This window comes from Streptomyces longwoodensis (assembly GCF_001514125.1).
GTDB classification, from domain to species: domain Bacteria; phylum Actinomycetota; class Actinomycetes; order Streptomycetales; family Streptomycetaceae; genus Streptomyces; species Streptomyces longwoodensis.
On sequence record NZ_KQ948555.1, the window covers coordinates 1 to 115,343 of the forward strand.

Sequence of the window (115,343 nt, forward strand, 5' to 3'; positions counted from 1 at the left end):
TCATTCGGCACGGGGCTTTTCTGCGTTCAGCCCAGTCAATGAAAGGGGCCCTCCTCCGAGGGCCCCTTTTTTTGCGTTCAGAGTCGTCCCGCTGCCTTCAGTTCCAGGTAGGCGTCCGCCAGTGCCGGCGGCAGCTCGTCCGGCGTCGCGTCCACCACGGTGACGCCGTGGCGGCGCAGGTGCTGGGCGGTGCGGTGTCGTTCCGCCTGGGCCTGGGCTGCTGCCGCAGCCTCGTACACGGCGTCGACCGAGCCCCGGGACGTCGACATGCGGGCGATGTGCGGGTCGGCCACGGACGCCACCACGACCGTGTGCCGTTGAGTGAGCTGAGGGAGGACCGGCAGCAGGCCCTCTTCGACCGGGGCCGTGTCGAGGGTGGTCAGCAGGACGACCAGTGAGCGGCGTGGTGCCGTGCGCAGGGCGGTGGCGGTGAGGCCGCGGGCGTCCGTTTCGACGAGTGCGGGTTCGAGGCCGGCCATCGCGTCGACGAGGGACGGGAGGACGTCGCGTGCGGTGCGGCCCTGGACGAGGGCGCGGACGCGGCGGTCGTAGGCGAGGAGGTCGACGCGGTCGCCCGCGCGGGAGGCGAGGGCGGCCAGGAGGAGGGCCGCGTCGAGGGCGGCGTCCAGACGGGGGGCGTCGCCCACGCGGCCGGCGGAGGTGCGGCCGGTGTCGAGGACCAGGAGGATGTGCCGGTCGCGTTCGGGGCGCCAGGTGCGGACGGCCACCGTGGACTGGCGGGCGGTGGCGCGCCAGTCGATCGAGCGGGTGTCGTCGCCGGGGACGTACTCGCGCAAGCTGTCGAACTCGGTGCCCTCGCCGCGGGTGAGGACGCTGGTGCGGCCGTCGAGTTCGCGCAGGCGACCGAGTTTCGAGGGCAGGTGCTTGCGGCTGGTGAAGGGTGGCAGGACGCGGACCGTCCAGGGGACCCGGTGCGTGCCCTGGTGGGCGAACAAGCCGAGGGGGCCGTAGGAACGGAGGGTCACGCGGTCGGCATGGCGGTCGCCGCGGCGGGTGGGGCGCAGGCGGGTGGTGACGCGGCGGCGTTCGCCCGCGGGGACCGTGACGCGGTGGCGGGACGCTTCGACCTCCGTGCCGGGCTGCCAACTGCTGGGCGGCCAGGCGTCGCGCAGGCGGGCACGCAGGGGGCGGCCGGTCGGGTTGGTGATCGTCAGGGTGACGTCCGCGGTCTCGCCGAGGCGTACGGCGGTGTCGCCGGAGCGGGTCAGCAGCAGGCGGCGTACGGGCGCGGCGAGGGCGTAGTCGCAGGCGCAGGCGAGGGCCAGCGGGGCGTTGACGGCCAGCAGGCCGGTCCAGCCGGCGTCCCAGATGCCCACGGGGAGGGAGCCGAGGGCCGCGAGGAGGGCGGTGCGTCCGGTGAGTGCCATTAGCGGGGGACGGGGACGTGGGTGAGGATCGCGTTGATGACGGAGTCCCCGGTCACGCCTTCCATCTCGGCCTCGGGGCGGAGCTGGACGCGGTGGCGCAGGGTGGGCAGCGCGAGGGCCTTGACGTCGTCGGGGATGACGTAGTCGCGGCCGGTGAGCCATGCCCACGCGCGCGAGGCGGCGAGGAGGGCCGTGGCGCCGCGCGGGGACACGCCGAGGGTGAGGGAGGGCGACTCGCGGGTGGCGCGGCAGATGTCGACGACGTAGGCCGTGATGTCGGGGGAGACGGTGGTCTTGGCGACGGCGGCGCGGGCGGCGTCGAGGTCGGCGGCGGTGGCGACGGGGCGTACGCCGGCGGCGTGCAGGTCGCGCGGGTTGAAGCCCTCGGCGTGGCGGGTGAGGACGTCGATCTCGTCCTGGCGGGAGGGGAGAGGGATCGTCAGCTTGAGGAGGAAGCGGTCGAGTTGGGCTTCGGGGAGGGGATAGGTGCCCTCGTACTCGACGGGGTTCTGGGTGGCGGCGACGAGGAACGGGTCGGGGAGTGGGCGGGGGGTGCCGTCCACGGTGACCTGGCGTTCCTCCATGGCTTCGAGGAGGGACGACTGGGTCTTGGGCGGGGTGCGGTTGATCTCGTCGGCGAGGAGGAGGTGGGTGAAGACCGGGCCGGGCTGGAAGGAGAACTCGGCGGTGCGGGCGTCGTAGACGAGGGAGCCGGTGATGTCGCTCGGCATGAGGTCGGGGGTGAACTGGACGCGTTTGGTGTCGAGTTCGAGTGCGGCGGCGAGGGCGCGCACGAGGAGGGTCTTGGCGACTCCGGGGACGCCTTCGAGCAGGACGTGGCCGCGGCACAGCAGGGCGACGACGAGGCCGGTGACGGCGGGGTCCTGGCCGACCACGGCCTTGGCGATCTCGGCGCGCAGGGCTTCCAGGGCGGCCCGGGCGCGGTCCGGGTCCCCGGTGGGCCCGGCGTTGTCAGTGGTCGGGTCCATCATGGACGGCGTACCTCTCTTTCGAGGGCGTCGAGTCGGTCGGCGAGGGAGACGAGGGCGGCGTCGTCGCTGGGCGGCGGGCCGAAGAGGAGGGAGTGCAGGGGGCGTCCGTCGCCGTGGAGGTGGGCGGACAGGGCGGGGACGAGTGCCTCGGGTGTGTGGGCCTGGGCGACGGGGATGCCGACGAGGGGGGCGAGGCGGGTGCGGGTGGTGGAGCGGAGAGCGGCGGCGGCGCGGTCGCGGGCGTTCGCCTTGCGGTAGAGGCGGGCGCGGCCTTCGACGGTCTCGGAGGCGCGGATCGCGACGGGGAGTCGTTCGGGGACGAGCGGGCCGAGTCGGCGTGCCCGCCACAGGGCGGCGAGGGCTGCCGCGACGAAGAGTTGCAGGGTGCCCCAGAGCCAGCCGGACGGGACGAGGTCGAGGAAGCTCTTCTCGTCCTCGGGTCCGGTGGCGGTGGTGTCGGAGAGGGAGGGGAGGTACCAGACGAGATGGGGGCGGGAGCCGAGGAGTTGGAGGGCGAGCGAGGCGTTGCCTTGTTCGTCGAGGCGTTCGTTGAGCAGGATGTCGGGGCCGCCGAGCAGGACCGTGTCGCCCTGTCCCGCGGCGTCGGGGAGGCGCAGCAGGGTGGGCAGGCGGGAGCTGGGGTAGCACTCGTCGGCGTCGGGGCGGGTGCTGGTGTAGCGGATGCCGCCGGTGTCGGCGGGGCCGGCGCGGCGGGCGGCGGGCAGGTCGCAGCCGGGGTCGAGGGTGGAGTCGCGGCTGGTGGCGGGGTCCGCGGTGACCCCGGGGGCGAGCGTGCCGACGGACCAGCCGCCGGCGGCGACGAGGACGGTGCGGCCGCCGGAGCCGCTGGTCGCGGAGTGCAGCAGCTTCTGCTGGTGCTCCGTCAGCCGGTCGGGCACGGCGACCAGGAGCGTGGTGTCGGGGCCGGTCGCGGCGCGGGCCTCGGCCAGGGTGGTGACGAGGCGGGTGGTCACGCCCCGGTCGGCGAGGAGTGCGGTGACGGCCCGGCTGCCGAGGGGGTCGGCGGAGCGCGGGTCCAGCTCGCCGTGCCGGGCGTCGGAGCGGACGGTGGCGACCGCGACGGCCCCGGCGAGGAGGACCAGCAGGGCGAGGGCGATGCCCCGCGAGCGGGTCCACAGCTGTCGGGCCGTGGGCGAGACCGACGTGGACGGGAGCGTGGCCTCGGTGGTCATCGGTCGGTTCCCCCGTGCGTGGGGTGGGCCGTGGCGGCGGTGGTGGTGCTGCTGTGGGCGAGCTGGGGCCTGGTGTGCTCCAGGTCGTGGTCGAGTGCGGCGAGGCGGTGGTACGTCTGCTCGGTCGCCGCACGGCCGCCGTACGTCACGTCGTCGAAGTCGCGGGCGGCGGCGCGCAGCCGGTCGGTGTGGGCGGGCAGGGTGCGGCCCGCTTCGGCGGCGGCCTCGTCGGCGGTGCGGCCGGGGCGGGTGTCGAGGAGGGCGCGTTCCTCCAGGGAGCGGACGAGGGCGCGCATGCGTTCCTGGACGGCCTGGTTCCAGTGGCCCTGGGCGGCGTGCGCCTCGGCGGCCGCGCGGTGGGCGGCGGCACTGCGGGGGCGGTCGTCGAACAGGGCGGCGGTGGACGCGGGTGCGCGGTGCGGGGTGCCGAGGCGCCACCACAGCGCGGCCACGACGGCGACGACCGCCAGCACGATCACGGCCAGGCCGAGCGCGCCGCCCGGGGTGGCGCCGGACGCGGCGGTGAGCAGGTCGTCCAGCCAGTTCCAGAAGGTGTCGAGGGCGCGCTCGACCAGGCCCGGGTCGTGCTCGTGGTACAGCCGTTTGGCCAGCTCGCGCCGGGCCGCCTCGCGCGCGGGGTCCCTCGGGACGGTGAGCGGCGGCCCGTCGTCGCCGGCCCGCAGCAGCCGGGAGGCGTCGCCGGCGCGCAGCACGGTCCGCAGGGCGGCGCCGGTGGCGCGGGACAGCGGCGCCGGGTCCGCGGTGAGGACTCCCCCCGTCACGCTCACCGCATCAGCTCCCGGGGGTCGGGCCGGGGGTGGGTGCGGCGTAGCCCGGGACACCGGCGGCGCGGGCCAGGTCGAGGTCGAGGGCTTCGCGGCGGATCCGCTGGTCGATGTAGAGGAGCACGGTGACGCCCGCCGTGATCGGGAAGGTGATCATGGAGCCGATCACCGAGCCGATCCCGGTGATGACGAGGTAGGTCCAGCCCAGGTCGCCGCCGGACTCGACGAAGCCGTGGAAGCCGCCGTCGCCCGCGAGGGCGCCGACGATGGCGAACGGGACGACGACGATCGCCGAGATCACGTTGGCGATGATGGCAGCGAGCAGCTGGATGCCGAACACCCGCCACCAGGAGCCGCGGACGAGCTTGGTGGAGCGGCCCATGGCCTTGCGGATGCCCTGCTTCTCCAGCATGAGCGCGGGCGAGGCCAGGGAGAGGCGCACGAACAGCCAGACGATGACGACGAGGGCGGCGAGCACGCCGAGGACGGCGATCCCGGCGCCCGCGTCACCGGCGCCGGCCACCGCCAGCAGGATGCCGGGCAGCACGCCGACGCCGCCGATGGCCACCGCGATGAGCAGCAGCAGGAGGATCAGGCCGAACAGCGCGGGGATCCGCGGGCGGGCGTCCCGCCAGGCCTCGCCGAGCGTGACCTCCTTGCCCAGGACGGCGCGGCTGGTGACGGCGGTGAGCAGGGCGGTGGCGATGACGGTGCCGACGAGGGTGACCAGGAAGATCGCACCCGAGCTGAGCATGCTGTCGCGCAGGGCGTCGATCTGCTCGTCGGTGGTGGCGCTGGTGTCGCCGAGGGCCGACGAGCTCACCGCGTCGTTCAGGACCAGGCCCTGGAGCAGGACGACGAGGGTCTCGGTGACGACGGCGACGGTCAGGGAGATGCCGAGGACCGTGCGCCAGTAGGTGCGCATGGTGGACACCGCACCGTCGAGGATCTCGCCGACGCCGAGCGGGCGCAGCGGGATGACACCGGGCTTCGCCGCGGGCGGCGGGCCGCCCCAGCCCGCGCCCCAGCCGCCGCCCCAGCCGGGGTGGCCGTGCGGGGGCTGGGGGCCGTAGCCGCCGGCGGGGGGCGGGCCGCCGTAGCCGCCCGGGGGGACGGGGCCGCCCGGGCCCGCGGGGCCGGTCCAGCCGCCGGGGGTGCCGGGGCCGCCGGCCGGCGGGTGGGCGCCCCAGCCCTGGCCGGTGCCGGGCGCCGGAGCCGGGGGTGGCGGGGGTGCCTGGCCGGGGGTCCGGCCGCCCGCGGGGGCGGACCACTGGGCCGGGGGCGGCTGCTCCTTGGACCACTTCGGGCCGGGGGACTGCGCGGCCGGGTCCGCGGCCTCGGCCTGAGGGCCGGGCTCGCTGCTCTCGGGCGCCGTGCCCGGGGTCTGCCGGGGGCTTCCCGGCTGGGCGGCCTCGGGCGGGCCGTCGGGGCGTGGGCCCGGTCGGCCGGTGGGCTCGGCAGGGGCCGGTGCGGCCGGTTCCTGCCCGTCGGACGGGGCGGATCCGGGCGAGGCCCAGCCCGGAGTGTCGTTCATCGTCGCTCCTTCACGGTGCCCGTCCGCGGTCGCGGCGGAAGGTTGGGAGCCATCGTGCCATGGGGTGGTCATGGGCCGACCGGCCGCGGTAGGGCCTGCCTCCCTTCAATTGTCTGCCGGAAAAGGGGCAGACTGACCGCATGGCTGATCAGTACGCGCACCCCGGCGAGGACAAGCCGCCCACCGACATCCCGGCGATCCGATGGGAGGAGCCACCCGAAGGCCCCGTACTGGTCCTCCTCGACCAGACGAGGCTCCCGGTCGAGGAGGTCGAACTCGTCTGCACGGACGCCTCCGCGCTGGTCGAGGCGATCCGTACGCTCGCGGTGCGCGGGGCGCCGCTGCTCGGCGTCGCCGGGGCGTACGGCGTCGCGCTCGCCGCCGCGCGCGGCTTCGACGTGGACGAGGCCGCCACCGCGCTGGCCGGTGCCCGGCCGACCGCGGTGAACCTGTCCGTCGGCGTGGAGCGCGCCCGGGCGGCGTACCGGGCCGCCGTGGCCGACTCCGGGGACCCGCAGCAGGCCGCCGCGGCGACGCTGGCCGCGGCCCGGCAGCTGCACCGGGAGGACGCCGAGGCCAGTGTCCGCATGGCGCGGCACGGGCTGGCCCTCCTGGACGAGCTGCTGCCCGGCGGCGGCCACCGGGTCCTGACCCACTGCAACACCGGGGCGCTGGTCTCCGGCGGTGAGGGCACGGCGTTCGCGGTGGCCCTCGAGGCGCACCGGGCGGGGCAGCTGCGGCGGCTGTGGGTGGACGAGACGCGTCCGCTGCTGCAGGGCGCCCGGCTCACGGCGTACGAGGCGGCGCGCAACGGGATGGCGTACACGCTGCTCACGGACAACGCGGCGGGGTCGCTGTTCTCGGCGGGCGAGGTGGACGCCGTGCTGGTCGGCGCGGACCGCATCGCGGCCGACGGGTCGGTGGCGAACAAGGTGGGGACGTACCCGCTCGCCGTGCTCGCCCGCTACCACCACGTGCCGTTCATCGTGGTGGCGCCCGTGACGACCCTCGACCCGCACACTCCCGACGGGGCGTCGATCGAGGTCGAGCAGCGTCCCGGCTACGAGGTGACCGAGTTCTCCGCGCCGCAGGTGCAGGTGACGGGGGCGGGCGGCGGTGTCGCGGTGGCGCCGCTGGGGACGCAGGCGTACAACCCGGCGTTCGACGTGACCCCGCCGGAGCTGATCACGGCGATCGTCACCGAGGAGGGAGTCGTGTCGCCGGTGACGGCGGAGGCGCTGGCGGACCTGTACGCCCGGTCCCACCAGGTGTCGAGCGGCTGACGGGCCGACGGCCTCGGGGAGCGGCTGCCCGTCCGGGCGCGGCCGCTGCCCGAGGCCTGCTGTCGTCCCGTAGGGGGCGGGCGGTGACGGCCGTGCCCGCGCGGCACCGCGTGAGACCGAGCGGGACGGGTGTGGGGGTGCGGCCGGTTTTCGGCCGTCCTGCCGTGGCGTCGGCCCGTGTCCCGCCCGGCTCCCGGGGGTGCGGGGATCACCGTCCGGGACGAGGGCAGACAGTGACGGCTCGCTGCGGCTAAGGTCACAGGCCAGTGACCCTGCTCACCAGCGCCACCGTCACTGTTATGAGAATGGGATGATGTCGTTTATGAAGGGACGAGTCCTTGTCGTCGACGACGACACCGCACTGGCCGAGATGCTCGGCATTGTGCTGCGTGGTGAAGGTTTTGAGCCGTCTTTCGTAGCCGACGGCGACAAGGCGCTGGCCGCGTTCCGTGAAGCCAAGCCCGACCTGGTGCTGCTGGACCTCATGCTGCCCGGCCGGGACGGCATCGAGGTGTGCCGCCTGATCAGGGCGGAGTCCGGCGTGCCGATCGTGATGCTCACGGCCAAGAGCGACACCGTCGACGTCGTCGTGGGCCTGGAGTCGGGCGCCGACGACTACATCGTGAAGCCGTTCAAGCCGAAGGAGCTGGTCGCCCGCATACGGGCCCGGCTGCGGAGGTCCGAGGAGCCCGCGCCCGAGCAGCTCGCCATCGGCGACCTGGTCATCGACGTCGCCGGGCACTCCGTGAAGCGGGAGGGACAGTCGATCGCCCTGACCCCGCTGGAGTTCGACCTGCTGGTCGCGCTGGCGCGCAAGCCGTGGCAGGTCTTCACGCGCGAGGTGCTCCTCGAGCAGGTCTGGGGCTACCGGCACGCCGCCGACACCCGCCTGGTCAACGTGCACGTGCAGCGGCTGCGCTCCAAGGTCGAGAAGGACCCCGAGCGCCCGGAGATCGTGGTGACCGTCCGTGGTGTCGGGTACAAGGCAGGACCGAGCTGACATGTCCGGTGACAGTGCCGCTTCGGCGCCCGGCCGGTCCGGGGCCCGCCCGGAGCGGCCTGTCGGCCGCACGTCCCTGCGGGAGCGCTGGGCGAGCCTCCTGCACGGCGGGCTGTTCCAGGGCGGGGTGCAGGGCAGCCCGGTCCTGAGGCTCCTGCTGCGCTGGATACGCCGGCCGCTGCTGCCGCTCATGCGGCTGTGGCGGCGCAACATCCAGCTCAAGGTCGTCGCCACCACGCTGCTGATGTCGCTGGGCGTCGTCCTGCTGCTGGGCTTCGTCGTCATCGGGCAGGTGCGCAACGGACTGCTCGACGCCAAGGTCAAGGCGTCGCAGAGCCAGGCCACCGGCGGCTTCGCGGTGGCCAAGCAGAAGGCCGACGAGGCCGAGAGCGCCGGCGCCGACGACGGTACCCCCGCCGACCAGCGCGCCTCCCAGAACGTCATCGAATGGATGAGTGAACTGGTGTCGTCGCTGTCCAGCGGCGGCCAGGGCGCCTTCGACGTCGTCACCCTGCCCCCCGGCGACGACAGCGGCGGCGGACGCGGACCGCGTGCCTCCGGCGGCGTCGACCCCAACAAGAGCGTCCCCGAGGACCTGCGCGCCCGCGTCAACACCGGCAGCAGTGCCGCCCAGAGCTACACCCGCATCCGCTACAGCAACGGTGACAAGGAGTCCCAGCCCGCGCTCGTCATCGGCAAGCGGGTCAACGACCCCAACGGCGACCCCTACGAGCTGTACTACCTCTTCCCGCTCACCCAGGAGGAGAAGTCCCTCAGCCTCGTCAAGGGCACCCTCGCCACCGCCGGGCTCTTCGTCGTCGTGCTCCTCGGAGCGATCGCCTGGCTCGTCGTACGGCAGGTCGTCACGCCGGTGCGGATGGCCGCCGGGATCGCCGAACGGCTCTCCGCCGGGCGCCTGCAGGAACGCATGAAGGTCACCGGCGAGGACGACATCGCCCGCCTGGGCGAGGCCTTCAACAAGATGGCGCAGAACCTCCAGCTGAAGATCCAGCAGCTCGAGGACCTGTCCCGGATGCAGCGACGGTTCGTCTCCGACGTCTCCCACGAGCTGCGCACCCCGCTGACCACCGTGCGCATGGCCGCCGACGTCATCCACGAGGCCCGCGAGGACTTCGACCCCGTCACCGCCCGCTCCGCGGAACTCCTCGCCGACCAGCTCGACCGGTTCGAGTCCCTGCTCGCCGACCTGCTGGAGATCAGCCGCTTCGACGCCGGCGCCGCCTCCCTGGAGGCCGAGCCGATCGACCTGCGCAACGTCGTACGCCGCGTCGTCGACGGCGCGGCGCCGCTCGCCGAACGCAAGGGCACGGCGATACGCGTCGTCGGCGACCAGCAGCCCGTGGTCGCCGAGGCCGACGCCCGGCGCGTCGAACGCGTGCTGCGCAACCTCGTCGTCAACGCCGTCGAACACGGCGAGGGCAAGGACGTCGTCGTCAAGCTCGCCTCGGCCCAGGGCGCTGTCGCCGTCGCCGTGCGCGACTACGGCGTCGGCCTCAAGCCGGGCGAGGCCACGCGCGTGTTCAGCCGCTTCTGGCGCGCCGACCCGGCACGCGCGCGGACCACCGGCGGCACCGGCCTCGGCCTGTCCATCGCCCTTGAGGACGCGCGGCTGCACGGCGGCTGGCTCCAGGCCTGGGGCGAACCCGGTGGCGGCTCGCAGTTCCGGCTGACGCTCCCGCGCACCGCCGACGAACCGCTGCGCGGCTCGCCGATACCCCTGGAACCCAAGGACTCCCGCCGCAACCGCGGCCTCAACGACGCCGGCCTGCCCCGAGGGAGCGGCGAGAAGAGCGCCACCGTGCCGCTCCAGCCCGCCGGTGAGCCCCGGTCGGGCGCCCGGGCACCCCTCACGCCCAGGGCCGGCGCAGCGGCCCCCACGGCCGACCCCACGGCCCTCCCGGGCAACGGCGCACGCGTGGTGGCGCGACCCGCGGCGGTACCTCCGCGACCGGCGCGGGACGACGACGATGCCGTACCGGATGCCTGGCGGCAGAACGGCGGCGCCGCACTCGGCGTGCAGCAGCCGGCCAGCGGCTCCGCGGCGGATGCGCAGCGGTCGGGCGACGGTGCCGCGTCCGGCGCGCGGCGGCAGGACGACGGTGCGCGACCCGGCGTACGTCGGCAGGAGGACGCGGCCGCCGCGGGCGGGACGCGGGCGGAGAGCTCCGGGCGGGTGGACGCGGGAGCGGACGGTTCGGACGACCAGGGGGAGGCGTTTCGTGGGCGCTGAGCGCGAAGGGGGCACGCGCGCACGGCGCGGACGGAGGCGCGCGACGGCGTACGCCGCGTGCGGGGTCGTCCTGCTGGCCGGCTGCGCCTCGATGCCCGACAACGGCGACCTGCGGGGCGTGGAATCCACCCCCCGCCAGGAGACCCAGGTCCGCGTGTTCGCGATGCCGCCCCGCGAGGACGCGCCGCCCTCCGAGATCGTCCAGGGCTTCCTCGAGGCCCTGACCAGTGACGACCCCACCTTCTCCACCGCGCGGCAGTACCTCACCCCGCAGGCCGCGCGCACCTGGCAGCCCGAGCTGTCCACGACCGTGCTCGCCGACGGGCCCGAGGCCGAGGCCGACCGCTCCGGCGGCCGCGTCGAAGGCGGCGACTTCTCCTTCACGCTCACCGGCACGCGCGTGGCGACCGTCGACGGGCAGCAGTCGTACAGCCCCGCCGGCGGCAGCTACGGGCAGATCGTGCACCTCGTGCGCGACAAGAAGTCCGAACAGTGGCGCATCGACGCCCTGCCCCAGGGCGTCGTCATGGGCACGTCGGACTTCGAGCGCAACTACATGTCCGTCAACAAGTACTACTTCGCGTCCACCCCGACGGCCGTGGGCGTCACGCGCCGGCCCGCCGCCGTCGCCGACCCCGTCTACGTGCGCGAACGCGTCGACCCCACCACCCAGGTCGTCCGCTCCCTGATCGGCGGGCCCACCAGCTGGCTGCGCCCCGTCGTGCGCTCCAGCTTCCCGACCGGCACCGAGCTGGCGAAGGGCGTCACCGCGCTGACGCCCGACGACCAGAACAAGCTGACCGTGCCGCTCAACGACAAGGCCGAGAACGTCGGCCACGCCAAGTGCGACGAGATGGCCGCCCAGCTGCTGTTCACCGTGCAGAGCCTCACTCCGGTCGTGGAGGAGGTCGAACTGCGCGCCGGCGGCACCCGGCTGTGCTCCCTCGACGAGAACCGCGCCGCGACCGTCGCCGCGCGGGGCTCCGAGGACCACCCCGGCTACCTGTACTTCATCGACGGCGAACACCGGCTCGCGCGGATGAGCGGCGGCGAGGACACCACGGGCGACCCCGTGCCCGGCGCGCTCGGCGACGGCACCAAGGCACTGCGCTCCGTCGCCGTCGCGCACGACGAGCACATGGCCGCCGGCGTCACCATCGACGGCAGGGCGCTGTACGTCGGCTCCATGGTCACCGGCAGCTCCCTCGGCGAACCGGTGCTGCGCAGCACCGGCGCGACCGAGAGCGACCGGCTCACCGCGCCCAGCTGGGACGGACAGGGCGACCTGTGGGTGGCCGACCGCAACCCCGGCGCACCACGCCTGCTGCTGCTCCAGAACGGCGGCGGCACCCCGGTCGTCGTGCGCACCCCCAGCCTGGACGGGCGGATCAACGCCGTACGGGTGGCCGCCGACGGGGTGCGGATCGCGCTCGTGGTGGAGAAGGACGGCAGGCAGGCGCTGCTGATCGGGCGGATCGAGCGCGACCAGAAGCCCGGCGAGCAGCAGCCGGCCGTGTCGGTCCAGGAACTGCGCTCCGCCACACCGGAGTTGGAGCAGGTGACGGCCGTGTCGTGGGCCGGGGACAGCCGGCTCGTGGTCGTCGGGCAGGAGTCCGGCGGGGTCGAGCAGGTGCAGTACGTCCAGTCCGACGGCTCCGTCCCCGAGGCGGGCACCCTGCCCGGCCTCACCGAGGTGCAGAGCATCGCGGCGTCCGAGGACAGCGAGGCCCCGCTGTTCGCCACGTCCAAGAACGGCCTCCTGTGGCTCCCCGGCGGCAGCGGCTGGCGCACGCTGAAGGAGACGGCTTCGGCGGTGTTCTATCCGGGGTGACGACAGCCCGGCGATGACGGGATGCGAGCCCTCCTGATGGTTGTCCACAGGGGGGCTCGACCGTTTTCCACAGGGGTGGTGGCCTCCCGGACGCGTTGGCACAGTGGTCGGTGTGGACGCTGTGCGGGGGTGGTGGCGGGAGCTCGGTGACCTGGTGCTGCCGACCGGGTGTGCCGGGTGCGGGCGGGCTCGGGGGGTGCTCTGTGCCGGGTGCCGGGAGGCGCTCGGTGGGAACGTGCCGCGGCGGGTGCGGCCGGTGCCCGAGCCTGCGGGGCTGCCGGCCGTCTTCGCGGCGGCGCCGTACGGGGACGCGGTGCGGGCCGTGCTGCTGGCGCACAAGGAGCGCGGTGCGCTGGGGCTGGGGCGGGAGTTGGGGGTGGCGTTGGCGGGGGCGGTGTGGGTGGGGGTGGGGGAGGGGAGGGGGGAGGGCCCCACCCCGGCTGAGTTCCCCCTCCCTCTTCCCCTCATCCTCGTCCCCGTCCCCTCCGCCCCCGCCGCCGTCCGCTCCCGTGGGCACGACCCCACGCGTCGTATCGCGCTCGCCGCGGCCGGGGTGCTGCGGCGGGCCGGAAGGCCGGCGCGGGTGGCGGCGGTGTTGCGGCAGCGGAGGCGGGTGGCGGACCAGGCGGGGCTCGACTCGCGGCAGCGGCGGGAGAACCTGCGGGGCGCGCTGGTGGTGGCGCCGGGCGGCGCGAGGTTGCTCGCGGGTGGGCCGGTGGTGCTCGTGGACGACCTGATGACGACCGGAGCGTCCCTGGCGGAGGCGGCCCGGGCCGTGCGGGAGGCGGTGGACTCCGTGAACGCCGTGAACTCCGCGAACGCGGTGGACGCGGTGGACGCGGTCAACCTCGGCGTCTACCCCGCGGAGCGGGGAGCGGCACCTTCTGGGCGGGCCGTGCGGCGGGGGTCCGGAGGAAGTGTGCGGGGAGGCATCGGGTGGGGGACGGCGGGGAAGAGTGGCGGTGGCGGGGGCGTGACGGTGGAAGGAAGCCGTCGGACCGACGGGGACGCGGGCCGCGAGGCGGGATCCGCGGAAGGGACGAGTGCTGAGGGCGGGCCTCTCCGGGTACTCCGGGTACTCGGGGGACGGACCGGGGGAGTGGTCTGCGCGGCGGTGGTCGCCGCGTCGGCGGAATCCTTCGGAATGATCGGAATGAACAGGAACTGAGCGTTAACTCGCGTCGTTGCAGGCAATGAGAGGGTCAATTCACCTGAACGGAGGTACGCGGCAGTAGAGGGTGACGACATCCGTCCGGGCGAGATATGTTCGGTTGTGAGGGAAAGCCGCAGGCCAGACCTCGCCTATCCGAATGCGGTGCTGTGGTTTTCCGCAATCACCCGCCGCACTGAGGATGGACATCGCGCCCGCGGGGGAGGAGGAGGTGGACGTCACCGAGTCCGAGGTTCCGGGGCTCTCCGGGACCTGGTGCAAAAGGGAGATGCTCCGCCGGCGAAGCGGAGCGATCCGGGAACGGAGTTCTGCGTGGACATCGTCGTCAAGGGCCGCAAGACCGAGGTGCCCGAGCGGTTCCGCAAGCACGTGGCCGAGAAGCTGAAGCTGGAGAAGATCCAGAAGCTCGACGGCAAGGTGATCAGCCTCGACGTCGAGGTGTCCAAGGAGCCGAACCCCCGACAGGCCGACCGGTGCGACCGAGTGGAGATCACGCTCCGCTCCCGCGGTCCGGTGATCCGGGCGGAGGCGGCGGCCAGTGACCCGTACGCGGCACTCGACCTGGCGGCGGAGAAGCTGGACGCCCAGCTGCGCAAGCAGCACGACAAGCGGTACACGCGGCGCGGCACACGGCGGATCTCCGCGGCGGAGGTCGCCGACCACGTCCCGGGCGTGGCCACCCTCGACAGCAACGGCCAGGCGGTCGGGTCCGACGAGTCCGAGGGCGTGCCCACCAAGAAGATCGGTTCGCTCGAGGTGCAGGGCGACGGCCCCCTGGTGGTCCGCGAGAAGACCCACGTGGCCGCCGCGATGACGCTCGACCAGGCTCTCTACGAGATGGAGCTGGTCGGTCACGACTTCTACCTGTTCGTCGACTCCGAGACCAAGGAGCCCAGCGTCGTCTACCGGCGGCACGCGTACGACTACGGCGTGATCCACCTCAGGACGGACACGATGGTCACCCAGGGCAACTCCGCAGAATCGGGTGGCACGCTGGGCGGCTGACCCGCGCCGTCGAAGGCCCGGCCGGTGCCCCTGGAGCGCGTGTGCGCCCCCAGGGGCACCCTCGTGCGACGCCGTGCGACCCCATCACGCACCGTTGCGTCACCGCGTTGTCGTCCGGGCATGGAATCATGACCCGAGCGGCCCAACCGGTGGGTCGCTGCCTTGGGTTGGCGACGGCACAGGACCACGGCCACAGCCTTCAGGGGGAGGAACGATGGCGGACAGCTTCGGACCGATGCGGGACGAGGGCGCCGGCGACGGCGTCGTCGGCCTGGGCCCGGAGGCGGGCACTTCGCGCGAGGAGCCGATCCGGGTCCTCGTCGTGGACGACCACGCCTTGTTCCGTCGCGGTCTGGAGATCGTGCTGGCGGCCGAGGAGGACATCCAGGTCGTCGGTGAGGCGGGGGACGGCGCCGAGGCCGTGGACAAGGCGGCCGACCTGCTGCCCGACATCGTGCTGATGGACGTCCGGATGCCCAAGCGCGGCGGTATCGAGGCGTGCACGTCCATCAAGGAGGTGGCCCCCAGCGCGAAGATCATCATGTTGACGATCAGCGACGAGGAGGCCGACCTCTATGACGCGATCAAGGCGGGCGCGACGGGTTATCTCCTGAAGGAGATTTCCACCGACGAGGTGGCGACCGCGATTCGCGCGGTGGCCGACGGGCAGTCGCAGATCAGTCCGTCCATGGCGTCGAAGCTGCTCACCGAGTTCAAGTCGATGATCCAGCGGACCGACGAGCGCCGGCTGGTGCCGGCGCCGCGGCTGACGGACCGTGAGCTGGAAGTGCTGAAGCTCGTGGCGACCGGAATGAACAACCGGGACATCGCCAAGGAGTTGTTCATCTCCGAGAACACCGTGAAGAACCACGTGCGCAACATCCTGGAGAAGTTGCAGTTGCACTCCAGGATGGAGGCCGTGGTGTACGCGATGCGGGAGAAGATCCTCGAAATTCGCTGAGGGCCCGTCGGACGACCGGGCCGGTGGTGCGGATCAGGCCAGCAGGCGGGCGAGTTCCGTGGTGAGGGGCTCGCGCAGTTCCGGGGCGTCGACGCGTTCGACGCGGACGTCCGTGCAGTCCACCCAGCCGGCCGCCTCCACGAGGGCCTGGGCGACGGCGGGAACGGCCTTGCGGTGGTCCAGGGAGATTTGCCGGGCGACCAGGGTCCTGCCCTCGCGGGCCGGGTCGACGCGTCCCACGAGGCGGCCGCCGGCGAGCACCGGCATGGCGAAGTAGCCGTGGATCCGCTTGGGCTTGGGGACGTAGGCCTCCAGGCGGTGGGTGAAGCCGAAGATCCGCTCGGTGCGGGCGCGTTCCCAGACGAGGGAGTCGAACGGCGACAGCAGGGTCGTGCGGTGGCGGCCGCGCGGTGGTGCGGCGAGGGCGGCCGGGTCGGCCCAGGCGGGCTTCCCCCAGCCGTGCACGGTGACGGGGACCAGGCCGGAGTCGGCGATCACGGCGTCCACCTGCTCGGTCTTGAGGCGGTGGTAGTCGGCGAGGTCCGCGCGGGTGCCGACGCCGAGGGACTGGCCCGCCAGGCGCACCAGGCGGCGCAGGCACTCGGCGTCGTCGAGGTCGTCGTGCAGCAGGTCGGTGGGGACGGCGCGCTCGGCGAGGTCGTAGACGCGCTTCCAGCCGCGGCGTTCGACGCAGACGACCTCGCCGTACATCAGGGCGCGCTCCACGGCGACCTTGGTGCCGGACCAGTCCCACCACTCGCTGGTGCGCTTGGCGCCGCCGAGTTCGGTGGCGGTGAGGGGGCCCTCGGTGCGCAGCTGCTTGATCACCTGGTCGTAGACGCCGTCCGGGAGGTCGTGGTGCCAGTGCGGGCGGTGGCGGTAGGCGCGGCGGCGGAACGCGAAGTGGGGCCACTCCTCGATGGGCAGGATGCACGCGGCGTGCGACCAGTACTCGAAGGCGTGGGTGTCGGTCCAGTAGGCCCGCTCCACGGTGGTGCGGCCGACGGCGCCGAGGCGGGCGTAGGGGATGAGTTCGTGGCTGCGGGCCAGGACGGAGATGGTGTCGAGCTGGACCGCGCCCAGGTGGCGGAGGACGCCGCGGACGCCGGCCTTGCGGTCGGGGCTGCCGAGGAAGCCCTGGGCGCGGAGGGCGATGCGGCGGGCGTCGTCCGCGGAGAGCTCGGTCTGGGGGCGCGGGGTGGTCATGGCTCGCACGATAGGCGCCGGCACTGACACCGGGGCGTGACCTGCGTGTTTTTCCGGACCGCTCAGCTCTTTTTCCGGACCCCCTCAGCTCGGGGCGCCCCGGTGCGGCAGGTGGGGCGTGGTGCCCGGCAGGCCGAGGTCGGCGGGCAGGAGGGAGGCGAGCCAGCAGTCGCGGCGGGTGCCCCTGTGGTCGAGGGCCGCGCGCAGGACGCCCTCGAAGGTGAAGCCGGCCCGGCGGGCGACGGCGCGCGAGGCGGTGTTGCCGACTTCGGCGCGCCATTCGAGGCGGTCGACGGCGAGGGCGGTGAAGGCCCAGCGGGCGGCGGTCAGGGTGGCCTCGGTGGTGTAGCCGCGGCCGCGGTGCTCCTTGGCGGTCCAGAAGCCGACCTCGGCGGTGCCGGGGGTGCGCCGGGTGACGCTGAGGGCTCCGGTGAGGGTGCGGTCGGGCAGGAAGACGCCGAAGGTGAACATCGTGTCGCCGGCCCAGCCGTCGGGGGCCAGCCGCTCGGTGAAGGCACGCGCGTGTGCCGGGAGGTAGGGGGAGGGGATCGTCGTCCAGCGCTGGACGTCCGGGTCCTGGGCCGCCGTGTGCACCGCGTCGGTGTCGCGCGGGGTGAGCGGGTCGAGGACGAGGCGGTCCGAGGTCAGGGTGACGGGGTCCATCGGGTGATTGTGGTGGGTGGGGCGGCGGCGCGTCACCTCCTCGCCGTGGGTGAGGGCGTGATCACGATTCGCGCACGTTCGTCCGGCGGGGGCGGCACCATCCGGGGGCCCCGGCCGTTGTTCCGGGTGGAGGACGTTCGACCAGTGGGCGCGCATCGCCGTGCGGTCCTCGGCACGGCAGGCCTCCCGGCGTGGCGGGGTCCTCGCATACGATGGCCGTTGCTCAGTCACTCACCACCGACCGTCCCAGGCCCGACCGGCAAGGAGACCAACCCCCGTGTCCGTCCTCTCGAAGATCATGCGTGCAGGCGAAGGCAAGATCCTGCGCAAGCTGCACCGCATCGCGGACCAGGTCAACTCCATCGAAGAGGACTTCGTCGACCTCTCCGACGCCGAGCTGCGGGCCCTCACCGATGAGTACAAGCAGCGGTACGCCGACGGGGAGAGCCTGGACGACCTGCTGCCCGAGGCGTTCGCCACGGTGCGCGAGGCGGCCAAGCGCGTCCTCGGCCAGCGGCACTACGACGTGCAGCTGATGGGCGGTGCCGCGCTGCACCTCGGCTACGTGGCCGAGATGAAGACCGGTGAGGGCAAGACCCTCGTCGGCACGCTGCCCGCGTACCTGAACGCGTTGTCGGGTGACGGCGTCCACCTCATCACGGTGAACGACTACCTGGCCGAGCGCGACTCGGAGATGATGGGCCGCGTCCACAAGTTCCTGGGCCTGAGCGTCGGCTGCATCCTCGCCAACATGACGCCGGCGCAGCGCCGCGAGCAGTACGCGTGCGACATCACGTACGGCACGAACAACGAGTTCGGCTTCGACTACCTGCGCGACAACATGGCGTGGGCGAAGGACGAACTCGTGCAGCGCGGCCACAACTTCGCGATCGTCGACGAGGTGGACTCCATCCTCATCGACGAGGCGCGCACGCCGCTGATCATCTCGGGCCCGGCGGACCAGGCCACGAAGTGGTACGGCGACTTCGCCAAGCTGGTCACGCGGCTCAAGCGCGGTGAGGCGGGCAACCCGCTCAAGGGCATCGAGGAGACCGGCGACTACGAGGTCGACGAGAAGAAGCGCACGGTCGCGATCCACGAGTCCGGTGTCAGCAAGGTCGAGGACTGGCTGGGCATCGACAACCTCTACGAGTCGGTCAACACGCCGCTGGTGGGCTACCTGAACAACGCCATCAAGGCGAAGGAGCTCTTCAAGAAGGACAAGGACTACGTCGTCATCGACGGCGAGGTCATGATCGTCGACGAGCACACCGGCCGTATCCTCGCCGGCCGCCGCTACAACGAGGGCATGCACCAGGCGATCGAGGCGAAGGAAGGGGTGGACATCAAGGACGAGAACCAGACGCTCGCCACGATCACCCTGCAGAACTTCTTCCGCCTCTACAAGAAGCTGTCCGGCATGACCGGTACGGCGATGACCGAGGCCGCCGAGTTCCACCAGATCTACAAGCTCGGCGTGGTCCCGATCCCGACGAACAAGCCGATGGTCCGCAAGGACCAGTCGGACCTGATCTACCGGACCGAGGTCGCCAAGTTCGAGGCGGTCGTCGACGACATCGCCGAGAAGCACGAGAAGGGCCAGCCGATCCTGGTCGGCACGACCTCGGTCGAGAAGTCCGAGTACCTCTCGCAGCAGCTGAGCAAGCGTGGCATCCAGCACGAGGTGCTGAACGCCAAGCACCACGAGCGCGAGGCGCAGATCGTCGCCCAGGCGGGCCGCAAGGGCGCCGTGACGGTGGCGACGAACATGGCCGGCCGTGGTACGGACATCAAGCTCGGCGGCAACCCCGAGGACCTCGCGGAGGCGGAGCTGCGGCAGCGCGGCCTGGACCCGGAGGAGCACATCGAGGAGTGGGCCGCGGCGCTGCCCGCCGCCCTGGAGCGGGCCGAGCAGGCCGTCAAGGCGGAGAAGGACGAGGTCGAGTCGTTCGGCGGCCTGTACGTGCTGGGCACCGAGCGGCACGAGTCGCGCCGCATCGACAACCAGCTGCGCGGTCGTTCCGGCCGTCAGGGCGACCCGGGCGAGTCCCGCTTCTACCTGTCGCTGGGCGACGACCTGATGCGGCTGTTCAAGGCGCAGATGGTCGAGCGCGTGATGTCGATGGCGAACGTCCCGGACGACGTGCCGATCGAGAACAAGATGGTCACGCGGGCGATCGCGTCCGCGCAGTCGCAGGTCGAGCAGCAGAACTTCGAGACCCGCAAGAACGTCCTGAAGTACGACGAGGTGCTCAACCGGCAGCGTGAGGTCATCTACGGCGAGCGCCGCCGCGTCCTGGAGGGCGAGGACCTGCAGGAGCAGATCCAGCACTTCATGGACGACACGATCGACGCGTACGTGCAGGCGGAGACCTCCGAGGGCTTCCCCGAGGACTGGGACCTGGACCGGCTGTGGGGCGCGTTCAAGCAGCTCTACCCGGTGAAGGTCACCATCGAGGAGCTGGAGGAGGCGGCGGGCGACCGGGCCGGTCTGACCGCCGAGTTCATCGCCGAGTCCATCAAGGACGACATCACCCAGCAGTACGAGGCGCGTGAGGCGCAGCTCGGCTCGGAGATCATGCGTGAGCTGGAGCGCCGGGTCGTGCTGTCGGTCCTGGACCGCAAGTGGCGCGAGCACCTCTACGAGATGGACTACCTCCAGGAGGGCATCGGCCTGCGCGCGATGGCGCAGAAGGACCCGCTGGTGGAGTACCAGCGCGAGGGCTTCGACATGTTCCAGGCCATGATGGACGGCATCAAGGAGGAGTCCGTCGGCTACCTGTTCAACCTGGAGGTCCAGGTCGAGCAGCAGGTCGAGGAGGTCCCGGTCGAGGACGCCAAGCCGGTGGCCGACCTGGAGAAGCAGGACTCCGTGCCGGCGCAGGCGGGCGCCCGCCCGGAGATCCGCGCCAAGGGCCTGGACGTGCCGCAGCGGCGCAACCTCCACTTCTCGGCGCCGACCGTGGACGGCGAGGGCGGCACCATCGAGGGCGACTTCGCCGGTGACGACGAGCCGGTGCGCTCCGAGGCCGACGGACTGACCCGCGCGGAGCGCCGCAAGCAGTCGCGGGGCGGCCGCCGCCGCAAGAAGTAGCCGGCGCGGGACGTCGTCGCAGGTTCGTGAGGGCCGGTCACCCCAGGGGTGGCCGGCCCTTCGGCGTGCGTGCCGGGCCGGTCGGCGGGCGGGTGCGGGCGGCTCGGTCAGTCGTCCTCGGGGCGCGGGCGGGGGCCGCCGAGTTCCACGGCGGTGCAGCGCCAGCGGTGGTCCGTGCCGCGTTCCAGGCGGAACGCCATGGCGCGCAGCCGGTCGCCGGCGCGGATGCGGGCGAAGGCCTCGAGGGTGCCGGGGCGGACCTCGTAGTGGCCGATGTCGCGGACGACGGGGCGGGCGCCGCGCAGGGTGCGCAGCGGGCCGTGCTCGGCGAGGCGGACCAGGTCGTCGTAGGCGCGGCCGAGGGTGTGCCGGAGCATCGCGTGCACGGGCTGGCGGCCGCTGAGGACGGCGAGCAGGCGCTCGGCGAAGACATCGGTGGCGGTGGGCCGCGGCGGCGCCCCCTGTCCCGCCGGGGCGGCCCCGGCCGCCCGCGTGACGGTACCGGACGGGCCGGCGGGGCGGTTGTCGGCCGGGCGGGTGCGGTGGGCGGTGCCGGGGCCGGCCGGCGGGCGGCCCCCGGCCGCGGTGGTCCGGGCGGTGCCGCCGCTCGGTGTGCGCGGCGGGGCGCCGCCGGGCCGGCCGGGGTCGCGGCGGGCCGGCGGACGGGTGGCCGCCCGCGGGGCGGGACGGCGCTGGCTCCTGGTCATGACCTTGTTCATGTGATCCCCGTGATCTGGTGCGCGGGGGAAACCCGCGCAATCCGGTCGGTACCGGTCGGTAACCAACCGCGGTGGTCGATCTTGTACGGGGTCGGCGAGGGGATGGGCAAGCGGGGTCCCGGTCGTGGCGGGGGCCCGCCGAAGTTCACCTATCAGAGTGAGGGGGAGGGTGCCCCGGCCCGTGGGGGAGCGGGCGGACCGGGTGAACGGCGGGCGCCGGGTGGACGCCCGCCGGGGTGCGGGGTCAGACCCGAAAGGGGACGCCCGCGGGACGCCCGCACGTATTCTGGGAGCCGTTCCAGGAGCCCCCGACCCACGAAAGCGGCTGCCATGCGCGTGTACGTCCCCCTGACCCTCCCCGGGCTCGCCGAGGCGCACAAGACGGGACAGCTGGGGTCCGGGCCGCTCGTCGCGTACGCCGTCACGCCCGGGCTGCGCGAGTGGTACCTCTCGGACGACGTCGAGGAGCTGGAGTACGCGGCGCTCAGCCGGGCCGCGCTGGCCTCGCTGCGGCTGCTCGCGGCGGACGCCGGGGCACCGCGGCGGCGGGTCGTGGTCGCCGTCGACGTACCGGACGGGGCGGCGACGTCCGACCCGGACCGGGGCCTGGACCCGGCCGCGCTGGGCGAGGTGACGGTCGCCGGGGCCGTACCGCTGGCCAAGGCGGCGGCCGTGCACGTCGACGCGGGCGACGCGGAGGCGGACGTGGCCGCCGCGGCGGACGCCCTGGAGGCGGCGGACGGCGGGGACGACGACGCGCAGTTCGTCGTGGACGGGGCCGAGGACCACGAGCTGCTGTGGTTCGCCACGCAGGAGATCCCGAACCTGGTGGGGTCGGCCGGCTGAGCGCTCACCCCTCCCGGCTGTCGGTGGGGGCGGGTACGTTTGCGGACATGGGGATGCAGAGTGGGGCGCACATCGTCTGGGACTGGAACGGGACGCTGTTCCACGACAACGAGGCGATCATCGGGGCGACGAACGCGGCGTTCGCCGAGCTGGGGCTGGAGCCGATCACGCTGGAGCGGTACCGGGCGCTGTACTGCGTGCCGGTGCCGAAGTTCTACGAGCGGCTGATGGGACGGCTGCCCACGGACGCCGAGTGGGAGGTCATGGACGCGGTCTTCCACCGCTACTACGCCGAGCGGCGGGCGGCCTGCGTGCTGACCGAGGGCGCGGCGGAGCTGCTCGCCGGGTGGCGGTCGGCGGGGCGCAGCCAGTCGCTGCTCAGCATGTACGGGCACGACGAACTGGTGCCGCTGGTGCGCGGGTTCGGCATAGAGCCGCACTTCCTGCGGGTGGACGGCCGGGTCGGGCCGTCCGGGGGCAGCAAGGCGGAGCACATGGTGCGCCACCTCCGGGCGCTCACCGGGGTGGACCCGGAGCGGACCGTGGTGATCGGCGACGCCGCCGACGACGCGGTGGCCGCGCTGCACGTGGGGGCGCGGGCGGTGCTCTACACCGGGGGCTCGCACGGCCGGGCCAGCCTGGAGGCGGTCGGGGTGCCCGTGGTGGACAGCCTGGCGGAGGCCGTGCAGGTGGCGGAGGACCTCGCCGCGTGATCCCTGGGCCCTGACCTCCGGCCCGTGACTCCAGACCTTCGACTCCTGACTTCGGACCCCCGTCCCCCGCCCCCTGGCCTCAGGTGACCGGTGCCTTGGCGCGCAGGACGGTCAGGAACTCGCGCATCCAGGCCGGGTGGTCCGGCCAGGCACGCGACGAGACGAGGCTGCCGTCCACGACCGCCTCGGTGTCCTGGAAGGTCGCGCCGGCGGTCTGCATGTCGATCTCCAGCGCCGGGTACGCCGTGACGCGGCGGCCGCTGAGGGCGTCCACGGCGGCGGTCAGCAGCGGGCCGTGGCAGATCTGGGCGACCGGCTTGTCCGCGTCGAAGAACGACTTGAGGATCTTGCGCAGCTCGGGGTCGTTGCGCAGGTACTCGGGGGCCCGGCCGCCGGGGACGACGACGGCGGCGTACCGTCCGGGGTCCACCTCGGAGAAGGCCAGGTCGGCGGGCCAGGTGTAGCCGGGTTTCTCCGTGTAGGTGTCGAAGCCGTCCTCGAAGTCGTGCACGACGAACCGGAGCTTCTTGCGGGTCGGGGCGGCGATGTGGACCTCGTAGCCCTCCTCGCGCAGGCGCTGGTAGGGGTAGAGGACCTCCAGCGACTCGGCTGCGTCACCGGTGACGATGAGGATGTACGTGGGCACGGCGGCCTCCTCCTGCCGGGTGGTGGTGTGGGCACCGTGCCGCCCCGGCGGCGCTGTGCCAAGGGGGCGGTGGCCGATTTCAGCCTCGCCCCTCCGGGTGACCGCGGCCACTTTTCGATGCGGCGGGCCGCCCCTTCACCGTTCGGCCGGACGTGGCCCGACCGGTCGTACGAACCTCGTCCTCCCGTGCGTCCCGCCGGTCCCGGCGGACCCCCCTGCACCACACCCCCGACTCCACCCCTGTGCAGAACGTCAAAGTTCCCGCCCCTGTTTTGTACACATACGGCTCATGACGGGACGCCCCGGAGGGGCGATAGCCTGGTGGCGTGATCAGCGCGATAGTTCGCGGGGGTGCTGTTGCCCCTGCCCTGCGCCCGGTTCGCACGGAGTGTCTCCGTGACCGGGCGGCGGTCGCTGGTCCTCGCGGGCGGGACGAGGGACCCAGGGGTCCCCGGACGCCGTACACACCCCGGACGAGCGGGACGCGTGATGCCGCGCCGCAGTCGTCGGGGACGTCGGGGGCGTCGGACATGGCTGATATCCCCCCGTTCATCTCATCCCCCGGCATAGCGTCGGAACAGACCGGAGACCCCGTGTCGCGGCGTCACGCCGGAGGGACCGAGACCGTTTTTCCTTCTACGTCACGCAACGGCGCGCGACAGGAGCCAGAGGACAATGCAGACCAAGCTGGACGAAGCCAAGGCCGAGCTGCTCGAGAGGGCCGCCCGGGTCGCTGAGAACAGCCCGGTCGGGGGGCACCTACCGACCGGGACGACGAGCGAGGGCAGCCCTGGCGCGCCGGACACCCCGGACGGCCCGGACGCCCCCGACCACGAGTCGGTGCTCTCGTTCCTCCAGCGCTACTACCTGCACACCGCCCCCGAGGACCTCGGTGACCGCGACCCGGTCGACGTGTTCGGCGCGGCGCTCTCGCACTACCGGCTCGCGGAGAACCGGCCGCAGGGCACCGCCAACGTGCGCGTGCACACCCCCACCGTCGAGGAGAACGGCTGGACGTGCAGCCACTCCGTGGTGGAGGTCGTCACCGACGACATGCCCTTCCTCGTCGACTCCGTGACCAACGAGCTGACCCGCCAGGGCCGCGGCATCCACGTCGTGATCCACCCGCAGTTCGTGGTGCGCCGGGACGTCACCGGCAAGCTGATCGAGGTGCTCGGCGCCCCGGCCGCGGCCGCCGGGCTGCCGCACGACGCGCACGTCGAGTCGTGGATCCACGTCGAGATCGACCGGGAGACCGACCGGTCCGACCTGAAGCAGATCACCGCCGACCTGCTGCGCGTCCTGTCCGACGTCCGCGAGGCCGTCGAGGACTGGGAGAAGATGCGCGACGCCGCGCTGCGGATCGCCGACGGCCTCCAGGAGGAGCCGGTCCCCGGCGACCTGCCCGGCCCCGACCTCGACGAGGCGCGCGAGCTGCTGCGCTGGCTGGCCGCCGACCACTTCACCTTCCTCGGCTTCCGCGAGTACCAGCTCCGCGAGGACGACTCGCTGGCCGCCGTGCCGGGCACCGGGCTGGGCATCCTTCGCTCCGACCCGCACCACGCCGACGACGAGAGCCACCCCGTCAGCCCGTCCTTCGAGCGGCTGCCCGCCGACGCCCGCGCCAAGGCCCGCGAGCACAAGCTGCTCGTGCTGACCAAGGCCAACAGCCGGGCCACCGTGCACCGGCCCTCGTACCTCGACTACGTCGGCGTGAAGAAGTTCGACGCGGACGGCAACGTCGTGGGCGAGCGGCGCTTCCTCGGACTGTTCTCCTCCGCCGCGTACACCGAGTCGGTGCTGCGGGTGCCCGTGGTGCGCCGCAAGGTCGAGGCCGTCCTCAAGGGCGCCGGGTTCTCGCCCAACAGCCACGACGGGCGCGACCTGCTCCAGATCATGGAGACCTACCCGCGCGACGAGCTGTTCCAGACGCCGGTCGGCGAGCTCCAGGCGATCGTCACCTCGGTGCTGTACCTCCAGGAGCGGCGCCGGCTGCGGCTGTACCTGCGCCAGGACGAGTACGGCCGCTACTACTCGGCGCTCGTCTACCTGCCCCGCGACCGGTACACCACCGGGGTGCGGCTGCGGATCATCGACATCCTCAAGGAGGAACTGGGCGGCGTCAGCGTCGACTTCACCGCCTGGAACACCGAGTCGATCCTGTCCCGGCTGCACTTCGTGGTCCGCGTCCCGCCGGGCACCGAGCTGCCGCAGCTCAGCGACAGCGACAAGGAGCGCATCGAGGCGCGGCTGGTCGAGGCCGCCCGGTCCTGGGCGGACGGGTTCGCCGAGGCGCTGAACGCCGAGCTCGGCGAGGAGCGTTCCGCGGAGCTGCTGCGCCGCTACCACCACGCCTTCTCCGAGGGCTACAAGGCCGACCACTCCCCGCGGGCGGCCGTCGCCGACCTGATCCACCTCGAACGGCTGGACCACGACAACGACTTCGCGCTCAGCCTGTACGAGCCGGTCGGCGCCGGCCCGGACGAGCGCCGCTTCAAGATCTACCGCAAGGGCGAGTCGATCTCGCTGTCCCGGGTGCTGCCCGTGCTGGCCCGCCTGGGCGTCGAGGTGATCGACGAGCGGCCGTACGAGCTGCGCTGCGCGGACCGCGCCAACGCCTGGATCTACGACTTCGGCCTGCGCATCCCGCGGGCGCTGCTCGCCAAGGCGGCCAACGGCGGCGACTACCTCGCCGACGACGCGCGCGAGCGGTTCCAGGAGGCGTTCGCCGCGACCTGGACCGGCCGGGCGGAGAACGACGGCTTCAACGCCCTGGTGCTCAGCGCCGGGCTGTCCTGGCGCCAGGCGATGGTGCTGCGCGCGTACGCGAAGTACCTGCGCCAGGCGGGGTCCACCTTCAGCCAGGACTACATGGAGGACACCCTCCGCAACAACGTCCACACCACCCGGCTGCTGGTCTCCCTGTTCGAGGCGCGGATGTCGCCGGACCGGCAGCGCGCCGGGCACGAGATCGTCGACGCGCTCCTGGAGGAGCTCGACGCGGCCCTGGACCAGGTGGCCTCGCTGGACGAGGACCGCATCCTGCGGTCGTTCCTCACGGTCATCAAGGCGACGCTGCGCACCAACTTCTTCCAGACCGCGTCGGACGGCGCGCCGCACGACTACGTGTCGATGAAGTTCGACCCGCAGGCCATCCCGGACCTGCCCGCGCCGCGCCCGGCGTTCGAGATCTGGGTGTACTCGCCGCGTGTGGAGGGCGTGCACCTGCGCTTCGGCAAGGTCGCGCGCGGTGGTCTGCGCTGGTCCGACCGGCGTGAGGACTTCCGCACCGAGATCCTCGGCCTGGTCAAGGCGCAGATGGTGAAGAACACCGTCATCGTGCCGGTCGGCGCCAAGGGCGGCTTCGTCGCCAAGCAGCTGCCCGACCCGGGCGTCGACCGCGACGCGTGGATGGCGGAGGGCATCGCCAGCTACCGGACCTTCATCTCGGCGCTGCTCGACATCACCGACAACATGGTGGCCGGCGAGGTCGTGCCCCCGGCCGACGTCGTACGGCACGACGAGGACGACACCTACCTCGTGGTCGCCGCCGACAAGGGCACCGCGACCTTCTCCGACATCGCCAACGAGGTCGCCGAGTCCTACGACTTCTGGCTCGGGGACGCCTTCGCCTCCGGCGGCTCGGCCGGCTACGACCACAAGGGCATGGGCATCACCGCGCGCGGTGCCTGGGAGTCGGTGAAGCGGCACTTCCGCGACATGGGCGTGAACACGCAGGCCGAGGACTTCACGGTGGTCGGCATCGGCGACATGTCCGGTGACGTGTTCGGCAACGGCATGCTGCTGTCGGAGCACATCCGCCTGGTCGCCGCCTTCGACCACCGGCACATCTTCCTCGACCCGTCCCCGGACGCGGCGACCTCGTACGCCGAGCGGCGCCGCCTGTTCGAGCTGCCGCGCTCCAGCTGGGCCGACTACGACACCGGCCTGCTGTCGGCCGGCGGCGGCGTCTTCCCGCGCACGGCCAAGTCGATCCCGCTCAACGGCCACGTCCGCGCGGCCCTCGGCATCGACGAGAAGGTCGCCAAGATGACCCCGGCCGACCTGATGAAGGCCATCCTGCGGGCGCCGGTCGACCTGCTGTGGAACGGCGGCATCGGCACGTACGTGAAGGCGTCGACGGAGTCCCACGCGGACGTCGGCGACAAGGCCAACGACGCCATCCGCGTCGACGGCGCCGACCTGCGCGCCAAGGTCGTCGGCGAGGGCGGCAACCTGGGCCTGACCCAGCTCGGCCGGATCGAGTTCGCGCTGCAGGGCGGCCGGATCAACACCGACGCCATCGACAACAGCGCGGGCGTGGACACCTCCGACCACGAGGTGAACATCAAGATCCTGCTCAACGGGCTGGTCTCGGACGGCGACATGACCGTCAAGCAGCGCAACAAGCTGCTCGCCGAGATGACCGACGAGGTCGGCCGTCTCGTCCTGCGCAACAACTACGCGCAGAACACGGCGATCGCCAACGCCCTCGCCCAGTCCCAGGACATGCTCCACGCCCAGCAGCGCTTCATGAAGCACCTGGTGCGCGAGGGCCACCTGGACCGGGCGCTGGAGTTCCTGCCCACCGACCGCCAGATCCGCGAGCGGCTCGCCGCCGGCCACGGTCTGACCGGACCGGAGACGGCCGTGCTGCTGGCGTACACGAAGATCACGGTGTCGGACGAGCTGCTGCACACCTCGCTGCCCGAGGACCCCTACCTGCGCGGGCTGCTCTACGCCTACTTCCCGACGGCGCTGCGCCAGGAGTTCGCCGAGCAGATCGAGAACCACCCGCTGCGCCGCGAGATCACCACGACCGTGCTGGTCAACGACACGGTCAACACGGGCGGTACGACGTACCTGCACCGGCTGCGCGAGGAGACCGGCGCCTCGCTGGAGGAGATCGTGCGGGCGCAGACCGCGGCCCGGGCGATCTTCCGCTCGGCGCCGGTGTGGGACGCGGTCGAGGCGCTGGACAACAAGGTCGAGGCGGAGGTGCAGACCCGGATCCGGCTGCACTCGCGGCGCCTGGTCGAGCGCGGCACGCGCTGGCTGCTCAACAACCGGCCGCAGCCGCTGCAGCTGGCCGAGACGGTGGAGTTCTTCTCCGAGCGCGTCGAGCAGGTCTGGCAGCAGCTGCCGAAGCTGCTGCGCGGCGCGGACCTGGACTGGTACCAGCAGATCCACGACGAGCTGACCGGCGCGGGCGTGCCGGACGAAGTCGCCACGCGCGTGGCCGGGTTCTCCTCCGCCTTCCCGACGCTGGACATCGTGTCGGTGGCCGACCGCATGGGCAAGGACCCGCTGGACGTCGCCGAGGTCTACTACGACCTCGCGGACCGGCTGCACATCACCCAGCTCATGGACCGCATCATCGAGCTGCCGCGCGCGGACCGCTGGCAGTCCATGGCCCGCGCCTCGATCCGCGAGGACCTGTACGCGGCCCACGCGGCGCTCACCGCGGACGTCCTGGCCGTCGGCAACGGCACCTCGACGCCCGCGCAGCGCTTCGCGGCGTGGGAGGAGCGCAACACGGCGATCCTGGGCCGGGCGCGCACGACGCTGGAGGAGATCCAGGGCTCGGAGACGTTCGACCTGGCGAACCTGTCGGTGGCGATGCGGACGATGCGCACCCTGCTGCGGACGCACTCGTAGGGGACACGACGAAGGGGCGCCCCGGGCCGTGTGGCCCGGGGCGCCCCTCTTCGTACCGTGCGCCGTGCGCCGTGCGGTCAGGCGGCCGTCGGCTTGGGCTTGGCGGCGGGCTTCTTCTTGGCGCCGGTGAACTCCTCGTACTCCTTGAGGACGTCCTCGGTGGGCCCGTCCATGCGCAGCTCGCCGCGCTCCAGCCACAGGGTGCGCTCGCAGGTGTCGCGGATCGCGGCGAGGCTGTGGCTGACCAGGAAGACCGTGCCGGCGTGCTCGCGCATCTCGCGGATGCGCTGGGCCGAGCGCGCCTGGAACTTGGCGTCGCCGGTGGCGAGGGCCTCGTCGATGAGCAGCACGTCGTGGTCCTTGGCGGCGGCGATGGAGAAGCGCAGCCGCGAGCCCATGCCGGAGGAGTAGGTGCGCATCGGCAGCGAGATGAAGTCGCCCTTCTCGTTGATGCCCGAGAAGTCGACGATCTCCTGGTAGCGCTCCTTGATCTGCTCGCGGGTCATGCCCATCGCGAGGCCGCCGAGGTAGACGTTGCGCTCGCCGGTCAGGTCGCCCATCAGGGCGGCGTTGACGCCGAGCAGGGAGGGCTGGCCGTCGGTGTAGATCTTGCCGCGCTCCACGGGGAGCAGGCCGGCGACGGCCTTGAGCAGGGTGGACTTGCCGGAGCCGTTGGTGCCGATCAGGCCGACGGCCTCGCCCTTGTAGGCGACGAACGACACGTTCTTCACGGCGTGCACCGTGCGGGTGCCGGCGGCCTTCTGGGCCTGCCCGGGCCGCAGGATGCGGTTGAGCGCGGCGGTCGCCGAACCCCGGCCGCTGCCGGTGCCGTTGATGCGGTAGACGATGTCGACGCCGTCGGCGATGACGGTGGGGATCCGCTCGTCGGTGAGCGCGGTGTTGTCAGCCACGGCCGTACGTCTCCTCAGCCTTCCAGAAGTAGATGAAGCCGCCGACGCCCGCGAGGACCGCCCAGCCCACGGCCCAGGCCCACACGTGCGGGGGCAGCTGACTGGCGTGGAAGCTGTCGATGAGGGCGAAGCGCATCAGGTCGATGTAGACCGCGGCGGGGTTGGCCCGCAGCACGTCGTCGAGCCAGACCGGCCAGCCGTGGTGCTGCTTGAGCAGGTTGTCGATGCTCCACATGACGCCCGAGACGTACATCCAGGTGCGCAGGATGAACGGCATCAGCTGGGCGATGTCCGGGGTCTTGGCGCCGATCCGGGCCAGGACCATCGACGCGCCGGCGTTGAAGACGAACTGGAGCGTCAGGACGGGGATCACGAGGACCCAGGACACGGCCGGCGGCACCCCGACGATGAACAGGATGAGCACCAGCGCGGCCATGGAGAACAGCAGCTGCTGCAGCTGCTGGAGGCAGAAGGAGATCGGCAGCGCGGCCCGCGGGAAGTGCAGGGCGCGGACCAGGCCGATGCTGCCGGAGATGGCGCGCGTGCCGGTCATGATCGAGGTCTGCGTGAACGTCCACACGAACACGCCCGTGACCAGGAACGGGATGTAGTCCGGGACGCCCCGCTTGGTGCCGAGCAGCACACCGAAGATGAAGTAGTACACGGCCGCGTTCAGCAGCGGCGTCATGACCTGCCAGAGCTGGCCGAGCTTCGCCTGGCTGTACTGGGCGGTGAGCTTGGCGGTGGCGAAGGCGGTGATGAAGTGCCGGCGGGCCCAGAGCTGGCGGATGTACTCGGGCAGCGGCGGACGCGCGCCGCTGACCGAGAGACCGTGGCGGGCCGCGAGGGCCGCCAGATCCTCTTGGGCGGCCGTCGGGCTGGGCGGTGTGTCGAGTACCTGGCTCACATCCGCTGCTTTCACTCGGGGGTGGGGGTGCGTCCGGCGCCGGCCCGGCGTTCCTACGTTCTCTTGACGTGTTCTTTACGTCGGGACGGGTCCGTATCGTCGTATCGGAGCGTAGGCCCAGTGGGCGTCGGTACGCAACCGTTTCGACGTTACGAGGACGTCAGAACGCTACCGTATCGTCGTGATCTTGGCGACAGGACGGGACCGTATCGTCGCAACGCCCTATGCTGGGGCGCATGACGACCAACGCCGACGGACCCCAGACGCGTCCGCGCCGCCGGACCCCCGCCGGAGCGGCCGTGCTGCGCGAGGACGTGACGGAGGCCATCCGGGCGGCCGTGTTCGAGGAGCTCGCGTCCGTCGGCTACGCCCGGATGTCGATCGAGGGCATCGCCCGCCGGGCCGGCGTCGGCAAGACCGCGGTCTACCGCCGCTGGCGCTCCAAGCTGCACCTGGTCCTGGACGTCGTGTCGGCCATCGCGGTGCAGGGGCTGCCCGCGCCGGAGACCGGCAGCCTGGAGGGCGACCTGCGGGTGCTGTACGAGGTGACGTCCCGGGCGCTGCGCCACCCCGTGGCCTCGCAGATCATCCCCGACCTCCAGGCGGAGGCGGCCCGCAACCCCGACATCGCCGAGGCCATGCAGAAGACGCTGCGCGAGGGGCAGGAGGGCGTCGCGGTGAAGATCCTCGCGGCGGCCGCGCGGCGCGGCGAGATCAGCGCCGGCGCCCACGACGAGCTGGCCCTGGACATCATCTCGGGCCCGCTGTACTGGCGCTCCGTGGTGATCCGCAGCCCCAAGCTCCCCAAGGGCTACCTGGGCGCCCTGGCCCGCGCGACGGCGGGGGCCCTCAAGGCTCTCTGACCCCGCGGCCGCACGCGCTCGCAGCCGGGTGCGGTCAGGACTCCTCCGCCGCCGCGTCCAGCGCCCGCGTGAGGACGTCCAGCCGGTCGCGCAGGTCGCGGATCTCCTCGACGTCGAGGTCCGTCGCCGCGACGATGCGCCGCGGCACCTGCTCCGCCCGCTCGCGCAGCTCCGCGCCCTGGCGGGTCGGCCGCACCACCACCGAGCGCTCGTCGCGGGCGCTGCGCTCGCGCACCACCAGGCCGGCCGCCTCCAGCCGCTTCAGCAGCGGGGACAGCGTGCCGGAGTCCAGTCGCAGGTGCTCGCCCAGCTTCTTGACGGGCAGCTCGCCCTCCTCCCAGAGCACCAGCATCACCAGGTACTGCGGGTAGGTCAGCCCGAGGTCCTTGAGGACCACGCGGTAGACGCCGTTGAAGGCGCGCGAGGCGGCGTGCAGGGAGAAGCAGATCTGGCGGTCCAGGCGCAGCCAGTTCTCCCCGCCGGGGGCGGCGGTGTCGGTGGCCGGGGCGGACGTGGACGTCGGGGTCATGCCCTCAAGAGTAGCTCCGCCCGGCCTGATTGGTTGTGCACAATTTAATTGTGTGCTCTACTGGTGGTCGTGCGGGGCCACCGGGCCCCCGGGCCGGACCCCGGCCCACGCCGACTCGAGAGGGATGGTTCTTCCATGGACGCGCTCTACACCGCCGTCGCCACCGCCACCCACGGCCGGGAGGGCCGCGCCGTCTCCTCCGACGGCACACTCGACCTCGCGCTCGCCGCGCCGCCGGAGCTGGGCGGCAACGGTCAGGGCACCAACCCCGAGCAGCTGTTCGCCGCCGGGTACGCGGCCTGCTTCGGCAGCGCCCTCGGCCTCGTCGGCCGCCAGGCCAAGGTCGACGTCACCGACGCCGCCGTCACCGCCGAGGTCGGCATCGGCAAGCAGGGCGAGGGCTTCGGCCTGAAGGTGACGCTGCGCGTCGAGCTGCCCGAGACGGTGGACGAGGCCACCGGCCGCAAGCTGGTCGAGCAGGCCCACCAGGTCTGCCCCTACTCCAACGCCACCCGGGGCAACATCGACGTCGACCTCGTCATCGAGTAGTCCCCACCCCCGGCGGAGAGCGGCACCGGGTCAGCCGACCCGGGCCAGCACCTCCCCGGTGCGCCGGCTCCAGTCGACCACCACCGCCTCCGGGGGCACCGGGCGCCACCGCGTCAGCAGCAGCCAGCGCACCCGGTAGCGGCGGACGACCGCGACCCGCTCGGTGCGGGTCGAGGCGGGCGAGAGGTAGGCCCGCACGTCCGCCACCCGCCGCAGCCGCTCCCGCTCGTCGAGGGCGGCGTCCGGCCAGGCGGGCGCCGCGAGGTCCGGCCCGTACCCGGCGATCGCGTGGACCGCGTAGTACCCGTCGGTGATCACCGCCTCGCCGGGCCGGATGTGCCGCGCCGCCCAGTCGTACGACGGCCAGCGCGGCGGCTGCTCGAAGCCGACCGGGTCCAGCGAGCGCGGCACGACCGCCCCGGCCTGCACGGTCAGGAACCCGGTGCAGGCCGCCACCGCCGCGAGGGCCCCGAGCACCCTGCGCCCCGGCCGCCACGGCCGGGGCGCCGCCAGTTCCACCGCCAGGGCGAACTGCGGCGCCACCAGCGTCAGCCCGAGGATCCGGCCGTACGTGTAGTGCCCGCTCACGTAGCCGTACGCCACCACCAGGCAGTCGGCGGCGAACATCAGCACCAGCGGGTCCCGCGCCGAGCGGCGCGCTCGCGCCCACAGCGCCGGCAGCCCGGCCAGCGCCAGCCAGAAGTGGCCGGTGAGCCCGTCGTACAGCCGCCGGTGCATCGCGTCGACGCTGTCGTCCCCGGCGAGCCCCAGCACGTCGAAGTACGGCCACGCCGCGGCCACGGCCAGTGCCACCCCGGCCGTCAGCGCCCAGCGCAGCACCACCCCGCCGCCCCCGCCGCGCTGCCACCCGGCGACCAGGGCCAGCGCGCCCAGCACCGCCGCCACCGCCGTGATCGGGTGCACCAGCAGGACCAGCCCGTACAGCGTGCCCAGCGCCGCGAACCCGGCCAGGCCGCGCAGCCCGCTCGGCCCCACGAACCGCACCCGGCGCGGGTCCCGCGCCCGCTCGCCGGTCAGCGCCCACGCCCAGAAGGCCAGCCCGATGGCGAAGGTGGAGGGGTAGCCGAGGTTGCCGGTCATCGACATCAGGCCCAGGTAGCCGCTCCACCAGGCCCGCTCGGTGCCCCACAGCAGGGTCATCGCGGCCAGCGCCAGCACCGGCGCCCACGGCCGCGGGGTGAGCACCCGCACGAACCGGCCGATCCCCGTCAGCAGCACCAGCAGGTTCACCGGCCCGGCGACCCGCAGCACCTGCCAGCCGCCGAGGCCGGTCAGCCGGGCGAAGGCGCCCTCGGCCACCGCGTACGGCGAGTAGTACGGGCTGCCCGCGCCCTGCAGGTCGGCCATGGGGTGACGGGGGGCCAGCAGGTGCGCCTTCAGCCGCTCCACGACCGCCGCGTGCTGGCCGGCGTCGCAGCACAGCGGGACCCGCCAGTACGCCAGCGTCATCACCAGGAAGAACAGGAACCCGACGGCCTGGTACGGGCTCGGCCGCCGGATCCGGCCGCCGCGCAGCGCCGTCGCACCGCGCGCCACCCGGCGCGTGAGCACACCGGTGGCCGCACCGCTCGGGCCGCTCATCGGACTGCGGGGATCAGGGACATCAGGGGCATTGGCCGTATGTTCCCGCCGGGGTCAACGGCCTTGCCCTCCGTCACCTCATCGAGTGAGCCCGTCCGGACGCAGGGCCCCGCGATGCCCGGCGGTGGCGTGCCGTCCGGTGGTGGCGTGCCGTCCGGCCCCTCACCGCGCCGCCCCGAGCGCGGCGCCCTCCCGCCGTTCCCGGGCCGGGCCCGGCACCCGGCCCCGCGCCACGGGCCGCAGCAGCAACGGCAGGCCCAGCACCGGCAGCAGCCACGCCAGGACGATCAGCCGGTCGCCCCAGATGGCGATGTCGGGGTGGCCGGCCTGGGTGAGGAACCCGGTCCCGGCCGCCGCCACCACCAGCACCCCGAACGCCCGGTCCCGCCGCAGCGCACCCCACGCCCCGCCCGCCAGCGCCGCCACGAACAGTGGCTCCCACAGCTGCCGCCGGGCCCACTCGATCCAGAAGTTGAGCTGGAGCCGGAAGAACTCCGGCCACGGGTGCAGCCGGTCCGGGCGGGAGAAGTGGGCGGTGAGCAGGTCCTGCACGCTGTCCGCCTCGGACGGGTAGTGCAGCAGCCGCGCCAGAAGCAGCGTGCCCAGCACCCCGCAGCCACCCGCCACCGCCAGCGCCCGGTACGGGCGCGACCCGCGCCGCCGAGCCATCACGAGCAGCGCGCCGGCCGCCAGGCACAGCCCCAGGAACAGGGCCTGCGAGTGCTTCACCGCGAACAGGGCCGCCAGCGCCCCGCCCACCAGCCACACCCCGGCCCGCACCCGCCCCGACACCGCCAGGGCGCAGCCCCACAGCGCGGCCAGGGTCAGCGCCAGCATCAGGCCCTCGGTCATCGGCCGCATCGCGGTCGCCCCGCACGGCAGCACGTAGTACAGGCCCTGGCCGGTCAGGCACGCCCACGGGGGCGCCCCGCGGGTGCGCAGCACCAGGAACGCCAGCACCCCGCCCGCGACGGTCACCGCCACCCCGGCCGCCCACAGTCCCCACGTCACCCCGAACACGGTGACGAACGGCACCAGGAACACCGGGTAGCCGGGCCGCACCTCGAAGATCCGCATGAACCGCTCCGGCATGAACGGCACGGTGTGCCCGCCGGTCTGGCCCGCCTCCAGCCGGGCGTCGACCCTGCGCCACTCCGCCGCCCGGCACTCGGCCATGATCCGGGGGGTGGGGTCGCCGCGGTGGAAGCGGACCACGTCCACGTTCTGCCGGCGCACCGCGATCGCGGCCCGCCCCGCGCACGCGTAGTCGATGGTGGCGGCCGCCGCGGCCCGCTTGTCGTCGCCGCGCAGCGACAGGGCGTAGGCCAGGTAGTTCTTGGTGTCGGGGGTGTCCCGGCCGGTGACGTTCGCGAGCTGGGACAGCGCGAACAGCGCGGCCAGCACCAGCATCCAGACGCGCGGCCCGCGCTGCCCGCTCACCTGGCGGCGAGCAGGTCGCCGCCGACCGCGGGACCCGGCACCCGGACCGCGCCGCCCGGCTCGGGCATCCGCTCGCCGAGCAGCAGCGTCCGCACGACCCGTTCGGCGGCGCGGCCGTCGTCGTACGCGCAGAACCGGGACCGGAAGGCCGCCCGCAGCCGGGCCGACTCCTCGTCGCGCCAGGAGCCCGAGGCGAACAGCCGGACCAGCTCGTCCTGGGAGCGCGTGACGTGGCCGGGCGGCTCGGCGGTGATGTCGAAGTAGGCGCCCCGGCTCGCCGTGTACGCCGGCCAGTCGTCGGCGTGGACCACGACCGGCCGGTCCAGGTGGGCGTAGTCGAACATCAGGGCCGAGTAGTCGGTGACCAGGACGTCCGCGGCGAGCATCAGGTCCTCCACGTGCGGCTCGTCGGTGGCGTCCACGACGACCCCGCGCCGGTGCAGCTCGGACAGGCCCATGCCGCGCGCCGGGCCGGTCGCCAGGGACGGGTGCAGCCGCACCACCAGGGTGTGCCCCTCGCCCAGGCCGGCGGCGAGGCGGGCCAGGTCGAGCCGCTCGACGTGGCCGCCGCGCCGGTACTCGCGGCGGGTCGGCGCGTACAGCACCACCGTGTGGCCCTCGGGCACGCCGAGGCGGGCGCGCACCGCGCGGGCCCGGTCCCGCGGCGGGTCCACCAGGACGTCGTTGCGGGGGCTGCCCGAGCGCACCGAGGTGAAGTGGCAGGGGTAGGCCCGCTCCCACACCAGCTCCGAATGCTCGTTGGCGACCAGGCTGTAGTCCCAGCGGTCGGCGCGGCGCAGCATCTGCGGCACGTCCACGCCGAGCCGCGCGCCGGGCTTGTCCAGCAGGTCGGCCCCCATGTACTTCAGCGGGGTGCCCTGGTGGGTGTGCACGTGCACGCTGCCCGCGCGCTTGGCCAGGGAGCCGGGCCAGTTGACGTTGTTGACGAAGTACGTGGCCCGCGCGGCCAGCCGCCGGTACGCGGGGGAGTCCAGCAGGACGTGCTCCACACCGGCGGGGAGCCGCGCGGCCGTCTCCGCGTCGCGCACCACCCACACCCCGCGCAGCTGCGGGGCGATCTCGCGGGCCTTGTGGTAGATCGCGGCCGGGTCGCCCAGCACGCCCCGGTGGGAGAACGCCGAGTACAGCACCAGGTGCGGGTCCAGCGGGCGCCGCGCCTGCACGGCCGTCAGCCCCCGGTACACCCGGGCCCCGGCCGCGACGCGGGCCTGCGCCCCGCGCCGGGCCAGCTCCCGCCCGGCCCGCCCGGCCTGCCGGCGCACCCGGTAGGCCGCGTACGGGCCGCGCAGCACGCGCAGGTCGGCGGGGAAGGGCTCCCCGGCCGGCCGGTGGCGGCGCATCAGCTCGGCGGTGCGGCGGAAGAACTCGCCCTTGTCGCCGGGCGGCAGCCGGTCCGGCTTGGACAGGATGTCCAGGCAGTGCTCGCCCATCTTGCGGTGCAGGTAGGGCCGCCAGGACGCCAGCTCCGGGCGGGAGCCGACGAAGGCGAAGACCCGCTCGTACTGGTCGTGGATGTCGAAGTGCTTGCGGCTGGTGGTGGACAGGATGTTGCCCTGCCGGCGCTGCCGGTAGTTCAGGCAGATCCGGTCGAGCGTCGCGATCCGCCCGGCGCTGAGCATCACCGGGAACGTCCACGGGGTGTCCTCGTAGTAGCCCGGCGGGAACGCGAAGCCGTGTTCCTCGACGAAGGAGCGCCGGTACACCTTGTTCCACACGACCATCAGCAGGTCGAGGATCTCGGGCCGCTCGGCGGCGGTGAACGTCGCGTCGGTCGCGGACAGCAGCTCGGCGAGGGCGTTGCGGCGGGTGCCGCCCCACCAGTAGGTGCGGGCGTAGTCGAAGACCAGCACGTCCGGGTTGCCGGCCTCGTCGAGGCGGTCGGCCAGCGCGGCGAGCGCGCCCGGGGTGAGGGTGTCGTCGCTGTCCAGGAAGAACAGGTAGTCGCCGGTGGCGTGCGGCATCCCGGCGTTGCGGGCCCGGCCGAGGCCCGCGTTCTCCGGCAGGTGCAGGGCCGTCACGCGCGGGTCGCGGGCCGCGTACTCGTCGAGGATCGCGCCGCAGGCGTCGGGCGAGCGGTCGTCCACGGCGATCACCTCGACGTCCCGGAAGGACTGCTCCAGGACCGAGTCGAGGCATTCGCGCAGGAAGCCCTGCACCTTGAAACAGGGGACGATGATGCTGAAGCGGGGCACTGCGGGGGTCAGCTCCTTAGGAGGTGTCCTGTGAGGGGGGCGGCGGCGGGGGCCGGGACGCGTTCGGTGAGTGGGCGCACGGGCGCGATCGCCTCCGGGGGCTCGCCGAGCAGCACCCGGCGCACCACGCGCTCGGCGGCCCGGCCGTCGTCGAACTGGCAGAAACGGGCGCGGAAGGCGGCCCGCAGCTCCGCCGAGGCCGGGCCCGCGTACGAGCCGTCGGCGAAGACCCGCGCCAGCTCCTCGGGTGTGCGGGCGACGGGGCCGGGCGGGGCCGCCATGAGGTCGAAGTAGACGCCCCGCGTCTCGGTGTAGACGTCCCAGTCGTCGGCGTACACGACGATCGGGCGGTCCAGGTTGGCGTAGTCGAACATGATCGACGAGTAGTCGGTGACCAGCGCGTCGGCGGCCAGGCACACCTCCTCGGAGGAGCGGTGCCCGGTGACGTCGATGATCCGCCCGGAGCCGCGGGCGCCGCCGCCGTCGTAGAAGTAGTGGGCGCGCAGCAGCACCACCACGTCCTCGCCGGCCGCCGCGCAGAACGCCTCCAGGTCCAGGCCCGGCTCGAAGCCGGTGTGGTGGTCGCGGTGGGTCGGCGCGTACAGCACGGCGACCTTGCCCTCCGGCACGCCCAGCGCGCGGCGGGCCCGGGCGACGTCGTCGGCGGTCGCCGTGTAGAAGACGTCGTTGCGCGGGTAGCCGTACTCCAGCTGCTCGTAGGAGCCGGGGAAGGCGCGCTCCCACATCTGCGTGGAGTGGGAGTTGGACGACAGGTTGTAGTCCCAGCGGTCCACCCGGCCGAGCAGCTTGGTGAAACTGCCGGTCGCCGCGGCCACCACCGGGTACGTCGACTGGTCGACGCCCATCTTCTTCAGCGGGGTGCCGTGCTGGGTCTGCACGTGGACGCTGCCGGGCCGCTTGACCACGCCCTCCGCGAAGTTGGCGTTGTTGACGAGGTACTTCGCCCGGGCCAGCAGCCGCCAGGCGCGGCGGCTGCCGAGCACGGCGTGGTCGACGCCCGCCGGCATCGTGTGCGCCTGGTCGGCCTCGACGAGGAACACCGACCGCACGTGCGGGGCGAGTTCGGCCGCCCGGGCGTGGATCGCGGCCGGGCTGCACGCGTAACCGCGGCCCCAGTAGGCGCAGTACACGGCCAGTTCCGGGTCGAGCGGGCGGCGCAGCTGGAGCCGGTAGTACAGGCGGGTGCGCAGCCCGCGCGGGCGGGGCGCGCGCTCGGCGAGCGCCGCCGCCCGGTGCTGGGCGCCCCGCAGCGCCAGGAACGCGCCGTACGCGCCCGTCGCGAGGAGCCGCTGCTGCACGCCCTGTTTGCCGCCCGGCGGCCGGTACCCGGCGGGCCGGTGGCGGCGGTAGAGCCGGCTCGCGCGCCGGAAGTAGGACCGGCGCAGCCCGGACGGCAGCCGGCTGGGGTGGGCGGCGGTCTTCAGCACCGCCGCGAACAGCTGCCCGAACAGCGCGGCCGCCCGCTCCGGGGCGAGGCCCGCCTCCGCCGCCCGCGTCAGCACCAGCTCGGTGCGGTCCAGGAGTTCGGTGTGGTGCCCGCCCGGCGCGTGCAGCCGGCTGCCCTGCCGGCGCAGCAGGTGCCGTACGACGACGCGGCGCAGCACGGCGATCCGCTCGGCGTGCAGGGTGACCAGGCCGCCGAACCCGGTGTCCGTGAAGTGCCCCTCGGGGAAGGTGAGGTGGTGCTCTGCGAGGAACGCCCGCCGGTAGGCCGTGCCCCACGCCGGGAGCTGCACGCCGGTCACCGCGGGCGCCTCGGCGGGCGCGAACGCCTGCCGGGGGGCGCGGGCCAGCAGCGGGGCGGCCGGGTTGACCGGCTCGCCCTCCCACCAGGGGACGCGCTCGTGCTCGGCGTACAGCACGTCCACCTCGCCGGTCTCCGCCAGCCGGGCGGCCAGCGCGGCCAGCGCGCCCGGGGCGAGCGTGTCGTCGCCGTCGAGGAACAGCACGTAGGCGCCGGTCGCGGCGCGCAGCCCGGTGTTGCGGGCCCCGCTCAGCCCGGCGGACGGCGGCGAGTGCACCGGGCGCACCCGGGCGTCCCGGGCGGCGTACCCGGCGGCGAGGGTCGCGGCGGGGGCACCGGGGCCGTCACAGACCGGGATCAGCTCCAGGTCGCCGAACGACTGGGCGAGGACGGAGTCCAGCGCCAGGGACAGCCGGCCCGCGACCCCATGGGACGGGACGATGATGCTGAAGCGGGGCATCGCGATCTTTCTCTGCTCGAATCGGTCGGGCCGGCCGGTGCCGCGGCTCACGCCGTACGGCGGCCGGGGCGGCCCGTCGGCCGCCAGGTGGACGGCCGGGTGGGGGTCGGCCGCGACGTGCTGGGGCGCATCGGAACTCCCGGGAGGCAAACGGCGTTCAGCGCCGGTCGGTGACGGACAGACGGCCGGCGGGTTGGGGCACGGTGGTGAGCGGCGAGCGCTCCGGGTGGGCCGCCGGCGGCGCGGGGCGCCGCTCGGCGAGCGGCACGACCGGCGGCAGGGCGCTCTCCGGCTCGCCCAGCACCACGCGCCGCACCACGCGCTCGGCGGCGCGCCCGTCGTCGTACGGGCAGAAGCGCGCGCGGAACGCCGCCCGCAGCCGCTCGCTGCGCGCGTCGCACCAGCGGCCCGTCGCGAAGACGTCGATCAGCTCGTCCTCGCTGTGCGCGACCGCGCCGGGCGGGCACGTCCGCACGTCGAAGTAGGTGCCGCGGGCCGCCTCGTACGCCTCCCAGTCGCCGGTGTGCAGCACGATCGGCCGGTCCAGGCCGGCGTAGTCGAACATGATCGACGAGTAGTCGGTGAGCAGGGCGTCCGAGGCCAGGCACAGCTCCTCGACGTTCGGGTGGCCGCTGACGTCGAGGACCCGCGGGTCCGTGCCGAGGGGGCCGTCCTGCCAGTAGTGGGCGCGGGCCAGCACCACGAAGCGGGGGCCCAGCCGGCGCAGCACCCGGTCCAGGTCGAGTGCGGGGCGCTGGGTGCGGCGGTAGTCGCGGTGGGTCGGCGCGTACAGGACCGCCACCGTGTCGGGGGCGAGGCCGAGCGCGGCGCGCGCCCGGGCCACGTCCTGGTCGGTGGCCCGCTGGAAGACGTCGTTGCGGGGGTAGCCGTACTCCAGCGTCTCGTAGCCGCCGGGGTAGACCCGCTCCCAGGTCAGGGTGGTGTGCCGGTTGGCGGACAGCACGTAGTCCCACTTGTCGACGCCCCGCAGCAGCTCGGCGAAGTCGGTGTCGCGGGCCGCGGCGGGGCGCTCCTGGAGGTCCAGGCCCATGTGCTTGAGCGGGGTGCCGTGCTGGGTCTGCACGAACACCTGCCCGGGCCGCTTGACCAGCCGCCGGTCGAAGTTGACGTTGTTGACCAGGTACCGGGAGCGGGCCAGCGCCGTCCAGTACGCGGCCGTGCCAGGGGTGAGCCGCTCGGTGCCCGCCGGAATGGTGTCCTGGTGCTCGGGCCGCGCGATCCACGCGGTGCGTACGTGCGGGGCGTGCGCGCGGACCGCTGCCTCCAGGGCGGCCGGGTTGCAGCCGTAGCCGCGGTTCCAGTAGGCGGCGAAGACGGCCCGGTCGGCGCGCAGCGGCAGCCGCAGCTGCACGCGGTAGTGCGCCTGCAGGGCCGCCGCGCGCACGGCGCGCGCCGACCGCGCGGCGAAGCGGCGCGTCCACCCGGCCAGCGCCGTCGCCCGCCGCACCACCCGGTACGTGCGGTGCAGGCCGCCCTCGACCAGGGCGTGCCGCAGCCGTGAGCGCAGCGGCACGCGGGCGCCGGGGACCCGGTGGCGCCGGCAGTGGGCGCGGGCCCGGCGCAGGAACGCGGCACGCGCGTTACGCGGGAGCCGGCCCGGCCGGATGAACACGGTGGACAGGTGGTCGACCATGCGGCGGTACAGCACCGGCCGCCAGTGGGCCAGTTCGGGCCGCTGGTCCAGGAACGCGAAGACCCGGTCGTACTGGTCGAAGACGTCGAAGTGCCGCCGGCTGGTGGTGGACAGGATGCTGCCCCGGCGCTGGCGGTAGTGCACGCAGACCCGGTCCAGCGTGGCGATCGACCCGGCCGCCATCAGCACCGGGTACGTCCACGGGGTGTCCTCGTAGTAGCCGGGCGGGAAGGCCAGGTGCTCGCGCGTGACGAAGTCCCGCCGGTACGCCTTGTTCCAGGCGACCATCAGCACCCGCAGCAGGCCCGGGCGGTCCTGGAGCCGGAAGGGGGCCGGGCCGCCCTCGGCGAGCTGCGCCGCGAACCGGTTGCGCACCGTCTCGCCCGTCCAGTACGTCTGCGCGAAGTCGTAGACCAGGACGTCCGGTTCGCCGGTCTCCTTCAGCCGGTCGGCGATCGCCAGCAGGGTGTCCGGGGTGAGCGTGTCGTCGCTGTCGAGGAACAGCAGGTAGTCACCGGTCGCCTCGGCGATCCCGGCGTTGCGGGCGCGGCCCAGGCCGGTGTTCTCGGACAGGTGCAGCGGCCTGACCCGGGGGTCACGGGCGGCGAACTCGTCGATGATCTCGCCGCAGGCGTCCGGCGAGCAGTCGTCGACGGCGATCAGCTCGAGGTCGGGGTACGACTGGGACAGCACCGATTCGAGGCACTCGTGCAGGTACGCCTGAACCTGGTACGCGGGGACGATGACACTGAACCTGGGCAAGGGGACATCCATGGGTCGGCGCGGGCGTTCGGCCCGCCAACGGCCAATGGAGTGACGTGGTTACGCTTTCTGCGGCATACGGGGGAAGCGGGGGTGAACGACGGGGGGCGCGCCGGTGTCGTACCGACCCGCCCCCTCGACCGGCCGCGCCGGTCACCTGCCCGATCGACGGGCGCCGCCGGTCACTTGACCGCGCCGGCCATCACGCCCGAGACGAACTGCCGCTGGAACGCGAAGAACACGGCCAGCGGGATCACCATGGAGATGAACGCGCCCGGCGCCAGCACGTCGATGTTGTTGCCGAACTGCCGTACCTGCGTCTGCAGGGCGACCGTGATGGGCTGGCTGTCGGCGTCGGTGAACACCAGGGCGACCAGCATGTCGTTCCACACCCACAGGAACTGGAAGATCGCCAGCGACGCGACCGCCGGACCGGCCAGCGGCATCACCACCCGGAAGAACAGCCGCAGTTCACCCGCGCCGTCCAGCCGGGCCGCCTCCAGCAGCTCCCGCGGGATCTCCGCGAAGAAGTTGCGCAGCAGGAACACCGCGAACGGCAGGCCGAAGCCGGTGTGGAACAGCACCACGCCCAGGATGGAGCCGAACAGCCCGAGCTTGCCGAACAGTTCGGCGATCGGGATGAGCGCCACCTGCACCGGCACCACGAGCAGCCCGACCACGGCGAGGAACCACCAGTCGCGCCCGGGGAACTCCATCCACGCGAACGCGTAGCCCGCGAGCGAGCCCACGAGCACGACCAGGAGCGTGGCCGGGACCGTGATGAGCACGGTGTTGAGGATGGAGTTCGTGATGTCGCTGTTCTCCAGCAGCTTCTGGTAGCTGTCGAAGGTCAGCTGGGACGGCTCGCTGAACACCTTCCACCAGCCGCTCGCGCTCATCTCGTCCGGCGGGCGCAGCGAGGAGATCAGCAGACCGATCGTCGGCACCAGCCAGAACAGCCCGACGACGAGCAGGAAGACGCGTACCAGACCGCCGCCCAGCTTCTCGACGATCCGTGCGGCGAGCGACTCCCGCGCCTTGACGCCCGCCACGGGCGGCGCCGTCTTGCGGACGCTGCCGGCACTTCCGGCGTGTGTGGTCATCGCCGCACCTCCCGCCGCAGCCTGCGGATGTTGAACCACATCACCGGGATCACCAGCAGCAGCAGGAACACCGCGATGGCGCTCGCGACGCCCGGCTGGTCCTCGGAGAAGCCCTTGCGGTACAGCTCCAGGGCGAGCACGTTGGCGTCGTCCTGCGAGGAGCCCGGCGCGATGATGAAGACCAGGTCGAAGATCTTCAGGACGTTGATCATCAGCGTCACGGTGACGACCGCGAGCACGGGTGCCAGCAGCGGCACGGTGACCCGGCGGAACACCTGCCACTCGGTGGCCCCGTCGACGCGGGCCGCCTCCAGCAGCTCCCGGGGCACCCCCGCGAGGCCCGCCGCGATGAGCACCATCGCGAAGCCCGCCCACATCCAGATGTACGAGCCGATGATGGCCGGCGTGACCAGGGACGGGCCCAGCCAGTCCAATCCGTTGTACGGCTCCTTGAAGTTGCTCGCGGGCAGCCGCAGCCGCGCCCCGTCGGCCTTGGCCGGCAGGGTGAAGGTGCCGTCCCCGGCCGCCGTGGCCGACGCGACGACCTTGCCGTCCTTGACCGCCTCGATCCTCATCCCCGCGTAGCCCAGCTCCGCCGGGTCGGGCGCGCCGAGCGTGCCCACGCCCTTGCCGCGGGTGAAGTCCTGCCAGGTCGTGCCGGTGATCTTCCCCGGGTCGGCGGTGGGCGCCACCGCCTTCTTCGCGCCGTCGGGCATCTGGTCCGGGGCGACGCCGACCAGCGGCAGGGTGACCGTCCCCCCGGTGTGCACGGTCTGCCGGGTCACGAAGCCGCCGTCGCGTGCCACCAGCGGCGACTCGCGGCCCGGGTGGGCCTTCGGGAACGCCGACGACTCGGCGAACGTGTCGTGCACGCCCACCCACACCGCGTTGGCGACGCCCTTGTCGGGGTCCTGGTCGTACACCAGCCGGAAGATGATGCCGGCGGCGAGCATCGAGATCGCCATCGGCATGAAGACGACCAGCTTGAACGCCGTTCCCCAGCGCACCCGTTCGGTCAGCACCGCGAAGATCAGACCCAGCGCGGTGGTGACCGTCGGCGCGAACACCACCCAGACGATGTTGTTCTTCAGGGCGGTGCGGATGCCGTCGTCGGTGAACAGCTCCTTGTAGTTGTCGATGCCGGCGAAGCCGTCGCCGGACTGGTCGTAGAAGCTGCGCACGACCGAGTACCCGATCGGGTACACCACGAGCGCGCCCAGCAGCACCAGGGCGGGCAGCAGGAACAGCGCCGCCACGCTCCTGCGGGTGCCGGTCACGCTCTTGCGCGAACGAGGGGCGGGGGCCTTGCGGGCCCCCGCCGTTGCCGACGCCATGGCCGGATCAGCTCCCGTACGCCTTGGCCGCGTCGGCCTCCAGCTTCGCCTGGGTCCCGGCGACGTCCGACGGGTTCTTCAGGAAGTCCTGGAGGTCCTTCCACTCGCCCTTGCCGGGGGTGCCGCCGAACGCCTGCGGCGCCTGGTCGGACATGTCGAAGCGGAAGTCGTCGCCCGACTCGATCAGGGACTTGGCGATCCTGCGCTGGACGTCGTTCGGGTACGCCGCGTTGTCCACGTTCTTGTTCGGCGACAGGTACCCGCCGAGCTTCGCCTGGATCGTCGCCGCGTCCGGGGAGGCGAGGAACGTGGCGAGCGCCTGCGCGCCCTTGGAGTCCTTCAGGACGACCGCCGCGTCACCGCCGGACACCACCGGCGCGGTGCCGCCGACCGCCGGGAAGGGGAACACCTTCGCCCCGGTGCCGACCTTCTCCTTGGTGTCCGCGATGTTCACCTGGACGAAGTCGCCCTCGTAGACCATGGCCGCCTTCGGCTGGTCGCCGCCGGTGAAGGTCTGCGTCACCGACGCCGGGAACTCCACCTGCAGCGCGCCCGTCGGGCCGCCGGCGATCCAGTCCTTCTTGCCCCAGACCTGCGCGAGGGTGGTCAGCGCCTCCTTCACGGAGGGGTCCGTCCACTTGATCTTGTGCTGGGCGAGCTGGTCGTACTTCTCCGGGCCCGCCTGGGAGAGGTACACGTTCTCGAACCAGTCGGTCAGCGTCCAGCCGTCGGCGCCGCCGACGGAGAACGGCGTCACGCCCGAGTCGGACACCGTCTGGGCGGTGGACAGCAGGTCCTTCCACGTCTTCGGCTCGCTCGCGCCGGCGTTCTCGAAGACCTTGGCGTTGTACCAGACCAGCGACTTGTTGGCGGCCTTGTAGTACACGCCGTACTGCTTGCCGCCGACCTTGCCGATGTCCTGCCAGCCCTGCGAGTAGTTCTTCGCCAGCTCCGCCTGCGCCTCGGCGCCCAGCGGCTTGGCCCAGCCCCGGTCCGCGGCCTGCTTGATGGCGCCCGGCTGGGGCAGCATCGCCACGTCCGGCGGCTGTCCGCCGGCCACCTTGGAGCCGAGGAAGTTGATGATCGGGTCCTGCGCCGGGACGAAGGTGACCTTCGCGCCGGTGCGCTTCTCGAACTCCGCGAGGACCTTCTTGAAGTTGGCCTGCTCGGTGCCGGTCCACACGGCGGCGACCGACAGACTGGTGCCGTCGAGCTTGGGGAGGTTCAGGGTGCTGCCGCTCCCCTGCGCACCCGCGCTGGGGGAGGAGGAGCTGTCGCTGTCGTTGTCGTCGTCGCCGCCGCACGCGGAGAGCGTGAGCGCCAGGGCTCCCGCCAGGAGCGTGGCCGCGGCCCTCACGGTTCTGCGTGTCCGGATGGTGTTGCTGGTGCTGCGCATCACTGCCCCGTTCTTCGTCCTCGTCGAACGATCGAGCGCTGTCCCGTGGCCTCTGGTCTACGCCGGGTGCCTGGGGTCGGCAAGAGCGCGAACCGTGTCAAGCGGGCGATCGTGACCGCGTCGTGATCGCGCGGGGTCCGGGGGACTCGGGGCGCGGGCGCGGGGCGCCCTGACAGGGTGTGGGTTCGGCCGACCGTGCGACGCACCGCGCCGTACACGGACCGCCGCCACGCCACACCAGGCGCAACGGCACCGGCACCGGCACCGGGGCCACGCGCACCCGCTCGCGCCCCGCGCTACAGCAGCGACGGCACCTCCGCCGCGGCGACCTCGCGGGCCGCTCGCTCCAACGCGCTGGCCAGCAGGGCCAGGTCGGTCGGGCCGTTGCCCAGCTCGCGCACCGGGCGGCGGGCCGGCGGATCGCCCATCCGCCGCCAGTCCAGCGGCACGACCGTCGGCCGCACCGTCGCCGTACGGGGGATACGGCCCGTCACCCGGCCCCCCTGGAACGGCGTCACGCGGCCGTCCGCGCCGGTCAGCCGGCCCCGCCCGGGCGCCGGTTCGTCCGTGCCGGAGACCGGCGCGTCCAGGGTGACCCGCAGCGTCGCCCGCCGGGACGGCTCCGACTCCGCCGTACGGCCACCGGGGCCGGCCGCCGCCACCAGGTGCACGCCGAGCCGCTCGCCGTCCCGGGCCACCGCCTCCAGCGCGCGCATGACCGAGCCGGCCGCGGGCCGTCCGGGTGAGCCGAGCGCGGGGGACACCAGGGCGTCCAGGTCGTCCACGACCACCACGAGCCGGGGCAGCGCGGGCGCCGGCTCCGTGCGCGGGCGGGCCGCGGCACCGGGGCGCAGGCGCAGGGTGGAGCTGGGCGGCCCGTCCAGGTCGGCGGCGCCGCCCCCAGGGCCGCGCTGCGGGCCGATGCGGTCGGCGACCGCGCGGTGCCGGTGCCACTCCGCGAAGTCCACCCGGCCCACCAGTTCGGCCCGCCGCTTCAGCTCGGCGCTCAGCGACTGGGCGAACTCCCGCATCCGCACCGGGTCGTTGGCCGTCAGGTGGGTCGTGACGTGCGGGACGTCCGTACAGACCCGCAGCCCGTCGCCCTGCCCCGCGCCGCCCTTGCCGACGCTGTCCCGGCCGTCGATCAGCACGATGCCGAGCCGGTCGGGCCGCTCGGCGGCGGCCAGCGAGGCGACCACGGCCCGCAGCAGCTCGGTGCGGCCGCTGCCGGGCGGCCCCTCGACCAGCAGGTGCGGCCCGTCGCCGCCGAGGTCCACGCCGACCGGGCCGCGCGGGCCCGCTCCCAGCACGGCGACGGCCCGGCCGCCGAGGGCCTCCGGATCGTCGGCCGCGTCCGCCCAGCGGGCCATCAGGGACGCCGGGGTGGCGCGGGCCAGCCCCAGCTCGTCCAGCAGCCGGGCCGACGCGGGCAACGGCGTCGCCACGCGCGGGTGCCGCTCACCGGCGCCGTCCGGGCGCAGCGGGGCCAGGGCCCGGGCGAACCGCTCGGCCCAGGCCGGGGACACCGCGTCCACCGCGCCGACCGTGCCGTGGCCCACCGGGCCGGGCGGCTCGCTGCCCGGGCCGCCGGCCCGCACCACGCGCAACAGCCGCAGCGCCGTCGCCACGTCCCCGCTGAGCAGCACCACGGCCCCGCAGTGCCGGAAGGCGGGCACGGCCGCACAGGCCGCCTCGTACGTCTCGGTCACCGGGGAGGCGGGGGAGGCCGCCGCCGTCTCGGCGAGGCACAGCACGTGGATCCCGGCGGCGGGACCCTCGAGCGACAGCCGCGCCACGGCCTCCCGCAGGTCGGCACCGCCGGGGTCGCCGTCGACGACGAGGACGGTGTGGGGGCCGGGATGACCGTGCGGGGCGGCGGAGGCGTCCGCGGGGCCGTCGGCGAGCGCCCAGGAGGGGCGGCGGGCCGGGACGCCGGACGCGTGCGGGCCGGGGTGGTCGATCTGGTGGGTCGCCGGGGAGGCGGTGTCACCCGCCTCAGGGCCCTCGGCGTACGCGGCGTCCTCGGCGTGCTCGGCCGGCCGGGGCTGCCGCTGGGCGGGCAGGGGCCGCCCGGACCCGGACGGCGCGGACCGGTCTGCCCCGCGGGCGTCGGGCTCGTCGTGGGTGTCCAGCCGGCGGAGCAGCTCGTCGAGGCGCGCGCCGGCCTGCTCACGGTCGTGGGCGAGCAGCAGGCGGCAGTCCTGGCCGTGCCCGGGACGCAGGTGGGGCAGCCAGCCCAGCCAGGCCCACTCCGCCGCGCGCTCCTCGGCGGAGCGGGCGCGGTCGGTGCTGACCAGGACGATCTCCAGGGTGTCGGGGGAGTGCAGCGCGGCGAGCTGCGCCAGCACCGCACGGGCGAGCCCCGACAGCCGCTCGCGCGGACCGGCCAGGCCCAGGGCGCCCACCTCGCGCAGGTCCGTCGTCACCGGGACGGCGGGCAGCACGCCCGAGCCGCCGGGCGCGGCCCGGTCGGCCGTCCCGAGCCGCACGGTGAGCGCCTCCGGGTGCCCGGGCCCGCGCTCCCACAGACGGGGGCCGGGGCCGAGCGCCGTCAGCAGCAGCGTGGCCGGGTCGGGCCAGGTCTCCGGTGCCCCGGGCACCACGGCCGACGGCACGGGCGCGGTCTCCGCCGGGGGCACGTCGTACGGCTGCTCGTCCGGTGTGCCGGGGGCGTCGTCGCGGCCGCCGCCGGTGAGGCGCCGCGCCCACGCGGAGAGCCCGCCGCGCCGGCGCGCGGGCGGCGGTGCGTCGGTGCCGCGCAGGGGCGTCAGCTTGCGGCCGGGTCCGTCGTACGGCGTCCCGGCGGCGCCCGAGGCGTGCCCGTTCCGGATGTCGGCGGCCAGGCCCTCGAACGGGCCGAGCCCCGAGCCGCCGGCGTGGGTCGCGTCGGACGCCCCGGCGCCGCTGCCCGGGTGCGGCCCGGCGGCACCGCCGTGCCGCTCGACGGACGGGGCGCCGCCCTGGCCGGGCACCGTCGTGCCGGGGTGCGGGGCGGGCCCGCCGTGCTCGTCGGGTGAGGCCGTGCCCGGTGCGTGCGAGCGCTCGCTCCCGGTCGGGGCCGGCCCGGCCCAGCCGCCGGTGCCGTAGCCGTGTCCGGTCGGGCCGGAGGGGGAGCGGGGGGTGCCGTGGCCCGTGGGGGCGGGGCCGGGGCCGCCGGTGTCGTCGTCGGCCGGGCGGTCCTCCGGCACGCGCGCGGTGAGTCCGCCCCGGCCGCTCACCCGCCGGCTGGAGCCCGGGGCGCCGGCATCCTTGCGCGTGCCGTCGCCCCCGGTGTCGCCCGCCGTGTCCCCGGCGAGGGCCACGCGCACGTGGCCCTCGCCGTCCGGGGTGGTGGGCACCGGGCTGCCGGGGCCGCCGGGCGGGGCCAGCCGCAGGGTGGACTCGCCGATGCGCAGCAGGGCGCCCGGGGCGAAGCGCACCGGCCGGGCGGGTACGCGGGTGCCGTCCAGGGTGGTGCCGTTGGTGGAACCGAGGTCGGCGACGGTGACCCGGCCGTCGGCGGTCAGGGTCACCGCGCAGTGCAGGCGGGAGACGTCCGGGTCGTCCAGGGGGACGTCGGCGTCGGCGGAGCGGCCCACGCGCACCTGACCGCCGTGCAGCAGGTGGACCCCGCCCGCGTCCGGGCCGGCGACCACGTCGAGGCGGGCCGGGGCGTCGGCCACCTCCGGGTGCGGCTCGGGGTCGGCGGGGGCGCCCAGGGACAGCACCGCGCCGTCGACCAGCGGGGGCTCGCCCAGGGTGCAGCGCTGGACGTCCAGGCGCTCCAGGCCCGCGTAGAGCACCACCGCGCCGCCGGACGCGCTCGTCTCGCCGGAGACCGCCGTGGCGAGCGCCGACGCGACCGCGGCCAGCGCCGTGCCCGCGGGCGCCGTGACCAGCACGTCGCGGCTCGCGGTGCGGCCGCGCGCCTCGGACGCGGGTGGGCCGAGCGGGTCTACGACGGTCAGCCGGATCTGCATCGGCGTCAGCGGTCCCTTCTGCGCGGGTCTGCGCGGGCGCGGACTACCCCCCACCCCACACGAGCACGTCGGCCAGTACTCCAGGCATCCTCGCACCTGTCACCGACAACGCGCCCGCCGCCCGGGAACAAGTGATCTTGATTGGTCGGCTCTGCCCGCAAAAGTGCCTGCCAGGTGCCCCGCGGGCGACCGCTCGAGCCCCACTTGAGATCGGTCACGCCCGCTCCGGGCAACCGCCGGACCGAGCAGAGCGTCTTTCGTTCGAACATGTCCGGCGAGCCGTACGTACGACGCACGGAACCCCTCCCGACCCCTCCCGGGGCGACGCGGAACGGGTGCGGAACACCGGGCGGCACGCCGCGGACAGGCCGGTGGCGCGGACCGCGGCACTACAGTGGGTCGGAATGTAGTGGAACAGCAACGGCAAGCAGCAGGGAGCGCATGACGTGCGGCCGGTAGGGAGCAAGTACCTCCTTGAGGAGCCGTTGGGGCGCGGCGCCACGGGGACCGTGTGGCGAGCCCGTCAGCGCGAGACCGCGGGAGCCGAGGCGGCCGTGCCCGGCCAGCCCGGCGAGACGGTCGCGATCAAGGTCCTCAAGGAGGAGCTGGCGAGCGACCCCGACGTCGTGATGCGGTTCCTGCGCGAGCGCTCGGTGCTGCTGCGGCTCACCCACCCCAACATCGTCCGGGTCCGCGACCTGGTGGTCGAGGGCGATCTGCTCGCCCTGGTCATGGACCTCGTCGACGGCCCCGACCTGCACCGCTACCTGCGCGAGAACGGCCCCTTCACGCCCGTCGGCGCCGCCCTGCTGACCGCGCAGATCGCCGACGCGCTGGCCGCGAGCCACGCCGACGGCGTCGTCCACCGCGACCTGAAGCCGGCCAACGTGCTGCTGCGCCAGGGCGGCGGCGAGATGCACCCTATGCTGACCGACTTCGGCATCGCACGGCTCGCCGACTCCCCGGGCCTGACCCGCACCAGCGAGTTCGTCGGCACGCCCGCGTACGTGGCCCCGGAGTCCGCCGAGGGCCGCCCGCAGACCTCCGCCGTCGACGTCTACGGCGCCGGCATCCTGCTGTACGAGCTGGTCACCGGCCGCCCGCCGTTCTCCGGCGGGTCCGCCCTGGAGGTGCTGCACCAGCACCTGAGCGCCGAGCCGCGCCGCCCGTCGACCGTGCCCGACCCGCTGTGGACGGTCATCGAGCGCTGCCTGCGCAAGAACCCGGCCGAGCGGCCGAGCGCCCAGAACCTCGCGCGCGGGCTGCGCATCGTCGCCGAGGGCGTCGGGGTCCACGCGAACTCGATGCAGATCGCCGCCGCCGAGGGCGTCGGCCACGTCCTCGCCCCCGACCCGGCGCCCGCCGCGGTGCCGGACGCGGGCGGCGTCGCCGACCCCACCCAGGTGCTGCCGCACGGCTCGGCGGCCGGACCGGCGGGCGGCTACGACCCCAACGCCGCGACCAGCGTGCTGCCGCACACCGGCGCGCAGCCCCCCGCGGGCGCCGCGGACCCCACCGCGGTCCTGCCGCACACCGGCGCGGCCGACCCGACCGCCGTGCTGCCGCCGGTGCCGCCCGGCCAGCCGGGCCAGGGCGGGCAGCCGCCCGAGCAGCCGCACCCCTGGCAGAGCCAGCTGCGCGCCGCCCGCGACCGCAACGAGCAGACCCAGATCCAGTACCTCGACCCCGGCGAGGACCCGCTGCGCCGTCGCCCGCAGCGCCAGGTGGCCCGCCCGCAGCAGCAGCCGCGCCCGCAGCCCCAGCAGCAGCGCCCGCAGCAGGGCTACGGCCGCCAGCAGCAGCCGCAGCCGTACGCGCCGCCGCAGCACCAGCAGCCCCAGCGGTACGCCCCGCCGCCCGCGCCCCAGCCGCAGCGGCCCCAGCGGCCGGCGCCGGAGCCCCGCGAGCCGCGCCGGCGCAGCGCCAACCCGATGAAGATCCCCGGCCTCGGCTGCCTGAAGGGCTGCCTCTTCACGATCGTCATCCTGGTCGTGGCCGGCTGGATGGTCTGGGAGTTCACCCCGCTCCAGGACTGGATCGGCACCGGCAAGGGCTACTGGCAGCAGCTCGGCGACTGGTTCGACACGGTCACCGGCTGGATCGGTGACCTCGCCGACAGCGGTTCCTCCCAGTAGTCCGGTACGCCCGGTAAGGGTGCGGGCGACTCTGGGGATTTGTCGACATCCGGCGGGTGATTTCCGCCGCCGGAGTGAAGGTTGGCTCTCCGGACGCGTAGCTTTGTCGGCAACACGCGTACGTAGGAGCAGCCTTGGCACGGAAGATCGGCAGCCGGTACACCGCCCACCAGATCCTCGGGCGGGGCAGCGCCGGCACGGTGTGGCTGGGCGAGGGACCCGAGGGGCCCGTCGCCATCAAGCTGCTGCGCGAGGACCTCGCGTCCGACGAGGAGCTGGTGGGCCGCTTCGTCCAGGAGCGCACCGCCCTGCTTGGCCTGGACCACCCCAACGTCGTCTCGGTGCGCGACCTCGTCGTCGACGGCAACGACCTGGCCCTGGTGATGGACCTGGTCCGCGGCACCGACCTGCGCACCCGGCTGGACCGGGACCGCCGGCTCGCCCCCGAGGCGGCCGTGGCGATCACCGCCGACGTCGCCGAGGGACTGGCGGCGGCCCACGCGGCCGGGGTCGTCCACCGCGACGTCAAGCCGGAGAACGTGCTGCTCGACATGCAGGGCCCGCTGGGTCCCGGCGGCTCGCACCGCGCCCTGCTGACCGACTTCGGCGTGGCGAAGCTCATCGACACCCCCAAGCGCACCCGCGCCACGAAGATCATCGGCACCCCGGACTACCTCGCCCCCGAGATCGTCGAGGGCCTGCCGCCGCGCGCGGCCGTCGACATCTACGCCCTGGCCACGGTGCTGTACGAGCTGCTGGCGGGCTTCACGCCGTTCGGCGGCGGCCACCCCGGCGCGGTGCTGCGCCGGCACGTCACCGAGAGCGTCGCGCCCCTGCCCGGCATCCCGGACGAGCTGTGGCAGCTGGTCGTCCAGTGCCTCGCCAAGGCGCCCGCCTCCCGGCTGCGCGCCTCGGAGCTGGCGGCCCGGCTGCGCGAGCAGCTGCCGACGCTCGCCGGGATGCCGCCGCTGGACGTGGACGAGCCGGACACCGAGACGGACGACGAGCCGGAGGCGGTCCCGGTCCCGGGCGCCGTGGCCGCCGAGCCCGCCGCACGCGCGCGGCGCGGCGCGGTGCCCCTGGTGCCCGGCGCCAAGCCCGACTCCAACCGCGACACCCACACCTCGATGCGGGTGCCCGCCCCGGACGAGCTGGCCGGCGGCGCCCACGGCACCGCCCGCGTCCCCCGGGCGGCGGGCGCCCCCCGCCCCGGCTCGGCCCGCAACCGCGCCACCACGCGGCGCCGCCGCCTGGTCCTGGCCGCGGCGGCGGTGGTCCTCGCGGCCGCGGCGGGCGTCGGCACCTGGCTCGCCACCTCCGGCGACGACGCCGACGCGAGCCCCTCCCGGCCGACCTCGTCGGCCCCCGCCGCCCCGTCCGCCCCCTGACCCCGCGCCCCTGACCTCCCGGTCGGTGCCCTCCCCGGGCCTCCCGGCCGCCACCGGCGCTCCCCGCCGGGCGGAGCCGTTACGCTGGGGGTGTGGCAGTCGTCGACGTATCCGAAGAGCTCAAGTCCCTCTCCTCGACCATGGAGTCGATCGAGGCCGTTCTGGACCTCGACAGGATGAGGGCAGACATCGCCGTGCTCGAGGAGCAGGCGGCCGCGCCGTCCCTGTGGGACAACCCGGACGAGGCGCAGAAGATCACAAGCAAGCTGTCCCACCTCCAGGCGGAGGTGAGGAAGACCGAGGCGCTGCGCTCGCGGATCGACGATCTCGCCGTGCTCTTCGAGATGGCCGAGGAGGAGGACGACCCGGACACCCGTGCCGAGGCCGAGTCCGAGCTCGCCGCCGTCAGGAAGGCCCTGGACGAGATGGAGGTCCGGACGCTGCTGAGCGGGGAGTACGACTCCCGCGAGGCCCTGGTGAACATCCGCGCCGAGGCCGGTGGCGTCGACGCCGCCGACTTCGCCGAGAAGCTGCAGCGGATGTACCTGCGCTGGGCGGAGCAGAAGGGCTACAAGACCGAGCTCATCGAGACCTCGTACGCGGAGGAGGCCGGCATCAAGTCGACCACCTTCGCCGTGCAGGTGCCGTACGCCTACGGCACCCTCTCGGTCGAGCAGGGCACCCACCGCCTGGTGCGGATCTCCCCCTTCGACAACCAGGGGCGCCGCCAGACGTCGTTCGCCGGCGTGGAGGTCCTGCCCGTCGTCGAGCAGTCCGACCACGTCGAGATCGACGAGTCCGAGCTGCGCATCGACGTCTACCGGTCCTCCGGTCCCGGCGGCCAGGGCGTCAACACCACCGACTCGGCGGTGCGCATCACCCACCTGCCGACCGGCATCGTCGTCTCCTGCCAGAACGAGCGGTCGCAGATCCAGAACAAGGCCACCGCGATGAACGTCCTCCAGGCCAAGCTGCTCGAGCGGCGCCGGCAGGAGGAGCAGGCCAAGATGGACGCGCTCAAGGGCGACGGCGGCAACTCCTGGGGCAACCAGATGCGTTCGTACGTCCTGCACCCGTACCAGATGGTCAAGGACCTGCGCACCGAGTTCGAAGTGGGCAACCCCGAGGCCGTGTTCAACGGAGAGATCGACGGGTTCCTCGAGGCCGGCATTCGCTGGCGCAAGCAGCGCGAGAAGTAGCCATGTCGACAAGCCAACCGCCCTCACGCAGGGGCGGTTGGCTTATGTCTGGGTTTTACATCACACTCACGGCCTCAAGAACCGGCCATTGCGTACGCAGGGGGACATTGCGCGCGCAACGGCCTTGACGCTGCTGTGAAAACTCGGAAGGGTGAAGCGTGGCATGCGTATCTTTGGGGCGCATGTGAACCGGGGGGCTTCGCATTTTCTCGCTACCTCCGTCGATCACGGCCCCGAGCGCGGCCTCTTCGACGATCAGCTACTGGGGGTAGCAGCCTTATGACCAACAAGACGCGCGTCCGCATCGCGCGCATCGCCGCGGGCGCCGTGATCGCCGCGGGCGCCTCGCTGACGGTCGCGGGCGTGGCGCAGGCCAACGGTTCCGACGGCCTCGTCTCGACCGGCGACACCACCGACGTCACCACGCAGACGCAGGACGACCCGTGCCCGATCGGCGTCTGCACCGACGCGTCGACGACGACCACGACGTCCATCGGCGGCGACGACTCGACGAGCTCGACCTCGTCCATCGGCGGGGACGACTCGACGAGCTCGACCTCCTCCATCGGCGGGGACGACTCGACGAGCTCGACCTCCTCCATCGGTGGCGACGACTCGACGAGTTCGACCTCGTCCATCGGCGGGGACGACTCCTCCAGCTCGACCACCACGTCGGGCGGGAACGACTCCTCCAGCTCGACCACCAACGGTGGGAACGGCAACGGCGGCTCGAACGGCAACGGCAACTCGGGCGGCAACTCGAACTCGGGCGGTAACTCGACCTCGGGCGGCAACGGCACCTCGGGTGGCAACGGCACCTCGGGCGGCAACTCCTCCACCTCCGGTGGCAACGGCACCTCGGGCGGCAACTCCTCCACCTCCGGTGGCGCCGCCAGCGGCTCGAGCGGTTCTACCGGCTCGACCGGCTCCGGCACCACCCCCGACGGCACCTCCGCCCAGGAGGCCGGGAGCTCGGCGCTGACCGACACCTCGGACGCCACGGCCGCCGACACCACCGCCCAGGGCGGTGGCAAGCAGCTCGCCGAGACCGGTGCCGGGGAGACCACCTTCCTGGTCATCGGCGCCGCGACGATGATCGCCGGCGGCGTCGGCTTCCGCATCCTCCCGCGCCTGGTCGCGGGCCGCGGCGGAGCCGCTGCCTGACGGTAGCCACGACCGCACGCACCGTGTGCGCGTGACGTGACAGGAAGAGGCCCGGAGCGCTCGCTCCGGGCCTCTTCGCCGTCGGTGGGGTCGGGCTACGCGGTCTGGTGGGCCAGCAGCGCCACCGCTGCCACCAGCACCGCCAGCAGCGCGATGAGGGCCGCCGGGTTCAGGCCCGCCAGAAAGCTCTCCTGTTGCAGCCGCTCGCGGTTCGCACGGCACACGGGGCACCGGCCTTCGCTCACGGGCGCCGCGCAGTTCGCGCACACCAGCCGGTCGTACGTCATGCGCCTCGCCCTCCTCGCACCCGGTTTCTGCTCGGTACAACGCTCACGGAAACGCGAACGTTCCCCTCCCACTGTGCCAGGTTCCCGCTCGACGCGCTCTGGGGTGCCGGACGAAGGCGGCGTCCCCTTTCCCCACGGGCCACCGTACAAAACCGCACAAGCACGCCCCAACCCCGTACGGCGCCTGCGCTCGCGCACCGGGTTCGCGTATGGTCACGCTCATCTACCCCCGGCGACCCGTGGTGCACCGTGATCCGATTCGACAACGTCTCCAAGGTCTACCCCAAGCAGACCCGACCCGCGCTCAGGGATGTCTCCCTCGAGGTGGAGAAGGGCGAGTTCGTGTTCCTCGTCGGGTCCTCCGGCTCCGGCAAGTCCACCTTCCTGCGGCTGGTCCTCCGCGAGGAGCGGTGCAGCCACGGCCAGGTGCACGTCCTGGGCAAGGACCTCGCGCGCCTCTCCAACTGGAAGGTGCCGCAGATGCGCCGCCAGCTGGGGACCGTGTTCCAGGACTTCCGCCTGCTGCCGAACAAGACGGTCGCGGAGAACGTGGCCTTCGCGCAGGAGGTGATCGGCAAGTCCCGCGGTGAGATCCGCAAGTCCGTGCCGCAGGTGCTCGACCTGGTCGGGCTCGGCGGCAAGGAGGACCGGATGCCGGGCGAGCTGTCCGGCGGTGAGCAGCAGCGCGTCGCCATCGCGCGGGCCTTCGTCAACCGCCCGAAGCTGCTGATCGCCGACGAGCCCACCGGCAACCTCGACCCGCAGACCTCGGTCGGCATCATGAAGCTGCTGGACCGGATCAACCGGACCGGCACGACCGTGGTGATGGCCACGCACGACCAGAACATCGTGGACCAGATGCGCAAGCGCGTCATCGAGCTGGAGAAGGGCCGCCTCGTCCGCGACCAGGCACGCGGCGTCTACGGCTACCAGCACTGAGACCGCCCGGCTCCTCGCTCGCGTTCCACGGAAAGGTTTGACCCGCCGCCATGCGCGCCCAGTTCGTTCTGTCCGAGATCGGTGTCGGACTCCGCCGCAACCTCACGATGACGTTCGCCGTCATCGTCTCCGTCGCCCTGTCGCTCGCGCTGTTCGGCGGGTCGCTCCTGATGAGCGACCAGGTCAACACCATGAAGGGCTACTGGTACGACAAGGTCAACGTCTCGGTGTTCCTCTGCAACAAGAGCGACGCCGAGTCCGACCCCAACTGCGCCAAGGGCGCGGTCACCGAGGACCAGAAGAAGGAAATCCAAACCGACCTCAAGAAGATGGCCGTGGTCGACACGGTCACCTACGAGTCGCAGGACGAGGCGTACAAGCACTACAAGCAGCAGTTCGGCGACTCCCCGCTGGCCAGTTCGCTCACCCCGGACCAGATGCAGGAGTCGTACCGGATCAAGCTGAAGGACCCGGAGAAGTACCAGGTCATCGCGACCGCCTTCGACGGGCGGGACGGCGTGCAGTCGGTGCAGGACCAGAAGGGCATCCTGGACAACCTCTTCGGGCTGCTCAACGGCATGAACTGGGCCGCGCGGATGGTGATGGCGCTGATGCTGGTGGTCGCGCTGATGCTGATCGTCAACACCGTGCGCGTCTCCGCGTTCAGCCGGCGGCGCGAGACCGGGATCATGCGCCTGGTCGGCGCCTCGGGCTTCTACATCCAGGCGCCGTTCATCGCCGAGGCGGCGGTCGCCGGGCTCATCGGCGGCGGGGTGGCCTGCGGGTTCCTGGTGGTCGCGCGGTACTTCATCATCGACCACGGCCTCGCGCTGTCGCAGAAGCTGAACCTCATCAACTTCATCGGCTGGGACGCCGTGTTGACGAAGCTGCCGCTGATCCTCGCGACGAGCCTGCTGATGCCCGCGCTGGCCGCGTTCTTCGCGTTGCGCAAGTACCTGAAGGTGTGACGCACACCAAAAGGGGCCGTACGGACAAGACGCCCTTCGGCCCCGTGCGTTCGCCTAGACTCGCCGCCATGTCGGGTCGAGACCTGTTCTGTCAGCCCCGCCGCTTCGGCCGCGGGGCCGCCCTGACATTGGTGTTCGCCAGTGTGCTGGTCGCCGGCGCCGCCACCGGGTCGCTGCCCGGCGACGCCGACGGCCCGGGGGAGACCGGGAGTTCGCGGCCGGCCGCCGCGCCGGGCAGCCGCCACGACGCGGTCGCCCGGGCCGCCGCCGAGGCCATGGCCGAGGGCAAGTCCCCCACGGAGGCCGCCGAGCGGGCCGTCAGCCGCAGCGGGGACCGCTGGGGCGCCGTCTACTCCCCGGGCGAGTACGAGGAGTTCGAGGACGCCCTCGACGGCCGCTACACCGGCGTCGGCCTGTGGGCGCGGCGCGAGCGCGACGGCCGCATCGAGGTCACCAAGGTGCAGGGCGGTTCGCCGGCCGCCGCCGCGGGGATCCGCACGGGCGACCGGCTGCGCAGCATCGACGGGCGGGCCGTGGACGGGCTGCCGGTCACCGAGGTCGTCTCCCTGCTGCGCGGCGACACCACCGGCGAGGCGGCCGGTACGACGGTCACCCTCGGTCTGGAGCGCGGCACGCGCGCGTGGCGCGAGACGCTGCGCCGGGCCCGCCTGTCGACCGACTCGGTCACCGTGCAGCGGCTCGCCGGGGGCGTCACGGTGATCAGGATCGCCGCGTTCACCAAGGGCGTCGGCGACACCGTGCGCACCGCGGTGCACCGGGCCCCGGCCGGCGAGGGGATCGTGCTGGACCTGCGCGGCAACTCCGGCGGCCTGGTCACCGAGGCCGTGACCAGCGCGTCCGCGTTCCTCGACGGCGGCCTGGTCGCCACCTACGACGTGGACGGCGAGCAGCGCGCCCTGCACGCCGAGGGCGGCGGGGACACCGCCCGGCCGCTGGTGGCGGTCGTGGACGGCGGCACGATGAGCGCGGCCGAGCTGCTGACCGGTGCTCTGAAGGACCGGGGGCGGGCGGTCGTGGTGGGGTCGCGCACCTTCGGCAAGGGCTCGGTGCAGATGCCGAGCCGGCTGCCCGACGGCTCGGTCGCCGAGCTGACCGTCGGCCACTACCGGACCCCCTCGGGCCGGACGGTCGACGGTCAGGGCATCGCCCCGGACCTGGAGGCCGACCACGACGTCCTGCACCGGGCCGAGACGGTCCTCGGCGGCCTGGGCGAGTAGCCCCGCCCGGCCGCTCCGCTCGGCCGCCGCGCCGGGGCCGTCCACCCCGCCGGTGTCAATGGCTTCCCGTCCGCCCCCCGCGTAGTGCGAAAATGGTCGGCACTATGGCTAAGGAAAAAGGGCGCAAGCTGATCGCCCAGAACAAGAAGGCGCGGCACGACTACCTCATCATCGACACCTACGAGGCCGGCCTGGTGCTCATGGGGACCGAGGTGAAGTCGCTGCGCCAGGGGCGGGCCTCGCTCGTGGACGGCTTCGTGCAGCTCGACGGGCACGAGGCGTGGCTCTACAACGTGCACGTCCCGGAGTACAGCCAGGGCACCTGGACCAACCACAGCGCGCGCCGCAAGCGCAAGCTGCTGCTGCACCGCGCGGAGATCGACAAGCTGGAGTCCAAGGTGCAGGAGACGGGCCACACCATCGTGCCCCTGGCGCTGTACTTCAAGGACGGCCGGGCCAAGGTCGAGATCGCGCTGGCCAAGGGCAAGAAGGAGTACGACAAGCGCCAGACCCTGCGGGAGAAGCAGGACCGCCGCGAGGCCGACCGCGCGATGTCGGCCGTCCGCCGCAAGCAGCGCGCGTAGGCTGCCCGCCGCGGGGGAATACGGTGGCATCGACGGACGTTGGTCACGTACGATGGCACCTGCACCTCACAGCGGGTGCGCGGATTGAAAAATCAACATGGGGATGATCGGTTTCGACAGCGGCTGTCGAAGCAGGGGAAGCGTGTCGAGGAAGCGGCCATGATCTCGTAAACCACAGGCCGAAAAAAATAATCGCCACTATCAAGAGCGATTCTCCCAAGGCGGAGCAGTTCGCCCTCGCTGCCTGATCAGGTAGCGAGCGAACTGCCCCCTTACTCAAGGGAGTGTCAGCCCGGGGCTGTTCCCGACCCGGTTCCTGGCATCAGCTAGGGAACTAAACCTCGATCCCGGTCACGGGGTGAAGAGGGAAATCAGACAGTGACTGAGCCCGTCGGAGACTTGTCCGCGTGATCTCCGGGGCTGAGAAAAGCGCAGCGGACTGCACACGGAGAAGCCCTGATTCCGCACCGTTGGACGCGGGTTCGATTCCCGCCATCTCCACTCCCCATGAGAAGGCCCGGTGGCACCCACCACCGGGCCTTCGTCGTGTCCGCGGCGGTTCAGGCGGCGCGCCGCACGGCCCGCGCCGAGCCGATCACGAACGCCACCCCCGCCGCCGCCACCGGCACCACGAATCCCGTGGTCGGAGCGGCGTGTTCGGCGATCCAGCCACCGCTCGCCGAGCCGCACGCGATCCCCGCGAGCAGCGCGGTGACCATCAGGCTCAGCCCCTCGTTCAGCCGCCCCGCGGGCACCCGGCCCTGGAGCACGGTCATCGCCGTGACCATCGTCGGCGCGGTCGCCATCCCCGCCACCAGCAGCGCGAGCGCCAGCAGCGGCAGCGAGCCCGCGGTACGGGCGCTCAGCCAGGGCAGGCCCATCAGCACCGTCATCGCCAGCAGGCACCACGGCAGGCGCCGCTCGGCCGGTCCGGCCGGCTTCAGCGCGCCGTACAGCAGGCCGGCCGCGCACGAACCGGCCGCCTGGAGCATCAGCACCACCCCGGCCGCGCCCCGGTGGCCGAGCCCGTCGGCGTAGGCGACGGTGACGACCTCCATCGAACCGAACACCGCGCCCGTCGCCAGGAACCCCACCAGCAGCGGCGGCACGCCCGCGACCCGCAGCGGCGAGGCCGACGCGCGGTCCGCCGGGCGCGGCGGCGGCTCGGTCGCCCGCTGCGCCGCGAACAGCAGGATGCCCACCAGCAGCAGCGACGCCGCCACCAGCAGCCCCGCCTCCGGGGCGACCGCCGTGCACAGGAAGGCGGCGAGCACCGGGCCCAGCATGTAGCAGAGCTCGTCCACGGCCTGCTCGAAGGAGTTCGCCGTGTGCAGGGCGGCCGCGTCCCCGTCCAGCAGGTGCGCCCAGCGGGCCCGGGCCATGCCCCCGGTGTTCGGCGTGGTCGCGGTCGTGGCGTACGCGGCAAACAGGGTCCAGTCCGGCGCCCCGTAGTGCACGCACAGCACCAGGGCGAGGCTGCCCAGCACCACGCACAGCGCGGCCGGCACCGCGATCCGGGCCTGTCCGTGCCGGTCGACGAGCCGCGCGACCCACGGCCCGGCCAGCGCGGACGCCGCCAGCCCGGTCGCGCCGACGACCCCGGCCAGGGCGTACGAGCCGCGGGTGCCGGCGATCATCACGATGGTGCTCATCCCGACCATGCCCGCGGGCAGCCGGGCGATCAGGTTCCCCGCGACGAAGGCGCGGGCGCCCGGCCGGGCGAGCAGCCGCCGGTAGGGGCCCGGCGGACGGGCCGCGCGGGGGCGGAAGTCGACGGTGACCAGGGTGTCGGCGGTGAGGGTGGGGAAGAGGCGGGACGGTGTGCGGGCCGGCTGGTCCCGGCGCATCGACGGTGGCATGACCCCAGGCTCGGGCCGGGGTGATCACCGGGTCCAACACCTGTCCCGCACCGATTGACACACCCGCGTTGTAAATTCGCGGGATGTCCGGGACACCCGCCCCCCTCGACCCCCGTCTGCTGCGCGCCTTCCTCGCCGTCGCCGAGGAACTGCACTTCACGCGCGCCGCGGCCCGCCTGTACGTCGCCCAGCAGGCCCTCAGCCGTGACGTACGGCGGCTGGAGCGGGAGTTGGGCGCGGACCTGTTCCTGCGGACCACCCGCCAGGTCACGCTGACACCGGACGGCGAGCGGCTGGTGCCGTACGCGCGCCGGGTGCTGGCGGCGCAGGACGACCTGCTCGCGGCGTTCCGGCAGGCCCGCCCGCTGCTGGTGGACCTCAACTCGCCGGGCCTGGTCACCGGCCGCGCGGTGCTGCACCTGGCCCGCGAACTCGCCCCGGAACTGGAGCTGATGGCCCGCTTCGAGAGCGGGCTGACCTGGGCCGCGGCGGAGATCGCGGCGGGTCGGCTGGACGCGTCGTTCGGCCGTTACGCGGGCCTGGACCCGGCGCTGCGGGCGGCGCTTGACCACCAGCCCGTGCGCCACGAGCCGATGGCCGTCCTGCTGCCCGAACACCACCGGCTGGCCGCGCTGGAGGAGGTGCCGCTGGACGCGCTCGCCGGGGAGCGGGTGTACGCGGGCGCCGGGAACCCGCGCACCCGGGAGTGGACGGACCTCGCCCACCGGCTGTTCCAGGGCCGCGGCATCGAGGTGGCGCCGCCCGCGCCGCTCGCCATCGGTGACGAGGAGTTCCGCCGCATCATCGAGAAGTCGGGCGACCCGGTCCTCGTGGTGGTGGGCTTCCCGGCCCTGCCCGGCACCGTGCTGCGGCCGCTCGTCGACCCGGTGCCGCTGTCCCCGGTCTCGCTGGTCTGGCGCAAGGGGCTGGTCCACCCCGGCCTCGACGCACTGCGGCGGGCGGCGGCGCGGCTCACGGCCGAGAGGTCGTGGCTCCGGGTACCCGCCACCGCGTGGATCCCGGCGGTGGACAGGGACGGGGCCTCGGCCGGCACATGACGCACCGCGTGACGCACCGCGCGGCGCACCGGCCACCACGCCCGTGGCGCGCCCGCCGTCACGCCCGCGTCGCGGCGCGGACCACCGCCGACACGGCGGCCGTGGCGGCGAGGCTGCCCAGCATGACCAGGGTGACGCCCACCATGAACAGGCCGCTGGCGTCGTCGGACCAGTCCCCGTAGGCGGCGACGGTCAGGCCGACGGTCGTGCCGGCGACGGCCGCGGCCACGTGGTGCCGGGACGCGGCCCAGTACACGGGCACCAGCAGGCTCAGCACGAGCCCGCCCACCTGCCACGCCTCGTACGGCCCGGTCGTCGAACCGTCGGGCTGCACGTCCCGCTGCTGGTCCCACCCCAGCCAGGCGGCCCACAGCGCGCACGACACCCCGGCGAGGACCAGGGCGGGGAACAGCCGGGGCACGGGTCTCAGAAGTCCTTGGCTCATGCGGCCAGCCTTCCGCGGGGCCGGTCCGCGGAACAGGGCGCGGATACTCAGACCGACCCGAGTACGTCGGCCCTGGCCCGGCGTGCGCCGAGCCCTCACGCGCCCGCGTACTTCGCGTCCGTGGCCGGGTCCAGGGCCAGGCGGTAGCCGCGTTTGACCACCGTCTGGATCAGCTTCGGGGAGCCCAGGGCCGTGCGCAGGCGGGCCATCGCCGTCTCCACGGCGTGCTCGTCGCGGCCCGCGCCGGGCAGGGCGCGCAGCAGGTCGGCGCGCGGGACGACCCAGCCGGGGCGGCGGGACAGGGCCCGCAGGAGGGACATGCCGGCCGGGGGGACCGGCTTGAGCTCGCCGTCCAGGAGGACCGCGTGGCCGCGGATCTCCATGTGGTGGCCGGCCACCGGCAACGAGCGGGCCCGGGACGGGAGTTCCTGGCAGAGCAGCTGCACCAGCGGGCCGAGGCGGAAGCGGTCCGGCTGCACGGTGTCCACGCCGCGCGCCTGCAGCGGCAGCGCGGTGACCGGTCCCACGCAGGCGGGCACCACGTCGTGGTGGAACGCGGCCAGCAGGCCGGTCAGCAGGCCCCGTTCCTCCGCGCGGGACAGCAGGGAGGCGGCCGCGGGCGCGCTGGTGAAGGTGACCGCGTCCAGGCCGCGCGCCACCGTGGCGTCCAGCAGCCGGTCCAGCGGCCCGATGTCCTCCGGCGGCATCCACCGGTACACGGGCACGCCCACCACCTCGGCCCCGCCCTCCCGCAGCGCCTCCACGAACCCGGGCAGCGGCTCCCCGTGCAGCTGGACGGCGATGCGGCGGCCGTCGACGCCCTCCTCCAGGAGCCGGTCGAGCACCTCGGCCAGCGACTCGCTGGACGGCGACCACTCCTCGGTCAGCCCGGCGGCCCGTACCGCGCCCTTGACCTTGGGCCCGCGGGCCAGCAGCTCGACCGCGCGCAGCCGGGCCAGCAGGGCCTCGCCGAGCCCCCACCCGTCGGCGGCCTCGATCCAGCCGCGGAAGCCGATGGCGGTCGTGGCGACGACCACGTCCGGTGCCCGGTCGATGAGCTGCTGGGTCGCCGCGAGCAGCTCCCCGTCGTCGGCGAGCGGCACGATCCGCAGGGCGGGGGCGTGCTGGACGGCCGCGCCGCGCCGCTGGAGCAGGGCCCCGAGTTCGTCGGCCCGGCGCGCGGCCGTCACGCCCACGGTGAACCCGGCCAGGGGCCCGTGGTCCGGTCGCTGCTGTTCCTCGTACATGGCGTCGTCCCGCATTCCAGTGGTCGTCGTGCCGCGGACACCAGGAGGATGCCGCAGTGCCGCAGTGCCCGCATGCCGATCGAGCCTGTCAACGGCGCGTGACAGGCTCGGTTCGGCTCGATGTCGCCGGTGTTACGGCGCACTTCGGCCGGGCGGTCACACCTCCGCGTAGCTGAGCTGCGGCTTCTCCTCAGCTGCGGTCGCCGTCGCACGCGTAGCGGCGGACGGCTTTCGAAGGTATACGGCCCAGGTGACGGCGAAGCAGGCGGCGTAGAAGGCGAGGAAGGCGACGAACGCGCCGGTGCCGGAGCCGTAGGAGAGGAAGGACTGGCGGAAAGCGAGGTTGATGCCGACGCCGCCGAGCGCGCCGACCGCGCCGATCAGGCCCATGGACGCGCCGGACAGCCGCCGCCCGTACGCCGCGGCCGCCTCGCCCGTCAGGCCCAGGGCGAGGGCCTTGGTGTGGAAGATGCCGGGGATCATCTTGAACGTCGACCCGTTGCCGAGCCCGCTGAGCACGAACAGCACCACGAAGACCGGCACGAACAGCCCCAGCGACTTCTGCTGGCTGGCGTACACCAGGACGGCCGTCGCGGCGCCCATGCCGACGTAGGTGTACAGGCTGATGCGGGCCCCGCCCCAGCGGTCGGCGAGCCGGCCGCCGACGGGGCGGATCAGGGAGCCGAGCAGCGGGCCGATGAAGGTGAGGTACGCGGCCTGCAGCGGCGTGCGGCCGAACTGGTTGGTGAGCACCTGCCCGAAGGCGAAGCTGTAGCCGATGAACGACCCGAACGTCCCCACGTAGAGGAACGACATGATCCAGGTGTGTCCGTCGCGGGCCGCGTCCTTGGCGGCGCCGGTGTCGTTCCTGACCTTCTCCAGGTTGTCCATGAAGCGGAAGGCGAGCAGCGCGGCGAGCAGGATCAGCGGGATGTAGATGCCGAGCAGCACGCGCGGGCCGCCGTTCGCGCCGATGATGGCGAGGGCGATGAGCTGGATGACGGGGACGCCGATGTTGCCGCCGCCGGCGTTCAGGCCGAGCGCCCAGCCCTTCTTGCGCAGCGGGAAGTAGGCGTTGATGTTGGTCATGGAGGAGGCGAAGTTGCCGCCGCCGACCCCGGCCAGCAGGCCGACCAGCAGGAACGTCGAGAAGGACGTCCCGGGTTCCATCACCGCGAAGGCCGCGACGGTGGGCACGAGCAGCAGACCGGCGGAGATGACCGTCCAGTTCCGCCCGCCGAAGACCGCGACGGCGAAGGTGTACGGCACCCGTACGACGGCCCCGACGAGGGTGACCATCGACGTGAGCAGGAACTTGTCGGCGGGGGTCAGCCCGTACTCCGGCCCCATGAAGAGCACCAGCACCGACCACAGGGTCCAGACGGAGAACCCGATGTGCTCGGACAGGACGGAGAAGAAGAGGTTGCGGCGGGCGATCCGCTCACCGGTCGTGTTCCAGAAGACCTCGTCCTCCGGATCCCAGTGCTCGATCCAACGCCCGCCCCTGCGCGGGGCCGTGCCGGGGGCTGTGCTCGGGGCTGTCATGACGCCTCCACGGTGCTGCGGGACTCAGGTGGTGCGGGGGGATGAGCGCTCCTGGGCCCCGAAGGTAGGCACCCCGCGTTTCGCTCCTGTGCCGACGGGTGACCGCGAGGGAACGTTGCTCTCACTCGGGCGGGGGGTGGGGTGAGAGGTGCCGGGGGGTGGGGTGAGAGGTGCCGGTGGGTGGGGGAGGGGCACCGGGCCCGCCCGCCGGGGCGGTTATTGCCTGCCCCCGGGGTTCACCCGGCGGTAGGATCCGCGCGTCGTCGGCCCCGTCGGGGGGTTCGGTGGGGCGGCGGGTCCGGTGGGGGGACTGCGATGGGATTCCGGTTGCGCGTGCTGCGCGCGTTCGTGCTGCTGGCGGGCTTCTTCCTGATGGGGTTCGTGCTGCTGGCGGCCATGGGGGTGCTGGACTGGCTGTTGGTGACACGGGTGTTCGTCGACCGTGCGGAGTGGGCCGCGGCGACGCTCGTGACCGTCACCCTGATGGTGGCCGTGGCGATCCTGCAGGGCATGCTCGCCTTCCTGCGGGCGGGGCGCCTGGAGACGGAACGGCACGCGGTCGCGGTGGGGCCCGACGACCAGCCCGAGCTGTGGGACGTCGTCCGGGCCGCCGCCGCGGCGACGGGGGAGCGGCCGCCCGACGAGCTGTACCTCGACGCGGACGTCAACGCCGGCGTCACCGAGCAGAGCCGCCTGCTGGGCCTGCTGCCCGGTCGGCGCCGCATGTACCTCGGACTGCCGCTGCTCGCCGGCCTGACCGTCCCGCAGCTCCGTGGCGTCCTCGCCCACGAGTTCGGGCACTACGCGCACCTCGACACCCGGCTCGGCGGTGTGATCGTGCGCGGTCGTGCGGCGGTGCTGCACACGGTCGACGTGTTCGGGCGGAACGACACCTGGTTCCACCGTGCCGCGGGCCTGCTGTACGTCACCTACGCCCACCTGTTCCTGCGCACCTCGCAGGCCGTGGGCCGCGAACAGGAACGCGCCGCCGACCGGAGCGCCGCCCGGCACGCGGGGCGGGACGCCACCGCCGCCGCACTGCGCGCGCTGCCGGTCCTGGAAGCTGCGCACGACCACTACCTCACGGCCTACGCCGGAATGGGCGAGCCGGTGGGTGCCCTGCCGCAGCCGGGAGAGGTGTACGGCGGGTTCCGCCGCATGGTCGACGCCCGGTCACCCGAGGGCGTCGCCGAGCTGTCCGCCGGACGGCGCCCGCCGCGCCCGCACCGCTACGACTCCCACCCGCCGATCGCCGAACGGGTCGCCGCGGTCGAGGCGTTGCCCGACGACGGCCGGGCCACCGAACTGGACGACCCGCGGTCCGCGCTCACCCTGCTGCGCCACGCGGAGGAGGTCTTCACGGCGCTGGAGGCGTGCACGCTGCCCGCCGAGGCCGTCGGGTTGCCCCGCATGGACTGGGACGACCTGGTCATGGCCCGGGCCGTCGTCGACGCCGAGCAGTGGGCCCGGCCCTTGCGGGTCGCGGTGGCCAGGGCCGTGCGCGCGGAGGGGGCCGACACCGGCGGCGCACCGGCCGGGCCGGTCGAGGACGACGCGCTGCCCGGTCTGGAGGACGTGCTGGACGCCTTCGACCGCGGCTTGTTGTGGGGGGAGATCGCCGAGCGGATGCCCCGGCCCCACCAGGCGGCACGGCTGACCGGGGCGTCGGCCCGCACCTTCATGCGGCCCCGCGTCTTCGACGGCCTCGCCGGTCTGGTCCACCTGCGTCTCGTCCAGGGCGGGCAGGCCACCCCCGACGTGGCCTGGGCGGGTCGGCCCGGGCTCGCGCTGCCCGACGAGTGGGAGCAGGGCATGGACGACGCCCTCGACGCGGCCGTCGCCGACACCCCGGACTCGGCGCCGCTGCGCGCCCTCCTGGCCGGCGTCGGGTCCGGCTCCACCGCCGACCCGGTGGTCAGTGCCGGCTGACTTCCGTCGCCACAGGGCCCCTCGGCTCCCGCCTCGACACCACCGTCCGCAGCGCGTTCCACGCCACCCACGGGTCCTCGAAGCGCTCCCGCAGGGTGTGCTCGTCTCCTCGCTCATGCCCCCAGCCAATTCCCGCCCCCACCCCCCGGCCCATCGCCCGGACGCGCGCCCGCATACGCGCGTGTCCACCTCCACCCCGCGTGGGACCCGCCCCGCCCGGGGACTTCCGGCCGTACTCCCGGGCGGGCACTGTGAGAGGGGGAACGAAGGACACCGGGGGGAACTGCTCCTACCTAGGCGGTGACAGGCACATGGCACCGGGTACGGCCACGGCCCCGCACGAGCCGCGCTTCGACGCAGGACGTCTCTGTCTCGATCTGCTGGCGACCGCGCACCCCGTCGAACGGCTGCACTCCCTGCCCCCGTTGTACGCCTGGATCACCGCCTCGGGACTCGTCCCGCAGGGCACCCTCCTGCCTGCGGCGGACCTGTCGTGGGTGACGGCGTTCCGGGAACTGCGCGGATGCGTCGGACAGTTGGTCCACGCCTCCCTGACCCCGGACCACCGCGCCCCCGCGGCCCCCGCCCTGTCCCCGGCCCTGGCCCGCCTCAACGACCTCGCCCGCGCCGCCACCCCGGCCCCCCGCGCCATACGGGAGGAAGACGGCACCCTCGTACGGCGGTTGGACGCTGCCCCGGAGTGCGCCGCCCTGCTCGCCGTCGTCGCGCGGGACGCGGTCGAGCTGCTGACCGACCCGGTCGCGCGGGCCGCGCTGCGGCAGTGCGCGGGGGACAACTGCCCGCTGGTGTACGTCGACACCTCCCGCGGCCGCCGCAGACGCTGGTGCTCCAGCGAGGTCTGCGGGAACCGCGAGCGGGTCGCCCGGCACCGCCGGCGCACCGCCGTCACCCGCGGCTGAGAAGCGGAGGGATCGTGTCCGACACGTCGGGCATGCCGTCGATCGGCCGCTTCGTCCCCGCCCGGCCGTCGAGTGATCTCGCTTACACCTCGTTTGCCCCCGGCGTACCGCGGGGAGGGTGCGCGATCTTGTCGGTGTGGCGGATCTGTAAAGAATTGGGTGGGGGAATGTGCGTTCATGTCCCCCTCGTCATGACACCCCGAAGAAATCTGTCGCCCAGGTTTGAACATCCCGCAGCTCACGTCCGTACCGGTGGGGGAGCGACCGACTGGGGGAACCCCCGGACACCGGAGGTGGGCGTGCGCAAGGATGCGGCCGTGGCCAATGAACGTGGATCGAGGGCCCGACATCGCATGTCCCAGCCCTCGGAACCTGACGAGGAGCTGATGCGCGCCCTCTACCGGGAGCACGCCGGCCCCCTCCTTGCGTACGTCCTGCGACTGGTCGCCGGAGACCGGCAGCGCGCCGAGGACGTCGTGCAGGAAACGCTCATCCGTGCCTGGAAGAACGCCGGTCAGCTCAACCGGGCGACCGGATCGGTACGCCCCTGGCTGGTGACGGTCGCGCGCCGCATCGTCATCGACGGCCACCGCAGCCGGCAGGCCCGGCCGCAGGAGGTCGACCCGTCGCCGCTGGAGGTCATCCCCGCGGAGGACGAGATCGACAAGGCGCTGTGGTTGATGACCCTGTCGGACGCGCTGGACGACCTGACCCCGGCCCACCGGGAGGTGCTCGTCGAGACCTATTTCAAGGGGCGTACGGTCAACGAGGCGGCCGAAACCCTGGGCATACCCAGCGGCACCGTCCGCTCCCGGGTGTTCTACGCCCTGCGGTCGATGAAGCTGGCACTGGAGGAGCGGGGGGTGACGGCGTGATGAGCATGTACGGGGGATACGGCACAGGTGGTTCGGGTATGTCTGGTCCCATGCAGGGATCGATGCACGGATCTCCGAGTCCGAGCGAGCACGAGACCGTCGGCGCCTACGCCCTCGGGATCCTCGACGACGCCGAGGCAACCGCTTTCGAGGCCCACCTCGCCGGCTGCGAGTGGTGCGCCCAGCAGCTCGACGAGCTGGCCGGGATGGAGCCGATGCTCGCCGCGCTCGCGGACCTGCCCGGGACCGGCACGCCGGCGATCGGCGAGTCCCTGTCCGCACGGCCCAGCCCACGGCTGGCGGAGCGGCTGGTCGACGAGGTGGCCGAGCGGCGCGCCCAGAAGCGCCGGCGCTCCTTCTACATGGTCGCGGCCGCGGCGGCGCTGATCGTCGGCGGCCCGCTCACCGCGGTCGCGGTGACCGGCGGCGACGAGGGCGGCGGCAAGGCGCCCGTGGCGAGCGCGAGCAACCCGGCGCGGTCGGTGTTCAACACGCTCAGTGACAAGCTGACCGCCACCGACGCGGGCACCAAGGTCACCGGGACCGTGGCGCTCCAGGACAAGGCGTGGGGCACCGAGACCGTCGTCGAACTGAAGAACGTCACCGGGCCGCAGAAGTGCTCGCTCATCGCCGTCGGCAAGAACGGCGAGCGCGAGACCGCCTCGTCCTGGTCGGTGCCCGAGTGGGGCTACGGCATCCCCAACGCCAAGACCGACCAGGCCAAGCAGCCGCTGTACGTCCAGGGCGGCGTGTCGATGCCGGTGAACGACATCGACCACTTCGAGGTCATGACCTTCGACGGCAAGAAGCTCCTCGAGATCGACGCGTAGCTTCCGCGCACCGGCCCCCTTCGCGTACGGTTGACGGCTGCCCAGCACGTCAGAAGGGGGCCCGGTGGCCGCTCAGGCTCAGCAGGACAACGCGGTCGACTCGGTCCGGGGCGAGCACGACTCCGTGCGCGACCGAGAGATCCGCGGGGAACAGGAACACCTGGACCGGGTGTACCGGCGGCTCGAGGAGAAGATCCACGAGGCCGAGTTCCTCATGAACGACGCGGCGCAGCGCGGCCAGGTCGGCACGCCCGGCGCGCTCGCCGAGCGGGACGCCCAGGTCTTCCGCGCCGGCATCCACCTCAACCGGCTCAACAACGAGTTCGAGGACTTCCTCTTCGGCCGGATCGACCTGCTGCCGGGCAAGGACGGCAAGAAGGGTCCGGACGGCGCCTACACCGCCGTCGAGCCGGCCGAGGGCGCGGTACGGCCCGACGGCACCGCCGACATCGCCGAGACCCTGCACATCGGCCGGATCGGCGTCCTCGACCAGGACTACGCCCCGCTGGTCATCGACTGGCGGGCCCCGGCCGCCGCGCCGTTCTACCGGTCCACGCCCGTGGACCCCGGCCGGGTCGTGCGCCGCCGGGTCATCCGCTCCAAGGGCCGCCGCGTCCTCGGCGTCGAGGACGACCTCATGCGGCCCGAGCTGACCGCCTCCCTCGACGGCCGGGAGCTGCCCGTCATCGGCGACGGCGCCCTGATGGCCGCCCTCGGGCAGGCCCGCGGCCACACCATGCGCGACATCGTGGCCTCCATCCAGGCCGAGCAGGACCTGGTCATCCGGGCCCCCGCCGCGTCCGTGACGTACGTCGAGGGCGGCCCCGGCACCGGCAAGACGGCCGTCGCGCTGCACCGCGCCGCCTACCTGCTCTACCAGGACCGGCGCCGGTACTCGGGCGGCATCCTGATCGTGTCGCCGACGCCCCTGCTGGTCGCCTACACCGAGGGCGTCCTGCCCTCCCTCGGCGAGGAGGGCCAGGTCGCGATCCGCGCGATCGGCTCGCTGGCCGTGGACGCCGTGGGCGCCGAGGCCACGCTGTACGACTCGCCCGCAGTGGCCCGCGCCAAGGGCTCGTCGCGGATGCTGAAGGTGCTGCGCAAGGCGGCGCGGGGAGCGCTGGAGCTGGGCCGCGGCGCCGGCGCGCCCGCCGGTCAGCTCACCTTCGACGGGGGCGACGCGGCCGGCACGCCGGGCGCCCCCGCCGGTCCGCCCACCCGGCTGCGGGTCGTCGCCTTCGGGCGGCGCCTCGAACTGGACGCCGCCGCGCTGGACCGCGTCCGCCGCACGGCCCTCGGCGGCACCGCCCCGGTCAACCTGCTGCGCCCGCGCGCCCGCAAGCTGCTGCTCGACGCGCTGTGGGAGCAGTCGGGGGCCGCCGGCCGGCAGACCGACCCGGAGCTGGCCGCCGAGCTGCGCTCCTCCTTCGACGACGACATCACCTCCGAGGACTCCTTCACCGGGTTCCTGGACGCCTGGTGGCCGGAACTGACCCCCCGGGGCGTGCTGGCCGCCATGGCCGACGAGCGCCGCCTGGGCCGCTGGGCGCGCCGGGTCCTCAACCCCGGCGAGGTCCGCAAGGTCGCCCGGTCGCTGAGGCGGGACGGGTACTCCGTGCACGACATCGCCCTGCTCGACGAGCTCCAGGCGGTGCTCGGCGTCCCGGCGCGCCCGCGCAGGAAGCGCGAACTGGACCCGCTGGACCAGCTCACCGGCCTGGAGGAGCTGATGCCGGTGCGCGAGGAGTCGCAGCGCGAGCGGGCCGAGCGGCTGGCCCAGGAGCGCACCGAGTACGCCCACGTGATCGTGGACGAGGCGCAGGACCTCACGCCGATGCAGTGGCGCATGGTCGGCCGCCGCGGCCGGCACGCCACCTGGACGGTCGTCGGCGACCCGGCGCAATCCTCCTGGTCCGATCCGGACGAGGCGGCCGCGGCCCGCGACGAGGCCCTGGGCACCCGGCCCCGGCGCCGCTTCCGGCTGACGGTGAACTACCGCAACCCGGCCGAGATCGCCGAGCTGGCCGCGAAGGTGCTGGCGCTGGCCATGCCGGGCGCCGAGTCGCCGTCGGCGGTCCGTTCGACGGGCGTGGTGCCGCGCTTCGCGGTCGTGCGGGAGGCGCTGGGCGCGACCGTGCGGGCCGAGGCCGAGCGGCTGCTGGAGCGGGTCGAGGGCACGGTCGGCGTGGTCGTCGCCATGAACCGGCGCGAGGAGGCCCGGCGCTGGCTGGCCGGGCTCGGCGACCGGGTGGTGGCGCTCGGCAGCCTGGAGGCCAAGGGCCTGGAGTACGACGCGACGGTGGTCGTCTCGCCCGCGGAGATCGCGGACGAGTCCCCGGCGGGCCTGCGGGTGCTGTACGTCGCGCTGACCCGGGCCACCCAGCAGCTCACGGTCGTCTCGGGGGACCGGGACGAACCGGACGTACAGGGTGTTCCGGACCTGCTGAGGGACTGACGCCAGTGGTCCGTCCCGACTGTTTCCGGTGAACCTCGCCGACGGGAATGGGTGTGCGGCATCCGTTTGTTAGCCTGGGTGTGGCACCGGCCCGATCCAAGCCCCCGGGCCCAACCTTCGTCGCTACGAGCGACCACTTGCCGCGAGGCGAGCATGGCGGGTCGGTGCCACTTGACCGTCGAGAGACCCACGTCCTTGGTGACGTGGGTCTCTTTCTTTTGGCCGAGCGCGCCCCGTACCCTCTCGCATGGTGGAATACTTTTTCCGATCCGACCGGTCGTGCGCCGCGCCCCGTGAACAAAACGTCCGCAACCCGGGGCGGCTACCCCGTACTCAGGGGTAGGTGCGACGATCGGACGGCACAACTTCGCGACACGGTGAAAGCAGAGGAAGTCGGCCATGGCAACGGCGCCCAGCGTCTCCTACTCGATGACGATCCGGCTGGAGGTCCCCGCGAGCGGGACCGCCGTCTCGCAGCTCACCAACGCCGTGGAGTCCTCCGGAGGCTCGGTGACCGGCCTCGACGTGACCGCGTCCGGCCACGAGAAGCTCCGCATCGACGTCACCATCGCGGCCACCTCGACCGGCCACGCCGACGAGATCGTCGAGAAGCTGCGCGGCATCGAGGGCGTCACCCTCGGCAAGGTCTCGGACCGTACGTTCCTGATGCACCTCGGCGGCAAGATCGAGATGCAGTCCAAGCACCCCATCCGCAACCGTGACGACCTCTCCATGGTCTACACGCCCGGTGTGGCCCGCGTCTGCATGGCGATCGCCGAGAACCCCGAGGACGCCCGCCGGCTGACCATCAAGCGCAACTCCGTTGCGGTCGTGACGGACGGCTCCGCCGTGCTGGGCCTGGGCAACATCGGCCCCAAGGCCGCGCTGCCCGTGATGGAGGGCAAGGCCGCCCTGTTCAAGCGGTTCGCCGGCATCGACGCCTGGCCGCTGTGCCTGGACACCCAGGACACCGACGCGATCGTGGAGATCGTCAAGGCGATCGCCCCCGGCTTCGCCGGCATCAACCTCGAGGACATCTCCGCGCCCCGCTGCTTCGAGATCGAGGCCCGGCTGCGCGAGGCCCTCGACATCCCCGTCTTCCACGACGACCAGCACGGCACCGCGATCGTCGTCCTCGCCGCCCTGACCAACGCGCTGCGCGTGGTCGGCAAGGGCATCGGGGACGTGCGGGTCGTCATGTCCGGCGCGGGCGCGGCCGGCACGGCCATCCTCAAGCTGCTGCTCGCCGCGGGCGTGAAGAACGCCGTCGTCGCCGACATCCACGGCGTCGTGCACACCGGCCGCGCGGACCTGGTGGACGCCCCGGCCGACTCGGCGCTGCGCTGGATCGCCGACAACACCAACCCGGAGAACCTCACCGGCACCCTCAAGGAGGCCGTGCGCGGCGCCGACGTCTTCATCGGCGTCTCCGCCCCGAACGTCCTGGACGGCGACGACGTGGCCGCCATGGCCGACGGCGCGATCGTCTTCGCGCTCGCGAACCCCGACCCCGAGGTGGACCCGGCGGTCGCCCGGCAGACGGCGGCCGTGGTGGCCACCGGCCGCTCGGACTTCCCGAACCAGATCAACAACGTGCTGGTCTTCCCGGGCGTCTTCCGCGGCCTGCTGGACGCGCAGTCCCGCACCGTCAACACCGAGATGATGCTCGCGGCCGCGAAGGCCCTGGCGGACGTGGTCACCGAGGACGAGCTGAACCCGAACTACATCGTCCCCAGCGTCTTCAACGACAAGGTCGCGGGCGCGGTCGCCGGCGCGGTGCGCGAGGCGGCGAAGGCGGCGGGCGCGACGGCGTAGGCGCCCGGCGCACCGGTACGGCCCGCGCGCCCTGGCCAGGCTGTGGAGCCCGGCCCTCCGCACTACCGCCGCGGGGGGCGTACGGTACATACGGGTCGCGGAGGATCCGGGCAGGTGTGAGCACCGCCACGGTCCCCCGCACCGGCGCGTCGTGGAACCACCTGGGCTCGGACGCCCTCTAGGGTGGCGGCCGGGCCGGCGCCCTTCGTGTGACTCCCCAGGGTGTTCTCACGACTCCTACGGGTGCCGGATTGGCTTTACCGCCGCAGGTGGGGGCAGGATGCGTCCCTGGGCGCGAGCGCATCGGCATCGCAGTGCCTCGTGTGCGGCTCCGCCGCGTGGCACGCCCCAACGGCAAGAAAGACACGGGAGTAACAACATGAACCGCAGTGAGCTGGTGGCCGCGCTGGCCGACCGCGCCGAGGTGACCCGCAAGGACGCCGACGCCGTCCTGGCCGCGTTCGCCGAGGTCGTCGGCGACATCGTCTCCAAGGGCGACGAGAAGGTCACCATCCCCGGCTTCCTGACCTTCGAGCGCACCCACCGTGCCGCTCGCACCGCGCGCAACCCGCAGACCGGCGACCCGATCCAGATCCCGGCCGGCTACAGCGTGAAGGTCTCCGCGGGCTCGAAGCTGAAGGAAGCCGCGAAGGGCAAGTGAGCCGCGCCCCCTCAGGGGGGTGTCGCACGGCACGCCGATGGGGCGGTCACCCGAGTCCGGGTGCCGCCCCTTCGCCGTACGCGCGTGCCCACACGAGGACGCCGACCCGGCGGGTGAGCGCCCTCGCGTGGACCGCTAGCCGAGCGCCTTGCCGGGCAGCTCGACCTTCGCGCCGAGCTCCACGAGCTTGTCCATGAAGTTCTCGTAGCCGCGGTTGATCAGGTCGATGCCGTGGACCCGGGACGTGCCCTGCGCAGCGAGGGCGGCGATGAGGTACGAGAAGCCGCCGCGCAGGTCGGGGATGACCAGGTCGGCGCCCTGCAGCCGGGTCGGTCCGGAGACGACCGCCGAGTGCAGGAAGTTGCGCTGGCCGAAGCGGCAGTCGGAGCCGCCCAGGCACTCGCGGTAGAGCTGGATGTGCGCGCCCATCTGGTTGAGCGCGGAGGTGAAGCCCAGCCGGGACTCGTAGACCGTCTCGTGGACGATGGACAGTCCCGTGGCCTGGGTGAGCGCCACGACCAGCGGCTGCTGCCAGTCGGTCTGGAAGCCGGGGTGCACGTCCGTCTCCAGCGCGATCGACTTCAGCTGGCCGCCGGGGTGCCAGAAGCGGATGCCCTCGTCGTCGATCTCGAAGGCACCGCCCACCTTCCGGTAGGTGTTGAGGAACGTCATCATCGAGCGCTGCTGCGCGCCGCGGACGTAGATGTTGCCCTCGGTCGCCAGCGCCGCGGACGCCCAGGAGGCGGCCTCCAGGCGGTCCGACAGGGCGCGGTGGGTGTAGCCGCCGAGCTTGTCGACACCGGTGATGCGGATGGTCCGGTCGGTGTCCATCGCGATGATCGCGCCCATCTTCTGCAGCACGCAGATGAGGTCCTCGATCTCGGGCTCGACCGCCGCGTTGGACAGCACGGTGACGCCCTCGGCCAGCACGGCCGTCAGCAGCACCTGCTCGGTCGCGCCGACGGACGGGTACGGCAGCCGGATCTTCGTGCCGCGCAGGCCCTTGGGGGCCTCCAGGTACTGCCCGTCGGCCCGCTTCTCGATGACCGCGCCGAACTGCCGCAGCACGTCGAAGTGGAAGTCGATGGGCCGGCCGCCGATGTCGCAGCCGCCGAGACCGGGGATGAAGGCGTGCCCGAGGCGGTGCAGCAGCGGGCCGCAGAACAGGATCGGGATGCGGCTCGACCCGGCGTGGGCATCGATGTCGGCGACGTTCGCGCTCTCGACGTAGGTCGGGTCGAGGACCAGCTCGCCCGGTTCCTCGCCCGGACGGACCGTCACGCCGTGCAGCTGGAGCAGCCCGCGCACGACGCGCACGTCACGGATGTCCGGGACGTTGCGCAGCCGGCTCGGCGCGCTGCCCAGCAGGGCGGCCACCATGGCCTTCGGTACGAGGTTCTTCGCACCGCGGACACGGATCTCGCCCTCCAGCGGGGTCCCGCCGTGGACAAGCAGTACGTCATCAGCGCCGTTGACGGTCATGAATCTCGCGTTCCGTGGAGTGGGGCAAGGGCCAGAGGAGACAGAGTAATCGCCGTGCACCCCCCTGCCGTAAGCCCGAGGACCGCCCAGTCACGTCATGGCTGTGTCACAACACGAACGGTTCCGCGGCGGGCACGTGCGGTCACCGGTGCCGGTGTGCGCCCGCGGGTGCGCTCGTGAGCCCTGACCTGCCTTCACCCCCGTGCCCGCATTGCCTCCCCATGCGGCGGGAAGATGCGGGATCATGTCTGGCATGACCGAGGTGTCCTCGCTCACAGGGCGGCTGCTCGTGGCCACCCCCGCCCTGGCGGACCCGAACTTCGACCGCGCGGTGGTGCTGCTCCTCGACCACGACGAGGAGGGCTCCCTCGGTGTGGTCCTCAACCGCCCGACGCCGGTCGGCGTGGGCGACATCCTCGAAGGCTGGGCCGAACTCACGGGCGAACCCGGCGTCGTCTTCCAGGGCGGCCCGGTGTCCCTCGACTCGGCCCTCGGCGTGGCGGTGATCCCCGGCGGGTCCTCCGGCGACGGTGTCCCCCTCGGCTGGCGGCGCGTGCACGGCGCGATCGGGCTCGTCGACCTGGAGGCCCCGCCGGAGCTGCTCGCCTCGGCCCTCGGCTCCCTGCGCATCTTCGCCGGGTACGCCGGCTGGGGCCCGGGACAGCTGGAGGACGAGCTGGCCGAGGGCGCCTGGTACGTCGTCGAGTCCGAACCCGGTGACGTGTCCTCGCCGGTCCCCGAGAGGCTGTGGCGGGAAGTGCTGCGCCGCCAGCGCAACGAGCTGGCGATGGTGGCCACGTACCCGGACGACCCGTCGCTCAACTGATGCCCGGCCGCTTCAGTACTCTTGGCCGTATGAGCACTCTCGAGCCCGAGCGCGGAACCGGTACGGGGACCCTCGTCGAGCCGACGCCGCAGGTGTCGCACGGTGACGGCGACCACGAGCGCTTCGCCCACTACGTCCAGAAGGACAAGATCATGGCGAGCGCCCTCGACGGCACCCCCGTCGTGGCGCTGTGCGGCAAGGTCTGGGTGCCGGGCCGCGATCCCAAGAAGTACCCGGTGTGCCCCATGTGCAAGGAGATCTACGAGTCCATGGGCGCCGGCGGCAACGACGGCCAGGGCGGCGGCGACGGCAAGAGCTGACCCCGGCCCCGCGGACCGGTTCCCGCTCGGCATCCGGTGCGACGGTGTTCGTCGGTCCCCCGTTCGACGGCAGGCCCCCGAGGTGCGTGGACGCGCGCCCCGGGGGCCTTCGTGTGCCGGTGGGGAGCCGGCCGGACTTCCGCCAGTGGTCGAGACCTCTTGTGGGCCGGTCCCGGACGTCCTAGCCTCCCGTTGTGCAGAGCGAAACCGACATTGCGCAGCCTGCAACGTCCCTCCTTCCGGCGCCGCGCGCCGTCGAGGGCCCGATGCGGTGCGGGCTGGACCTGGACGACTCCACGACCTTGTGGGCGGCCCCCGGCACCGAGTCGACCGAGCGCTGGCTGCGGGCCACCCTCGGCGCCGCCCTGGGCCTGCCGCTGCGGCCCGGCGCACCGGACGTTCCGGGCGGTGTGCGGCTGGTCCTGGACGACACCCTGGGCGCCGAGGCGTACCGGCTGGACGTCGTCGCCACCCGGGGCGTGGAGATCCGGGGCGGTGACCCGGCCGGCGTCTTCTGGGGCGCCCAGACCCTGCGCCAGCTCCTCGGCCCCGACGCCTTCCGGCGGGCACCCGTGCGCCCGGGGACCCGGCAGGGCCTGCCGCACCTGCGCGTCGAGGACGCCCCCCGCTTCCCCTGGCGCGGGGTGCTGCTCGACGTCGCCCGGCACTTCCTGCCCAAGGACGGCGTCCTGCGCCAGCTCGACCTGATGGCCGCGCACAAACTGAACGTGCTGCACCTGCACCTGACGGACGACCAGGGCTGGCGGGTGGAGATCCGGCGCCACCCGCGGCTCACCGAGGTCGGGTCCTGGCGGGCGCGCACCAAACTCGGCCACCGCGCCTCGCCGTTGTGGGACGAGCGGCCGCACGGCGGCTTCTACACCCAGGACGACCTCCGCGAGATCGTCGCCTACGCCGCCGAGCGGCACATCACGGTCGTCCCGGAGATCGACGTACCGGGGCACTCGCAGGCCGCGATCGCCGCGTACCCCGAACTCGGCAACACCGACATCGTCGACACCACCGCCCTCTCCGTCTGGGACACCTGGGGGGTCAACCCCAACGTACTGGCCCCCACCGACACCACCTTGCGGTTCTTCGAGGGAGTGTTCGAGGAGATCCTGGAACTGTTCCCGGCGGACGCCGCCCGCTTCTCGGCGTTCGTGCACATCGGCGGCGACGAGTGCCCCAAGGACCAGTGGCGCGCCTCGCCCGCCGCGCAGGCCCGCATCGCGGAGCTGGGGCTCGCCGACGAGGACGCCCTGCAGTCGTGGTTCGTACGGCACTTCGATTCCTGGCTGGCCGCGCGCGGGCGGCGCCTGATCGGCTGGGACGAGATCCTGGAGGGCGGCCTGGCGCCCGGCGCGGCCGTGTCGTCCTGGCGCGGCTACGCGGGCGGGATCGCCGCCGCACGGGCCGGCCACGACGTCGTCATGTGCCCCGAGCAGCAGGTGTACCTGGACCACCGGCAGGCGCCCGGCGAGGACGAGCCGGTGCCGATCGGGTACGTGCGCACCCTGGAGGACGTCTACCGCTTCGAGCCCGTGCCGCCCGACCTGACGGGGGACCAGGCCCGCCACGTGCTGGGCGCGCAGGCCAACGTGTGGACCGAGGTGATGGAGGACCAGGCGCGCGTGGACTACCAGCAGTTCCCGCGCCTCGCGGCCTTCGCCGAGGTGGCCTGGAGCGACCTTCCGGCGCCCGCGGAACGGGACGTCGCGGACTTCGAGCGGCGGATGACCGCCCACTACGCCCGCCTCGACGCCCTGGGCGTGGCCTACCGTCCGCCGGCCGGACCCCGGCCCTGGCAGCGCCGCCCGGGCATCCTGGGCCGCCCGCTGGACGGGCCGCCGCCGCACCGGTAGGGCCCGGGCCGAAATCCCGCCAGGATCACCGGAGAGGGGCAATTCACGCCCATCGGCGATGCCGTGTGAAATCGGGTCATCCTGCTGATGAGGTGGGCGAATGCCTCCTAGCGGACCCCCGTCTTCGGGTGCCGCGAAGATGTGCCAGAGTTGCCACGTCCGCCCTGTCAGCACGTACCGTACGGCAACACAGGTGGGACCAGGTGGGGCAGCGGGAAGGGGCAGCCGGTTTTGAGCACGCACGCACCGCAGGCGGCGCAGGCCGTCACGCTGCCCACGACGCTCGACGAGGCCGTGGCGGCCCTCGCGGCCATGCCCGCCGCCGTGCCCGTCGCGGGCGGCACCGACCTGATGGCCGCCGTCAACTCCGGTCAGCTCAGACCCGCCGCCCTGGTCGGCCTCGGCCGGATCAGCGAGATCCGCGGCTGGCAGTACCAGGACGGACACGCGCTGCTCGGCGCCGGGCTCACGCACGCGCGCATGGGGCGCCCCGACTTCGCTGCGCTCATCCCGGCGCTCGCCGCCGCCGCGCGCGCCGCCGGACCGCCGCAGATCCGCAACGCGGGCACCCTCGGCGGCAACATCGCCTCCGCCGCGCCCACCGGCGACGCGCTGCCCGTGCTGGCGGCCCTGGAGGCGACCCTGATCATCGCGGGCCAGGGCGGGGACCGCCGCGAGATCCCCGTCTCCCACCTGCTGGCCGGCGTGGAGATGCTGCGCGGCGGCGAGCTCATCGGGTACGTGCGCGTGCCGCTGCTGCACGCGCCCCAGGTCTTCCTGAAGGCGACCGGCCGGACCGGCCCCGGGCGCGCCGTCGCCTCGGTGGCCCTGGTCCTCGACCCGGCCCGGCGGGGCGTGCGGTGCGCCGTCGGCGCCATAGCGCCCATGCCGCTGCGGCCGCTGGAGGCCGAGCAGTGGGTCGCCCGGCTGATCGACTGGGACAACAACCGCGCGATCGTCCCCGAGGCCCTGACCGCCTTCGGGGAGTACGTCGCCGCGGCCTGCATCCCCGACCCGGCCCCCGAGCCGGACGGCTCCGTGACGCAGTTGCCGCCCGCCGTACTGCACCTGCGGCGCACCGTCGCCGCGCTGGCCCGACGAGCACTGGGGAGGGCGCTGTCGTGACCGACGACCAGCACGCGGACCGGCACGGGCAGGACGCCCCGCGCAGCGGCGGCCGCTGGGACCCGCTGCCCCAGGGCGAGTACGACGACGGCGCCACCGCCTTCGTGCAGCTGCCCGAGGGCGGCATCGACGCCCTGCTGTCCGGCGACAGCCCGCTCGCGGCACCGGGCCAGTACGTCCCGCCGCAGATCCAGGCGAACACCCCGCACGAGGGCGCCCCGGCCCCCGGGGACACCGGCACGGGCGCGTGGGCGGCACCGGCCGGCGGCGTGCAGTGGCCCGAGCCGGGCCCGCCGACCTCCGGCGGCGACCGCTTCACGTACCACCCCGGCGCGACCGGCCAGTGGACGTTCGACGACACCGCGGCCCACACGGCCGGCCCGCCCACCGGTGTGCCGGAGCCCGCGCCCGGACCCGGGCACGACGTGACCGGACAGTGGTCGATCCCCGTCGCGGGGGGCGACCTGCCGGACGAGTCGGGCGAGTTCACCACGTCCTCCCTGGTCGAGCAGTGGGGCGGCGGCAGCCCCCCGGCCACCCTCCCCGGCGGCGCGCCGGCCCCCTGGGCGACCGGGCCGGCGGACCACGACCCGGGCGCGGCCGACCCGCACGGCGGGGACGCGCCGGGCGGTGAGGCCCACGGCGGTGACTCGTGGGGACGGCAGCCCGGTGACGGCGACACGCACGGCGGCCAGGGCTTCGACCCGCACGGCGGCCAGGGTCACGATCCGCACGGCGGCCAGGGTCACGATCCGCACGGCGGCCAGGCCCACGACACGCACGGCGGCCGGGGCTTCGACCCCCACGGCGGCGGCGTACCGGGCGGCTACGCGGACGCGGGGCCCCCCGCCGACGTCGGACAGCAGGGCGCGCACCCCGCGTCCCACGGCACACCCGACGCGCCGGGCGACGCGCGTCACCCCGCCCACGACGCCGAACCGTCGTACGGCCACGGCCCCGTGGAGGGCGTCCAGCCCCTGCCTGAGGCCCCCGCGAGCCACGACGGCACCGGGGATGCCCCCGGCCCCCACGAGGCCGCCGACGCGGCGCACAGGGCCGCCGCGACCGACGGCGAGACGCCCGCGGCCGAGGACACCGACGCCGACACAGGACCCGACCCCGCCGGAACCGCCGAGGCCCCCGAGACCCAGGACGCCCCGGCCGACGGCACCGACGGCGCCGTGCACCCCGACGGGCGCGAGCAGGACGACGTACCCCCGCCGCAGGCCCTCCACGAGGAGCACCCCCTCGCGTCGTACGTGCTGCGCGTCAACGGCTCCGACCGCCCCGTCACGGACGCGTGGATCGGCGAGTCGCTGCTGTACGTGCTGCGCGAGCGGCTCGGGCTCGCGGGCGCCAAGGACGGCTGCTCGCAGGGCGAGTGCGGGGCGTGCAGCGTGCAGGTCGACGGCCGGCTCGTCGCCTCCTGCCTGGTCCCGGCCGTCACCACGGCCGGCAGCGAGATCCGCACCGTCGAGGGCCTGGCCGTCGACGGGCAGCCGTCGGACGTGCAGCGGGCGCTGGCCCGGTGCGGCGCCGTGCAGTGCGGCTTCTGCGTGCCGGGCATGGCGATGACCGTGCACGACCTGCTGGAGGGCAACCCGGCGCCGACCGAGCTGGAGGCCCGCCAGGCGCTGTGCGGCAACCTCTGCCGCTGCTCCGGCTACCGGGGCGTGCTGCGCGCCGTCCAGGAGGTCGTGGCCGAGCGCGACACGCACGCGGGCGGCGACGACGACGCGGACGGCGACGAGGCGCGCATCCCGCACCAGGCGGGCCCGGGCGCCGGCGGCGTCCACGCGTCGGCGTTCGACCCGGCACCCCACCACGGGCGCGGGCAGACGCACGGGCCCGGGCACGGACAGGCGTACGGACAGGGCCAGGACGGAGGCCAGGCGTGAGCAACGAAGCCGCCACCGCGACCACCGCCGCGGAGGCCGCACCGGCACCGGATCCCATCGCGCACGGCCTGGGCGCGTCCCTGCCGCCCGCCGACGCCCGCGCCAAGACGGAGGGCACCTTCCCGTACGCGGCCGACCTGTGGGCCGAGGGCCTGCTGTGGGCGGCGGTGCTGCGCTCGCCGCACGCGCACGCGCGCATCGTGTCCATCGACACCTCCCACGCGCGCGAGATGCCCGGCGTGCGGGCCGTCGTCACCCACGAGGACGTGCCCGGCCGGGCGCTGCACGGGCGCGGCACGGTGGACCGCCCGGTGTTCGCCTCCGACGTCGTGCGCCACCACGGCGAGCCGATCGCGGCCGTCGCCGCCGACCACCCCGACACCGCGCGCATGGCCGCCGCGGCCGTCATCGTCGAGTACGAGGTGCTCGACCCGGTGACCGACCCCGAACAGGCCTTCGAGGCCGAGCCGCTGCATCCCGACGGCAACCTGATCCGGCACATCCCGCTGCGCCACGGCGACCCGGAGGCGGCCGGCGAGGTCGTCGTCGAGGGCCTGTACCGCATCGGCCGCCAGGACCCCGCCCCGATCGGCGCCGAGGCCGGGCTCGCCGTCCCGCGCCCCGACGGCGGCGTGGAGCTGTACCTGGCCTCCACCGACCCGCACGCCGACCGCGACACGGCCGCCGCGGTGTACGGCCTCGCCCCCGAGCGCGTGAAGATCGTCGTCACCGGGGTGCCCGGCGCCACCGCCGACCGCGAGGACCAGGGCTTCCAGCTGCCGCTCGGCCTGCTGGCGCTGAGGACCGGCTGCCCGGTGAAGCTCACGGCGACCCGCGAGGAGTCCTTCCTCGGCCACGTCCACCGCCACCCCACGCTGCTGCGGTACCGCCACCACGCCGACGCCGAGGGCCGGCTGGTGAAGGTCGAGGCACAGGTCCTGCTGGACGCGGGCGCGTACGCCGATACCTCCTCGGAGGCGCTGGCCGCCGCCGTGTCCTTCGCCTGCGGCCCCTACGTCGTGCCGAACGCCTTCATCGAGGGCTGGGCGGTGCGCACCAACAACCCGCCCTCCGGCCACGTGCGCGGCGAGGGCGCCCTCCAGGTCTGCGCGGCCTACGAGGCGCAGATGGACAAGCTCGCCAAGAAGCTCGGCCTCGACCCGGCGGAGCTGCGCCTGCGCAACGCGATGGCCACCGGCGACGTGCTGCCCACCGGCCAGACCGTGACGTGCCCGGCGCCCGTCGCCGAACTCCTCCAGGCCGTACGGGACTTCCCGCTGCCGCCGCTGCCCAAGGACGCGCCCGAGGACGAGTGGCTGCTGCCCGGCGGGCCCGAGGGCGCGGGTGAACCGGGGGCCGTGCGCCGGGGCGTGGGCTACGGCCTGGGCATGGTGCACATGCTCGGCGCGGAGGGCGCGGACGAGGTCTCCACGGCCACCGTGAAGGTCCAGGACGGCGTCGCGACGGTGCTGTGCGCCGCGGTGGAGACCGGGCAGGGCTTCACCACGCTCGCCCGCCAGATCGTCCAGGACACCCTCGGCGTCGACGAGGTCCACGTGGCGCCGGTCGACACCGACCAGCCCCCGGCCGGCGCGGGCTGCCGCGGCCGCCACACGTGGGTGTCGGGCGGTGCCGTGGAACGCGCCGCGAAGATGGTCCGCACCCAGCTGCTCCAGCCCCTCGCGCACAAGTTCGGCATGTCCACCGAACTGCTGCAGATCACGGACGGCAAGATCACCTCGTACGACGGGGTGCTGTCGACCACCGTCACCGAGGCGATGGACGGCAAGGAGCTGTGGGCGACGGCGCAGTGCCGCCCCCACCCCACGGAGCCGCTGGACGAGGCCGGCCAGGGCGACGCCTTCGTCGGACTGGCGTTCTGCGCGATCCGCGCGGTGGTGGACGTCGACATCGAGCTGGGCTCGGTGCGCGTGGTGGAGCTGGCGGTCGCCCAGGACGTGGGCCGCGTCCTCAACCCGGCGCAGCTGGAGGCCCGGATCGAGGCGGGCGTCACCCAGGGCGTCGGCATCGCGCTCACCGAGAACCTGCGCACCCCGCGCGGCCTGGTCCGCCACCCGGACCTCACCGGCTACGCGCTGCCCACGGCCCTGGACGCCCCGGACATCCGGATCGTCAAGCTCGTCGAGGAACGGGACGTGGTGGCGCCGTTCGGCGCGAAGGCAGTCAGCGCGGTGCCGGTGGTGACGTCCCCCGCGGCCGTCGCCTCGGCCGTACGGGCCGCCACCGGACGCCCCGTCAACCGCCTCCCCATCCGCCCCCAGGCCGCCGTGGTGACCCCCCAGTGAGCGGTCACGACGACCGCGGACCGCGCTACGAGCCCGCGCCGGGCGTAGGAAAACTGCTGCTGTGGATCGCGGTGTTCGCGCTGGCGGCGGTCGTGGTGGTGCTGGGCGGCGTCTACTTCACGTGAGGGCGTTCATGTGAGGACGACGGCACGCACGCGTGGCCGGAGACGGCCGGCCGCTGAGGGACGGTCATCGAGGGACGGCCGCTGAGGGACGGTTGCTGATGGACGGTGTCGTGCTGATCACCGGCGTGATGGCGTCGGGGAAGTCCACGGTGGCCCAGGCGCTCGCCGAGCGGCTGCCGAGGGCGGCACACGTGCGGGGCGACGCGTTCCGCCGGATGATCGTCTCCGGGCGCGCCGAGTACACCCCCGACGCCGGGCCGGACGGCGAGGCGCGGGCCCAACTGCTGCTGCGGCACCGCCAGTCGGCCGCCGCGGCGGACGCGTACGCCGCGGCCGGCTTCACGGCGGTCGTCCAGGACGTGGTCCTCGGCGCCGACCTCACGGCGTACGTACGGCTGGTGCGCACCCGCCCCCTGCACGTGGTCGTGCTCGCACCGCCCGCCGAGGAGGTCGCGCGGCGCGAGGCGGACCGCGCCAAGACCGGCTACGGGGCGTGGACGGTCCGGCGGCTCGACGAGGAGCTGCGGACGCGCACCCCGCGCCTCGGGCTGTGGCTGGACACCGGCGGGTGGAGCGTGGAGCGGACCGTGGCGGCGATCCTGGCGGGGCGGGAACGCGCCAGGGTGGCCTGACGTCTTCCCCCGGGAGCGTTCCCCGGAGGCGGGGCGTTGTCAGTGGTGCCGCGTAGTGTGCGAGGCAGTGGGGGCGGTCGTCCGGCACGCCGGTTCGCTGTCACTCACGGGCAGTACACACGGGGAAGCACGCACGGGAGCACGGGGGAGCGATGGGCAGGACCGACACCGTCACACCGGTGATCACATTCACCGAGGACGCGCTGGACCCCTTCGTCACGCACGTCCCCACGCGCCGCTGGCTGACCGGCCCAGGACTGCCCGTCGACGGCGGCCTGCTGACCTTCGACGCGGTGCGCACCGAGGGCCTGCGCACGGTCGGGGACTCCACCGGCGACCCCGGCCGCCTCGCGGCGCGGCTGCGCGACCAGCTGGTGATCGGCGGCATCCTGGGCGCCGACGGCCGGGAGCGGGAGTCGGTGCTGCTCGACGGGCTGACCGGCGCCGTCTCCACGACCCACTTCCTGCACGACCGCCCCGACCTGATGCGCACCCGCCCGCTGGCGCCCTCCCTGGGAACTCTGGTGCGCTTCGCCACGGCGGCCGACGAACTGGCGGCGCTGCGCGGCCAGTTCGCCTCCTACGCGGGCCGCTTCGGCCCCGAGGCGGTGGCGGAGGCGACGAACCAGCTGCTGGCGATCTTCGGCACGGACCCGCAGGGCCGTCCCGCGCCCTTCTGGACCATCACGGCGGTGATCCGCCCGCTCGCCCTCGTCGCCGGCCCCGGTACCCGGTCCGAATTGGCCCTCGACCTGCCGCCGCGGCTGCTGGACGACGCGTTCGGCGCCGCCGCGATCGTCCGCTTCGAGGAGGTCGACTTCCCGGCCGCCCTCACCCACGAGCCGACCCGCCGCTTCCTGCGGGAGGTGGGCCTGCCCGAGGACGGCGTCTGGTTCGGCGGCAACACCGAGGTCCAGCTCCCCACGCTCGCGGAGTACCACGAGGCCGACTGCGCCCCCGCCACCGCGCCCCTCCCGCCCGGCGCCGACCGCCTGATCCGGCTCGGCCGGCTGGTCGAGGACACCAGCCTGGTGGTCGACGGCGGCACGGGCGCGGTGCTGTCGTGGGGCGAACGGGACGCGGCGCTGCGCCCGTTGAACGCCGACGTGTCCACGCTGGCCTTCACCCTCTGGCTGGTCCACCAGGAGCGGTCCCTGGACGCGATCCACGATCTGACCGACGCGTACGACCAGTTGGCCGACACGATGACCCGCACCCTGTCCGCGGTGGACCCCGTGGCGTGCCACCCCGGCCGCAACCACTGGCCGACGGTCTTCGCGGCGGGGGTCGGCGGCGGGCCGGCGCCCGGGCGCTGAAAAACCACTGGGATCCCGGGACGCCCCCGCCCTAGGCTGGGGGCACTCCGACGAGACGTTCCCCCGGAAGTACGCCGCAGAGCGGGAGCGTCCCACCTCACCCGTACCGAGGTGCCGGAGGGGCGGCAGCCACCTTTGCCGACCCTTCCTCCCGGAGGTCCCGCCCATGAACGTCGGAATCGGCCTGCCCATCGGCGATCCCGCGACCCTGCTCACCTGGGCCCGGCGCGCCGACGCCGGCCCCTTCAGCACGCTCGGCCTGCTCGACCGGCTGGTCTACGACAACCCCGAGCCCCTGGTCGCCCTCGCCGTCCTGGCCGGCGCCACCCACCGCGTCCGCCTCCAGACCGAGGTGCTGCTCGCCCCGCTGCGCGACACCGCGCTCCTGGCCAAGCAGGCCGCCACCCTGGACCGGATGACCGGCGGCCGCCTGGTCCTCGGCCTCGGCATCGGCGGCCGCGCCGACGACCACCAGGCCGCCGGTGTCGACCTGCGCACGCGTGGCCGGCGCCTGGACGAACAGATGGCGGTGCTGCGCCGCTTGTGGTCCGGCGAGCCGTACGGCGACGGCGTCGGCCCCATCGGCCCCGCCCCGGCCCGCACCGGTGGTCCCGAGGTCCTGTTCGGCGGCTTCCGCCCGGCCGCGCTGGAACGCGTCGCCCGCTGGGGCGACGGCTTCCTCGCGGCCGCGCCGCCTTCCTGGGCGGGCACCCTCTTCGACACCGTCCGCACGTCCTGGACGGCCCACGGCCGCACGGGCGTCCCCCGCCTCGTCGCCCAGGTCAACGTGGCGCTGGGCCCGGACGAGGTGATCGAGGACGCCCGCACGAACATGCACGCGTACTACGACTTCACCGGCACCCCGGACCGCATGGTCTCCGGCCTCCTGACGACCCCGACGTCCGTCCGCGACGCCATCAGGGCCTACGAGGACCTGGGCGCCGACGAGGTGATGCTCTACTGCTACGGCACCGACCCGGCACAGGTGGACCGCCTGGCGGAGGTGGTGTGACCCGGGGTCACCCGAGAAGGGGTGACTGAACAACGACCGAAGGAGGCGGTGCCCCTCGGGGCACCGCCTCCTTCGTGACGCCCTGTCAGGCGGGCAGAGGCCGTGGCGGGAATCGAACCCACGTAACTCGCTTTGCAGGCGAGCCCCTGAACCACTCGGGCACACGGCCGTTCCCGGGGCGGGAGGTGGTGCGTTCCCTCCCGTTCCCGGTGACTCGACCGTACGGGCCGGGGAGCGGGGCGCTCAAGGGATCCCGGGCCCCCGCAACGCGACTGCCACACGCCGTTCATGAACCGCCGGGGCGGGACTACGACCAAGGTCCGAGGGGAGGACCGTCCCCCGACAGGGGTCACCGGCGGTCGTGGACCTTACTCTGGCGGGCATGGCCGTCGTGGAACCGGGTGACACCGTCGTCGCAGCAGACACCGCCGCCGCAGGGCAGACCGTGCTCGGGCGGTCGTACCGGGCGCTGAGTGTCGGGATCGTGTCCGTCGTGCTGCTCATCGCCTTCGAGGCGACCGCCGTCGGCACGGCCATGCCGGTCGCCGCGCGGGAGCTGGACGGGGTGTCGGTCTACGCGTTCGCCTTCTCCGGGTACTTCACCACCAGCCTCTTCGGCATGGTGCTCGCCGGGCAGTGGGCCGACCGGCGCGGGCCGCTCGGCGCGCTGACCGCGGGCATCGCCGCGTTCGCGGCCGGGCTGCTGCTCGCCGGGACCGCGGCCGCCATGTGGGTGTTCATCCTCGGGCGGGCCGTGCAGGGGCTCGGCGGCGGACTGGTCATCGTCGCCCTGTACGTGGTCGTCGGCCGCGCCTACCCGGAGCGGCTGCGGCCCTCGATCATGGCGGCCTTCGCGGCCAGTTGGGTCGTGCCGTCGGTCGTCGGGCCGCTCGCCTCCGGCGCGGTCACCGAGCACCTGGGCTGGCGCTGGGTGTTCATCGGCATCCCCGTCCTCGTCGTGCTGCCCCTCGCCCTCGCGCTGCCCCAGATACGCCGCCGCGCCGCCGGCCCGGTCGACGCCGGCGCCGGCCCGGCCTCGGTCGACCCGCGCCGCATCCGGCTCGCCCTCGCCGTGTCGCTGGGCGCGGGACTCGTGCAGTACGCCGTGCAGGACCTCGGGCCGCTCTCCCTCCTGCCCGGCCTGGCCGGGGCCGCGCTGCTCGTCCCGGCCGTGCGCGGGCTGCTGCCGCGCGGCACCTGCCGGGCCGCCCGCGGACTGCCCTCGGTGGTGCTGCTGCGCGGCCTCGCCGCCGGGTCCTTCATCGCCGCCGAGTCGTTCGTCCCGCTGATGCTGGTGACCCAGCGGGGCCTGTCGCCCACGCTCGCCGGGTTCTCGCTCGCGGCCGGCGGCGCGACCTGGGCGCTGGGGTCGTGGGTGCAGTCCCGGCCGGGCGTCGCGCCGTACCGGGAGCGGCTCATGGTGTCCGGCATGCTGCTGGTGGCCGCCGCCATCGCGGCCGCGCCCAGCGTGCTGATCCCCTCCGTGCCGGTCTGGACGGTCGCCGTCGCCTGGGCCTTCGGCTGCTTCGGGATGGGACTGGTCATCTCCTCCACGAGCGTGCTGCTGCTCCAGTTGTCCGCGCCCGAGGAGGCCGGCGCCAACTCCGCGGCCCTGCAGATCTCCGACGGCCTGTCCAACTCCCTCCTCCTCGCCCTGGGCGGCGCCGCCTTCGCCGCACTCGGCGGCGGCACGGTCGCCCACACGGCCACGACGGACACCGCGGGCGCGGCCACCGGCTCCCACCCCGCCGCGTTCGCCGCCGTCTTCCTCCCCATGGCCGTCGTCGCCCTCGCCGGCGCCTGGGTCACGACCCGCCTGCACACGCGCGACTGACCCCGCCCGCCGCCCGGAGCCCCTCCGCAAATCCCTCGCCCCGCCCCCGCCCCCGCCCCTACCCTCACCGCCATGCACCCCTTCCCCCGCACCCCGGACACCGCCGCCCTCCACGCCGCCCTCGACGACCTCGCCGACGCCACCGGACGCCGTCCGGAGGACCTCGTGACCGAGGCCGTGGCCGCGCACCTGCGGGCCGAGGAGGCGCGGGTGCGGGCCGTGGCCGAGCGGCTGGCCGACGCCCACGCCGGCCTGCTGGAGAGGCTCGGCGCATGACGACCCGCTTCCTCACCGTCGCCGAGGTCACCGACGTCGCGCGGGTCGCGTTCGGCGGGCAGCCGCCCGAGGTGCGCGCGCCCGGCCTGCTCGCGTCGGCCGCGCACCGGCCCCGCGCCCGCATGTTCGGCACCCCCGCCTACGACGACCTGTACGAGCAGGCCGCCGCGCTGCTGCACGCCGTCGCCACCAACCACCCCCTCGTGGACGGCAACAAGCGCGCGGCCTGGCTCGCGGCCGCCACCTTCCTCGCCCTCAACGGCGTCGACCTGGCCGGCTGCGACCAGGACGTCGCGTACGACCTCGTGGTCGACGTCGCCTCCGGGCGGGAGGGGGACGTCGGGGAGATCGCCGGGCGGCTGCGGGAGCTGTGATGTGGGTCCCACCCGGGCCGGGGCCGGGCTCGTCCGCGCGGTCGCGGGCGGGGGCCGCCGGTAGGGTGGCCCGGTTGCCGTACGCACCAGCCCACCGGTGGACCCAGGGCCCAGCAGACCCGGAGCCCGCCGGAAAACCCACCCGGAGACCGTGACTACCACCGCCGCTTCCTCCTCCTCGCACCACCTGTCACCGGCCTTCCCCGGCCGGGCCCCGTGGGGTACCGCCAGCAAGCTGCGTGCCTGGCAGCAGGGGGCGATGGAGAAGTACCTCCAGGAGCAGCCGCGCGACTTCCTCGCCGTCGCCACCCCCGGCGCCGGCAAGACGACCTTCGCGCTGACGCTCGCCTCCTGGCTGCTGCACCACCACGTCGTGCAGCAGGTGACCGTGGTCGCGCCCACCGAGCACCTGAAGAAGCAGTGGGCCGAGGCGGCCGCGCGCATAGGGATCAAGCTGGACCCGGAGTACAGCGCGGGACCGCTCTCCAAGGAGTACGACGGCGTCGCCGTGACGTACGCCGGTGTCGGCGTGCGCCCGATGCTGCACCGCAACCGCTCCGAGCAGCGCAAGACGCTCGTGATCCTCGACGAGATCCACCACGCCGGCGACAGCAAGTCCTGGGGCGAGGCCTGCCTGGAGGCGTTCGAACCGGCGGCCCGGCGCCTGGCGCTCACCGGTACGCCGTTCCGCTCCGACACCAACCCCATCCCCTTCGTGACGTACGAGGAGGGACAGGACGGCATCCGCCGCTCCGCCGCCGACTACACCTACGGCTACGGCTCCGCCCTCGCGGACGGCGTCGTGCGGCCCGTCATCTTCCTCTCCTACAGCGGCAACATGCGCTGGCGCACCAAGGCCGGCGACGAGATCGCCGCGCGGCTCGGCGAGCCGATGACCAAGGACGCGATCAGCCAGGCCTGGCGCACCGCGCTGGACCCGCGCGGCGACTGGATGCCGAGCGTGCTGCGCGCCGCCGACCAGCGGCTGACCGAGGTCAGGAAGGCCATCCCGGACGCGGGCGCGCTGGTCATCGCCTCCGACCAGGAGTCGGCCCGCGCCTACGCCAAGCTGATCCGGGAGATCACCGGCAGCGGGGCCACGCTCGTGCTGTCCGACGACGCGGGCGCCTCGAAGCGGATCGACGAGTTCAGCCAGAGCACCGACCGGTGGATGGTCGCCGTCCGCATGGTGTCCGAGGGCGTCGACGTGCCGCGCCTCGCGGTCGGCGTGTACGCGACGACGATCTCGACGCCGCTGTTCTTCGCCCAGGCCGTCGGCCGTTTCGTACGGTCCCGGCGGCGCGGCGAGACCGCCTCGGTGTTCCTGCCGACCGTGCCCGACCTGCTCGGCTTCGCCAACGAGATGGAGCGCGAACGCGACCACGTCCTCGACAAGCCGAAGAAGGACGGCGGCGAGGAGGACCCGTACGCCGAGTCCGAGAAGGAGATGGACGAGGCGAACCGGGAGCAGGACGAGGACACCGGCGAGCAGGACATGCTGCCCTTCGAGGCGCTGGAGTCCGACGCCGTCTTCGACCGGGTCATGTACAACGGCGCCGAGTTCGGCATGCAGGCCCACCCGGGCAGCGAGGAGGAGCAGGACTACCTCGGCATCCCCGGCCTGCTCGAACCCGACCAGGTGCAGCTGCTGCTCCAGAAGCGGCAGGCCAAGCAGATCGCGCACAGCCGGAAGAAGCCCGACACCGAGGCCGACCTGCTGGAGATGCCCGCCGAGCGGCGGCCCGTCGTCTCGCACAAGGAGCTGATGGAGCTGCGCCGGCAGCTCAACACGATGGTCGGCGCCTACGTCCACCAGAGCGGCAAGCCGCACGGCGTGATCCACACCGAGCTGCGCCGGGTGTGCGGCGGCCCGCCGAGCGCCGAGGCCACGGCCGGACAGCTGCGCCAGCGCATCGCCAAGGTCCAGGAGTGGGCCACTCGCATGAAGTGACCGCGGGTCCGCGTACGTACCGGGACAAAGTCCGGAAGTCCCCCCGGACCACTGACCGGATTCTGGACGGAGCCTTCCGCTCAGCGAACCCGTGCGGCTACTGTCCCGCTACGCACACGCCCCGTGGCAGCGCCGCCGCGGAGCGCAGCCGTGAAGCGACTCGGGCCCGGGAGGAACCCTGGCCGTCACCGATCGGCGGCCTCTGAAGCGCGTCACTGACGGGACTCGGTGACGCATCCGCCACGAAGGGGCCCGCCGACCTCACCGCTTGGAGGAGTGGGCGTCGTGACCGCGGAGACCTCTCAGACGCTCGACCGGGGACTACGGGTCCTCAAACTGCTGGCCGACACCGACCACGGGCTGACCGTCACCGAGCTGTCCACCAAACTGGGTGTGAACCGGACCGTGGTGTACCGGTTGCTGGCCACGCTCGAACAGCACGCCCTCGTCCGGCGTGACCTCGGCGGACGGGCCCGGGTGGGCCTCGGTGTGCTGCGGCTCGGCCGTCAGGTGCACCCCCTGGTCCGGGAGGCGGCGCTGCCCGCGCTGCGCTCGCTGGCCGAGGACATCGGGGCCACCGCGCACCTGACGCTGGTGGACGGCGCCGAGGCGCTGGCCGTCGCCGTGGTCGAGCCCTCGTGGACGGACTACCACGTGGCCTACCGGGCCGGGTTCCGCCACCCCCTGGACCGCGGGGCCGCGGGCCGGGCGATCCTCGCCGCACGCCAGCAGCCGCTGGGGGAGCCGGGCTACACCCTCACGCACGGCGAGCTGGAGGCCGGCGCGAGCGGGGCGGCGGCGCCCCTGATCGGTGTGACCGGGGTCGAGGGCAGCGTCGGGGTGGTCATGCTCGCCGACGCGATACCGGAGCGCGTGGGCCCGAGGGTGATGGACGCGGCCCGCGAGGTGGCGGAGGCCCTGCGCTGACCGCCGCGGCCGGCCGGGACGGCCGCCGGGGGGCGGGCCGGGGCGTACCCGACCGGGTCGACCGCGTCCCGTCGCCCCGCACCGGCACCGTTACATTGGCTCCGTGCTCTCACGCCTCACACGCCCCCAAGCCCTGGCCGCCTGTGCCGTGCCCCTCGTCGCGCTGCTCGGCACGGCCGCCTTCGCGCCGCTGCCGTTCTCCGTGGCGCAGCCGGGGATGACGGCCAACGTGCTCGGGGACAACAAGGGCACACCGGTGATCACGATCCAGGGGGCACCCACCCGGCCGACCCGCGGCCAGCTGCGGATGACCACGATCGAGGCGACCAACCCGGACACCCGGGTCTCCCTCGGCGACGTGCTCGACGCCTGGTTCGCCACCGACCGCGCCGTCATGCCGCACGACTCGGTCTACCCCAGCGGGAAGAGCACCCGGGAGATCGAGGAGCACAACACCGAGCAGATGGAGCAGTCGCAGGACGCGGCCACCGCGGCGGCCCTGCGCTACCTGCACCTGAGCGCCTCCGACGTCAAGGTCACCCTGCGGCTCGCCGACGTCGGCGGCCCCAGCGCGGGCCTGCTGTTCTCCCTCGGCATCGTCGACAAGCTGGACGGCGACGGCAGCGGCGGCGACCTCACCGGCGGCCGGGTCGTCGCCGGCACCGGCACGATCGAGGCGGACGGCTCGGTCGGCGCGGTCGGCGGTGTCGGCCTGAAGACGCAGGCCGCGCGCCGGGACGGCGCCACCGTCTTCCTCGTGCCGAAGGACGAGTGCTCCGACGCCACGTCCGAGCTGCCGAAGGGGCTGCGGCTGGTCCCGGTCACCACCCTCGAGGGCGCGGTCGGCGCGCTGAAGGCCCTGGAGTCCGGCAAGGGCACCGTGCCCAGCTGCTAGGGGGGACCGCTGCTCAGCCCTGCTTCACGAACCCCTGCTGCGTCATCCACTCCAGTGCCACCAGGTGCGGGTCCTGCCCCTCGACGTCCACCTTGGCGTTGAGGTCCTGCGCCACCGTGTTGGTCAGCCTGCGCGTGACGGGGGCCAGGATGTCGGCGATCTGCGGGTACTTCTCCAGCGTCTTGGTGTGGATCATCGGGGCGGCGTTGTAGTTGGGGAAGAACTTCCTGTCGTCCTCCATGACCACCAGGTGCATCGCCTTGATGCGGCCGTCCGTGGTGAACACCTCGCCGTAGGTGCAGCTGCCCTTGGCGACCTGGGTGTAGATGATGCCGGTGTCCATCTGGGTGATGTTCTTGGCCGGCAGTGACATGCCGTACTTCTTCTCCATGCCCGGCAGGCCGTCCGCGCGGTTGGCGAACTGGCTCTCCACGCACAGGGTCACCGCGCCCGGGTCCTTCTCGGCCAGCGCGGCCACCTCGGACAGGGTCTTCGTGCCGTACTTCTTGAAGTTGGCCTGGTTCGTGGCGAGCGCGTAGGTGTTGTTGAGCGGGGCCGGGTCCAGCCAGGTGACGCCGTTCCTGCGGTCGGCGTCGCGCACCGCCTCCCACTGCTCGTGCGGGTCGGGGATGGGCTGGGTGTTGCCGAGGTAGTTGATCCAGCCGGTGCCGGTGTACTCGTAGTCGGCGTCGGCGGAGCCCTGCCGCACGGCCTCGCGGGAGCCGATGGAGCCCTGGATGCCGGTGCGGTCCAGGACGTCGGCGCCGGCCGCCTGGAAGGCGATGCCCATGATCGCGCCGAGGACCAGTTGCTCGCTGAACTCCTTGGAGGTGACCGTCAGGTGCGCGCCCTTGAGCGGCTCGCCCTGCCCGATGGTCCCGGGCCGCACGTCGTCCGCCATCGGTGACCCGCTGCTCAGCCCGCACCCCGGGGCCAGCAGCAGGAGCCCGCACAGCAGCAGACGGCGGGAGCGCAGCGGCAGACGGCGGGAGCCGGGGCGCGGGCGGCCGGTCCGGCGCCTCATCGTCCGTCCTCCAGCCCGCGCGGCCGCAGCAGCAGCTCCGCCAGGGACGCCAGCCAGTCCACCAGCAGCGCCAGCGCCACCGTGAGGATCGAGCCCAGCACCAGGACCGGCATGCGCTGGTTGGTGATCCCGGTGGTGATCAGAACGCCCAGGCCGCCGCCCCCGCCGAAGGTGGCCAGGGTCGCCGTGCCGACGTTGAGGACGAGGGCCGTGCGCACGCCCGCGAGGATCAGCGGCACCGCGAGGGGCAGTTCGACCCGGGTGAGCACGCCCAGCGAGGACATCCCGATGCCGCGGGCCGCCTCGAGCAGCGTCGGGTCGTTGGCGTCGAGCCCGGCGATCGTGTTGGACAGCACCGGCAGCACGGCGTAGATGACGATGCCGATGAGGGCCGCCTTCATGCCGGTGCCCAGCCAGATCACCAGCAGTGCCAGCAGGCCGATCGCCGGGGTCGCCTGGCCGGTGTTGGCGAACGCCATCGCCACCGGGGTCGCCCTGCGCAGGGACCGGCGGGTGAGCAGGATGCCCGCCGGGATGGCGATGACCAGCACGAAGAAGGTGGAGATCACGGTCAGTTCGACGTGCTGCCACAGTGCCTTGGAGACCTGGCCGCCCGACAGCGCGTTCTCGGAGATCGCGTCCAGTTCGGCCTGCCGGAACCACAGCCAGGTCGCCAGCAGCAGGGCGACGAGGAACAGCGGCAGCAGGGTCAGCTTCTGCCAGGTGATCCGCGACCGCCCCGCTGCGGCCGCCGGCCGTCCGGCCCCCCGTCCCGTGTCGCCCGCTCCGCCGCTGCCGCCCGGGCCGGTCCCGGTCCCCTCGGAGCCGCCGTCCGCCGCTCCGGTATCGTCCCCGGCGTCCGGGCCGTCGGCCAGGTCCACCCCGTGCCGCGCGACGACTACGCCGTCCGCGCGGTCACCGGCCGCCACGCCGCCCGCACCGCCAGCGCCCACGCCGCCCGCGCCGCCCGCACCGCGCTGGCCGTCACCCCGTCCCGTCAGTCCCCTCATGCCGTCGTCCCCCCGCTCGCGCCCTCCTGTTCGGCGTGGGTCTGCGCGGCCCGGGTCTCCGCCAGGTCGTGCTGGTGCTCCATGGCCTCCAGGCGGTCGGCCTCCAGCAGCTCGTGCACGGAGTTCATCAGCGTCTCCATGTCGACGACGCCCGTGTACTCCCCGCGCCGCCCGGTCACCGCGGCCCGCCCGGAGCTGTCGGTGAGGACCGCCTCCAGCGCGTCGCGCAGGGTCGCGTCCCGGGTCACCGTGTCGTGCACCAGCGTCCCCGCACGCGCCAGCGAGCCCTTGGCGCGCATCAGGTCGCCGCGCCGCAGCCACTTGTAGGGGCGGCCCCGCCGGTCCAGCAGCAGGATCTCGTTGGTGCCGCTGGAGCGCAGCCGGTTGAAGATCGTCTGCAGCGGGTCGTCGACGGTCACCGTCGGGTAGTCGGTGATCTCCACGTCCCGGACGCGCGTGAGGTTGAGCCGCTTCAGGGCGGCCCCGGCGCCGACGAACCCGGACACGAAGTCGTCCGCCGGGTTGGTGAGGATCGCCTCCGGGGTGTCGAACTGGGCGATGTGCGAGCGTTCGCGCAGCACCGCGATCCGGTCGCCCAGCTTGATCGCCTCGTCGAAGTCGTGGGTGACGAACACGATCGTCTTGTGCAGCTCGCGCTGGAGGCGGATCAGCTCGTCCTGGAGGTGGTCGCGGGTGATCGGGTCGACCGCGCCGAACGGCTCGTCCATCAGCAGCACCGGCGGGTCCGCGGCGAGCGCCCGGGCGACGCCCACCCGCTGCTGCTGGCCGCCGGACAGCTGCCGGGGATAGCGGCCGCGGAACTCGCCGGGGTCGAGCCCCACCAGGTCCAGCAGCTCCTCCACCCGGTCCCTGGTCCGGCCCGTGGACCAGCCGGTCATCCTCGGCACCAGGGCGATGTTCTGGGCGACGGTCATGTGCGGGAACAGCCCGGCCGACTGGATCGCGTAGCCGATCTTGCGGCGCAGCTTCACCGGGTCGATGTCGGTGACGTCCTCGCCGCCGATGCGGATGCGGCCGCCGGTCGGCTCGATCAGCCGGTTGATCATCTTCAGCGTGGTGGACTTCCCGCACCCCGAGGGCCCGACGAAGATGACGGTCTCGCCCGCCTTGATCTCCATGCTGACGTTGTCGACGGCGGGCCGGGGACTGCCCGGGTACAGCTTGCTCAGGTTCTCCAGCTCGATGGTCGCGCCCCCGGCCGACGACTCAGACACGGATCCCCCTCGGAATGGTCAGCCGTCCGATGAGGACGTACGCGGCGTCGAACAGCAGCGCCAGCACGATGATCCCGAGCGTGCCGGCGAGGACCTGGTTGAGCGCGTTCGCGCTGCCCAGCGAGGAGATGCCGCGGAAGATCTCGTTGCCGAGGCCGGGCCCGGAGGCGTAGGCGGCGATGGCGGCGATGCCCATCAGCATCTGGGTGGCGACGCGGATCCCGGTGAGGATCGGCGGCCAGGCCAGCGGCAGCTCGACCCGCAGCAGCCGGGCGAGACGGGACATCCCGATGCCGCGCGCCGCGTCGACCAGGGAGGGGTCCACCCCGCGCAGCCCGACGATCGCGTTGCGCACGATCGGCAGCAGCCCGTACAGCGTCAGCGCGGTGACCGTCGGCGGCACGCCCAGGCCGACGACCGGGATGAGCAGGCCGATCATGGCGAGCGAGGGGATGGTCAGGACGGTCGACGTGGCCGTGGTGGCGAGGCCGCCGGCCCAGTCGCTGCGGTAGGTGGCGACCGCGATCAGCACCCCGATCAGGGTGGCCACGACCATGCACTGGAAGACGGCGCTCGCGTGCTGGTAGGCGTCGGTGAGCAGCTGCTGGTGCCGGCTGCTCAGGTACTCCCAGAAGGTCACGCGGCACCTCCTCGCGGGTCAGGTCCTCGCCCGTTCCTCCGCCGCCTGCTCCACCAGCGGGATGATCCGCAGCGGGACGGGGTTCTCCATCACGATCGCGGTGGAGGCCCGGACGATCCCATCAAAACCGACGACCCGGTCGATGACCCGCTGGAGGTCGGCGTTGGAGCGGGCCACCAGCCGGCACAGCATGTCCCCGGTGCCGGTCGTGGTGTGCAGCTCCAGCACCTCCGGCACGGACGCCAAGTGGGCCCGCACGTCCGGGCCTTGGCCCTGGCGGATCTGCAGGGTGGCGAACGCGGTCACCGGGTAGCCGAGGGCCGCCGGATCGACGTCCGGGCCAAATCCGCGGATGACTCCGTTCGACGTAAGCCGGTCCAGGCGCGCCTGCACGGTCCCGCGCGCCACCCCGAGGCGGCGGGACATCTCCAGCACGCCGACGCGCGGCTCGCGGGCCAGCAGCACGATGATCCGGCCGTCCAGCTGATCGATCCCCACGGCGGTGCCTCCCCGGTGGTCATCCTGTACAGAAAGGCCGATGATTCGGCCGTATTGCTGAACACCTTGCCCAGCGAATGCGCAAACTATTGCGCACCTTGCAGGGCCGGGGTGACCCTTCCGACATGACGCAGACCACACACCACACTCCCGACGCGACCGCACGGCAGGCCGATCCCTTCCCGGTCAAGGGAATGGACGCGGTCGTCTTCGCCGTGGGCAACGCCAAGCAGGCCGCGCACTACTACTCCACCGCCTTCGGCATGACGCTGGTCGCCTACTCCGGACCGGAGACCGGCAGCCGCGAGACCGCGAGCTACGTACTGGAGAACGGCTCCGCGCGGTTCGTGTTCACCTCCGTCATCAAGCCCGCCACCGCCTGGGGCCACTTCCTCGCCCAGCACGTGGCCGAGCACGGCGACGGCGTCGTCGACCTGGCCATCGAGGTCCCGGACGCCCGCGCCGCGTACGCGTACGCCGTCGAGCAGGGCGCGAGGAGCGTCGCCGAGCCGTACGAGCTGAAGGACGAGCACGGCACGGTGGTCCTGGCCGCGATCGCCACCTACGGCGAGACCCGCCACACCCTGGTCGAGCGCTCCGGCTACGACGGCCCGTACCTGCCCGGCTACACCGCGGCCAAGCCGATCGTCGCCCCGCCCGCGCGGCGCACCTTCCAGGCCATCGACCACTGCGTCGGCAACGTCGAGCTCGGCAAGATGGACGAGTGGGTCGGCTTCTACAACCGGGTCATGGGCTTCACCAACATGAAGGAGTTCGTGGGCGACGACATCGCCACCGAGTACTCCGCGCTCATGTCCAAGGTCGTGGCCGACGGCACCCTGAAGGTGAAGTTCCCGCTCAACGAGCCGGCGATCGCGAAGAAGAAGTCGCAGATCGACGAGTACCTCGAGTTCTACAACGGCCCCGGCTGCCAGCACATCGCGCTCAACACGAACGACATCGTGGAGACGGTGCGCACCATGCGCGCGGCCGGCGTGGAGTTCCTCGACACCCCGGACTCCTACTACGACACGCTCGGCGAGTGGGTCGGCGAGACCCGCGTGCCGGTCGACACCCTGCGCGAACTGAAGATCCTCGCCGACCGCGACGAGGACGGCTACCTGCTGCAGATCTTCACCAAGCCGGTCCAGGACAAGCCGACCGTCTTCTTCGAGATCATCGAGCGGCACGGCTCCATGGGCTTCGGCAAGGGCAACTTCAAGGCCCTGTTCGAGGCGATCGAGCGCGAGCAGGAGAAGCGCGGCAACCTCTGAGCCACCCCGCCGCGCCCCCCACGGGGCGCGGCCCGGCCGCCGGACGTCAGCGCGGCACCCCGACGTCCGGCGGCTCGCCCACCTGCGCCAGCGCCGCCCGCGCCAGCGGCGCCCCCAGCGGCGAGAAGTACGGGTTGATGCGCAGCGCCTCCTCCAGGTGCCGCCGCGCCGCCCCGGACCGGCCCATCGCCTGCTCGATCACGCCCCGGTGGTACACGTACGGCGCGCTGCGCACCGTGCCGCCGTGCTCCCGGTCGGTGGCGACCGTCGCGTACCCGAGCGCCTCGGTGTCCTGCCCGATCCGGTGCAGCGCCCAGCCCAGCGCGTCGGCCACGTCGATGCCCGGCTGGCGCCGCCACTCGGCGCGCAGCAGCCGCACCGCGGCCACCGGGTCGCCGTGGTCCGCCTCCAGCAGGCCCAGCACCAGGTCCCCGTCGACCCCGCCGGCCGCGTCCCGCCGCACCCGCTCCCGGGCCAGGTCGTACTGCACCGCGGCCTCCTGCCGGAGCCCCAGTGACTCCTGCAGTTCGCCCAGCTCCAGGGCGTACTGGGGGAGGGGCTGCCGGGCCAGTGCCGTGCGGTACGCCGACTGCGCCTTCGCGGTGCGGCCCAGCGCGGCCAGCGCCCGCCCCCGCCCGGCGTGCGCGGCCCCCAGGTGCGGGTCGAGCAGCACCGCCTCCTCGAAGTGGCGCAGCGCGTCCTCCCGGTCGCCCCGCTCGAACGCCAGCTGCCCGCCCCGCTCCAGCCGGGCCGCCCGCTCCGCCAGGCCGGCCGCGGCCGCCGCCGCGTCGGACAGGGCGGCCGCCGCGTCCTCCCGCCAGCCCCGCTCGCGGTAGACCTCCGCCGCCCGCGCCAGCACCGCGGGCCCCGACGCCAGCCGCCGCAGCCGGCCGAGGGCGGCGTACGCCCGCTTGTAGTCGCCGAGCCCCGTGCAGGCGTCGATCAGCGCCGGGTACGCCGACCACCGCTTCGGCGCCGCCTCCAGCGCGGTCTCGCTCCAGCCGAGCGCGCCCCGGAAGTCCCGGCGCGCGACCGCGAGCCCGGCCATCCCGTCGAGGGCGTCCGGATGGTCCGGCCCCACCCGCAGCGAGGTGCGCAGCGCCCGCTCGGCCTTCGGGTAGAAGCCCGCCGCGTCGCCCGTGCGCCGCCCCTGCTCGACGTACGCCGTCCCGAGCAGCGCCCACGACCGGGCGTCGCGCGACTGCCGCCGCACCGCCCGCTCCCGGCGGCCGATCAGCTCCCCGAGGTCCGCCGGCGCGCCCGACACCCCCGCCACGACCGCCGTCCCGGCCCGCGCTCCCGGCGCCGCGGCGGCGGGCGTCCGCGCCACGGGCGGCTCCCCGAACGGCACGCACAGCAGCACCGCGCCCAGCACCAGCGACCCGGCGACCGCACCGGCCAGGAGCGGCCGGCGACGCACCACCGCCGGGACCGGTGACCGTCGCGCGCGGGGCTCCGCTTGGTTCTCCATGGCGCTCACTGTGCGTCGGTGCGGCCACCGCGGTGGCGCAGCCGAAGCGTGCGGCGAGTGGGGTTCACACCGATGGCCCCCGGTGCGAACCTGTGATCATGAGCCGTATCGAAGCGCCCAGCGACGACGTCACCGGCAACCTCCTCGACCGGCTGCTCACCGGCCTGCCCGCCGAGGCGGTCCACACCGACCCCGACGTCACGGCCTCCTACGCCCACGACATGGCGAGCTTCTGCCCGGCCGGCGCCCCGGCCGTGGTCGTGCTGCCGCGCACCGTCGAACAGGTGCAGCACGTGATGCGCGTGGCGACCGAGCTGCGCGTCCCGGTCGTCCCGCAGGGCGCCCGCACGGGTCTGTCGGGCGGCGCGAACGCCTCCGACGGCTGCATCGTGCTGTCCCTGACCCGCATGGACCGCATCCTGGACATCAGCCCCGTCGACCGGGTCGCCGTCGTCGAACCCGGCGTGGTCAACGCGACGCTCTCCCGGGCCGTGGGCGAGCACGGCCTGTACTACCCGCCGGACCCCTCAAGCTGGGAGACCTGCACGATCGGCGGCAACATCGGCACCGCCTCGGGCGGCCTGTGCTGCGTCAAGTACGGCGTCACCGCCGAGTACGTCCTCGGCCTCGACGTCGTCCTGGCCGACGGTCGGCTGATGTCCACCGGCCGCCGCACCGCCAAGGGCGTCGCCGGCTACGACCTCACCCGGCTGTTCGTCGGCTCCGAGGGCTCGCTCGGCATCGTCGTGCGGGCCGTCCTCGCGCTTCGGCCCCGGCCGCCGCGCCAGCTGGTGCTGGCCGCCGAGTTCGCCTCGGCCGGCGCCGCCTGCGACGCCGTCTGCCGCGTCATGGCGGGCGGGCACACGCCCTCACTCCTCGAACTCATGGACCGTACGACGGTCCGCGCCGTCAACGAACTGACCCGCATGGGGCTGCCCGAGACCACCGAGGCGCTGCTGCTGTGCGCCTTCGACACCCCCGACCCGGCGGCCGACCTCGCCGCCGTCGGCGCGCTGTGCGAGGCCGCCGGCGCCACCCAGGTGGTGCCCGCCGAGGACACCGCCGAGTCCGAACTGCTGCTCCAGGCGCGGCGGTCGTCGCTCGTCGCGCTGGAGGCGGTCACGGGCACGACGATGATCGACGACGTGTGCGTGCCCCGCTCGCGCCTCGGCGACATGCTCGAAGGGGTGGAGCGGATCGCCGGGAAGTACGGCCTGACCATCGGGGTCGTCGCCCACGCGGGCGACGGCAACACCCACCCCACCGTCTGCTTCGACGCCCAGGACCCCGGGGAGTCCCGGCGGGCCCGCGAGTCCTTCGACGAGATCATGGCCCTCGGCCTGGAACTCGGCGGCACCATCACCGGCGAACACGGCGTCGGCGTGCTCAAGAAGGAGTGGCTGGCACGCGAACTCGGCCCCGTGGGGCTGGAGATGCAGCGGGCCGTGAAGGACGTCTTCGACCCGCTGGGCATCCTCAACCCCGGCAAGCTGTTCTGACCGGCGGCCCCCGGCCGGCCCGGGGCTCACTGCGCGAGCAGCTGGTCGAGCGCTTCGTCGAGGCCCAGCTGCTCGCCCTCCGTCCCCGGGGGCACCACCGTCAGGGTCCGCTCCAGCCACGCCGAGACCTGCGGGATCGGCGCCTCCAGCAGCGCGTCGCCGTCCGGCGAACTGAGCGCCATCAGCACGACGCTGCGGCCCTGCGCCTTCGCCGGCCACGCCCGCACGTCGCCGTGCCCGCACGGCCGGAACACCCCTTCCACCAGCAGTTCGCGGGCGAACGTCCAGTGCACCGGCTGCTCGGAGTTGGTGTGGAAGACGACGTGCACGGCGAACGGGTCGTCACTGCGGTACGTCAGCCGGGCCGGGACCGGCACGCTGCGCTCCGGCGACAGGACCAGCTTCATCTCCAGCTCGCGCTCGACGAGGGTGTGGTGCATGACGGTGTCCTTTCCACTGGAAGGCCGCTCGGACCGGGCCCGTGCCAGGTGAGAGGGAGCCGGGGGCCGGCCATTACGCGGGTTCGGGAAGATTTCTCTCCGAACGGGTGACGCGGGTGCACGACCGTGCCCGGAAAGGGGCGGGACTTGCGGGAGGGGAGGTGGGGCCCCCGCGCGTCTGGTAGATGTGGAGCCCCCCATCCCACCCCCGAGCAGATACGGGACGACGGACATGAGCGCCCCAACCCCGGCACCCGGCGACGACAGGCCCCGCGAGGGGTACTACCCGGACCCGTCCATCCCTGGATACGTCCGGTACTGGAACGGCGCCTCCTGGGTGCCGGGCACCAGCCGCCCGGCGCCGTCCGACGGCCGGCCGCTCAGCCCGCCCGACCCCGACCCGGCGACGGACCGGGTGCCCTTGGTGGAGACGACGGGCCCGCACTTCTTCGACGAGGACCCGCGTCCGGAGGGGACCGCGTCGGCCTGGGGCGCCGACCGCTCCCAGCAGTCCGGCTTCGGCGGCGACCAGGACCGCCGCGTCTCCTGGGGCACCCCGCCGGCCGACCCGAGGATCCCGGCGGCCGCCGCCTCCGGGGCCGCCCCCGCCCCGGGCGACCCGGGTACGCCGGTCGCCGGTGACACCCCGAGCCCGGCCCATCCCGCGGCCGGGAACGCCGGAGCCGGCGCTCCGGGCGGGACCGTCCCGCCCGACGCACCGGCAGGGCAGGGCGCGTTCGGTCCCCCCGGCAGTGGTCCGGCCCCCGGTGCCCCGGGTGCCGCCGCCGCGTTCGGCGCCCCGGTCGCACACGTCCCGGGTGGCCCCGGCGGACACCCCGCACCCGGCGCCGACGCCGCGAGCGCCGTACCCGGCAGCGCCTCCCATGGCGTACGGGACGACGGCACCCTCACCTTCCGTGCGCCCGGCCCGCGCACGGGGCGCCACGACGGCGCGTCCCCGGCGTCCGCCGGAGCGGCGGCGCAGGGCGCCGGGGCAGCGCCCGGGGCGAGCGGCCCGGCCTTCGCGCCCGCCGGCCAGGGCCCCGCGCCGGCCCCCGCGGCCGACCCCACGGCCTCCGCCGCCCGGTCCGGCTTCGCCGCGGGCCCGGCGGCCGCCGACCGCGCCCCGTCCTTCCCCGCCGCGGCGCAGCCCGGCGCCCCGCAGCCCGGCGTCCCCGGGCAGCCCGCCGCACCCGCCACCCCGGTGACCAGCGGTCCGGGCGGTGGCCAGCCGTCCTGGGCGCAGCAGGTGCACCGGCTCGCCGGGGCGGGGGACGACCAGCCGGTCGTGCCGTGGAAGCCGCCCGTGGAGGACGTCTTCCAGGCGGCCGCCCGGCGCCAGGCGTCGGCCCGCCCCGCGGGTCTCGGCCGGCGGCTGGCCGCGCGGTTCGTCGACAGCCTGGTCCTCGGCGCGGTGACCGCCGTCGCCGCCGTGCCGCTCGGCACCCGGGCCCTCGACCACGTCCAGGAGAAGATCGACGCGGCCAAGCTGTCCGGACGGACCGTCACGGTCTGGATCCTGGACGGCACCACGTCGGTGTACCTCGGCATCGTGGTCGCCGTGCTGCTGCTGGCCGGCGTCCTGTACGAGGCGCTGCCGACCGCCAAGTGGGGCCGCACGCTGGGCAAGAAGCTGCTGGGCCTGCAGGTGCGGGACATCGAGGGGCACGAGCCGCCGGCGTTCGGCGCGGCCCTGCGCCGCTGGCTGGTCTACAGCGTCCCGGGCCTGCTGGCGGTGGGTCTGGTGGGCCTGGTCTGGGGGCTGTTCGACCGCCCGTGGCGCCAGTGCTGGCACGACAAGGCGGCGCACACGTTCGTCGCGGGCTGACCGCGCACCGCGCCGGCAGCGGAGGAACCGATACTCCGGACGGCCGCACGCCGGATGCGCGGCGGCGGAGTTCGCGGTCGACTCGGCTCCATGACGACCGAACCGCCCCCCGGTTCCGGCGGCGAGCCGCCGGAGGACGACCCGTTCCGGAAACAGCCCCCGCAGTCCCCGTACGGGCCCGGCCCGGGCCAGGGTCAGGGCTCGCCGTACGACAGCCCGTACGGCGACCGGCAGCCGCCGTACGGCGACCAGCCCCCGCCCGGCGGCGGCCAGCCCCCTCCGCCCGGCGGCCAGCCCCCGCCCGGCGGGGGACAGCAACCGCCCCCCTACGGCGGTGGCGGCGGCCCGTACGGCGGCGGCCCGGGTGGCCCCTACGGCGGCGGCCCCGGCGGTCCCTACGGCGGTGACCCCTACGGGGGACGGCCCGCCGATCCGCTCGCCGGGATGCCTCCGCTCGCCGAGAGCGGCCGGCGCACCCTGGCGCGGATCATCGACATGATCCTCGTGGGCATCGTGGTGGCCCTGCTCACCTGGGGATTCGGCGTCAACGAGTACGACGTGGACGGTGACAGGATCGAGGTGGGCAAGTCGTTCGCCCAGTCGGTCGTGGCCGCCGTGCTCTACGTCGCCTACGACACCTTCATGATCACGCGGTCGGGCCAGACCCTGGGCAAGAAGTGGCTGGGTCTGCGGGTGGCGGACCTGAGCAACGGCGCCACGCCCTCGGTGCAGACGTCACTGGTCCGCGCGCTGGTGCTGTGGCTGCCGTTCGCGTTCTGCTGCGCCTGCGTGTGGACCGTGATCTGCGGCGGCTGGAGCTTCTTCGACAAGCCGTACAAACAGGGCCTGCACGACAAGGCCGCCAAGACGGTGGTGGTGTCCGTGCGGTGACGGCGTGCCGGAGGGCACGCGGCGCGCCGCGGGCCCTCCGGGGGGCGGTTCAGCGGGACACCGGTTCCCGCTCCTTGTCGGGTGCGGGAGCGGCGGCGGCCGGTCGGGGCGACGGCTTCGGCGCGGGCACCGTCAGCGCGACGAGCAGACCGAGCGCGAGGGCCGCCACGGCGATCACGGCGATCCCGGGGCCCGAACTCGTCTGCGACAGCAGCAGCATGGCGAGCGTCGAGACGACGACGGTGCAGGAGCCGTACAGGAGCTGTGCGACAGTCGGACGAGGCATGGCAATCGTGTCCTCGGAAGCGGGGGAGATCTCGACTCTATTCGGCTGCATGCCCGAGCGGAACGAACAGTAAGCGTGAGCTGACCCACGGTGCCGGTGCACGGGGGGCGCACGGATTCATGATGTCCGCTCCGTGGACCGTCCCACGCGCCCGTCATATGACAGTCACGTGTCCGCCATGCGAACACGGAGTCCCATTAATGCACTTGACCTGCTCAAGTCAAGGTCTGTCTTTTCTCGTAAACCAGTAGTCAAATGGCGTCACTTGACTACACGCGTATAACCCCGCGCGGACATCCCTTGACCATCGGGACCCCCTGCCGCGCGGTTCGGGCGCGTCAGGGGAGGCATCAAGTGAGCAGTAGATCCTGGACGTTCAGAACGGCCGCCACGGCGGTCGCCCTCGCGGCGGCCTCGGCGACGTTCTCGACGTTCGCCGTGGCGGAGGCCGCCGACACCTCGTCGGCCGGTGCCCCGGCGGTGGACCGGCACGACCCGCAGCCGGTCAAGGCCAAGGAGCACGACTTCGACGGCCCGTTGAGCAAGACGCAGGAGGCCCAGCGCCAGGAGGCCCTCCAGCAGGTCATATCCGGCCAGGCGACCGTCAAGGACCGCAACGGCTCCAAGGTCGTCCAGCTGCAGAGCCGCAAGGGCAGCAGCAAGTACGTCGAGCTCGGCCGCGAGAAGACCGACAAGATCTTCACGATCCTGGTGGAGTTCGGCGACAAGGTCGACAGCCGCTACGGCGGCACGCCCGGCCCGCTGCACAACAAGATCGCCGCACCGGACCGCGCCAAGGACAACAGCACCGACTGGCAGGCGGACTACGACCAGAAGCACTACCAGGACCTGTACTTCGGCACCGGCAAGAACACCGAGTCGCTCAAGAAGTACTACGAGAAGCAGTCCTCGGGCCGCTACTCGGTCGACGGCGAGGTGACCGACTGGGTCAAGGTCCCCTACAACGAGGCCCGTTACGGCTCCAACGACGCCCCCACCGGCGCCTGGTACGCCGTCCAGGACGGCGTGAACGCCTGGGTCGCCGACCGCGAGGCGGCCGGTGACAGCGCCGAGAAGATCCGCGCGGAACTGGCGAGCTACGACCAGTGGGACCGCTACGACTTCGACGGCGACGGCAACTTCAACGAGCCCGACGGCTACATCGACCACTTCCAGATCGTGCACGCCGGCGAGGACGAGTCCGCGGGCGGCGGCGCGCAGGGCGAGGACGCCATCTGGGCGCACCGCTGGTACGCGTTCGGCACCGACGCCGGTGCGAGCGGCCCCAGCGGCAACAAGCTCGGCGGCACCCAGATCGGTGACACCGGCATCTGGGTCGGCGACTACACCATCCAGCCGGAGAACGGCGGACTCGGCGTCTTCGCCCACGAGTACGGCCACGACCTCGGCCTGCCCGACGAGTACGACACCGCGGGCGGCGAGAACTCCACCGGCTTCTGGACCCTCATGTCCTCCGGCTCGTGGCTCGGCACCGGCAAGGAAGCCATCGGCAACCTGCCCGGCGACATGAACGCCTGGGACAAGCTCCAGCTGGGCTGGCTGGACTACGACGTCGCCGCGGCGGCCCGGAAGTCCACCCACAAGCTGGGCGTCGCCGAGTACAACACCAAGGACGCCCAGGCCCTCGTGGTGCAGCTGCCCCAGAAGGAGGTCACCACCGAGGTGGTCGCCCCGGCGCAGGGTGCCACGCAGTGGTGGAGCGGCAGCGGTGACGACCTGCGCAACACCCTGACCCGCACGGTCGACCTCACCGGCAAGTCCTCCGCCTCCCTGTCGCTCACCGGCTGGTGGGACATCGAGAAGGACTACGACTTCCTCTACACCGAGGTCTCCACGGACGGCGGCGCCAGCTACACGCCCCTCGACGGCACCCTCGCCGACGGCACCGCCATCCCGCGCGACGGCAGCAACAAGCCGGCCCTGACCGGCACGGTGGAGACCCACCAGAAGCTGACGTTCCCGCTGAACGCCTACGCGGGCCAGAAGGTCCAGCTGCGCTTCCGCTACGCCACCGACGGCGGCGTGGCCCAGAAGGGCTTCACGGCCGACGAGATCACGGTGACCGCCGACGGTGCGGCCCTGTTCTCCGACAACGCCGAGACGGCGGACGCCGCGTGGACCGCGAACGGCTTCTCGCGCATCGGCGCGTCCATCACGGACGACTACGCCCAGTACTACATTGCCGAGAACCGCCAGTACGTCTCGTACGACAAGACCCTGAAGACGGGCCCGTACAACTTCGGCTTCTCGACGACCCGTCCGGACTGGGTGGAGCACTACCCGTACCAGAACGGCCTGTTGATCTGGAAGTGGGACACCTCCCAGGCGGACGACAACACCAGCGTCCACCCGGGCGAGGGCCTGATCCTGCCGATCGACTCGCACCCGGCCCCGCTGAAGTGGACCGACGGCACCCTGATGCGCAACCGCGTCCAGGCCTTCGACTCGACCTTCAGCTGGTACCCGACCGACGCGATCACGCTGCACAAGGCCGACGTGGCCACCAAGATCAAGTCGCGTCCCGGCGTCCCGCTGTTCGACGACGGCCGCTCGACCTACTACGACGCCTCCAACCCGGCGGCTGGCGTGAAGGTCACTGACACCAACACCTCCATCAAGATCATCTCAGAGCCGCTGAGCGGTTCCACGATCACGGTGAAGGTGGGTCCGTCGACGAAGTAGTCGACGTTTCCCCAGGTCAGAAGCGTATCGGCGGTGACCCCCTGGCGGGTCGCCGCCGATCCGTGTTTAGGTGCGTCCTGTGGCTCGCTTATTGACACCGACGCACCGACCGACCGGAACGGGGATGTGACCGCATGGCCGCAGGAGGTTTCTGCAAGCTGCCGAACGGCACCGTGGTGGTGGCGCTGAACCTGCCCCGCCCGGCCGCCGACGGCCCCGGGGGAGTACGCGTCCTCGTGCACGCCGCCAACCGCGCCCGCGCCCTGACCAGGCTGCGCAACCTCGGCCTGCGCGCCGTCTACCTCCGCGGCAACGCGGCCCCGCCGACCCCGGACGAGATCACGGCGGTCCTCCACCACCCCGACGGCATGATATGGCGCACGGCCCCGGACAACGGTGTCACCGACCTCACGATCGAACTCTGGCACCCGATCAGAGCCCTCCTGCGCCGCCCGACGGCACAGGCATGACGCACTTCAGGGGCGCGGGGAACTGCGCGACGCCACGCATCCCACGCGCCCCCTGAACCCGACCTTCAGGGCACCCACCCAGGGGCGCGGGGAACTGCGCGACCAGCCACGACGCACCCGCAGAACACCCCCGACGCCCAGCCCCCCGACACGGGACCGACCGCTACTGGACGACCGGCTTCCCCGTGAGCTCCACACCCGCCGCCCGCATCTCCTCCAGCGCCCGCTCCGTGGTCCCCCCAGCCACCCCCGCCGTCAGATCCAGCAGCACCTGCGTACGGAACCCCGCCCGCACCGCGTCCAGGGCGGTCGCCCGCACGCAGTGGTCGGTCGCGATGCCGACCACGTCGACCTCGTCCACCTCCCGCTCGCGCAGCCAGTCCGCGAGCCCCACCCCGTTCTCGTCGGCCCCCTCGAACCCGCTGTAGGCCGCCGCGTACGCCCCCTTGTCGAAGACGGCGTCGACCGACCCGGAGGCGACCGCGGGCGCGAAGTTCGGGTGGAAGCCCACCCCCTCGGTGCCGGCGACGCAGTGGGCCGGCCAGGAGTGGACGTAGTCGGGCTCGTCGGCGAAGTGCCCGCCGGGCGCGATGTGGTGGTCGCGGGTGGCCACGACGTGCCGGTACCCGGCGGGGGCCTGCCCGATCAGCTCGGTGATCGCGGCGGCCACGTCGGCGCCCCCGGCCACGGCGAGGCTCCCTCCCTCGCAGAAGTCGTTCTGCACGTCAACGACGATCAAGGCGCGGCGCATGGTCGGTGTCCTTCGACGATGGGTGAAGTAACTGAGCGTAGAGACTCGGGGCCCGGACCGGGAGGGAACAGACCCTAGTTACCCGAAGGCACCTGCACGTACTCCGTCGGCAGGACCGGTTCCCCTCGGGAGAGCTGCGTCGCGGACAGCGGCAGGCCCGCCCGGACGGCGATGTGCCGGTCGCGGACCACGTCCAGCGGCTCGCGGGCCAGGACCTCGCCGCCCCTGATCAGCTCGACCTGCAGCTGCCGCCCGGCCAGCTCGGCGGGCACCGGCCCGGTGCCGACGACCTCGGCCTCGGCGACCCCGTCCTCGTCCAGCCGGCGCGCGGCCCACTTGCGGCCGCCGATGGAGGTCTTGCCGCCGGAGGACTTCTTCGCCACCGGCACCAGCGGGGCGCGCGGGTCGTCGGACTCGGCGCGGGCGACCAGCTTGTAGACCATGGACGCGGTGGGGTGCCCGGACCCGGTGACCAGCTGGGTGCCGACGCCGTACGCGTCCACCGGCGCCGCCGCCAGCGAGGCGATGGCGTACTCGTCGAGGTCGGAGGTCACCACGATCTTCGTGTCGGTGGCGCCCAGCTCGTCGAGCTGCTGGCGCACCCGGTGGGCCACCAGCAGCAGGTCGCCGGAGTCGATGCGGACCGCGCCCAGCTCGGGCCCGGCCACCTCCACCGCCGTACGGACGGCCTCGGCGACGTCGTAGGTGTCCACCAGGAGCGTGGTGCCCCGGCCGAGGGCGTCCACCTGGGCGCGGAAGGCGTCCCGCTCGGTGTCGTGCAGCAGGGTGAAGGCGTGCGCGGAGGTGCCGACCGTGGGGATGCCGTACCGGAAGCCGGCCGCCAGGTCGGAGGTGGTGGCGAAGCCGCCGACGTACGCGGCGCGCGCGGCGGCCACCGCGGACAGCTCGTGGGTGCGGCGCGCGCCCATCTCGATCAGCGGGCGGGTGCCGGCCGCCGAGGACATCCGGGACGCGGCGGCCGCGATCGCCGAGTCGTGGTTGAGGATCGACAGGATCACGGTCTCCAGCAGCACGCACTCGGCGAAGGAGCCCTCGACGCGCATGATCGGGGAGCCGGGGAAGTAGACCTCGCCCTCGGGGTAGCCCAGGACGTCACCCGTGAAGCGGTACCCGGCGAGCCAGTCCAGCGTCGTCTCGTCCACGATCTCCCGCTCACGCAGGAAGCCGAGGACGCCCGCGTCGAAGCGGAAGTTCTCCACCGCGTCCAGGACCCGCCCGGTGCCCGCGACGACGCCGTAGCGCCGGCCTTCCGGCAGGCGCCGGGTGAAGACCTCGAACACGCTGCGCCGCTCGGCGGTACCCGCCTTCAGCGCCGCCTGCAGCATGGTCAGCTCGTACTGGTCCGTGAAGAGCGCCGTCGAGGGAACGTCCACCGGCAGCCCAAGGTCCGCTGTGTTCATAGGAGGAGCGTACCCCAATCTCGTCAGTGTGACGATATCTGGCCGCCGTGGCAGCATGGGCAGTGTGACGTCACCCGCTCCCCTTGAGATCGAACGCACCGAGTCGGCGGAGGAGGTCTTCGCCGTACCCGAGCCGGACGTCCCCTGGGTGACGATCGTGCACAACGACCCGGTCAACCTCATGAGCTACGTGACCTACGTCTTCCAGACGTACTTCGGCTACTCCAAGGACAAGGCCACCAAGCTCATGCTCGACGTCCACCACAAGGGCCGGGCGGTCGTCTCCAGTGGCTCCCGCGAGGAGATGGAGCGGGACGTGCAGGCCATGCACGGCTACGGTCTGTGGGCCACCCTCCAGCAGGACCGCAAGTAGCGAGCACGCCCGCCCCCCAGCGAAGAGACCGCGAAACGACTTCATGCCCGGACACTTCGAACCGCTTCCCGGCGGCGGCGCGGCCGTCGCCCTCGACGACGTCGAGATCTCCATCATCCGCTCGCTGGCCGTCCAGCTCCTGGAGCTGATCGGCCCCGGCCCCGCCGAGGACGCCGGCGACGACCCGCTCGCCGAACTGTTCGCCGAGGGCCCGAGCGAGCCGCCCTCCGACCCGGTGCTGCGCCGGCTGTTCCCGGACGCCTACACCGACCCGGTCGAGCCGCCCGCCGGCCCCCGGCAGGCCGAGGAGCACCAGGCGTACTCCGCCGAGTTCCGCCGCTACACCGAGAACGACCTGCGGGCCGCCAAGCGCGACAACGCCCTCGCGGTGGTCCGCACGCTCGACGCGCTCGCCTCCGAGGCGGCCGGCGAGGGCGGGGCGGTGCTGAAGCTGTCCCCCGAGGAGTCCCGGCGCTGGCTCGGCGCCCTGAACGACCTGCGCCTCGCGATCGGCTCCCGGCTGGACATCAGCGACGAGGACGACACCGACCTGCTCTTCCGGCTCCCCGACGAGGACCCGCGCAAGCCGATGGTGATGGCCTACCTCTGGCTCGGCGGACTGCAGGAAACGCTGGTCAACACCCTCATGCCGTGACCCGGGGGCCGGGCGGGCCCGTCGGCCGCCGCCCCCGGGCGTTCGCTCAGCGGACGCTCAAATCCGGATAACGATCCCGTCACCACGGCGGCCGTCTTTGCCAGCGTGTGTCCGTTGTGTCCGCTTCTCCCTGTGGTGTCCGCCACAGCGCCCTGAGGCGATCAGTGTTGCGGCCGTGATAAATCTTCACGACCGCCCGACGAACACCATCCGTATGTTCGGTCGGGTGCGCCACCGAGCCGGCGACCGCCGGCCAGGCACGAGCAGGCCCGCACGGCCCGCTCAGCTCCATCATCCGGGGGGATCGAAACCCGATCCGCGGCCGACGAAAGGCCCGGGTCGGCATGGAGAAAGGCGCACCACACATGACCTCGAAGCAGGTCACGGACACCCCTGAAGAGGGGTACGAGCGAGGGCTCGGCAGTCGTCAGGTCCAGATGATCGCGATCGGCGGCGCCATCGGCGTCGGTCTGTTCCTGGGAGCCGGGGCCAACATCGCCAAGGCGGGCCCCAGCCTGATCCTCATGTACGCGCTCGCGGGCGCGATCGTGTTCTTCATCATGCGGGCGCTCGGCGAACTGCTGCTGTACCGCCCGGTGTCGGGCTCGTTCGCGGAGTACTCGCGCGAGTTCCTCGGCCCGTTCTTCGGCTACTTCACCGGCTGGACGTACTGGCTGATGTGGGTCGTCACCGGCATGGCCGAGCTGACGGCCGCCGCGATCTACGTCAACTACTGGTTCCCGGCCGTCCCGCAGTGGGTCACCGCCCTGGTCTTCCTGGTGGTCCTGTTCGGGGTCAACCTGATCTCCGTGAAGCTCTTCGGCGAGCTGGAGTTCTGGTTCTCGATGGTCAAGGTCACCGCCCTGATCGGCATGATCGTGATCGGTCTCGGCGTGCTGACCTTCGGCTTCAGCAGCGCCGGCGACACCGCCGCGGTCTCCAACCTCTGGCAGTTCGACGGCTTCTTCCCCAAGGGCATCGGCTCGTCCCTGATGACCCTGCAGGGCGTGATGTTCGCCTACCTCGCCGTCGAGCTGGTCGGCGTCACCGCGGGCGAGTCCGAGGACCCGGAGAAGACCCTCCCCAAGGCCATCAACACCCTGCCCTGGCGGATCGCCCTGTTCTACGTCGGCGCCCTCACCGTGATCCTCTGCGTGGTGAAGTGGACCGAGTTCGCGCCCGGCGTGAGCCCCTTCGTCGCCGCCTTCGCCAAGATCGGCATCCCGGCCGGCGCCGGCATCGTCAACTTCGTGGTGCTCACCGCCGCCCTGTCGTCCTGCAACTCCGGCATGTACTCCACCGGCCGCATGCTGCGCACCCTGGCCGACAACGGCGAGGCCCCGAAGCCCTTCCGCAAGCTGTCCGCCACCAAGACCCCGGCGCTCGGCATCACCGTCTCGGTGCTGTTCATGGGCATCGGCGTGCTGCTCAACTACGTCGTCCCGGAGAAGGCGTTCGGCTACGTCACCTCCGTCGCCACCGCGGCCGGCATCTGGACCTGGCTGATGATCCTGATCAGCCACGTCCTCTACCGCCGCGCCGTGGTCGCCGGCCGGCTGCCCGCCTCGTCCTTCCCGGCGCCCGGCGGCTCGGTGTGCAGCTGGATCGCCATCGCGTTCCTGCTCTTCGTCACCTGCCTCATCGCCTACGACGCCGACTCCCGCGTCTGCCTGTACGTGATGGCCGGCTGGGCCGCCGCCCTCGGCATCGGCTGGGCCGTGCTGAAGTCGCGCAACCCGGAGGTCACCCAGCGCCGCGAGCCGGAGCTGGAGAAGGTCGGCTG

General features: G+C 73.5%; 91 protein-coding genes, 1 tRNA gene and 1 other RNA gene (1 of these 93 running past the window's edge). 55 read left to right on the forward strand and 38 right to left on the reverse strand.

What is annotated here, in order from left to right; genetic code table 11:
* Positions 1-77 precede the first annotated feature (77 nt).
* The 5 genes from AQJ30_RS19895 to AQJ30_RS19915 are packed head-to-tail and all read right to left on the reverse strand — an operon-like array spanning position 78 to position 5,892.
* Positions 78-1,388, reverse strand: coding sequence for a DUF58 domain-containing protein (locus AQJ30_RS19895; protein ID WP_067235820.1), 1,311 nt, complete (start codon positions 1,386-1,388; stop codon positions 78-80).
* Positions 1,388-2,377 carry an AAA family ATPase gene (locus AQJ30_RS19900; RefSeq protein WP_107119638.1) on the reverse strand — a complete coding sequence of 330 codons (990 nt, stop codon included), beginning with the start codon at positions 2,375-2,377 and terminating at the stop codon, positions 1,388-1,390. Before AQJ30_RS19900 ends, AQJ30_RS19895 begins: the two co-directional genes overlap by 1 nt.
* Positions 2,377-3,573 carry a DUF4350 domain-containing protein gene (locus AQJ30_RS19905; protein ID WP_067235825.1) on the reverse strand — a complete coding sequence of 399 codons (1,197 nt, stop codon included), beginning with the start codon at positions 3,571-3,573 and terminating at the stop codon, positions 2,377-2,379. The genes AQJ30_RS19900 and AQJ30_RS19905 overlap by 1 nt, the downstream gene beginning before the upstream one ends.
* Positions 3,570-4,361 (reverse strand): DUF4129 domain-containing protein, encoded by a 792-nt coding sequence (locus AQJ30_RS19910; protein ID WP_067235827.1) that lies wholly within the window; start codon positions 4,359-4,361, stop codon positions 3,570-3,572. Before AQJ30_RS19910 ends, AQJ30_RS19905 begins: the two co-directional genes overlap by 4 nt.
* Before the next feature lie 4 nt (positions 4,362-4,365).
* Positions 4,366-5,892, reverse strand: a complete 1,527-nt coding sequence (locus AQJ30_RS19915) for a DUF7847 domain-containing protein (RefSeq protein ID WP_067235830.1) — start codon at positions 5,890-5,892, stop codon at positions 4,366-4,368.
* Positions 5,893-6,032: 140 nt separating this feature from the next.
* On the opposite strand from AQJ30_RS19915, the gene mtnA reads away from it, so the two are divergent.
* The 7 genes from mtnA (at position 6,033) to AQJ30_RS19950 (ending at position 15,394) form a co-directional block, all read left to right on the forward strand.
* Positions 6,033-7,175 carry an S-methyl-5-thioribose-1-phosphate isomerase gene (gene mtnA / locus AQJ30_RS19920; protein ID WP_067235833.1) on the forward strand — a complete coding sequence of 381 codons (1,143 nt, stop codon included), beginning with the start codon at positions 6,033-6,035 and terminating at the stop codon, positions 7,173-7,175.
* Positions 7,176-7,485: 310 nt separating this feature from the next.
* Entirely contained in the window at positions 7,486-8,175 is a 690-nt protein-coding gene (gene mtrA / locus AQJ30_RS19925) for a two-component system response regulator MtrA (RefSeq protein ID WP_187281934.1), read from the forward strand.
* A gap of 1 nt (position 8,176) precedes the next feature.
* Positions 8,177-10,426, forward strand: coding sequence for an MtrAB system histidine kinase MtrB (gene mtrB / locus AQJ30_RS19930; RefSeq protein ID WP_067235835.1), 2,250 nt, complete (start codon positions 8,177-8,179; stop codon positions 10,424-10,426).
* Positions 10,416-12,257, forward strand: coding sequence for an LpqB family beta-propeller domain-containing protein (locus AQJ30_RS19935; RefSeq protein ID WP_067235838.1), 1,842 nt, complete (start codon positions 10,416-10,418; stop codon positions 12,255-12,257). The genes mtrB and AQJ30_RS19935 overlap by 11 nt, the downstream gene beginning before the upstream one ends.
* A 121-nt stretch (positions 12,258-12,378) precedes the next feature.
* Complete coding sequence (locus AQJ30_RS19940) at positions 12,379-13,425, forward strand: ComF family protein (protein WP_067236555.1); 1,047 nt, start codon at positions 12,379-12,381, stop codon at positions 13,423-13,425.
* A 315-nt stretch (positions 13,426-13,740) separates the two neighbouring features.
* Positions 13,741-14,433, forward strand: coding sequence for a ribosome hibernation-promoting factor, HPF/YfiA family (gene hpf / locus AQJ30_RS19945; protein WP_067235840.1), 693 nt, complete (start codon positions 13,741-13,743; stop codon positions 14,431-14,433).
* Between the two features lie 214 nt (positions 14,434-14,647).
* On the forward strand, positions 14,648-15,394 hold the full coding sequence (locus AQJ30_RS19950; RefSeq protein WP_067235843.1) for a response regulator: 747 nt from the start codon (positions 14,648-14,650) through the stop codon (positions 15,392-15,394).
* Between the two features lie 33 nt (positions 15,395-15,427).
* Here the strand turns inward: AQJ30_RS19950 and AQJ30_RS19955 are convergent, their stop codons facing one another.
* Positions 15,428-16,600 carry a winged helix-turn-helix domain-containing protein gene (locus tag AQJ30_RS19955; RefSeq protein WP_067235845.1) on the reverse strand — a complete coding sequence of 391 codons (1,173 nt, stop codon included), beginning with the start codon at positions 16,598-16,600 and terminating at the stop codon, positions 15,428-15,430.
* 84 nt (positions 16,601-16,684) lie between these two features.
* A complete protein-coding gene (locus AQJ30_RS19960) occupies positions 16,685-17,263 on the reverse strand; it encodes a GNAT family N-acetyltransferase (protein WP_067235848.1) in 579 nt (192 codons plus the stop codon).
* Between the two features lie 277 nt (positions 17,264-17,540).
* On the opposite strand from AQJ30_RS19960, the gene secA reads away from it, so the two are divergent.
* Positions 17,541-20,357, forward strand: coding sequence for a preprotein translocase subunit SecA (gene secA / locus AQJ30_RS19965; RefSeq protein WP_067235850.1), 2,817 nt, complete (start codon positions 17,541-17,543; stop codon positions 20,355-20,357).
* A gap of 107 nt (positions 20,358-20,464) precedes the next feature.
* Here secA and AQJ30_RS19970 read toward each other — a convergent pair whose 3' ends face one another.
* Entirely contained in the window at positions 20,465-21,076 is a 612-nt protein-coding gene (locus tag AQJ30_RS19970) for an Rv3235 family protein (protein WP_067235852.1), read from the reverse strand.
* Between the two features lie 330 nt (positions 21,077-21,406).
* Between AQJ30_RS19970 and AQJ30_RS19975 the strand changes: the two genes are divergently transcribed.
* Both AQJ30_RS19975 and AQJ30_RS19980 read left to right on the forward strand, forming a co-directional pair.
* Entirely contained in the window at positions 21,407-21,922 is a 516-nt protein-coding gene (locus tag AQJ30_RS19975; protein ID WP_067235855.1) for a DUF6912 family protein, read from the forward strand.
* Between the two features lie 47 nt (positions 21,923-21,969).
* Positions 21,970-22,635: an HAD family hydrolase gene (locus AQJ30_RS19980; protein WP_067235858.1), complete on the forward strand. Its 666-nt coding sequence runs from the start codon at positions 21,970-21,972 to the stop codon at positions 22,633-22,635.
* 79 nt (positions 22,636-22,714) lie between these two features.
* Here AQJ30_RS19980 and AQJ30_RS19985 read toward each other — a convergent pair whose 3' ends face one another.
* Positions 22,715-23,281 carry a DJ-1/PfpI family protein gene (locus tag AQJ30_RS19985; protein WP_067235860.1) on the reverse strand — a complete coding sequence of 189 codons (567 nt, stop codon included), beginning with the start codon at positions 23,279-23,281 and terminating at the stop codon, positions 22,715-22,717.
* A 675-nt stretch (positions 23,282-23,956) separates the two neighbouring features.
* Between AQJ30_RS19985 and AQJ30_RS19990 the strand changes: the two genes are divergently transcribed.
* Positions 23,957-28,939 carry an NAD-glutamate dehydrogenase gene (locus AQJ30_RS19990; RefSeq protein WP_067235863.1) on the forward strand — a complete coding sequence of 1,661 codons (4,983 nt, stop codon included), beginning with the start codon at positions 23,957-23,959 and terminating at the stop codon, positions 28,937-28,939.
* A 77-nt stretch (positions 28,940-29,016) separates the two neighbouring features.
* On the opposite strand, the gene AQJ30_RS19995 is transcribed toward AQJ30_RS19990, so the two are convergent.
* On the reverse strand, positions 29,017-29,850 hold the full coding sequence (locus AQJ30_RS19995) for an ABC transporter ATP-binding protein (RefSeq protein ID WP_067235866.1): 834 nt from the start codon (positions 29,848-29,850) through the stop codon (positions 29,017-29,019).
* Positions 29,843-30,757, reverse strand: a complete 915-nt coding sequence (locus AQJ30_RS20000) for an ABC transporter permease (RefSeq protein WP_067235868.1) — start codon at positions 30,755-30,757, stop codon at positions 29,843-29,845. The genes AQJ30_RS19995 and AQJ30_RS20000 overlap by 8 nt, the downstream gene beginning before the upstream one ends.
* Positions 30,758-30,993: 236 nt before the next feature.
* On the opposite strand from AQJ30_RS20000, the gene AQJ30_RS20005 reads away from it, so the two are divergent.
* A complete protein-coding gene (locus tag AQJ30_RS20005) occupies positions 30,994-31,620 on the forward strand; it encodes a TetR/AcrR family transcriptional regulator (RefSeq protein WP_067236556.1) in 627 nt (208 codons plus the stop codon).
* A gap of 34 nt (positions 31,621-31,654) precedes the next feature.
* Here the strand turns inward: AQJ30_RS20005 and AQJ30_RS20010 are convergent, their stop codons facing one another.
* Entirely contained in the window at positions 31,655-32,149 is a 495-nt protein-coding gene (locus AQJ30_RS20010) for a MarR family winged helix-turn-helix transcriptional regulator (protein WP_067235871.1), read from the reverse strand.
* A gap of 135 nt (positions 32,150-32,284) precedes the next feature.
* On the opposite strand from AQJ30_RS20010, the gene AQJ30_RS20015 reads away from it, so the two are divergent.
* Entirely contained in the window at positions 32,285-32,698 is a 414-nt protein-coding gene (locus AQJ30_RS20015; protein ID WP_067235873.1) for an organic hydroperoxide resistance protein, read from the forward strand.
* Between the two features lie 30 nt (positions 32,699-32,728).
* On the opposite strand, the gene AQJ30_RS20020 is transcribed toward AQJ30_RS20015, so the two are convergent.
* The 9 genes from AQJ30_RS20020 to AQJ30_RS20060 all read right to left on the reverse strand — a co-directional run bounded on the left by AQJ30_RS20020 (position 32,729) and on the right by AQJ30_RS20060 (position 50,386).
* Complete coding sequence (locus tag AQJ30_RS20020; protein ID WP_067235875.1) at positions 32,729-34,300, reverse strand: hypothetical protein; 1,572 nt, start codon at positions 34,298-34,300, stop codon at positions 32,729-32,731.
* A 162-nt stretch (positions 34,301-34,462) separates the two neighbouring features.
* Positions 34,463-35,710, reverse strand: a complete 1,248-nt coding sequence (locus AQJ30_RS20025) for a hypothetical protein (RefSeq protein ID WP_067235877.1) — start codon at positions 35,708-35,710, stop codon at positions 34,463-34,465.
* A gap of 26 nt (positions 35,711-35,736) precedes the next feature.
* Positions 35,737-37,953 carry a bifunctional glycosyltransferase/CDP-glycerol:glycerophosphate glycerophosphotransferase gene (locus tag AQJ30_RS20030; protein WP_067235880.1) on the reverse strand — a complete coding sequence of 739 codons (2,217 nt, stop codon included), beginning with the start codon at positions 37,951-37,953 and terminating at the stop codon, positions 35,737-35,739.
* A gap of 8 nt (positions 37,954-37,961) precedes the next feature.
* Positions 37,962-40,178, reverse strand: a complete 2,217-nt coding sequence (locus AQJ30_RS20035; protein WP_067236559.1) for a bifunctional glycosyltransferase/CDP-glycerol:glycerophosphate glycerophosphotransferase — start codon at positions 40,176-40,178, stop codon at positions 37,962-37,964.
* 157 nt (positions 40,179-40,335) lie between these two features.
* A complete protein-coding gene (locus AQJ30_RS20040; RefSeq protein ID WP_067235883.1) occupies positions 40,336-42,594 on the reverse strand; it encodes a bifunctional glycosyltransferase/CDP-glycerol:glycerophosphate glycerophosphotransferase in 2,259 nt (752 codons plus the stop codon).
* Between the two features lie 182 nt (positions 42,595-42,776).
* On the reverse strand, positions 42,777-43,697 hold the full coding sequence (locus tag AQJ30_RS20045; protein WP_067235885.1) for a carbohydrate ABC transporter permease: 921 nt from the start codon (positions 43,695-43,697) through the stop codon (positions 42,777-42,779).
* A complete protein-coding gene (locus tag AQJ30_RS20050) occupies positions 43,694-45,031 on the reverse strand; it encodes a carbohydrate ABC transporter permease (RefSeq protein WP_067235887.1) in 1,338 nt (445 codons plus the stop codon). The genes AQJ30_RS20045 and AQJ30_RS20050 overlap by 4 nt, the downstream gene beginning before the upstream one ends.
* Positions 45,032-45,038: 7 nt before the next feature.
* Complete coding sequence (locus AQJ30_RS20055) at positions 45,039-46,427, reverse strand: ABC transporter substrate-binding protein (RefSeq protein ID WP_067235889.1); 1,389 nt, start codon at positions 46,425-46,427, stop codon at positions 45,039-45,041.
* Positions 46,428-46,723: 296 nt separating this feature from the next.
* The gene (locus tag AQJ30_RS20060) at positions 46,724-50,386 is read right to left on the reverse strand and encodes an FHA domain-containing protein (protein WP_067235892.1); all 3,663 of its coding nucleotides are present in this window, start codon (positions 50,384-50,386) and stop codon (positions 46,724-46,726) included.
* A gap of 446 nt (positions 50,387-50,832) precedes the next feature.
* Between AQJ30_RS20060 and AQJ30_RS20065 the strand changes: the two genes are divergently transcribed.
* From AQJ30_RS20065 to AQJ30_RS20080, 4 genes are all read left to right on the forward strand, one after another.
* Positions 50,833-52,521, forward strand: coding sequence for a serine/threonine-protein kinase (locus tag AQJ30_RS20065; protein WP_067235895.1), 1,689 nt, complete (start codon positions 50,833-50,835; stop codon positions 52,519-52,521).
* A gap of 134 nt (positions 52,522-52,655) precedes the next feature.
* Complete coding sequence (locus AQJ30_RS20070) at positions 52,656-53,909, forward strand: serine/threonine-protein kinase (protein ID WP_067235898.1); 1,254 nt, start codon at positions 52,656-52,658, stop codon at positions 53,907-53,909.
* A gap of 92 nt (positions 53,910-54,001) precedes the next feature.
* Positions 54,002-55,108, forward strand: a complete 1,107-nt coding sequence (gene prfB / locus AQJ30_RS20075) for a peptide chain release factor 2 (RefSeq protein WP_067235901.1) — start codon at positions 54,002-54,004, stop codon at positions 55,106-55,108.
* A 279-nt stretch (positions 55,109-55,387) separates the two neighbouring features.
* Positions 55,388-56,272, forward strand: coding sequence for a hypothetical protein (locus tag AQJ30_RS20080; RefSeq protein ID WP_067235905.1), 885 nt, complete (start codon positions 55,388-55,390; stop codon positions 56,270-56,272).
* A gap of 95 nt (positions 56,273-56,367) precedes the next feature.
* On the opposite strand, the gene AQJ30_RS20085 is transcribed toward AQJ30_RS20080, so the two are convergent.
* Positions 56,368-56,559: a hypothetical protein gene (locus AQJ30_RS20085; protein WP_067235908.1), complete on the reverse strand. Its 192-nt coding sequence runs from the start codon at positions 56,557-56,559 to the stop codon at positions 56,368-56,370.
* 249 nt (positions 56,560-56,808) lie between these two features.
* Between AQJ30_RS20085 and ftsE the strand changes: the two genes are divergently transcribed.
* The 5 genes from ftsE to ssrA all read left to right on the forward strand — a co-directional run bounded on the left by ftsE (position 56,809) and on the right by ssrA (position 60,792).
* Entirely contained in the window at positions 56,809-57,498 is a 690-nt protein-coding gene (ftsE, locus tag AQJ30_RS20090; protein ID WP_067235911.1) for a cell division ATP-binding protein FtsE, read from the forward strand.
* 50 nt (positions 57,499-57,548) lie between these two features.
* Positions 57,549-58,466, forward strand: coding sequence for a permease-like cell division protein FtsX (gene ftsX, locus AQJ30_RS20095; protein ID WP_067235914.1), 918 nt, complete (start codon positions 57,549-57,551; stop codon positions 58,464-58,466).
* A 68-nt stretch (positions 58,467-58,534) separates the two neighbouring features.
* Positions 58,535-59,704, forward strand: a complete 1,170-nt coding sequence (locus AQJ30_RS20100) for a S41 family peptidase (RefSeq protein WP_079084158.1) — start codon at positions 58,535-58,537, stop codon at positions 59,702-59,704.
* A 104-nt stretch (positions 59,705-59,808) separates the two neighbouring features.
* Positions 59,809-60,288, forward strand: coding sequence for an SsrA-binding protein SmpB (gene smpB / locus AQJ30_RS20105; protein ID WP_067235920.1), 480 nt, complete (start codon positions 59,809-59,811; stop codon positions 60,286-60,288).
* Between the two features lie 99 nt (positions 60,289-60,387).
* Positions 60,388-60,792: a transfer-messenger RNA gene (ssrA, locus tag AQJ30_RS20110) on the forward strand.
* A 56-nt stretch (positions 60,793-60,848) separates the two neighbouring features.
* On the opposite strand, the gene AQJ30_RS20115 is transcribed toward ssrA, so the two are convergent.
* Positions 60,849-62,147 (reverse strand): MFS transporter, encoded by a 1,299-nt coding sequence (locus AQJ30_RS20115; RefSeq protein WP_067235922.1) that lies wholly within the window; start codon positions 62,145-62,147, stop codon positions 60,849-60,851.
* Between the two features lie 83 nt (positions 62,148-62,230).
* On the opposite strand from AQJ30_RS20115, the gene AQJ30_RS20120 reads away from it, so the two are divergent.
* On the forward strand, positions 62,231-63,205 hold the full coding sequence (locus AQJ30_RS20120) for a LysR family transcriptional regulator (protein WP_067235925.1): 975 nt from the start codon (positions 62,231-62,233) through the stop codon (positions 63,203-63,205).
* Between the two features lie 58 nt (positions 63,206-63,263).
* Here AQJ30_RS20120 and AQJ30_RS20125 read toward each other — a convergent pair whose 3' ends face one another.
* The 3 genes from AQJ30_RS20125 to AQJ30_RS20135 form a co-directional block, all read right to left on the reverse strand.
* Positions 63,264-63,650: a hypothetical protein gene (locus AQJ30_RS20125; RefSeq protein WP_067235928.1), complete on the reverse strand. Its 387-nt coding sequence runs from the start codon at positions 63,648-63,650 to the stop codon at positions 63,264-63,266.
* Between the two features lie 95 nt (positions 63,651-63,745).
* Positions 63,746-64,897 carry a uroporphyrinogen-III synthase gene (locus tag AQJ30_RS20130; protein WP_067236561.1) on the reverse strand — a complete coding sequence of 384 codons (1,152 nt, stop codon included), beginning with the start codon at positions 64,895-64,897 and terminating at the stop codon, positions 63,746-63,748.
* A gap of 156 nt (positions 64,898-65,053) precedes the next feature.
* Positions 65,054-66,442: a nitrate/nitrite transporter gene (locus tag AQJ30_RS20135; RefSeq protein ID WP_067235931.1), complete on the reverse strand. Its 1,389-nt coding sequence runs from the start codon at positions 66,440-66,442 to the stop codon at positions 65,054-65,056.
* A 315-nt stretch (positions 66,443-66,757) separates the two neighbouring features.
* Between AQJ30_RS20135 and AQJ30_RS20140 the strand changes: the two genes are divergently transcribed.
* The 7 genes from AQJ30_RS20140 (at position 66,758) to AQJ30_RS20175 (ending at position 75,927) form a co-directional block, all read left to right on the forward strand.
* Positions 66,758-68,371, forward strand: a complete 1,614-nt coding sequence (locus AQJ30_RS20140; protein ID WP_067235934.1) for a M48 family metallopeptidase — start codon at positions 66,758-66,760, stop codon at positions 68,369-68,371.
* Between the two features lie 311 nt (positions 68,372-68,682).
* Positions 68,683-69,291, forward strand: a complete 609-nt coding sequence (locus AQJ30_RS20150) for a CGNR zinc finger domain-containing protein (RefSeq protein WP_067235940.1) — start codon at positions 68,683-68,685, stop codon at positions 69,289-69,291.
* A gap of 353 nt (positions 69,292-69,644) precedes the next feature.
* Positions 69,645-70,166, forward strand: coding sequence for a sigma-70 family RNA polymerase sigma factor (locus tag AQJ30_RS20155; RefSeq protein WP_010039908.1), 522 nt, complete (start codon positions 69,645-69,647; stop codon positions 70,164-70,166).
* A gap of 50 nt (positions 70,167-70,216) precedes the next feature.
* Positions 70,217-70,996, forward strand: coding sequence for an anti-sigma factor family protein (locus AQJ30_RS20160; protein ID WP_079084159.1), 780 nt, complete (start codon positions 70,217-70,219; stop codon positions 70,994-70,996).
* A gap of 64 nt (positions 70,997-71,060) precedes the next feature.
* Positions 71,061-73,451 carry a HelD family protein gene (locus AQJ30_RS20165; RefSeq protein ID WP_067235945.1) on the forward strand — a complete coding sequence of 797 codons (2,391 nt, stop codon included), beginning with the start codon at positions 71,061-71,063 and terminating at the stop codon, positions 73,449-73,451.
* 399 nt (positions 73,452-73,850) lie between these two features.
* Positions 73,851-75,266, forward strand: a complete 1,416-nt coding sequence (locus AQJ30_RS20170; RefSeq protein ID WP_067235948.1) for an NAD-dependent malic enzyme — start codon at positions 73,851-73,853, stop codon at positions 75,264-75,266.
* Positions 75,267-75,645: 379 nt separating this feature from the next.
* Positions 75,646-75,927 carry an HU family DNA-binding protein gene (locus tag AQJ30_RS20175; protein WP_004000874.1) on the forward strand — a complete coding sequence of 94 codons (282 nt, stop codon included), beginning with the start codon at positions 75,646-75,648 and terminating at the stop codon, positions 75,925-75,927.
* 135 nt (positions 75,928-76,062) lie between these two features.
* On the opposite strand, the gene murA is transcribed toward AQJ30_RS20175, so the two are convergent.
* Positions 76,063-77,409, reverse strand: a complete 1,347-nt coding sequence (gene murA / locus AQJ30_RS20180; RefSeq protein WP_067235950.1) for a UDP-N-acetylglucosamine 1-carboxyvinyltransferase — start codon at positions 77,407-77,409, stop codon at positions 76,063-76,065.
* A gap of 253 nt (positions 77,410-77,662) precedes the next feature.
* Between murA and AQJ30_RS20185 the strand changes: the two genes are divergently transcribed.
* The 10 genes from AQJ30_RS20185 (at position 77,663) to AQJ30_RS20225 (ending at position 88,834) form a co-directional block, all read left to right on the forward strand.
* Positions 77,663-78,235: a YqgE/AlgH family protein gene (locus AQJ30_RS20185; protein WP_067235953.1), complete on the forward strand. Its 573-nt coding sequence runs from the start codon at positions 77,663-77,665 to the stop codon at positions 78,233-78,235.
* Positions 78,236-78,264: 29 nt separating this feature from the next.
* Positions 78,265-78,555 (forward strand): DUF3039 domain-containing protein, encoded by a 291-nt coding sequence (locus AQJ30_RS20190; protein WP_067235956.1) that lies wholly within the window; start codon positions 78,265-78,267, stop codon positions 78,553-78,555.
* A 194-nt stretch (positions 78,556-78,749) separates the two neighbouring features.
* Positions 78,750-80,420: a beta-N-acetylhexosaminidase gene (locus tag AQJ30_RS20195; protein WP_281200947.1), complete on the forward strand. Its 1,671-nt coding sequence runs from the start codon at positions 78,750-78,752 to the stop codon at positions 80,418-80,420.
* A 231-nt stretch (positions 80,421-80,651) separates the two neighbouring features.
* Entirely contained in the window at positions 80,652-81,545 is an 894-nt protein-coding gene (locus AQJ30_RS20200) for an FAD binding domain-containing protein (RefSeq protein ID WP_067235961.1), read from the forward strand.
* Positions 81,542-83,443, forward strand: a complete 1,902-nt coding sequence (locus AQJ30_RS20205; protein WP_067235962.1) for a 2Fe-2S iron-sulfur cluster-binding protein — start codon at positions 81,542-81,544, stop codon at positions 83,441-83,443. The genes AQJ30_RS20200 and AQJ30_RS20205 overlap by 4 nt, the downstream gene beginning before the upstream one ends.
* Positions 83,440-85,749, forward strand: coding sequence for a xanthine dehydrogenase family protein molybdopterin-binding subunit (locus AQJ30_RS20210; RefSeq protein WP_067235964.1), 2,310 nt, complete (start codon positions 83,440-83,442; stop codon positions 85,747-85,749). Before AQJ30_RS20205 ends, AQJ30_RS20210 begins: the two co-directional genes overlap by 4 nt.
* Entirely contained in the window at positions 85,746-85,874 is a 129-nt protein-coding gene (locus tag AQJ30_RS39840; RefSeq protein WP_281200948.1) for a hypothetical protein, read from the forward strand. The genes AQJ30_RS20210 and AQJ30_RS39840 overlap by 4 nt, the downstream gene beginning before the upstream one ends.
* A gap of 98 nt (positions 85,875-85,972) precedes the next feature.
* Complete coding sequence (locus AQJ30_RS20215) at positions 85,973-86,506, forward strand: AAA family ATPase (protein WP_067235967.1); 534 nt, start codon at positions 85,973-85,975, stop codon at positions 86,504-86,506.
* Positions 86,507-86,658: 152 nt separating this feature from the next.
* On the forward strand, positions 86,659-87,822 hold the full coding sequence (locus AQJ30_RS20220) for an SUKH-4 family immunity protein (protein WP_067235968.1): 1,164 nt from the start codon (positions 86,659-86,661) through the stop codon (positions 87,820-87,822).
* Positions 87,823-87,988: 166 nt separating this feature from the next.
* Positions 87,989-88,834 (forward strand): LLM class flavin-dependent oxidoreductase, encoded by an 846-nt coding sequence (locus AQJ30_RS20225; RefSeq protein ID WP_067235971.1) that lies wholly within the window; start codon positions 87,989-87,991, stop codon positions 88,832-88,834.
* 97 nt (positions 88,835-88,931) lie between these two features.
* Here AQJ30_RS20225 and AQJ30_RS20230 read toward each other — a convergent pair.
* Positions 88,932-89,003, reverse strand: a tRNA-Cys gene (locus tag AQJ30_RS20230).
* 213 nt (positions 89,004-89,216) lie between these two features.
* On the opposite strand from AQJ30_RS20230, the gene AQJ30_RS20235 reads away from it, so the two are divergent.
* The 6 genes from AQJ30_RS20235 to AQJ30_RS20260 all read left to right on the forward strand — a co-directional run bounded on the left by AQJ30_RS20235 (position 89,217) and on the right by AQJ30_RS20260 (position 95,091).
* Positions 89,217-90,668, forward strand: coding sequence for an MFS transporter (locus AQJ30_RS20235; protein WP_067235974.1), 1,452 nt, complete (start codon positions 89,217-89,219; stop codon positions 90,666-90,668).
* Between the two features lie 72 nt (positions 90,669-90,740).
* Positions 90,741-90,944, forward strand: coding sequence for a hypothetical protein (locus AQJ30_RS20240; RefSeq protein WP_067235977.1), 204 nt, complete (start codon positions 90,741-90,743; stop codon positions 90,942-90,944).
* On the forward strand, positions 90,941-91,318 hold the full coding sequence (locus AQJ30_RS20245) for a type II toxin-antitoxin system death-on-curing family toxin (protein WP_067235979.1): 378 nt from the start codon (positions 90,941-90,943) through the stop codon (positions 91,316-91,318). The genes AQJ30_RS20240 and AQJ30_RS20245 overlap by 4 nt, the downstream gene beginning before the upstream one ends.
* Positions 91,319-91,469: 151 nt before the next feature.
* On the forward strand, positions 91,470-93,269 hold the full coding sequence (locus AQJ30_RS20250) for a DEAD/DEAH box helicase (RefSeq protein ID WP_067235982.1): 1,800 nt from the start codon (positions 91,470-91,472) through the stop codon (positions 93,267-93,269).
* 285 nt (positions 93,270-93,554) lie between these two features.
* Positions 93,555-94,196 carry an IclR family transcriptional regulator gene (locus AQJ30_RS20255; protein WP_067235984.1) on the forward strand — a complete coding sequence of 214 codons (642 nt, stop codon included), beginning with the start codon at positions 93,555-93,557 and terminating at the stop codon, positions 94,194-94,196.
* A 103-nt stretch (positions 94,197-94,299) separates the two neighbouring features.
* Positions 94,300-95,091, forward strand: a complete 792-nt coding sequence (locus AQJ30_RS20260; protein ID WP_067235987.1) for a S16 family serine protease — start codon at positions 94,300-94,302, stop codon at positions 95,089-95,091.
* Positions 95,092-95,104: 13 nt separating this feature from the next.
* On the opposite strand, the gene AQJ30_RS20265 is transcribed toward AQJ30_RS20260, so the two are convergent.
* From AQJ30_RS20265 to AQJ30_RS20285, 5 genes are read right to left on the reverse strand one after another with little or no spacing between them, the layout of a single operon-like run.
* Positions 95,105-96,115 carry a glycine betaine ABC transporter substrate-binding protein gene (locus AQJ30_RS20265; RefSeq protein ID WP_079084160.1) on the reverse strand — a complete coding sequence of 337 codons (1,011 nt, stop codon included), beginning with the start codon at positions 96,113-96,115 and terminating at the stop codon, positions 95,105-95,107.
* Positions 96,112-97,125, reverse strand: coding sequence for an ABC transporter permease (locus tag AQJ30_RS20270; protein ID WP_245726995.1), 1,014 nt, complete (start codon positions 97,123-97,125; stop codon positions 96,112-96,114). Before AQJ30_RS20270 ends, AQJ30_RS20265 begins: the two co-directional genes overlap by 4 nt.
* Positions 97,122-98,360, reverse strand: coding sequence for a betaine/proline/choline family ABC transporter ATP-binding protein (locus AQJ30_RS20275; RefSeq protein WP_067235989.1), 1,239 nt, complete (start codon positions 98,358-98,360; stop codon positions 97,122-97,124). The genes AQJ30_RS20270 and AQJ30_RS20275 overlap by 4 nt, the downstream gene beginning before the upstream one ends.
* Positions 98,353-99,000 (reverse strand): ABC transporter permease, encoded by a 648-nt coding sequence (locus AQJ30_RS20280; protein WP_067235991.1) that lies wholly within the window; start codon positions 98,998-99,000, stop codon positions 98,353-98,355. Before AQJ30_RS20280 ends, AQJ30_RS20275 begins: the two co-directional genes overlap by 8 nt.
* Positions 99,001-99,018: 18 nt before the next feature.
* Positions 99,019-99,498, reverse strand: a complete 480-nt coding sequence (locus AQJ30_RS20285; protein WP_067235994.1) for an Lrp/AsnC family transcriptional regulator — start codon at positions 99,496-99,498, stop codon at positions 99,019-99,021.
* Between the two features lie 125 nt (positions 99,499-99,623).
* Here AQJ30_RS20285 and hppD point away from each other — a divergent pair, with 125 nt between their 5' ends.
* Positions 99,624-100,772, forward strand: a complete 1,149-nt coding sequence (hppD, locus tag AQJ30_RS20290) for a 4-hydroxyphenylpyruvate dioxygenase (protein ID WP_067235996.1) — start codon at positions 99,624-99,626, stop codon at positions 100,770-100,772.
* A gap of 46 nt (positions 100,773-100,818) precedes the next feature.
* On the opposite strand, the gene AQJ30_RS20295 is transcribed toward hppD, so the two are convergent.
* Positions 100,819-102,243, reverse strand: a complete 1,425-nt coding sequence (locus AQJ30_RS20295) for a tetratricopeptide repeat protein (RefSeq protein ID WP_067235998.1) — start codon at positions 102,241-102,243, stop codon at positions 100,819-100,821.
* 92 nt (positions 102,244-102,335) lie between these two features.
* Here AQJ30_RS20295 and AQJ30_RS20300 point away from each other — a divergent pair, with 92 nt between their 5' ends.
* On the forward strand, positions 102,336-103,742 hold the full coding sequence (locus AQJ30_RS20300; RefSeq protein WP_067236000.1) for an FAD-binding oxidoreductase: 1,407 nt from the start codon (positions 102,336-102,338) through the stop codon (positions 103,740-103,742).
* 26 nt (positions 103,743-103,768) lie between these two features.
* Here AQJ30_RS20300 and AQJ30_RS20305 read toward each other — a convergent pair whose 3' ends face one another.
* A complete protein-coding gene (locus AQJ30_RS20305) occupies positions 103,769-104,182 on the reverse strand; it encodes an SsgA family sporulation/cell division regulator (protein ID WP_067236002.1) in 414 nt (137 codons plus the stop codon).
* Between the two features lie 232 nt (positions 104,183-104,414).
* On the opposite strand from AQJ30_RS20305, the gene AQJ30_RS20310 reads away from it, so the two are divergent.
* Positions 104,415-106,010 (forward strand): RDD family protein, encoded by a 1,596-nt coding sequence (locus tag AQJ30_RS20310; protein ID WP_067236005.1) that lies wholly within the window; start codon positions 104,415-104,417, stop codon positions 106,008-106,010.
* A 90-nt stretch (positions 106,011-106,100) separates the two neighbouring features.
* The gene (locus AQJ30_RS20315; protein ID WP_067236006.1) at positions 106,101-106,901 is read left to right on the forward strand and encodes an RDD family protein; all 801 of its coding nucleotides are present in this window, start codon (positions 106,101-106,103) and stop codon (positions 106,899-106,901) included.
* A gap of 49 nt (positions 106,902-106,950) precedes the next feature.
* Here the strand turns inward: AQJ30_RS20315 and AQJ30_RS20320 are convergent, their stop codons facing one another.
* Positions 106,951-107,187: a hypothetical protein gene (locus AQJ30_RS20320; protein WP_067236007.1), complete on the reverse strand. Its 237-nt coding sequence runs from the start codon at positions 107,185-107,187 to the stop codon at positions 106,951-106,953.
* A 354-nt stretch (positions 107,188-107,541) separates the two neighbouring features.
* Here AQJ30_RS20320 and AQJ30_RS20325 point away from each other — a divergent pair, with 354 nt between their 5' ends.
* Positions 107,542-109,890, forward strand: coding sequence for an immune inhibitor A domain-containing protein (locus tag AQJ30_RS20325; RefSeq protein ID WP_067236009.1), 2,349 nt, complete (start codon positions 107,542-107,544; stop codon positions 109,888-109,890).
* A 134-nt stretch (positions 109,891-110,024) separates the two neighbouring features.
* Entirely contained in the window at positions 110,025-110,360 is a 336-nt protein-coding gene (locus AQJ30_RS20330) for a hypothetical protein (RefSeq protein ID WP_067236012.1), read from the forward strand.
* Positions 110,361-110,523: 163 nt separating this feature from the next.
* Here the strand turns inward: AQJ30_RS20330 and AQJ30_RS20335 are convergent, their stop codons facing one another.
* Entirely contained in the window at positions 110,524-111,111 is a 588-nt protein-coding gene (locus AQJ30_RS20335) for an isochorismatase family protein (RefSeq protein ID WP_067236015.1), read from the reverse strand.
* Positions 111,112-111,185: 74 nt separating this feature from the next.
* Positions 111,186-112,532, reverse strand: a complete 1,347-nt coding sequence (locus AQJ30_RS20340; protein WP_067236017.1) for a nicotinate phosphoribosyltransferase — start codon at positions 112,530-112,532, stop codon at positions 111,186-111,188.
* A 55-nt stretch (positions 112,533-112,587) separates the two neighbouring features.
* Here AQJ30_RS20340 and clpS point away from each other — a divergent pair, with 55 nt between their 5' ends.
* From clpS to AQJ30_RS20355, 3 genes are all read left to right on the forward strand, one after another.
* Positions 112,588-112,905, forward strand: coding sequence for an ATP-dependent Clp protease adapter ClpS (gene clpS, locus AQJ30_RS20345; RefSeq protein WP_010039975.1), 318 nt, complete (start codon positions 112,588-112,590; stop codon positions 112,903-112,905).
* Between the two features lie 43 nt (positions 112,906-112,948).
* The gene (locus AQJ30_RS20350) at positions 112,949-113,560 is read left to right on the forward strand and encodes a DUF2017 domain-containing protein (protein WP_067236025.1); all 612 of its coding nucleotides are present in this window, start codon (positions 112,949-112,951) and stop codon (positions 113,558-113,560) included.
* Positions 113,561-113,925: 365 nt separating this feature from the next.
* On the forward strand, positions 113,926-115,343 hold the 5' portion of the coding sequence (locus tag AQJ30_RS20355; protein WP_067236031.1) for an amino acid permease. It continues 1 nt past the right edge of the window; the window shows 1,418 of its 1,419 coding nt (coding positions 1-1,418); the start codon lies at positions 113,926-113,928; its stop codon straddles the right edge of the window (only 2 of its three bases are visible, at positions 115,342-115,343).

Excerpts from the sequence above, each read along its gene's own strand:
- AQJ30_RS19980 (WP_067235858.1), top strand. The coding sequence starts at position 21,970 with ATGGGGATGCAGAGTGGGGCGCACATCGTCTGGGACTGGAACGGGACG.
- hppD (WP_067235996.1), top strand. The coding sequence starts at position 99,624 with ATGACGCAGACCACACACCACACTCCCGACGCGACCGCACGGCAGGCC.
- AQJ30_RS19895 (WP_067235820.1), bottom strand. The coding sequence starts at position 1,388 with ATGGCACTCACCGGACGCACCGCCCTCCTCGCGGCCCTCGGCTCCCTC.
- AQJ30_RS20130 (WP_067236561.1), bottom strand. The coding sequence starts at position 64,897 with ATGTACGAGGAACAGCAGCGACCGGACCACGGGCCCCTGGCCGGGTTC.
- AQJ30_RS20305 (WP_067236002.1), bottom strand. The coding sequence starts at position 104,182 with ATGCACCACACCCTCGTCGAGCGCGAGCTGGAGATGAAGCTGGTCCTG.
- AQJ30_RS20225 (WP_067235971.1), top strand. The coding sequence starts at position 87,989 with ATGAACGTCGGAATCGGCCTGCCCATCGGCGATCCCGCGACCCTGCTC.
- AQJ30_RS19960 (WP_067235848.1), bottom strand. The coding sequence starts at position 17,263 with ATGGACCCCGTCACCCTGACCTCGGACCGCCTCGTCCTCGACCCGCTC.
- AQJ30_RS20340 (WP_067236017.1), bottom strand. The coding sequence starts at position 112,532 with ATGAACACAGCGGACCTTGGGCTGCCGGTGGACGTTCCCTCGACGGCG.
- AQJ30_RS20025 (WP_067235877.1), bottom strand. The coding sequence starts at position 35,710 with ATGCTGGTGCTGGCCGCGCTGTTCGCGCTGTCCCAGCTCGCGAACGTC.
- AQJ30_RS20320 (WP_067236007.1), bottom strand. The coding sequence starts at position 107,187 with ATGCCTCGTCCGACTGTCGCACAGCTCCTGTACGGCTCCTGCACCGTC.
- mtrB (WP_067235835.1), top strand. The coding sequence starts at position 8,177 with ATGTCCGGTGACAGTGCCGCTTCGGCGCCCGGCCGGTCCGGGGCCCGC.
- AQJ30_RS20240 (WP_067235977.1), top strand. The coding sequence starts at position 90,741 with ATGCACCCCTTCCCCCGCACCCCGGACACCGCCGCCCTCCACGCCGCC.
- AQJ30_RS20020 (WP_067235875.1), bottom strand. The coding sequence starts at position 34,300 with ATGAGCGGCCCGAGCGGTGCGGCCACCGGTGTGCTCACGCGCCGGGTG.
- AQJ30_RS20270 (WP_245726995.1), bottom strand. The coding sequence starts at position 97,125 with ATGAGGGGACTGACGGGACGGGGTGACGGCCAGCGCGGTGCGGGCGGC.
- AQJ30_RS20035 (WP_067236559.1), bottom strand. The coding sequence starts at position 40,178 with ATGCCCCGCTTCAGCATCATCGTCCCGTCCCATGGGGTCGCGGGCCGG.
- AQJ30_RS19950 (WP_067235843.1), top strand. The coding sequence starts at position 14,648 with ATGGCGGACAGCTTCGGACCGATGCGGGACGAGGGCGCCGGCGACGGC.
- clpS (WP_010039975.1), top strand. The coding sequence starts at position 112,588 with ATGGGCAGTGTGACGTCACCCGCTCCCCTTGAGATCGAACGCACCGAG.
- AQJ30_RS20115 (WP_067235922.1), bottom strand. The coding sequence starts at position 62,147 with ATGCCACCGTCGATGCGCCGGGACCAGCCGGCCCGCACACCGTCCCGC.
- AQJ30_RS20220 (WP_067235968.1), top strand. The coding sequence starts at position 86,659 with ATGGGCAGGACCGACACCGTCACACCGGTGATCACATTCACCGAGGAC.
- AQJ30_RS20295 (WP_067235998.1), bottom strand. The coding sequence starts at position 102,243 with ATGGAGAACCAAGCGGAGCCCCGCGCGCGACGGTCACCGGTCCCGGCG.
- AQJ30_RS20140 (WP_067235934.1), top strand. The coding sequence starts at position 66,758 with ATGGGATTCCGGTTGCGCGTGCTGCGCGCGTTCGTGCTGCTGGCGGGC.
- murA (WP_067235950.1), bottom strand. The coding sequence starts at position 77,409 with ATGACCGTCAACGGCGCTGATGACGTACTGCTTGTCCACGGCGGGACC.
- AQJ30_RS19975 (WP_067235855.1), top strand. The coding sequence starts at position 21,407 with ATGCGCGTGTACGTCCCCCTGACCCTCCCCGGGCTCGCCGAGGCGCAC.
- AQJ30_RS20135 (WP_067235931.1), bottom strand. The coding sequence starts at position 66,442 with ATGACAGCCCCGAGCACAGCCCCCGGCACGGCCCCGCGCAGGGGCGGG.
- AQJ30_RS20160 (WP_079084159.1), top strand. The coding sequence starts at position 70,217 with ATGCAGGGATCGATGCACGGATCTCCGAGTCCGAGCGAGCACGAGACC.
- AQJ30_RS19900 (WP_107119638.1), bottom strand. The coding sequence starts at position 2,377 with ATGGACCCGACCACTGACAACGCCGGGCCCACCGGGGACCCGGACCGC.
- AQJ30_RS20085 (WP_067235908.1), bottom strand. The coding sequence starts at position 56,559 with ATGACGTACGACCGGCTGGTGTGCGCGAACTGCGCGGCGCCCGTGAGC.
- AQJ30_RS20235 (WP_067235974.1), top strand. The coding sequence starts at position 89,217 with ATGGCCGTCGTGGAACCGGGTGACACCGTCGTCGCAGCAGACACCGCC.
- AQJ30_RS20015 (WP_067235873.1), top strand. The coding sequence starts at position 32,285 with ATGGACGCGCTCTACACCGCCGTCGCCACCGCCACCCACGGCCGGGAG.
- AQJ30_RS19905 (WP_067235825.1), bottom strand. The coding sequence starts at position 3,573 with ATGACCACCGAGGCCACGCTCCCGTCCACGTCGGTCTCGCCCACGGCC.
- AQJ30_RS20215 (WP_067235967.1), top strand. The coding sequence starts at position 85,973 with ATGGACGGTGTCGTGCTGATCACCGGCGTGATGGCGTCGGGGAAGTCC.
- AQJ30_RS20120 (WP_067235925.1), top strand. The coding sequence starts at position 62,231 with ATGTCCGGGACACCCGCCCCCCTCGACCCCCGTCTGCTGCGCGCCTTC.
- AQJ30_RS20330 (WP_067236012.1), top strand. The coding sequence starts at position 110,025 with ATGGCCGCAGGAGGTTTCTGCAAGCTGCCGAACGGCACCGTGGTGGTG.
- ftsX (WP_067235914.1), top strand. The coding sequence starts at position 57,549 with ATGCGCGCCCAGTTCGTTCTGTCCGAGATCGGTGTCGGACTCCGCCGC.
- AQJ30_RS20060 (WP_067235892.1), bottom strand. The coding sequence starts at position 50,386 with ATGCAGATCCGGCTGACCGTCGTAGACCCGCTCGGCCCACCCGCGTCC.
- AQJ30_RS20175 (WP_004000874.1), top strand. The coding sequence starts at position 75,646 with ATGAACCGCAGTGAGCTGGTGGCCGCGCTGGCCGACCGCGCCGAGGTG.
- AQJ30_RS20335 (WP_067236015.1), bottom strand. The coding sequence starts at position 111,111 with ATGCGCCGCGCCTTGATCGTCGTTGACGTGCAGAACGACTTCTGCGAG.
- AQJ30_RS19915 (WP_067235830.1), bottom strand. The coding sequence starts at position 5,892 with ATGAACGACACTCCGGGCTGGGCCTCGCCCGGATCCGCCCCGTCCGAC.
- mtrA (WP_187281934.1), top strand. The coding sequence starts at position 7,486 with ATGATGTCGTTTATGAAGGGACGAGTCCTTGTCGTCGACGACGACACC.
- AQJ30_RS19955 (WP_067235845.1), bottom strand. The coding sequence starts at position 16,600 with ATGACCACCCCGCGCCCCCAGACCGAGCTCTCCGCGGACGACGCCCGC.
- AQJ30_RS20265 (WP_079084160.1), bottom strand. The coding sequence starts at position 96,115 with ATGAGGCGCCGGACCGGCCGCCCGCGCCCCGGCTCCCGCCGTCTGCCG.
- smpB (WP_067235920.1), top strand. The coding sequence starts at position 59,809 with ATGGCTAAGGAAAAAGGGCGCAAGCTGATCGCCCAGAACAAGAAGGCG.
- AQJ30_RS20170 (WP_067235948.1), top strand. The coding sequence starts at position 73,851 with ATGGCAACGGCGCCCAGCGTCTCCTACTCGATGACGATCCGGCTGGAG.
- AQJ30_RS20150 (WP_067235940.1), top strand. The coding sequence starts at position 68,683 with ATGGCACCGGGTACGGCCACGGCCCCGCACGAGCCGCGCTTCGACGCA.
- AQJ30_RS20190 (WP_067235956.1), top strand. The coding sequence starts at position 78,265 with ATGAGCACTCTCGAGCCCGAGCGCGGAACCGGTACGGGGACCCTCGTC.
- AQJ30_RS20245 (WP_067235979.1), top strand. The coding sequence starts at position 90,941 with ATGACGACCCGCTTCCTCACCGTCGCCGAGGTCACCGACGTCGCGCGG.
- AQJ30_RS19970 (WP_067235852.1), bottom strand. The coding sequence starts at position 21,076 with ATGAACAAGGTCATGACCAGGAGCCAGCGCCGTCCCGCCCCGCGGGCG.
- AQJ30_RS20125 (WP_067235928.1), bottom strand. The coding sequence starts at position 63,650 with ATGAGCCAAGGACTTCTGAGACCCGTGCCCCGGCTGTTCCCCGCCCTG.
- AQJ30_RS20315 (WP_067236006.1), top strand. The coding sequence starts at position 106,101 with ATGACGACCGAACCGCCCCCCGGTTCCGGCGGCGAGCCGCCGGAGGAC.
- AQJ30_RS20310 (WP_067236005.1), top strand. The coding sequence starts at position 104,415 with ATGAGCGCCCCAACCCCGGCACCCGGCGACGACAGGCCCCGCGAGGGG.
- AQJ30_RS20350 (WP_067236025.1), top strand. The coding sequence starts at position 112,949 with ATGCCCGGACACTTCGAACCGCTTCCCGGCGGCGGCGCGGCCGTCGCC.
- AQJ30_RS19990 (WP_067235863.1), top strand. The coding sequence starts at position 23,957 with ATGCAGACCAAGCTGGACGAAGCCAAGGCCGAGCTGCTCGAGAGGGCC.
- AQJ30_RS20055 (WP_067235889.1), bottom strand. The coding sequence starts at position 46,427 with ATGCGCAGCACCAGCAACACCATCCGGACACGCAGAACCGTGAGGGCC.
- AQJ30_RS20155 (WP_010039908.1), top strand. The coding sequence starts at position 69,645 with ATGTCCCAGCCCTCGGAACCTGACGAGGAGCTGATGCGCGCCCTCTAC.
- AQJ30_RS20005 (WP_067236556.1), top strand. The coding sequence starts at position 30,994 with ATGACGACCAACGCCGACGGACCCCAGACGCGTCCGCGCCGCCGGACC.
- AQJ30_RS20050 (WP_067235887.1), bottom strand. The coding sequence starts at position 45,031 with ATGGCGTCGGCAACGGCGGGGGCCCGCAAGGCCCCCGCCCCTCGTTCG.
- AQJ30_RS20045 (WP_067235885.1), bottom strand. The coding sequence starts at position 43,697 with ATGACCACACACGCCGGAAGTGCCGGCAGCGTCCGCAAGACGGCGCCG.
- mtnA (WP_067235833.1), top strand. The coding sequence starts at position 6,033 with ATGGCTGATCAGTACGCGCACCCCGGCGAGGACAAGCCGCCCACCGAC.
- AQJ30_RS20080 (WP_067235905.1), top strand. The coding sequence starts at position 55,388 with ATGACCAACAAGACGCGCGTCCGCATCGCGCGCATCGCCGCGGGCGCC.
- AQJ30_RS20010 (WP_067235871.1), bottom strand. The coding sequence starts at position 32,149 with ATGACCCCGACGTCCACGTCCGCCCCGGCCACCGACACCGCCGCCCCC.
- AQJ30_RS20100 (WP_079084158.1), top strand. The coding sequence starts at position 58,535 with ATGTCGGGTCGAGACCTGTTCTGTCAGCCCCGCCGCTTCGGCCGCGGG.
- AQJ30_RS20185 (WP_067235953.1), top strand. The coding sequence starts at position 77,663 with ATGACCGAGGTGTCCTCGCTCACAGGGCGGCTGCTCGTGGCCACCCCC.